88 protein-coding genes and 1 pseudogene (2 of these 89 running past the window's edge) are annotated in these 115,343 nt (G+C 73.8%); 43 read left to right on the top strand and 46 right to left on the bottom strand.

The features are described from left to right. Positions 1-4,758, bottom strand: partial view of a non-ribosomal peptide synthetase gene (locus I3F54_RS01125; protein ID WP_240116596.1) — the 5' portion only. The gene continues 9,048 nt to the left of window position 1, outside the view; the window shows 4,758 of its 13,806 coding nt (coding positions 1-4,758); the start codon lies at positions 4,756-4,758; its stop codon lies off the left edge, out of view. A gap of 609 nt (positions 4,759-5,367) precedes the next feature. Between I3F54_RS01125 and I3F54_RS01120 the strand changes: the two genes are divergently transcribed. From I3F54_RS01120 to I3F54_RS01105, 4 genes are all read left to right on the top strand, one after another. Further along, complete coding sequence (locus I3F54_RS01120) at positions 5,368-5,817, top strand: RNA polymerase sigma factor (RefSeq protein WP_240116595.1); 450 nt, start codon at positions 5,368-5,370, stop codon at positions 5,815-5,817. Positions 5,818-6,006: 189 nt separating this feature from the next. Then, on the top strand, positions 6,007-6,222 hold the full coding sequence (locus I3F54_RS01115; protein ID WP_240116594.1) for an MbtH family protein: 216 nt from the start codon (positions 6,007-6,009) through the stop codon (positions 6,220-6,222). Positions 6,223-6,603: 381 nt separating this feature from the next. Beyond that, positions 6,604-6,927, top strand: coding sequence for a transposase family protein (locus tag I3F54_RS01110; protein WP_240116592.1), 324 nt, complete (start codon positions 6,604-6,606; stop codon positions 6,925-6,927). A 715-nt stretch (positions 6,928-7,642) separates the two neighbouring features. Then, positions 7,643-8,341 carry a hypothetical protein gene (locus I3F54_RS01105; protein ID WP_240116591.1) on the top strand — a complete coding sequence of 233 codons (699 nt, stop codon included), beginning with the start codon at positions 7,643-7,645 and terminating at the stop codon, positions 8,339-8,341. Between the two features lie 8 nt (positions 8,342-8,349). Here I3F54_RS01105 and I3F54_RS01100 read toward each other — a convergent pair whose 3' ends face one another. The 3 genes from I3F54_RS01100 to I3F54_RS01090 are packed head-to-tail and all read right to left on the bottom strand — an operon-like array spanning position 8,350 to position 9,315. Beyond that, positions 8,350-8,589 (bottom strand): hypothetical protein, encoded by a 240-nt coding sequence (locus tag I3F54_RS01100; protein WP_240116590.1) that lies wholly within the window; start codon positions 8,587-8,589, stop codon positions 8,350-8,352. 18 nt (positions 8,590-8,607) lie between these two features. Beyond that, positions 8,608-9,129, bottom strand: a complete 522-nt coding sequence (locus I3F54_RS01095) for a hypothetical protein (RefSeq protein WP_240116588.1) — start codon at positions 9,127-9,129, stop codon at positions 8,608-8,610. 36 nt (positions 9,130-9,165) lie between these two features. Beyond that, on the bottom strand, positions 9,166-9,315 hold the full coding sequence (locus I3F54_RS01090) for a hypothetical protein (RefSeq protein WP_240116587.1): 150 nt from the start codon (positions 9,313-9,315) through the stop codon (positions 9,166-9,168). 1,007 nt (positions 9,316-10,322) lie between these two features. Here I3F54_RS01090 and I3F54_RS01085 point away from each other — a divergent pair. Further along, positions 10,323-11,015: a phosphatase PAP2 family protein gene (locus tag I3F54_RS01085; protein ID WP_240116586.1), complete on the top strand. Its 693-nt coding sequence runs from the start codon at positions 10,323-10,325 to the stop codon at positions 11,013-11,015. Between the two features lie 7 nt (positions 11,016-11,022). On the opposite strand, the gene I3F54_RS01080 is transcribed toward I3F54_RS01085, so the two are convergent. The 21 genes from I3F54_RS01080 to I3F54_RS00980 form a co-directional block, all read right to left on the bottom strand. Beyond that, positions 11,023-12,396 (bottom strand): glutamate-1-semialdehyde 2,1-aminomutase, encoded by a 1,374-nt coding sequence (locus I3F54_RS01080; RefSeq protein ID WP_308372972.1) that lies wholly within the window; start codon positions 12,394-12,396, stop codon positions 11,023-11,025. A gap of 7 nt (positions 12,397-12,403) precedes the next feature. Then, positions 12,404-12,955 carry a dTDP-4-dehydrorhamnose 3,5-epimerase gene (gene rfbC / locus I3F54_RS01075; protein ID WP_240116584.1) on the bottom strand — a complete coding sequence of 184 codons (552 nt, stop codon included), beginning with the start codon at positions 12,953-12,955 and terminating at the stop codon, positions 12,404-12,406. Continuing rightward, the gene (locus I3F54_RS01070) at positions 12,952-14,190 is read right to left on the bottom strand and encodes a polysaccharide pyruvyl transferase family protein (RefSeq protein WP_240116583.1); all 1,239 of its coding nucleotides are present in this window, start codon (positions 14,188-14,190) and stop codon (positions 12,952-12,954) included. The genes rfbC and I3F54_RS01070 overlap by 4 nt, the downstream gene beginning before the upstream one ends. Further along, the gene (locus tag I3F54_RS01065) at positions 14,187-15,134 is read right to left on the bottom strand and encodes a glycosyltransferase family 2 protein (protein WP_240116582.1); all 948 of its coding nucleotides are present in this window, start codon (positions 15,132-15,134) and stop codon (positions 14,187-14,189) included. The genes I3F54_RS01070 and I3F54_RS01065 overlap by 4 nt, the downstream gene beginning before the upstream one ends. After that, positions 15,131-16,444: a hypothetical protein gene (locus tag I3F54_RS01060; RefSeq protein WP_240116581.1), complete on the bottom strand. Its 1,314-nt coding sequence runs from the start codon at positions 16,442-16,444 to the stop codon at positions 15,131-15,133. The genes I3F54_RS01065 and I3F54_RS01060 overlap by 4 nt, the downstream gene beginning before the upstream one ends. Further along, positions 16,441-17,790 carry a DUF4910 domain-containing protein gene (locus tag I3F54_RS01055; RefSeq protein WP_240116580.1) on the bottom strand — a complete coding sequence of 450 codons (1,350 nt, stop codon included), beginning with the start codon at positions 17,788-17,790 and terminating at the stop codon, positions 16,441-16,443. Before I3F54_RS01055 ends, I3F54_RS01060 begins: the two co-directional genes overlap by 4 nt. Then, positions 17,787-18,812: an NAD(P)-dependent oxidoreductase gene (locus I3F54_RS01050; protein ID WP_240116579.1), complete on the bottom strand. Its 1,026-nt coding sequence runs from the start codon at positions 18,810-18,812 to the stop codon at positions 17,787-17,789. Before I3F54_RS01050 ends, I3F54_RS01055 begins: the two co-directional genes overlap by 4 nt. Positions 18,813-18,815: 3 nt before the next feature. Continuing rightward, the gene (locus I3F54_RS01045) at positions 18,816-19,463 is read right to left on the bottom strand and encodes a PIG-L deacetylase family protein (RefSeq protein WP_240116578.1); all 648 of its coding nucleotides are present in this window, start codon (positions 19,461-19,463) and stop codon (positions 18,816-18,818) included. Then, on the bottom strand, positions 19,460-20,287 hold the full coding sequence (locus I3F54_RS01040) for a glucose-1-phosphate cytidylyltransferase (protein ID WP_240116577.1): 828 nt from the start codon (positions 20,285-20,287) through the stop codon (positions 19,460-19,462). Before I3F54_RS01040 ends, I3F54_RS01045 begins: the two co-directional genes overlap by 4 nt. Further along, positions 20,284-21,585, bottom strand: a complete 1,302-nt coding sequence (locus I3F54_RS01035) for a class I SAM-dependent methyltransferase (RefSeq protein ID WP_240116576.1) — start codon at positions 21,583-21,585, stop codon at positions 20,284-20,286. The genes I3F54_RS01040 and I3F54_RS01035 overlap by 4 nt, the downstream gene beginning before the upstream one ends. Next, positions 21,582-22,856, bottom strand: coding sequence for a glycosyltransferase (locus tag I3F54_RS01030; RefSeq protein ID WP_240116574.1), 1,275 nt, complete (start codon positions 22,854-22,856; stop codon positions 21,582-21,584). The genes I3F54_RS01035 and I3F54_RS01030 overlap by 4 nt, the downstream gene beginning before the upstream one ends. A 2-nt stretch (positions 22,857-22,858) precedes the next feature. Then, entirely contained in the window at positions 22,859-24,091 is a 1,233-nt protein-coding gene (locus I3F54_RS01025; protein WP_240116573.1) for an O-antigen ligase domain-containing protein, read from the bottom strand. Position 24,092: 1 nt separating this feature from the next. Then, positions 24,093-25,613 carry a right-handed parallel beta-helix repeat-containing protein gene (locus tag I3F54_RS01020; protein WP_240116568.1) on the bottom strand — a complete coding sequence of 507 codons (1,521 nt, stop codon included), beginning with the start codon at positions 25,611-25,613 and terminating at the stop codon, positions 24,093-24,095. Positions 25,614-25,821: 208 nt separating this feature from the next. Beyond that, positions 25,822-27,774 (bottom strand): alginate lyase family protein, encoded by a 1,953-nt coding sequence (locus I3F54_RS01015; protein WP_240116567.1) that lies wholly within the window; start codon positions 27,772-27,774, stop codon positions 25,822-25,824. Further along, positions 27,771-29,963, bottom strand: coding sequence for a bi-domain-containing oxidoreductase (locus I3F54_RS01010; protein WP_240116566.1), 2,193 nt, complete (start codon positions 29,961-29,963; stop codon positions 27,771-27,773). The genes I3F54_RS01015 and I3F54_RS01010 overlap by 4 nt, the downstream gene beginning before the upstream one ends. 17 nt (positions 29,964-29,980) lie before the next feature. Then, a complete protein-coding gene (asnB, locus tag I3F54_RS01005; RefSeq protein ID WP_240116565.1) occupies positions 29,981-31,915 on the bottom strand; it encodes an asparagine synthase (glutamine-hydrolyzing) in 1,935 nt (644 codons plus the stop codon). Positions 31,916-31,918: 3 nt separating this feature from the next. After that, on the bottom strand, positions 31,919-33,439 hold the full coding sequence (locus I3F54_RS01000) for a Wzz/FepE/Etk N-terminal domain-containing protein (RefSeq protein WP_240116563.1): 1,521 nt from the start codon (positions 33,437-33,439) through the stop codon (positions 31,919-31,921). After that, entirely contained in the window at positions 33,436-34,833 is a 1,398-nt protein-coding gene (locus I3F54_RS00995; protein WP_240116561.1) for a Wzz/FepE/Etk N-terminal domain-containing protein, read from the bottom strand. The genes I3F54_RS01000 and I3F54_RS00995 overlap by 4 nt, the downstream gene beginning before the upstream one ends. Beyond that, positions 34,830-36,095 carry a glycosyltransferase family 4 protein gene (locus I3F54_RS00990; protein WP_240116560.1) on the bottom strand — a complete coding sequence of 422 codons (1,266 nt, stop codon included), beginning with the start codon at positions 36,093-36,095 and terminating at the stop codon, positions 34,830-34,832. Before I3F54_RS00990 ends, I3F54_RS00995 begins: the two co-directional genes overlap by 4 nt. After that, positions 36,085-37,410 carry a nucleotide sugar dehydrogenase gene (locus I3F54_RS00985; RefSeq protein WP_240116559.1) on the bottom strand — a complete coding sequence of 442 codons (1,326 nt, stop codon included), beginning with the start codon at positions 37,408-37,410 and terminating at the stop codon, positions 36,085-36,087. The genes I3F54_RS00990 and I3F54_RS00985 overlap by 11 nt, the downstream gene beginning before the upstream one ends. A gap of 73 nt (positions 37,411-37,483) precedes the next feature. After that, a complete protein-coding gene (locus I3F54_RS00980; protein ID WP_240116558.1) occupies positions 37,484-38,962 on the bottom strand; it encodes a sugar transferase in 1,479 nt (492 codons plus the stop codon). A gap of 393 nt (positions 38,963-39,355) precedes the next feature. Between I3F54_RS00980 and I3F54_RS00975 the strand changes: the two genes are divergently transcribed. After that, entirely contained in the window at positions 39,356-39,532 is a 177-nt protein-coding gene (locus I3F54_RS00975; RefSeq protein ID WP_240116556.1) for a hypothetical protein, read from the top strand. A gap of 379 nt (positions 39,533-39,911) precedes the next feature. On the opposite strand, the gene I3F54_RS00970 is transcribed toward I3F54_RS00975, so the two are convergent. After that, entirely contained in the window at positions 39,912-40,415 is a 504-nt protein-coding gene (locus I3F54_RS00970) for an ATP-binding protein (protein WP_240116553.1), read from the bottom strand. A 147-nt stretch (positions 40,416-40,562) separates the two neighbouring features. Here I3F54_RS00970 and I3F54_RS00965 point away from each other — a divergent pair, with 147 nt between their 5' ends. Together I3F54_RS00965 and I3F54_RS00960 are read left to right on the top strand one after the other, a co-directional pair. Continuing rightward, positions 40,563-41,435: a helix-turn-helix transcriptional regulator gene (locus tag I3F54_RS00965; RefSeq protein WP_240116552.1), complete on the top strand. Its 873-nt coding sequence runs from the start codon at positions 40,563-40,565 to the stop codon at positions 41,433-41,435. After that, positions 41,432-41,623, top strand: coding sequence for a DUF397 domain-containing protein (locus I3F54_RS00960; protein WP_240116546.1), 192 nt, complete (start codon positions 41,432-41,434; stop codon positions 41,621-41,623). Before I3F54_RS00965 ends, I3F54_RS00960 begins: the two co-directional genes overlap by 4 nt. Positions 41,624-41,641: 18 nt before the next feature. Here I3F54_RS00960 and I3F54_RS00955 read toward each other — a convergent pair whose 3' ends face one another. Both I3F54_RS00955 and I3F54_RS00950 read right to left on the bottom strand, forming a co-directional pair. Continuing rightward, the gene (locus tag I3F54_RS00955) at positions 41,642-42,688 is read right to left on the bottom strand and encodes an SPFH domain-containing protein (RefSeq protein ID WP_240116545.1); all 1,047 of its coding nucleotides are present in this window, start codon (positions 42,686-42,688) and stop codon (positions 41,642-41,644) included. Between the two features lie 3 nt (positions 42,689-42,691). After that, positions 42,692-43,123 (bottom strand): NfeD family protein, encoded by a 432-nt coding sequence (locus tag I3F54_RS00950; RefSeq protein ID WP_240116544.1) that lies wholly within the window; start codon positions 43,121-43,123, stop codon positions 42,692-42,694. A 548-nt stretch (positions 43,124-43,671) separates the two neighbouring features. On the opposite strand from I3F54_RS00950, the gene I3F54_RS00945 reads away from it, so the two are divergent. From I3F54_RS00945 to I3F54_RS00930, 4 genes are read left to right on the top strand one after another with little or no spacing between them, the layout of a single operon-like run. Continuing rightward, a complete protein-coding gene (locus I3F54_RS00945) occupies positions 43,672-45,225 on the top strand; it encodes a TIGR02677 family protein (RefSeq protein WP_374205827.1) in 1,554 nt (517 codons plus the stop codon). Then, a complete protein-coding gene (locus I3F54_RS00940; protein WP_240116543.1) occupies positions 45,222-46,613 on the top strand; it encodes a TIGR02678 family protein in 1,392 nt (463 codons plus the stop codon). The genes I3F54_RS00945 and I3F54_RS00940 overlap by 4 nt, the downstream gene beginning before the upstream one ends. After that, on the top strand, positions 46,610-50,767 hold the full coding sequence (locus I3F54_RS00935) for a TIGR02680 family protein (RefSeq protein ID WP_308372971.1): 4,158 nt from the start codon (positions 46,610-46,612) through the stop codon (positions 50,765-50,767). Before I3F54_RS00940 ends, I3F54_RS00935 begins: the two co-directional genes overlap by 4 nt. Next, positions 50,764-52,041, top strand: a complete 1,278-nt coding sequence (locus I3F54_RS00930; protein WP_240116541.1) for a TIGR02679 family protein — start codon at positions 50,764-50,766, stop codon at positions 52,039-52,041. The genes I3F54_RS00935 and I3F54_RS00930 overlap by 4 nt, the downstream gene beginning before the upstream one ends. A gap of 205 nt (positions 52,042-52,246) precedes the next feature. Here I3F54_RS00930 and I3F54_RS00925 read toward each other — a convergent pair whose 3' ends face one another. From I3F54_RS00925 to I3F54_RS00905, 5 genes are all read right to left on the bottom strand, one after another. Continuing rightward, the gene (locus I3F54_RS00925; RefSeq protein ID WP_240116540.1) at positions 52,247-53,257 is read right to left on the bottom strand and encodes an AraC family transcriptional regulator; all 1,011 of its coding nucleotides are present in this window, start codon (positions 53,255-53,257) and stop codon (positions 52,247-52,249) included. A gap of 4 nt (positions 53,258-53,261) precedes the next feature. Beyond that, entirely contained in the window at positions 53,262-54,347 is a 1,086-nt protein-coding gene (locus I3F54_RS00920; protein WP_240116539.1) for an NAD-dependent epimerase/dehydratase family protein, read from the bottom strand. A 342-nt stretch (positions 54,348-54,689) separates the two neighbouring features. Next, positions 54,690-55,502, bottom strand: a complete 813-nt coding sequence (locus I3F54_RS00915; RefSeq protein WP_240116538.1) for an ABC transporter ATP-binding protein — start codon at positions 55,500-55,502, stop codon at positions 54,690-54,692. A 7-nt stretch (positions 55,503-55,509) separates the two neighbouring features. After that, positions 55,510-56,604 carry an iron chelate uptake ABC transporter family permease subunit gene (locus tag I3F54_RS00910; RefSeq protein ID WP_240116749.1) on the bottom strand — a complete coding sequence of 365 codons (1,095 nt, stop codon included), beginning with the start codon at positions 56,602-56,604 and terminating at the stop codon, positions 55,510-55,512. A 173-nt stretch (positions 56,605-56,777) separates the two neighbouring features. Further along, entirely contained in the window at positions 56,778-57,959 is a 1,182-nt protein-coding gene (locus I3F54_RS00905; protein ID WP_240116537.1) for an iron ABC transporter permease, read from the bottom strand. A 171-nt stretch (positions 57,960-58,130) separates the two neighbouring features. On the opposite strand from I3F54_RS00905, the gene I3F54_RS00900 reads away from it, so the two are divergent. From I3F54_RS00900 to I3F54_RS00860, 9 genes are all read left to right on the top strand, one after another. Beyond that, positions 58,131-59,129, top strand: coding sequence for an iron-siderophore ABC transporter substrate-binding protein (locus I3F54_RS00900; RefSeq protein WP_240116536.1), 999 nt, complete (start codon positions 58,131-58,133; stop codon positions 59,127-59,129). Further along, positions 59,126-59,986, top strand: a complete 861-nt coding sequence (dhbA, locus tag I3F54_RS00895; protein ID WP_240116535.1) for a 2,3-dihydro-2,3-dihydroxybenzoate dehydrogenase — start codon at positions 59,126-59,128, stop codon at positions 59,984-59,986. Before I3F54_RS00900 ends, dhbA begins: the two co-directional genes overlap by 4 nt. Before the next feature lie 83 nt (positions 59,987-60,069). Beyond that, positions 60,070-61,287 carry an isochorismate synthase gene (locus I3F54_RS00890; RefSeq protein WP_240116533.1) on the top strand — a complete coding sequence of 406 codons (1,218 nt, stop codon included), beginning with the start codon at positions 60,070-60,072 and terminating at the stop codon, positions 61,285-61,287. Beyond that, positions 61,284-62,969 carry a (2,3-dihydroxybenzoyl)adenylate synthase gene (locus I3F54_RS00885; protein WP_240116532.1) on the top strand — a complete coding sequence of 562 codons (1,686 nt, stop codon included), beginning with the start codon at positions 61,284-61,286 and terminating at the stop codon, positions 62,967-62,969. The genes I3F54_RS00890 and I3F54_RS00885 overlap by 4 nt, the downstream gene beginning before the upstream one ends. Before the next feature lie 15 nt (positions 62,970-62,984). Then, positions 62,985-63,641, top strand: coding sequence for an isochorismatase family protein (locus tag I3F54_RS00880; protein ID WP_240116531.1), 657 nt, complete (start codon positions 62,985-62,987; stop codon positions 63,639-63,641). Between the two features lie 6 nt (positions 63,642-63,647). After that, a complete protein-coding gene (locus tag I3F54_RS00875; RefSeq protein WP_240116530.1) occupies positions 63,648-63,878 on the top strand; it encodes a phosphopantetheine-binding protein in 231 nt (76 codons plus the stop codon). Continuing rightward, the gene (locus tag I3F54_RS00870) at positions 63,875-67,849 is read left to right on the top strand and encodes an amino acid adenylation domain-containing protein (RefSeq protein ID WP_275675551.1); all 3,975 of its coding nucleotides are present in this window, start codon (positions 63,875-63,877) and stop codon (positions 67,847-67,849) included. The genes I3F54_RS00875 and I3F54_RS00870 overlap by 4 nt, the downstream gene beginning before the upstream one ends. After that, the gene (locus I3F54_RS00865) at positions 67,846-68,097 is read left to right on the top strand and encodes an MbtH family NRPS accessory protein (RefSeq protein ID WP_240116529.1); all 252 of its coding nucleotides are present in this window, start codon (positions 67,846-67,848) and stop codon (positions 68,095-68,097) included. Before I3F54_RS00870 ends, I3F54_RS00865 begins: the two co-directional genes overlap by 4 nt. Next, positions 68,094-68,819, top strand: a complete 726-nt coding sequence (locus I3F54_RS00860; protein ID WP_240116527.1) for a 4'-phosphopantetheinyl transferase superfamily protein — start codon at positions 68,094-68,096, stop codon at positions 68,817-68,819. The genes I3F54_RS00865 and I3F54_RS00860 overlap by 4 nt, the downstream gene beginning before the upstream one ends. Here the strand turns inward: I3F54_RS00860 and fes are convergent. From fes to I3F54_RS00830, 6 genes are all read right to left on the bottom strand, one after another. Further along, positions 68,744-70,147, bottom strand: a complete 1,404-nt coding sequence (fes, locus tag I3F54_RS00855; RefSeq protein ID WP_240116525.1) for an enterochelin esterase — start codon at positions 70,145-70,147, stop codon at positions 68,744-68,746. The two genes, I3F54_RS00860 and fes, sit on opposite strands and share 76 nt — an antisense overlap. A gap of 284 nt (positions 70,148-70,431) precedes the next feature. Then, positions 70,432-71,631, bottom strand: a complete 1,200-nt coding sequence (locus tag I3F54_RS00850) for an amidohydrolase (RefSeq protein ID WP_240116524.1) — start codon at positions 71,629-71,631, stop codon at positions 70,432-70,434. Positions 71,632-71,876: 245 nt separating this feature from the next. Next, positions 71,877-73,277 (bottom strand): pitrilysin family protein, encoded by a 1,401-nt coding sequence (locus tag I3F54_RS00845; protein WP_240116518.1) that lies wholly within the window; start codon positions 73,275-73,277, stop codon positions 71,877-71,879. After that, positions 73,274-74,602, bottom strand: coding sequence for a pitrilysin family protein (locus tag I3F54_RS00840; protein WP_240116515.1), 1,329 nt, complete (start codon positions 74,600-74,602; stop codon positions 73,274-73,276). The genes I3F54_RS00845 and I3F54_RS00840 overlap by 4 nt, the downstream gene beginning before the upstream one ends. Beyond that, a complete protein-coding gene (locus tag I3F54_RS00835; protein ID WP_240116513.1) occupies positions 74,599-75,366 on the bottom strand; it encodes an ABC transporter permease in 768 nt (255 codons plus the stop codon). Before I3F54_RS00835 ends, I3F54_RS00840 begins: the two co-directional genes overlap by 4 nt. Continuing rightward, the gene (locus tag I3F54_RS00830) at positions 75,363-76,601 is read right to left on the bottom strand and encodes an ATP-binding cassette domain-containing protein (RefSeq protein ID WP_240116511.1); all 1,239 of its coding nucleotides are present in this window, start codon (positions 76,599-76,601) and stop codon (positions 75,363-75,365) included. The genes I3F54_RS00835 and I3F54_RS00830 overlap by 4 nt, the downstream gene beginning before the upstream one ends. A gap of 750 nt (positions 76,602-77,351) precedes the next feature. On the opposite strand from I3F54_RS00830, the gene I3F54_RS00825 reads away from it, so the two are divergent. The 8 genes from I3F54_RS00825 (at position 77,352) to I3F54_RS00790 (ending at position 90,666) form a co-directional block, all read left to right on the top strand. Then, the gene (locus I3F54_RS00825; protein ID WP_240116510.1) at positions 77,352-77,558 is read left to right on the top strand and encodes a thiopeptide-type bacteriocin; all 207 of its coding nucleotides are present in this window, start codon (positions 77,352-77,354) and stop codon (positions 77,556-77,558) included. 147 nt (positions 77,559-77,705) lie between these two features. Then, complete coding sequence (locus I3F54_RS00820; protein WP_240116509.1) at positions 77,706-78,965, top strand: hypothetical protein; 1,260 nt, start codon at positions 77,706-77,708, stop codon at positions 78,963-78,965. A gap of 347 nt (positions 78,966-79,312) precedes the next feature. After that, positions 79,313-80,395, top strand: a complete 1,083-nt coding sequence (locus tag I3F54_RS00815) for an LLM class flavin-dependent oxidoreductase (protein ID WP_240116507.1) — start codon at positions 79,313-79,315, stop codon at positions 80,393-80,395. Between the two features lie 387 nt (positions 80,396-80,782). Beyond that, positions 80,783-83,449, top strand: coding sequence for a lantibiotic dehydratase family protein (locus tag I3F54_RS00810; protein ID WP_240116506.1), 2,667 nt, complete (start codon positions 80,783-80,785; stop codon positions 83,447-83,449). After that, positions 83,446-85,596, top strand: coding sequence for a hypothetical protein (locus I3F54_RS00805; RefSeq protein WP_240116505.1), 2,151 nt, complete (start codon positions 83,446-83,448; stop codon positions 85,594-85,596). Before I3F54_RS00810 ends, I3F54_RS00805 begins: the two co-directional genes overlap by 4 nt. After that, complete coding sequence (locus I3F54_RS00800) at positions 85,593-87,854, top strand: YcaO-like family protein (RefSeq protein WP_240116504.1); 2,262 nt, start codon at positions 85,593-85,595, stop codon at positions 87,852-87,854. The genes I3F54_RS00805 and I3F54_RS00800 overlap by 4 nt, the downstream gene beginning before the upstream one ends. Positions 87,855-88,056: 202 nt before the next feature. Then, positions 88,057-89,631 carry a hypothetical protein gene (locus I3F54_RS00795; RefSeq protein WP_240116502.1) on the top strand — a complete coding sequence of 525 codons (1,575 nt, stop codon included), beginning with the start codon at positions 88,057-88,059 and terminating at the stop codon, positions 89,629-89,631. A 9-nt stretch (positions 89,632-89,640) separates the two neighbouring features. Then, a complete protein-coding gene (locus I3F54_RS00790; RefSeq protein WP_240116500.1) occupies positions 89,641-90,666 on the top strand; it encodes a thiopeptide-type bacteriocin biosynthesis protein in 1,026 nt (341 codons plus the stop codon). A 190-nt stretch (positions 90,667-90,856) separates the two neighbouring features. Here the strand turns inward: I3F54_RS00790 and I3F54_RS32280 are convergent, their stop codons facing one another. Both I3F54_RS32280 and I3F54_RS00780 read right to left on the bottom strand, forming a co-directional pair. Beyond that, positions 90,857-91,525, bottom strand: coding sequence for a helix-turn-helix transcriptional regulator (locus I3F54_RS32280; protein ID WP_240116499.1), 669 nt, complete (start codon positions 91,523-91,525; stop codon positions 90,857-90,859). A 98-nt stretch (positions 91,526-91,623) separates the two neighbouring features. Further along, positions 91,624-91,935: a hypothetical protein gene (locus I3F54_RS00780; RefSeq protein WP_240116498.1), complete on the bottom strand. Its 312-nt coding sequence runs from the start codon at positions 91,933-91,935 to the stop codon at positions 91,624-91,626. 267 nt (positions 91,936-92,202) lie between these two features. Here I3F54_RS00780 and I3F54_RS31970 point away from each other — a divergent pair, with 267 nt between their 5' ends. Further along, positions 92,203-95,292 carry a helix-turn-helix transcriptional regulator gene (locus I3F54_RS31970; RefSeq protein WP_275675550.1) on the top strand — a complete coding sequence of 1,030 codons (3,090 nt, stop codon included), beginning with the start codon at positions 92,203-92,205 and terminating at the stop codon, positions 95,290-95,292. A 176-nt stretch (positions 95,293-95,468) separates the two neighbouring features. Here the strand turns inward: I3F54_RS31970 and I3F54_RS00760 are convergent, their stop codons facing one another. Further along, positions 95,469-97,127, bottom strand: a complete 1,659-nt coding sequence (locus I3F54_RS00760) for an acyl-CoA dehydrogenase family protein (RefSeq protein ID WP_240116497.1) — start codon at positions 97,125-97,127, stop codon at positions 95,469-95,471. A 140-nt stretch (positions 97,128-97,267) separates the two neighbouring features. Further along, positions 97,268-97,882, bottom strand: a complete 615-nt coding sequence (locus tag I3F54_RS00755) for a TetR/AcrR family transcriptional regulator (RefSeq protein ID WP_240116496.1) — start codon at positions 97,880-97,882, stop codon at positions 97,268-97,270. Between the two features lie 261 nt (positions 97,883-98,143). Between I3F54_RS00755 and I3F54_RS00750 the strand changes: the two genes are divergently transcribed. The 4 genes and pseudogenes from I3F54_RS00750 to I3F54_RS00735 all read left to right on the top strand — a co-directional run bounded on the left by I3F54_RS00750 (position 98,144) and on the right by I3F54_RS00735 (position 101,297). Then, positions 98,144-98,533 (top strand): cell division protein SepF, encoded by a 390-nt coding sequence (locus I3F54_RS00750; RefSeq protein WP_240116495.1) that lies wholly within the window; start codon positions 98,144-98,146, stop codon positions 98,531-98,533. Between the two features lie 230 nt (positions 98,534-98,763). Beyond that, positions 98,764-99,972 carry an ATP-binding protein gene (locus I3F54_RS00745; RefSeq protein ID WP_308372957.1) on the top strand — a complete coding sequence of 403 codons (1,209 nt, stop codon included), beginning with the start codon at positions 98,764-98,766 and terminating at the stop codon, positions 99,970-99,972. Next, positions 99,969-100,292: pseudogene (locus tag I3F54_RS00740) on the top strand (nucleotide pyrophosphohydrolase); the annotation flags it as partial. The gene I3F54_RS00745 and the pseudogene I3F54_RS00740, both read left to right, overlap by 4 nt. 543 nt (positions 100,293-100,835) lie before the next feature. After that, positions 100,836-101,297, top strand: coding sequence for a DUF6099 family protein (locus tag I3F54_RS00735; RefSeq protein WP_240116746.1), 462 nt, complete (start codon positions 100,836-100,838; stop codon positions 101,295-101,297). Positions 101,298-101,775: 478 nt separating this feature from the next. Here I3F54_RS00735 and I3F54_RS00730 read toward each other — a convergent pair whose 3' ends face one another. Beyond that, a complete protein-coding gene (locus I3F54_RS00730) occupies positions 101,776-101,952 on the bottom strand; it encodes a hypothetical protein (RefSeq protein WP_240116491.1) in 177 nt (58 codons plus the stop codon). A gap of 227 nt (positions 101,953-102,179) precedes the next feature. Here I3F54_RS00730 and I3F54_RS00725 point away from each other — a divergent pair, with 227 nt between their 5' ends. After that, positions 102,180-103,103, top strand: a complete 924-nt coding sequence (locus tag I3F54_RS00725) for an LLM class F420-dependent oxidoreductase (RefSeq protein WP_240116490.1) — start codon at positions 102,180-102,182, stop codon at positions 103,101-103,103. A 313-nt stretch (positions 103,104-103,416) separates the two neighbouring features. On the opposite strand, the gene I3F54_RS00720 is transcribed toward I3F54_RS00725, so the two are convergent. After that, on the bottom strand, positions 103,417-103,836 hold the full coding sequence (locus tag I3F54_RS00720) for a MarR family winged helix-turn-helix transcriptional regulator (RefSeq protein WP_240116488.1): 420 nt from the start codon (positions 103,834-103,836) through the stop codon (positions 103,417-103,419). Positions 103,837-103,935: 99 nt separating this feature from the next. On the opposite strand from I3F54_RS00720, the gene I3F54_RS00715 reads away from it, so the two are divergent. The 6 genes from I3F54_RS00715 (at position 103,936) to I3F54_RS00690 (ending at position 112,989) form a co-directional block, all read left to right on the top strand. Further along, positions 103,936-104,760 (top strand): SDR family oxidoreductase, encoded by an 825-nt coding sequence (locus I3F54_RS00715; protein ID WP_240116485.1) that lies wholly within the window; start codon positions 103,936-103,938, stop codon positions 104,758-104,760. A gap of 133 nt (positions 104,761-104,893) precedes the next feature. Beyond that, entirely contained in the window at positions 104,894-106,360 is a 1,467-nt protein-coding gene (locus I3F54_RS00710) for a 3' terminal RNA ribose 2'-O-methyltransferase Hen1 (protein WP_240116484.1), read from the top strand. Then, positions 106,357-108,900 carry a polynucleotide kinase-phosphatase gene (locus I3F54_RS00705; RefSeq protein ID WP_240116483.1) on the top strand — a complete coding sequence of 848 codons (2,544 nt, stop codon included), beginning with the start codon at positions 106,357-106,359 and terminating at the stop codon, positions 108,898-108,900. Before I3F54_RS00710 ends, I3F54_RS00705 begins: the two co-directional genes overlap by 4 nt. A gap of 223 nt (positions 108,901-109,123) precedes the next feature. Next, positions 109,124-110,347, top strand: coding sequence for an arginine deiminase (locus I3F54_RS00700; RefSeq protein ID WP_240116481.1), 1,224 nt, complete (start codon positions 109,124-109,126; stop codon positions 110,345-110,347). Between the two features lie 95 nt (positions 110,348-110,442). Continuing rightward, positions 110,443-111,450 carry an ornithine carbamoyltransferase gene (argF, locus tag I3F54_RS00695; protein ID WP_240116480.1) on the top strand — a complete coding sequence of 336 codons (1,008 nt, stop codon included), beginning with the start codon at positions 110,443-110,445 and terminating at the stop codon, positions 111,448-111,450. Between the two features lie 99 nt (positions 111,451-111,549). Then, a complete protein-coding gene (locus I3F54_RS00690; RefSeq protein WP_240116476.1) occupies positions 111,550-112,989 on the top strand; it encodes an amino acid permease in 1,440 nt (479 codons plus the stop codon). Here the strand turns inward: I3F54_RS00690 and I3F54_RS00685 are convergent. Continuing rightward, a complete protein-coding gene (locus tag I3F54_RS00685) occupies positions 112,949-113,401 on the bottom strand; it encodes an ATP-binding protein (RefSeq protein ID WP_240116474.1) in 453 nt (150 codons plus the stop codon). The genes I3F54_RS00690 and I3F54_RS00685 overlap by 41 nt on opposite strands. Positions 113,402-113,697: 296 nt before the next feature. Here I3F54_RS00685 and I3F54_RS00680 point away from each other — a divergent pair, with 296 nt between their 5' ends. Then, positions 113,698-114,525, top strand: coding sequence for an enoyl-CoA hydratase family protein (locus tag I3F54_RS00680; RefSeq protein WP_240116473.1), 828 nt, complete (start codon positions 113,698-113,700; stop codon positions 114,523-114,525). Between the two features lie 2 nt (positions 114,526-114,527). Further along, positions 114,528-115,343, top strand: the start of a protein-coding gene (locus I3F54_RS00675; protein WP_374205834.1) for a bifunctional salicylyl-CoA 5-hydroxylase/oxidoreductase. 1,530 nt of this gene lie beyond the right edge of the window; the window shows 816 of its 2,346 coding nt (coding positions 1-816); its start codon is at positions 114,528-114,530; its stop codon lies beyond the right edge, outside the window.

Here is a 115,343-nt window from a genome sequence, read left to right as displayed (position 1 = left end):
GACGACGCGCAGCGGCGGCGCCGACGGGGGCAGCGCGGCCCGCCCGATGACGGCGAGCCGTGCCGGGTCCGGGGCCCCGTCCGGTACCACGTACGCCACCGGCTCGGCCACGCCCGCCAGCGAGGTGCGGACGGACACCAGGCACTCGCGCACGCCGTCCTGCCCTATCAGGGCCCGTTCGCACTGCGGCAGGCTCCCGGTCGGCGCCAGGTCCTCGTCGTCCGCGGACAGCAGCCGCGACAAGGGCCGGAGCGGGTCGGCGGCGGCGCTCACCAGCACCCGGCGCAGCCGTTCGAGCAGCGCCTCCACGGTCGCCCGCTCGAACAGCTCGGTGCTGAACTCCACGGAACCGGCCAGCCCTTCGGCCTCCCCCGAAGGGCTGCGCCGCTCGGCCAGCGACAGCGTCAGGTCGAAACGCGACACGCCCACGTCGGCGGGCGCGAAGCGCACGGCCGACCCGGCCATCTCCAGGTGGGCGTCACCCGCGTTCTGCATCACCAACATGACCTGGAACAGCGGGTGACGACCCACCTCGCGGCGCGGGTTGAGCCTGTCCACCAGCCAGTCGAAGGGCACGTCCTGATGGGACTGGGCGGCGAAGTCGGCAACGCGGACCCGGTCCAGCAAAGCAGCGAACGACGGGTCGCCCGAGGTGTCGGTGCGCAGCACCAGGGTGTTGGAGAAGAACCCGGCCAGTCTGTCCAGCGCCACGTCGTCACGGCCGGCCACCGCCGTGCCCAGCGGCACGTCGGTGCCCGCCCCGGACAGCGTCAGGGCCGCCGCCAGCGAGGTCTGGAGCACCATGAACACGCTTGCGCGGTGCGCAGCGGCCAGGTCGCCCAGAGCCCGGTGCAGTCCGGCGTCCAGCACGAAGGGCACGGCATCGCCCGCGTAGGCGTGCGTCCGCTCGCGCAGCCGGTCGTACGGCAGCTCCAGCTGCTCGGGCAGGTCGGCCAGGGCCGCCTCCCAGTGGGCGAGCTGACGGCCGGCGCGGCTCGCGGGGTCGCCGGGGTCGCCCAGCAGCTCGCGTTGCCAGAGCGTGTAGTCGGCGTACTGGGCCGGCAGCGGCTCCCATTCCGGCGTGTGGCCTTCCGCCCGCGCGGTGTAGGCGGCAGCGAGGTCGTCGGCCAGCGGCACGAGGGACCATCCGTCCGCCGCGATGTGGTGCAGCACCAACAGCAGCGTGTGTGCGCCGTCATCGGAACGGAACAGGTGGGAACGCAGCGGGAGTTCGGTGCTCAGGTCGAAGCCGGACCGGGCCGCTCGGACGACCCGTGCCCGCAGCTCCTGTGCCGTCACGTCCGTCACGTCGAGTGCCGGACGTGCCTCCCCGGGGGCGAGCACCCGCTGGTACGGCTCGCCCTCCACGTCGGGGAAGACCGTACGCAGGGCTTCGTGCCGCGCGCACACGTCGGCGAGCGCCTCGCGCAGTGTTCCGGCGTCCAGTCCGGAGCCGAGGGTGAGGACGAACGGGATGTTGTAGGTGGGGCTGGGGCCTTCGAGGCGGTTGAGGAACCAGATTCGGGCCTGTGCGGGCGACAGCGGCACGCGCTCGGGCCGCACCGCCGGCACCAGGGCCGGCCGCGCCCCGCCGCCGACCGGGGCGGCCGCCTCCAGCCGCGCGGCCAGTGCGCCCGGGCACGGTGCCTCGAACACGGCCGCCATGCCCGTCTCGGCGTCCATCGTGTCCCGTATCCGGGTCAGCAGCCGGGTGGCCGACAGCGAGTGCCCGCCGAGGTCGAAGAAGTCGTCGTCGGTGCCGACCGTGCCCTCCGGCAGGTTCAGGACCTCCTCGAAGAGCCGGCACAGGCGCGCCTCGGTCGCCGTACCGGCGGCCCCGCCGGACGCGGCGGCGGCGAAGTCGGGCGCGGGCAGGGCCTTGGCGTCCAGCTTGCCGTTGGGCGTCAGGGGCAGCGACGGCAGCACGACGCAGGCGTTCGGCACCATGTGCTCGGGCAGGGCCGCCGCCAGGCGGGCGCGCAGCGCGGTCGGCTCCGGGGACCGGCCGGAGGCCGGCACGGCGTACGCGACCAGCACCTGCGCACCGCCGTCCCCGCGTGCCACGACCGCCGCCTGCGCCACCTCCGGGTGGCCCACCAGAGCGGCTTCGATCTCGCCGGGCTCGATGCGGAAGCCGCGGACCTTCAGCTGCCGGTCGGCGCGGCCCGCGTACTCCAGCGTGCCGTCAGGAGCCCGGCGGGCCAGGTCACCGGTGCGGTACATGCGCCCACCGGCCGGCCCGAACGGGTCGGCGACGAACCGCCCGGCGGTCAGCGAGGCCCGCCCGAGGTAGCCGTCCGCCAGGCCGGGCCCGGCCACGTACATCTCGCCGGTCCAGCCCGGCGGCACCGGCTGGAGGGCGTGGTCCAGGACGTACACCCGCAGGTCCGGCAGGGCCGTGCCGATGACGCTGCGCGCCCGGGGGTCCTCCACGAGGGCGCGTGTGACGCGTTGGAAGGTGACATGCACGGTCGTCTCGGTGATGCCGTACATGTTGACCAGGGCCGGGGTGTCGTCGCCGTACCGGTCGAGCCATGGACCCAGGTGCGCGGGTTCCAGCGCCTCGCCCCCGAAGACGACGTAGCGCAGGCTGAGTTCGCCGGCTCCGGCTGCCTGGTCCGCCTGGACGAGCTGCTGGAAGGCCGACGGCGTCTGGTTGAGGACCGTGACGCCCTCGTGACGCAGCAGTTCCAGGAACTCGGCGGGGGAGCGGGTGACCGTGTACGGGACGACGACGAGCCGGCCGCCGTACAGAAGCGGACCCCAGATCTCCCAGACGGAGAAGTCGAAGGCGTACGAGTGGAAGAGCGTCCACGTGTCGTCCGGGCCGAAGGCGAAGTGCGCTGCGGCGGTCGCGAACAGCCGGACGACGTTGGAGTGCGGGACGAGCACACCCTTGGGCCGTCCGGTGGAGCCGGAGGTGTGGATGACGTACGCGGTGTGTGCCGGCGTGAGCGTTGCCAGGCGGTCGGCGTCGGTGAGGTCGGTGGCGGAGCGCGTGGCGAGGGCCCGGCCGGTGGCGGGGTCGTCGAGGACGACGGCGGCCGCTCCGGTCTCCGGCAGCGTAGGCGCGGTGGCCGCGTTCGTGACCAGCAGTGCGGGCGAGGCGTCCTCGGCGACCGAGCGGATGTGCCCGGCCGGGTAGCCGGGATCGAGCGGCAGGTAGGCGGCCCCCGCCTTGAGGATGGCGAGGAGGCCGACGATCAGGTCGGTGGAGCGCGGCAGGCAGAGGGCCACGATCCCGCCGGGGCCGGCCCCGCGCTCGACGAGCAGCCGGGCCAGGCGGTTTGCGCGCGTGTTGAGTTCAGCGTAGGAGAGACGGGTTCCCCGGTACGCGACGGCCGTCGCATCCGGCGTACGCGCGGCAGTCGCCTCGAAGCGGGCGGGCAGCGTGTCGGTGGGGCCGCTGTCCACGGAGACGGCCCGGGGGAGCTCGCCGTCCCGCACCAGGGAGATCCGGGCGAGCGGAAGGTCCGCATCCGCCTCGGCGATGCGCTCCAGCAGGAGCAGGAACCGTTCCTGGTGCATGTCCAGTTCGGCCTCGGTGTACAGCTGGGGGTTGGCGTCGAAGGCGATGTTCAGGCCCGCCCCGCCGGCCCCGGGCCGCACGGTGACCGACAGGTCCTCCACCGGGCCGCCGGTGAGGTGGTGGTAGGTGCTGGCGTGCTCGCCGAAGCGCGCGTCGTTGACGAACGGCACGATGTTGACGACCGGGCCGTACAAGCGCCGCCCGCCGCCCACCAGTTTGAGGTCGTGGCGCAGGTCCTCACCCCGGTACCGCTGGTGCTCGACGACGGCGCGCAGCTCGGCGGCGAGCGAGCGGGTGAGGTCCGAGACGGTGGTGGCCGGGTCCACGGCGACCCGCAGGGGCAGGATGTTGGACACCATGCCGGGTGTGCGCAGCGCGGCGGAGCCGACCCTGTTCAACGTCGGCAGGCCGAGCACGACGTCACGGGCGCCGGTGACCCGGTGAACGTACGCGGCTGCGGCCGTCAGCACCAGAAGCTTTGCCTTGTCCGTGCCCAGCCGGGACGCCGCCGCCGTCAGCCGCGCGGTCTCCGCGACGCCGAGGTCCGTGGTGCGGCGCAGGGCGCCGGGGACCGGCGCCGCGGCGCCCTCGGTCAGGCCGACCGCGCCGGGGAAGCCCCCGAACCGCTCGGCCCAGAAGGCACGGTCGCGCTCGAAGGGCTCCGAGCCACGGTACGCCGCCTCCTCGCCGAGCAGGGTGAACACCGGCGCGAACCTGCTCTCTGGCACCTCTTTTCCGGCCACGAGCGCCGAGTAGACCGCGGCCAGCCGCTGGACGATCAGCGTGTACCCGTACCCGTCCAGCAGGATGTGGTGGGCCCGCTGGTACCAGAGCCAGCGGTCCGGCGCGGCCCGGAACAGGGCCTGGGTGGACAACGGCCCCTCGGCCGGCTCCACAGCCGTCGCCAGGTCGGTGCGCATCCACGTCTCGGCCGCCGCCAGCGGGTCGGGGGCGGCGGAGACGTCGACGCGGTGGAGGGGCCAGTCGCCGTCGGGTGACAGGACCATCCGGGGGCCGTCAGGGGTGTCGGTGTAGCGGAGGCCGAAGGTCTCCGCCTCGGCGATCGTGCGGCGCAGCGCCGTCTCGAAGAGCCTGGCGTCGACCGGGCCGTGGATCTCCAGGTACTCCCCGGTGTTGTAGGCGGCGTTCGCCGGGTCGAGTCGCTGGGCGAACCAGATGCCCTTTTGCGCGCCCGACAGTGGGCGACCGGCGTCCTCGTGAACAGACATGGCACCAACCCTGAGTAGACGTACTTACTTTCACTGCCGAAGGAAACCCCTGCGAGTCGGCAGGGGAAATGTGGGCGATGACTTCTCGGCTCGGCTGTGGGAAGGGAACGGCGGATGCCCTTGTAGGGAGTCGTAGGTCGCGAGGAGCGCTTCTGCGCTCCATTTGGCCATTCCCCTGTCTGCTTTCCCGGGTTTCCCGGGTTTTTCCGGGAACGGACTTCCCATGGATTGCCTGCCGGCGGTCACCCGCGCGCCCACCATGCGCCGCATGACCCATGCATGACGTTGTCCCAGGAGCGGATGCCCCGGTCGCCGTCGCTGGTCAGGATAGGGCGGGTGGCCCCGACGGTGCCACGGGGACCGGGATACGCCCAAGGCACGCTCCGTGCCTTGAAAGGCTCAGGGCGATCCCGTTTCACTGGGACCGTGATTCCGCGTCATCGGGTGTGGGCCATACGAAAGCCCCACCGCAAAGAGCATGAGTTCGGCCGGAACCCGGCCCGTTCGGCTTCGAGTAGGGTGCGTCCTGTAGTGAGAACGACGAAGGATCCAGGTCCCTCTGCCGTCACGGTTCTGCTGCCGCGCGCACAATCCGGGGACGGCAGAGCCATGAACGACCTCCTCCGCCACATCGCCCCCTTCGTCGGACGGCTCTGCCTGCGCATCGCACGCGGGCACAGTTCCGACGCCGCCCAGGAGGCGATGCTCGCGATCTACCAGGGCCTTCGCGGGCTGCGCGAGCCGACCGCCTTCTACGGCTGGGTCAAGGCCGTGACGATCCGGGAGGCCGTACGGACGACGAAGCGGGTCGGCCCAGGTCCCTCCGACGGGCTCCCCGAGGTGGCGCAGGACGCCAACCCACTCATCACCGTGCACATTTCGGACGTGATGAACCGGCTCCCCGCCCACCACCGGGAGATCCTCACCCTGCGGGCCGTCTACGGCATGGACGAGCAGGAGATGGCCGCCACCCTCTGCGTCCCCGTCGGCACGGTTCGCTCGCGCCTCCACAGGGCCCGGCGCAGCTTCCAGGACGCCTGGCTCAAGTCGGCCGGCTGACCACGCCGTCCGCCCGGGCGGTCACCCTCGTCTGCCGGCGCGGCTCGCGGCCGTCCTGCATCGCCGTGAGGCCCGCGCGCACGCCCGGCCCGGCGAGATCACTGTCAGCGCCCGGGCAGTGGACCAGCGATCACGGCGGGTCCCGTCGCCGGATCCACCCACATCCCAGCGGAAGAACAAGGTTGAGGGATGACGAACCCCTTCGAGGACGCACGCGGAACGTATCTGGTACTGGCCAACGACCAGGAGCAGTACTCTCTGTGGCCAAGCGCGATCGACGTGCCCGCCGGATGGCGGACCGTACTCGACGCAGCCCCGCGCCAGAAGTGCGTCGAGTACATCGACACCCACTGGGTGGACCTGCGGCCCAAGGACCTTCGCGGGGCCACGCCCGCCGGCTCTTGACCTGGTGCCTGCTGCGGCACCGCCCACCCGGCCTTCCCCGGGGCAGCTCTGGAAGCGGTCCGGACGGCACTGCCGCCGACCGGGCCGGCCCCGCTGACGGTGCACGGATGCGATGTGGAGGCATCCCGGTACGCGGCGCAGGGCGGGAACGCACCACTTCCGAGAGCGACTGAACTCCACTACGCAGGGCTCCGGCGTAGTTGCTTGACTTCCGGTTCGTGATGATCTGCTCGCTCGGTGGGGTCCCGGGAACGTGACAGGCACGGCTTCCAAGATCATGGAGTTCTCGGCGTCCCGTGATCCGGGTGGAAGACCGTGCCCGCCGACGCGTCATCCCCGATCCCGCCTGCCTTTGACCGACTCCGCCGTCATCCCGGGGTCGTGCCCGAGGAGGTCCCGGGCCTGCCGGAGCGGCTGAGCGAGGTGCCCGATCCGCGAGATCCGCGCGGCGTGCGGCACGCTCTGGTGGTCGTGCTCGCGCTGACCGCGTGCGCGGTGCTGGCCGGAGTGACCTCCTTGCTCGCGGTCGGCGAGTGGATCGCTGATGCCCCGCCGCATCTCCTGGAACACCTCGGCATACGCCCCGAGATGGCGGCCCTCGTTGTGGTGTACGGGATCAGCGGCTGGTTGTGCGCGGACGTCTGTCCGGGGCGCACTTCGACGGGTGAGTCCCGCTCCCTGAACAGGAGGCGGGCCACCGCGTAACTCTCCGTGGTGAACAGCCTGTTCAACCACGAGGAGTACACGATGGCCCTGTCCCAGTCTGAGCTGATACGGCTGCACCTGAACGAGCGGCAGCGGCGTAGCCGGGTTCCAGGGACCAGCCGTCGCCGACCCAGTTGGCCTGGTTGTTCGTGGCGGCTGTGCGTCCGTCGAGTGCCTGCGAGTTGTATTTCCAGGAGAAGGCAGCGCTGGAGCCGCCTGCTGTGTCGTCTCAGTCTCAAAGATCAGTAGACGCAACGGTGTTGATCAAGGCGCACCGCCCTGGAAAACGCGGACATGACGAGAATTTCGGGACCGCGGGGCGAGAACTTGAATTTAGAATCAGTAAACTGTGAGGAAGCTGTGAATGGGTTAGATCTCTCAACTCTTCCTCAACTGCCTTGCATGCAAGAGAAGTTGGGGTCTACGTTGAATGCACGCCAAAGGCTTCGGCCTCGACGGATCGCATCGGTCTCACGTATCTGATCGCAGAAGGGGACGTCGATACCACATTGCGCGACAGTTGATCGAGAGCGCCCAATCCTTGCTCTCGCAGTGCAGTGCAGCGAATCCTTCGAAAATCAGCGAACAGCTTCCATGGATTCCTCTGGACCTGGCGTGTCACCCGATCAAGTGCTCGCATTCAATCGGGTAGCAGTCATGCGTCCAGATGTCGCCAATGGACGCTCTGCCACATTCCGAAAAGAAGGGTAGTCCCATGATCCGACTCCGGCGTCTCGCCGTCCCCGCCGTTACGGCTGCTTTTTCGGGCGTACTGGCCCTGCAAGCAGTTCCAGCAGAAGCAGCAACCGTGCCTGTCAGTACGATCGACGCCCTCGATTCACCCGTTGGCTCTGCAGACGCGCTGAATGACTGCATAGAGCAGCACCTGAACTGGATGGCCCTGCCGCCTGCTTGGAAGATCTCGGGCACCGACTGTGCCGTCACATGGGAAAAGACCAGCATGACCAACGGCTATACGTCTCCGCACGCCGTCGGGGACAAAGTGGTGAACCTCAACCCCACTTCTGCGCGCCAGGCCATCACCTGGTCTGACACAACGACCACGACTGACACCTACACTACTTCCGTCAGCGCGAAGACGACCCTCTTCAATGCGGTGGACATCACGCTGACCGAAACATATGGTCACAGCTATTCCAAGTCCAACACCGTATCGGAAACCAATACGATGGAAATCTTGCCCTGCTATTGGGGGCAGTGGGTACGCCAGGCGCCCACCCTGGAATTCGGTGGGGCGACGACCCTCTCCTACAAGTTGGGCGGCGTTGCCACCAAGAGCCAGGTTGTGATCAACAACAGCAACGTCACCATGCCGGACCCCGACGGAGTTGGCGTCCTGACTTCGAGCGGAGGTGCACTGGAAGGCGACGACGCCGCCAATTGCGTTTCCTAGCCTCGATCCTACGTGACGGTCCGCTGGTTCTTCGGCGGGCCGTTGCGGCTGTTCAGGCTGGTGGTGACCAGGCTGATGGCCCGGCTGTCGCGTCGGGTGGGCGCCGGGTTCCACGGCTCCGGTCGGGTGGTGCTGCTTGCAGGGGCGGGAACGTGCTGGTCAGCCGGGGTTCGGGAGAGCTTCGAGCCGTGCCAGCGCGCCCCGGCCGAGTGGGTATTTGGCGTGATCGTCAAGTTGTGTGGGGCCACGCGACGAATCCGGGCTTCTCAGACGGCGCTCTTCCACTTCTTGAACGCCTTGATGACGTCGCCGTTCCGAATCGTGCTGACGGATTCGTCCCAGCGGGAGATCAGCGATTCCCCCAGGAACTCAAGATCCAGCCGGGTGTTCGGGCGCGCGACGAGGGCCCAGGTGGCCGCTGCGGCATGACCTTGCTCTTCCATGACCCGGGTTACCGTGGATTCGACCGTCCGCTTGTCGCCGCCGCGCAGCCCGAAGCTCGCCCAGACCGACATCGTGATGTGGTCATATGAAACCATCATGTTAAGGAATGCCAGTGGGCCGTTGTTGAGCTTCTTGAACCCGTACGGGCGGAGCGCGCCGGTGGGCACCCACCCGTTCCCCGTGCGGAGCGCATCGATATGGGGTGTCAACTGATCTCTGCCGACGCCGATGAAGTCCAGGAAGTGCTCACCGACATCGGGAACGCGCGTCCTGACATGGTCGGCGATCTCGACGTGGCCCGGCTCTTCAAGGTTGAGCGATTCTCTCGATCCGAACAGTCCCATGAAAGTGCTCCCTGCTGCGGCTCTCGGTGACGACCCCTACCTGAGAAGGTTCCTGACCCGGTTCCCCATCGTTCCCGCCTGCTGGGCGAGACGCCTGAGCATGTCGATTTCCTGCTTCGACAGCGCGTTGAGGCCCTGGATCTCCGCTTTCAGAATGACTTTTTCGTACTGCTCCTTCGTCGCCACGCGCATCACCGTTCTGTAGGTCCCGTCCGGTCGTACAGGCGACAGCGGCTGCCCGGTGCGGCCTGGCCGCCTCTCCTTGCGCCCGTCAGCGTGGCAGGCTCGACGGTGCTCGTCCAGTCACCCAAATGGCTGAGGTCGGCCATGCGGATGTCACCGGTTCCATCGTGTCGCAGCCTTGCCGGTCCGCTGAACAGCCGACGTGCCATCGGTTCCTGTCGTGTCACGCCGATCGGCATGAGGAGGGTGGAGTGCGGCGAGTCGGTGTTGATGAGCCGATCCCGGATTCGTGGAGTTCCTGATGTGCCCCGACTTCCGTAGAGTCGCTCGCTTGGTTTCAGGCTGCTCGTGTTGTACGGAGTTCGTACTCGGTCGGGGTGAGCATGCCGAGCACTGAGTGTCGGTGCCGGCGGTTGTGGAGGAGCTGGCGCGTTCGGTGAAGGCCCAGGAGGCGAATTGCACTGCGTGGTCGGAGTGGACGGCGCCAAGGAGTGTCGTCGAGGCCGAGATCGTGATGTGTCGTGGATGACGCCACCGGACTCTCCGACGGCGGTGTGCCGGGACCGCATTGTTGGTTAGGGTGGCAAGGAGAGACTGATCGCGGTGCCCTTGGCCAGGGTGCGGGCAGGTCGGCGCCTCGGGGTTGCACGGGCTGATGGCTCCCGCGCGGGCCGTGCCGTACACGAGGGGGCCTCGTTGGTGGGGGCCGGCAGAAACCGGAGGTCACGCCGGCCGGTGTCGGTGGCCCTGGGGCGCTCGGCCGGAGCAGGCCGGGAGGGGAGGCCCGGAACCGACGATGCCGCGCACGGTGGACACGAAGGGCACCGACAGCAGGCTCCGGGCACTCTTCGGGAGGGCCGGGAGCAGGGGAGACGGGAAGCCGCTGATCCATGACTGCCCACCAGTCGGACGGAGGGGCGCACGCGCACCCTGCCTCGACGGAGCAAGATCGGGAACATCGTCCACCGACCGCGGTACAGCACCGTGGGGCGGCCGGCAGCGGCGGGCGTGTGACCGGCCGGCCGGCGCCCGCGGTGCTGCCCCCGTCCCTGCGCGTGTGGCTCGGGCTGAATGCGGCCCTCGCCGCGCTGGTGGTCGTCGTGCTCGGGGTCCTGTATGCCGACGACAGCCGGCCCGGCAGGGTGGACGCGCGGATCTCGGCGGTGGTGGACGGTCCGGGGCCGACATGGAGGCACGTCGCTCTGGCCCTGGACTTCCTGGGGGAGCCCGCGGGAGCGGCGGCGCTGGTCGTGGTCGCCGTGACGGGCTGCCTGCTGCTTCGGCGCCCTCGCGCCGCTGTGCTCGTCGTCGCCGGTGCCGGCACGGCGGTGGGGACGGCGACGCTGCTCAAGACCCTGGTGGGACGCACCATCCACGACGGGAGTCTGTCCTACCCGAGCGGGCACACCGCCTTCGCCACCGCGCTCGCCCTCGTGGTGGCGCTGCTCGTGACCGGCCGGCTGGGCCTCGGCGGGACGGCCGGCGGGTCGCTCGTGCTCGCCGCGGCGCTGGTGGCCGGCGCCGCCATGGGCTGGGCGCAGGTGGCCCTGGGGGCGCACTACCCGACCGACGTCCTGGGCGGTTGGTGCACCGCGCTGGCGGTGACACCGGCGACCGCGTGGCTGGTCGACCGGCTGGCCGACCGGCTGGCCGACCAGCCGGCCGATCGGCCGGCCGACGCCGGTCGGCGGGAGCCCCGCTGACGTCAGGTCACGCCAGGCGGCGGAACACGGGCTTCACCGGTCGTCCGCCCAGCCAAGGGGTGGGGTCGGCGGCGTCCAGTGCCTTCCGGTAGACCGCACACGCCTGGGCCACCACGTCGACGGTGCGGTCGATGTCGGCTTCGCCGAGTGCGCTGCTCACCACGAACGACGGGGCCAGCACTCCGCCCGCGAGGAGCCGGCGCAGGAACAGGGTGCGGTACTGCTGCGACGGCTGCCGGTTCTCGTCGAGGGTGGCGAAGACCAGGTTGCTGGCCCGGCCCCGGACGATGACGTGGTCGCCGACGCCCATGCCGTCCGCGGCTTCGCGGACACCGGCGGCCAACCGCTCGCCGAGGGCGTGCAGCCGCGCGGTGACGCCCTCTTCGGCGTAGGTGGTGAGCACGGCCATCATCGCTGCCAGGGAGTGCGTTTCCGCTCCGTGTGTGGTGGACAGCAGGAACACCCGGTCGCCGGAGTGACGCAGTCCGCCCTGTTCCATCAGTTCGCGGCGCCCGGCCAGCGCGGAGACGGCGAACCCGTTGCCCAGCGCCTTGCCGAACGTCGAGAGGTCGGGGACGACGCCGTACAGGCCCTGGGCGCCCGCCTCGGACCAGCGGAAGCCGGTGATCATCTCGTCGAAGATCAGTACGCAGCCGTGCCGGTGGGCCAGCTCGCGCAGGCCGGCGAGGTACGCGGACGTGGGGTCTTTCCTGCTCGAACCGAGTTCGGAGCCCGGGGAAGGGGCGGTGTGGGTGGCGGGTTCGAGGATCAGGCAGGCGACCTCGTCCCGGTACCGGGTGAGCAGCTCCTCCGTGGCGGCCAGGTCCCCGTAGGGGAACGCCACGGTGAGCTCGCGGGTCGCTGCCGGAACACCGGCGGACATCGGCGTGGTGCCGATGAACCAGTCGTCGACGGAGAAGAACGGATGGTCGGCGCAGACGGCCACCCGCGGGCGGCCGGTGGCGGCGCGGGCCAGGCGCACCGCGGCGGTGGTGGCGTCGGAGCCGTTCTTCGCGAACTTCACCATCTCGGCGGTCGGCACCGTGGCCAGGAAGCGTTCCGCGGCGTCGATCTCCACGACGGACGGCCGGACGAAGTTGCTGCCGCGGTCGAGTTCCCGTCGCACTGCCTCGGTCACGCGGGGGTGGGCGTGGCCGAGGCTGACCGACCGCAGGCCGGAGCCGTACTCGATGTAGCGGTTGCCGTCGACGTCCCAGACGTGGGCACCGTGGCCGTGGCTGATGACCGGGGCCAGGTCCTCGGGATACTGGTCGTCGCCCTTGGCGTAGGTGTGCGCGCCCCCGGGGATCATGGCGTGCAGCCGCTCGTTCGCCCTCCGAGACCGGGGCAGGAGGAGCTCTTCGGTGGCTTTGGCGTCCACGCCGTCCTCAACTCTCGTTTCGCTGCAGGACCTCGGCGAGGCTCGGCGCCTCCCGGTCCCGCTGGGACATCGATGTGACCGGCAGCGGCCAGGGAACGGCCAGCTCAGGGTCGTCGAAGGCGATCGTCACGTCCTCGGCCGGATCGTGCGGGCGGTCGATCCGGTACGAGACGTCGGCGGTCTCGGTCAGAGCCTGGAAGCCGTGCGCGCATCCCGCCGGGACGTGCAGGGTCACCTGTGTCTCGTCGGACAGCTCGAAGAAGGCCCGGTTGCGGTATGTCGGCGAGTCCGTCCGCAGGTCCACGACGACGTCGAAGATCCTCCCGTACGAGCACCGCACCAGCTTGGCCTCGCCGGCGCCGGAGCGCAGGTGAAGACCGCGCAGCACGCCCCGGACCGAGCGGGACACGCTGTCCTGGACGAAGGCGTCCGGGTCGAGTCCCACCGAGCGGACCACGTCGGCGTCGAAGGTGCGGCAGAAGAAGCCGCGCTCGTCGGTGTACGGCGTGGGCTCGAACAGGTACGCGCCGGCGATCGCCGGGACATCGAGCGCTTTCATGGAGCCTCCCGCAGGGCATGGGTGTGGGTGTGGTCGGCCGCCGGGAAGAGGGCCGCGGTCAAGGCGCTGAACTGGTGCTCCAGGCGCCGGGCGGCGACCAGGTTCCGCTCGGTGAGGGTCCGCCGCACCTCCGCCGATCGCTTCTCCAGCGCCCGGAACTGCTCCAGCAGCCGGTCGGCGTCGACCTCGCGCGCCGGGTGGCAGTACGCGTCCAGCCCCATCCGGGCCATGAGCGCGTCGCTCTTCGCCGCATAGCTGAGCGCGAGCGTCGGCGTGCCGACCTTCAGCGCGCAGACCAGGTTGTGGTAGCGGGTCGCCACCACGGTGTCGGCGGCCGCCGCCTCCTTCATCAGGTCGGCCAGCGAGGCCGCCCCGGAGGCGGTGACCAGCGGCGAGTCCACCGCGTCGAGGATCGCGGCGACCACCGGCCCGTCGCATTCGTCGCCGGTGAGCAGCCGGACCGTCCTGCCGTCCTCGACGAGTGTGCGGACGAAGCGGATCGTCCCGTCGAGATAGCGCCGGTGGATCTCCTCGGCCCGGGCACGGTCGTCGTTGCCGCCGTGGAAGGCCATGACACCGACGCAGACCGGGCCCTGCGGACCCGAGGGCGCGCTCGCCGGCGGCGCCGGCAGGGCGAAGGCGAGGTCCGGGTAGATCTCGTCCCGCGCCGTGTCCACGCCCATCTCCCGCATCGCGTCGCGGGACAGGGCGTCCCGGTACGACCGGTAGGTGGCCAGCCGCGCCGACCAGCGCACCAGGGTCCGGGTCGGCCGGCTGCCGATCGCGGCGGCGCCGACGCTGACCAGCGCGACCCGGGTGCCGAACAGCCGGCCGGCCGCGCAGAGCAGGAACAGTGAGTACGGGAAGCCCCACGGCCGCAGCGGCAGCGTGGCCTCCAGCACGCCCATCCCCGGCACGATCACCACGTCGTGCCGGCGCACCCAGGCAGCGGTGCGGGCGGCGTCGACGAGTTTGCCCAGCCCCTTGGCCGCCATCGCGCCCACCCTGGACGCCGTCCGGTACTCCCCGCGGTACCAGTGCAGCCGTGTCGCGGGGATCCGGTACCGGGTCGTGACGACCTCGGGTCCGCCGCACAGCGCGTCCACGACCGCCTCCGGGTGCTCGGCGCGGAGGTAGCCGAGCACGGCCTCCAGTGACCCGTCGTTGCCGAGGTTGCCGGAGCCGAGCAGGCCGAACACCCCGACGCGCACCGGGGTTCCGTCCTCGGACGTCATGCCCGCCTCCCCTCACGGCCGGCGACGAGGGCGTCGACGGAGACGCGGTGCAGGGCCGGGTCGACCGGGGCGCGGTCCTCGACCCGCTCGCCGGCGCCCGGCCGGACCCGGCTGGTCATCCACGCGGCCAGGTGGCGGTGGCAGGCGCGCCGGTCCGCGGGGGACAACGGTGCCCGCCGGATCGCCGAGACGAAGCCCCAGACGTACTCGGCGAGCAGCCGGGGCGTCGGGTGCAGCAGGCCGGCCCGGCGCGGGTCCAGGTTGACGCACCGGGAGCGCTTGCCGGGGTTCGCCCGCTCGGCGCGGGTGGGGTGGTCGCGGCGGAAGTACAGCAGCTCCGGCACCTGGTGGAAGGGCCCGTGCAGGGTGATCTCGGCGACGAACGTGCGGTCCGCGTGGTGGTAGCTGTCGTGCGGCTTCACCCGGCGCAGCACGTCGGCCCGCATCACCCCGTAGAAGTCGTCGCCGCCGGGCTCGAACAGCAGGCTGCGGAAGCGCTCCGGGGCGTGCGGCGAGTCGGTGGCGAGCCCGTACGCGTACGGGACCTTCACCTGGCTGTCGCCGTCGATGACCGCCTGGCCGCTGTGCGCGAGGATCACGTCCGGCCGCTCGTCCAGTGCCTCGACGCAGCGCCGCAGCAGGTCCCGGGCGTACAGGTCGTCGTGCGAGGCCCACTTGAACAGCTCGCCGCGGCACTCGGTGAACACGTAGTTGTGGTTCGGCGCGGCGCCGATGTTCCGGGGCAGCCGGAGGTACCGGATGCGCGAGTCCCGCGCAGCGTACCGGCGGCAGATGTCCTGGGTCCCGTCGGTCGAGGCGTTGTCCGAGATGACCAGCTCGAAGTCCTCGTAGGTCTGGCCGAGCAGGGCGTCGAGCGACTCGGCGAGGTACTCCTCGCCGTTGTACACGGGCAGGCCGATGCTCAGCCGGGGCTGGGTGGTCATGACGTCCTCACTTCACTGATCGGGTTCTGGTGGCGCTCGCGCAGGGCGGAGCGCAACTGCAGCCACCACACGGCCGAGCTGCCGACGGTCGCGGCGGCGACGCCCCAGGCCGAGCCGACCGTGCCGGCCACGGCTGCCCCGCCGAGCCCGCCGGCGACGTAACAGGCGGAGGCGAAGAGCTGGCTGCGCAGGCTGCGCCGGGCCGCGGCGAGTGCGCGCAGCCCGGCCGCCGCGCCGGTGCCGAGGCCGGCGCCGGCCACGCCGAGCGTGGCCGGCACGATGAGTCCGGAGGCGGAGTGCCAGACGTCCCCGAGCACGAACTCGCCGGCGCGGTCCGGCATCAGCAGCAGCGACGCGCCCCAGAGCAGCGCCGCGGCTGCCTGGCCGCCGCCCAGCAGGAGACAGAACGGGCCCAGCCGGTGCGGGGCCCGCCGCAGCACCCGTGCCGCCTCCGCGACGGTGACCAGCGACAGCCCCATCAGCACGGCGAGGAACGGGCCGAGCAGGAGCTCGGCGCCCCGGACGGCGCCCACCGCGCCGACCCCGGCGATCGCCCCGAGCCCGTACGCCCGCAGCTGGCTCGCGCCGCTGGTGCTGACGTTCTCGACCAGGTACCGGTAGCCGAGGTCGCGGTGCTCGCGAAGCCACTCGCGCACTCCGCTCACGCGGGGCCGGATCCCGGACTGGAAGCAGCCGTAGACCGCGGCCACCGCGGCGGACGCGCCCCAGGCCAGCACGAAAGCGGGCACGCTGCCCACGCGGGCCGCCAGCACCATGGCCGGGACGAGCGCCACGCCCCACACGAGGTCGTTGACGAACGCCTTCCGGCCGGTGCCGGCGGCGAAGAACGAGTACCGCCAGGCGTCCTGCAGCAGCAGCCCCGGCAGCATGACGCCAAGGCAGGCGAACGCGGGCCCCACACGGCCGCCGAGAGCCGGCCCGGCCACCAGACACGCCGCGCCGATGGCGGCACCGACGCCGAGCGCGGTACCCGACGACCGCGCCACCGCCCCGCGCCAGGAGGCGTCCGAGACGCCGCTGAAGCGCACCACGAGCGGGTCGGTGGCCAGCCCGCGGGAGACGCTGAGCACCACGCCGTAGGTCACCCAGGCCAGGCTGAACACGCCGAACGCGGCCAGCCCGAGCGAGCGGGCCACGTAGATCCCCACCGCGAAGTTGGTCATGCTGGAGGCCGCCTGGTCCGCCAGCCCCCAGGACAGCCGGCCGACGACGGCCCGCTTGGCGCTCCGCCGGGCGGTTCCGGCCGGCGCCGCCGGCGCCTTCTCCCCCTCGGTGGTCATCGGCGTCATGCCTTGATCAGTCCGGCGCCCTCCAGGGCGCCGGCCGCGGTGGCGACGGTGTCGAACGGCAGCCCGGACCGCTCGGCGACGTCCAGCAGACCGTGCTCGCCGTCGGAGAGGCTGAGCACCCAGAGCATCGCCATCTGGGCCTGCTTCGCGTCGCTGCGGCCGCCGAGCGAGTCGTACAACCCGCGCCGGCCCAGCTGTGGTTCGCCGTAGGGGCTGAGGTTGACGTACCGCCGGTTGCGGTCCAGCACGGTGAATGCCTCGCGGCACAGGGCGAGCGTGTCCTCCATCGCCTCCGGCCGGACGAAGTCCAGGTTGTCCGCCGAGGTGTGGTACTCGGGGTAGCCGGCGTACGGGGTCCGGCTGAGCGAGCCCACGCCGAGATCGAACCCGGGCGAGCAGAACTGCCGCTCGTCGTAGCCGTACGGAGTGAACTCGGTGACGTGGTGCGGGCGCTCGGAGGCGAGCAGGACGTGCCGCATCACCCGGTCGATCTCCGCGTCGCCACGCCTGCTCTGCTTGTACGTCAGCCGGCCCGGGTCGCCGGCGCAGGCCAGCACCAGTCCGTGCCTGACCCTCCCCCCGGCTCCCGGTTCCTCCCCCTCGCTCGGCGTCGTGCGCGCGGGGGGACCCCCACGAGCGGGGGATGCCCCGGTCACCCGCTCCGCGTTGCGGGCCAGCCAGGTGATCGCCCCGATCGTGCCGGGCGCGAACAGGAACCGGTAGGTGTACCACGGTGTCTGCTCCGCCAGCGCCCGGGCCAGGAACGTCGCCACCGCGATGCCGGCCAGGTTGTCGTTGGCCAGCGACGGGTGGCAGACGTGACAGGAGACGATCACCTCGTCGGTGACCTGCCCGGGGACCACGTGCTCGGCGTAGGTGAGGTGGCCGTCGGCGAGGGTGGAGTCGATGCACACCTCGTACTCGCCGTCCGGCATGGCGTCCAAGGTCTCCTGGGCCAGGCAGAAGCCCCATTCCGGCTTGTAGTAACTGGTGCGGTACGGCACCCAGGCCGGGTGGTCCGGCAGGGTGTGCAGGTGCCCTCGCAGTTCGGCCAGCGGCATGGTCGCCGACACCGGCACGCTGTAGCCGAGCACGTGCAGGCTGGACGCGGCGAAGTCGACGACCCGGTTGCCGGCGGTGTCGGCGATGTACGCGTCCCGGATGTTCCACTCCTGCGGCACCGTCCAGTCGAGCACCCGGGTCCCGGTCGGTACCTCGTGCACCTGCAGCGGGACGTACTCGCCGACGATCTCCAGGGTGGCCCGCACCCCGTCGCCGGTGATGCTCCGGCACAGCGGGTACAACCGCTCCACCAGCGCGTACATCTCCTCGCCGGCCGCGCTCATCGGCGCCGCCGCAGGGTGTCGTCGACGGTGCCGGCGTCGGACGCCGCGCGCAGCACGGCCAGCCGGGTGAAGCGCCGCTCGAAGTCGTCCCGGGTCAGCCCGTGTTTCCGGTAGGCGTCGGCGAGTTCGAGCGCGCCCTGCTTCACCGTCCACTCGCAGTCGAAGCCGGGCACCGCGGCGCGGAACCGGGAGAAGTCCACCCGGTAGGACCGCGGATCGGCACCCGTCTCCCCGGTGATCACCACCCGCGAGCCGGTGACCGCCTCGGCGACCTGCTCGGCGATCTCGGCGACCGTGACGTTGTTGGTCTCGCTGCCGATGTTGAACGCCCGGTCGTGCACCGCTTCCCGCGGCGCGACCAGCGCGGCCGCGAAGGCCCGCGCGATGTCGGCGGCGTGCACCAGCGGGCGCCAGGGGGTGCCGTCGGAGAGCACCAGCACCTCACCGGAGAGGAGGGCGTGGCCCACCAGGTTGTTCAGCACGATGTCGGCGCGCAGCCGGGGCGAGTAGCCGAAGGCGGTGGCGTTGCGCATGAACACCGGGCTGAAGTCGCCGTCGGCGAGCGCGTGCAGGCCGTCCTCCACCCGCACCTTGGACTCCGCGTACGGCGTCACCGGGCGCAGCGGGGCGTCCTCGGCCACCAGGTCGTCCCCGCCGGCGGCGCCGTAGACCGAGCAGGTCGACGCGTACAGGAAGCGCCGCACTCCGGCGTCGCGGGCCAGCCGGGCCAGCCGCACGGACGCGTGGTGGTTGATGTCGTAGGTGAGCTCCGGCGCCAGCGCTCCCAGCGGGTCGTTGGACAGGGCGGCCAGATGCACCACGGCGTCCACCCCGGCCACGTGTTCGGCCGTGACGTCGCGCAGGTCCACCCGCGTCCCCGGCGGGTCCGCGGGCGGCGGGCCCAGCACGCAGTCGGCGAACAGGCCGGCGTCCAGCCCGACGACCTCGTGCCCGGCGGCCGCGAGGACGGGTGCCATCACGGTGCCCAGGTAGCCCTGGTGCCCGGTCAGCAGTACGCGCAAGGTTCATTCCCCCAGATCGAGAGTGAGTTTGGTGACGGCGAACGCCTCGGCGTAGCGCGCGTGGCTTTCGATGCCGCGGATCCGGGCCAGCCCGAGGAAGGCTTCCCGGTCGTACCAGGGCCGGTGCCGTTGCGAGGGGTAGTGCTCCTGCAGCAGCCGCACCTTGCGTTCGGCGACCTCCGGCGACAGCGGCTGGTACGCCGTCGGACGGCCGAGGTCGCCGTCCCACTTGACGATCTCGTAGCCGAGTACGAGGTGGTCGCGGAACGCGGTGGGTATGAGCTGCGCCAGGCCGCGGTGATCCTGGTGCGCGTCATCGGTGCGCGGGGCCAGCACGAGATCCGGTTCGGTCTGCCCGCGCAGCTCCTCGACCGCGGCCTTGGCCTCCTCCCAGTGCGCCGGCAGCCGGCCGTCCGGCAGCTTGAGCACGGTCAGCCGCAGGTCGGCACCCGGGCAGAAGGCGGCAAGCGCGGCCCGCTCCTCCTGCTCCCGCTCGCTGCCACCGCCGGAGAGCACCAGCGCGTCGACGCGGACACCCGGCCGCGCCAGGCACAGCGTCAGCAGCGTGCCACCGGCGCCGATGGCGATGTCGTCGCAGTGCGCGCCCACCGCGACGATCCGGTCCGGGCGCCCGGCCCCGAGCCGGATCACGCCCCTGCTCCGGAGCCGAACCCGCCACCGGTCGCGCCCGCCGGCACGCCGTCCCGTTCCCACACGGCCCACGGGCGGTCGCCCCGGGAATAGGCCTCGTCGAGAGCGGCCCGCTCCTTCACGGTGTCGGTCGGCTTCCAGAAGCCGCGGTGCTGGTGCGCCACCAGCCGTCCGCGCTTGGCCAGCTGGGTGCATCCGTCGGCGACCAGGTCGCCGTTCTCCGGGATGTGGTCGAAGACCTCCTGGCGGAGCACGAAGTAGCCACCGTTCTCCCACAGCGGCAGTTCGCTCACCGCGGTGATGCCCCCCACCAGGCCGTCATCGCCCAGGTCCACGCAGTGGAACGAGGACTGCGGCGGCACCACCAGCATCGACGCACCGGCGTCGCGCCGGGCGAACCGGTCGATCATCTCCGGCAGGGGGGCATCGGTCAGCACGTCGGCGTAGTTGGCGAGGAACATCTCGTCGCCGTCCAGGTGGTGCCGGACCCGGCGCAGTCGCTCCCCGATCGGTGACTCGATGCCCGTCTGCACGAACGTGATCGTCCAGGAGGCGATGTCGGTGGACAGCAGCTCGGTCTGCCCGCCCCGCAGCACGAAGTCGTTGGACGTGGTCTCCTCGTAGTTGAGGAAGAAGTCCTTGATGTGGTGGGCCCCGTACCCCAGACACAGGATGAACTCCGTGTGCCCGTAGTACGCGTAGTAGCGCATGACGTGCCAGATCAGTGGTCGCGGGCCGACCATCGCCATCGGCTTGGGCACGTCGTCGGAGGTTCCGTTGCGCATGCGCAGCCCGTAGCCGCCGCAGAACAGTACGACCTTCATGACTTGACCTCGACAATGCTCAGTTCCGGTATGGGAAAGACCAGCCGGCCGCCCCAGTCGTGCACGAAGGCCAACTGCTCGACCAGCTCGGCCCGCAGGTTCCACGGGAGGACGAGGACGTAGTCCGGCCTGTCGGCGGCTATCCGCTCGGGTGGCAGGATCGGGATGCGGGTGCCCGGCGTGAACCTGCCGTGCTTGTAGGGGTTGCGGTCGACCGTGTAGGGGAGCAGGTCGGGCCGGATGCCGCAGTGGTTGAGCAGGGTGTTGCCCTTGCCCGGGGCGCCGTAGCCGACGACCGTCTCGCCGCGGTCGGCCGCCTCGATGAGGAACCGCAGCAGGTCCCGGCGCACCTTGGCCACCCGGGCGGAGAACTCGGTGTACCCGGACAGCTCCTGCAGCCCGGCGGCCTTCTCCCGGTCCAGCACGTCGGCCACCCTTCCCCACGCTCCCGGCTCATCCCCCTGCCTTCGGCCGGGAGGGGCTTCCGGAGCAGGGGACAGCCCATGGGCCGGCTCGCCGGCGACCTCGGTCGGACGCGCCCACAGCCGGATGGAGCCGCCGTGCGTGGGCAGCAGTTCGACGTCCACGAGCGCGAGTCCGCCGCTCGCCAGCGCCCGGGCCGCGGACGCGACCGTGTAGTACTGGAAGTGCTCGTGGTAGATCGTGTCGTACTGGTTCTCCTCGATCAGGGTCAGCAGGTGCTGCACCTCGATGGAGACCCAGCCGTCGTCGGCGACCAGGGCGCGCAGCCCCCGGGTGAACCCGACCACGTCGGGGATGTGCGCGTACACGTTGTTGGCCACGACCAGGTCCGCCGGGCCGTGCTCGGCGCGGACGCCGGCGCCGACGTCCGGGTCCAGGAACTCGGTGAGCGTGGGCACACCCGCGTCCCGCGCCGCGGCGCCGACGTTCACCGAGGGCTCGATGCCGAGGCAGCGGATCCCGCGGTCCACCATGTGCTTCAGCAGGTACCCGTCGTTGCTCGCGACCTCGACCACGAAGGCGTCGGTGCCGAGGTCCAGCCGCTGCACGGCGTCGGCGACGAACGTGCGTGCGTGCTCCACCCAGGAGGTCGAGTAGGAGGAGAAGTACGCGTACTGCGTGAACGTCTCCTCCGGCGTGATCAGCGGAGGGATCTGTGCGAGCCAGCAGTCCGTGCAGACCCGCAGGTGCAGCGGGTACGTCGGCTCCGGCCGGTCGAGTTGGTCCGCGGCGAGAAAGCTCTCACAGGGCGGGGTCGCCCCAAGATCGACGACGCTCTCCAGCGCCGCCGAGCCGCAGAGTCGGCATCGTGTCATCTACTGCCCCCATCCCGCTCGCGCGGCTGCTCCCGCCACGAGCCAGTGTGTGTGTCCCCTACCGGCGGCAGGGGGTCCCCGCCGCCGGACCGACCCGCGATCGCGGTGCGGTACCCGTCCACCAGGCGCTCCAGCCCGACGTCCGGGCTGAAGTCCTGCTCGTAGCGGCGCCGGGCCGCCTGGCCCATCGCCCGGTTGCCGGCCGGCTCGGCCGTGATCCGGCGCAGGCAGGACGCCAGCGAGGCGGACTCGCCCGGCTGGTGCAACAGCCCGGTCACCCCGTCCTCGACCAGTTCCACGAAGGCGCCGTGACCGGCGGCGACGGCCGGGACCCCCGCCGCCATCGCCTCCACGGCCACCAGGCCGAACGCCTCCAGCCAGGTGGAGGGAGCCACCACGGCGACCGACCGCGCGATGGCCTGCCGGCACTGCGCCGGGTCGTACAGGCCGACGTACCGCACGTCGTCCCGGCCCGCCGCCCAGGCGGACACCTCTCGCTCCAGCGGCCCCGCGCCGGCGATCACCAGCGGCACGCCCACACCGCCGCCGGCGGTGATCTCGTCCCATGCGGCCATGAGCAGGCGCACGCCCTTGGCCTCCGCGAGCCGGCCGAGGTAGAGCAGGTGCTCGCCGGCGCCCGCTCGACGGACGCCCGGCTCGGGCACGAAGTTGTGCTTCACCGCCAGCCGCTCGGCCGGCATGCCCGCCCGCACCAGGACGTGGCGCTGCGCCGCGGAGATGCAGAAGAACCGCTCCACGCCGGACCACCACCGCCGCCGGTTGACCGACAGGCTGACCGCGAGCGGCACCGTCGCCAGCCGGGAGTTCCGGTAGCAGCCGTGCCGGACGGCGGGCAGCGGCGAGGACCCGACGCACTCGGTACACGGCCGGCCGTCCCGCTGCAGCGTGCCGGGCGGGCAGACCTGCGTGTAGTTGTGCAGCGTGGCGACGGCGGGCACGCCGGCGTCGGCGCAGGCGGCCAGCACCGCCGGTGACAGGAGCGGGAAGACGTTGTGGACGTGCACCACGTCCGGTCGCTCGGTGCGGAGCCGGGCGGCGAGTTCCGCGCGGACCCCCGGGTTCCACGGAACCAGCAGCGGTACCGCGGCCTTGCCCGGCAGGGACCGGGCGGCGATGTCGTCGCTGCGCCGCTCGAACAGCTCGACCCGGTGGCCGGCTCCGCGCAGCAGCGCCACCTCCTGGTCGACGACCTTGTTCTCGCCGCTCGGCTGTGCCGAGGCGTAGCGGTTGTGCACCACGAGGACGTGCATGCTCAGGTCACCTCCGATCTGCGGGCCCATCGTGGGGCGCGTCGTCGAGGAACGTGGGGTGTCGCGAGGGGGCCGGCCGTGGCAGGTGCCGCCAGCAGCGAGGCGGCCACGGCCAGATGCAGCAGGTACGGCGACGCGTCGCCCAGCCCGGCCTCGGTGTACGACGCGATCGCGCAGTAGCTGATCAGGAAGATCGCGCAGGCCCGCTGCAGTGACGGTGGACGCAGCAGCGCGACACCGCCGAGCACGATGATGATCGCCGCAACCAGGGCGACGCCGGTCATGCCCTGCTCGTTGTAGACGGCCAGCCAGCTGTTGTCGATCGGCAGCCCGCCGAAGGACTTGTCGCCCAGGCCCGCGCCGAACAGGTATTCCGGGGTCGTCCGGGGTGCCGCCAGCAGGGCGTCCCAGACCTTGGCCCGACCGGTGAGGCTGCTGAAGTTCTCCTGGCTCTGCCCGCGCAGGAACCACGCCTGCAGCGCGGAGCCGAACCCCACCGCCGCCACGGCGGCGGTGAGCACCGCCCAGGTGAAGAACCGGCGGGCGGCGGCGCTGGTCAGCAGGAGCGAGCCGATCGCCAACGACAGCCCGACGAGCAGGCCGATCGTGGCCGTCCGGGTATGGGTCAGCGCGAGCAGGACGAGGGCCGGCACGATGACCAGAGCCGCGCTGCCCCCGTTGGTCCGGCGTCCCAGGAGGAGCAGCACGGCAAGCCCGATGATCACTGCCGCGTACTGTCCGATCTGCGGTGGGGTGAGCGGCCACAACGCGCCGACCAGCCGCCCGCCGTAGAGGTCGGGCATGGCGGCACCCGGTGAGATGATCGCGCCGGCGGCCACCGACCCGAGGACCACGAAGTACAGCCGGATGTGGTGCCGGACGAACGTCAGGCCGCCGTCCCACCAGCGGCTGAGCAGCCACAGCGTGCCGATGAAGAGAGCCAGCCGGACGCAGCGGAACAGCGCGCCGAACCCGGACTCCAGGTTCACGCTGGAGATCACGCTGGGCACCAGCAGCAGGGTGAGCAGGAAGACGTAGGCGTTGGGCCGGACGCGCAGCCGCGGATTGACCGCGAGCGCCAGCGCGAACGCGGCGACCAGCGCGCCCATCGTGGCCATCTGGATGAGGGAGCGGGGCAGCGGGACGATGGTCTTCGCGCCGGCGGAGCCGAGCGTGTTGAGGATCAGCAGCCCCCAGGCCGCTCCGACGATCTTCGGCGTGTGGTCCGTGGCCATCTCAACCACCGCCCCGTGCCCGGAAGGTGCTGCCCGCGTCCTGCTGGTACGGCGTGCCCTGCCACTGCCCGGAGTCCAGTGTCCGGCTCGGGTCCTGGGCGACGAACGTCCATGGTCCGATGTAGACGTTGTCGTGCCAGCGGTTGTGCTGCTTGCGGGTGATGGCCTCGGCCACCCGCTCGCCCTGGTACGGCGACCAGTCCGGATAGGTGCCGTAGTTGGCCAGCACCGCCATGCGGTCGCACTTCACGGTGCAGTCGACGACGGACTTGTCCAGCACGAAGCGGTTGTCATGGATGTCCACCCGCTGGGTCTTCCACCGGCAGTCGGCGTAGAGCGGTGCGGTGGCGATCGCCGGCTGTGCGCAGCGGGCGGTGTTCTTCACCAGCAACGTGCAGGTGCCGGAGGAGGTGTTGGCCGGGCTGTTGCAGAACCGGTCGGCGTTCTCCCACAGGGTGATTCCGGACCAGTTGTTCTCCAGCACGTTCCGGTAGATCTCGATCTTGTCCGTGCGGGCCCTTATCCGTGGTTCGCCGCCGGACTCGGACACGTAGACGGTGGCGAACGGGAAGTTGTCGCCGAGTTCGGCGTGCCTGCGGCCCTCGACCCAGTTGTTCCGCCGGATCGTGTTCCTCCGGATGACCGCGTTGTAGCTGGCCTCGTAGATCAGCGCGGCACCGTCGTTGGCATCGAGCACGTTGTCCTCGATGCGGAAGTCGTTGTTGTTGGTGTCCGCCCACAACCCCGGGCCATGGTTGTCGTGCACCCAGTTGCCCCGTACGTCGGCGCCGTCCACGGCCCAGAACTTGACGCCTCCGGCGCAGCCGCAGCCCGGCTGCCGCCGCTCCCAGTTGTCCCTGTTGTTGCCCACGATCTCGTTGCCCTCGACCACCAGGCCGCTGATGACGCCGGAGGCCTTGTACGCGTTCATGCCGTACTGGCCGTTGGCGCGCAGGCAGCTGTCGCGGACCTGCTGGCGGGCACCTGCCATCAGCCCGGCGCCGGAGTTGTTCTGGATCGTCGCGTGCTCGATCACCCACCCGTCGGCCGAGTCGTGGTTGACCACGCCCTCGTTGTGCGGGGCGACGAAACCCTGCACGGTCAGGTAGCGGATGGTGACGTCGCGGGCGGTGCCACCGAACGCGTACTGGTTGCTCTTCCGGCCGTCGAGCACCGCGCCCGGCGCACCGAGGTAGGTGTCCCCTTCCTTGGGGATGACCTGGGCGTAGCGGTCCGGTTCGAGCCTGTGCGTGCCCGGTCGAAGCCAGAACGTGGTGTTCGGGGGGCTGTTCCTGGTCTTCGCGGCCAGGTCACCGGCCACTGCCGGGTCGACCGTCACCGCGCCCGCCGGCGCCTTCGTCGGCCCGGCCGGGGGCTCGGCGCACGCCCGGGCCACGGACGTGGGCGGCGCGACGGTCGGCTTCGGCCGGGCGTCCTGGGTGCTGTCACAGCCGGTCGCCGCCGTCAGGGCCAGCGCCAGCAGGACCGCCGGCAACGCCCCGTGCCGCCACTTGATCCCCACACGTCCTCCCCCGGGGAGCCCTCGACGGATCTCCGCGGCGGCGCGACGTCCGGCACGCTCCCCGACCGCCCCGAGGACGTGGGAGGCGCCCCCACGCGCCGTGCCGGACGGAAGCCCGAGTACGCCCGGTACGCGGACTTCCGGCCGGCACGACGAGGGAACGCACCGGACGCTGCTCCTTCCTCCACGGAGATCCATCAGAAGCCCCCTAGCCGCGGAACCCGAGTACGGTGGTGAACCCCTCCACGCCGTCGGCAAAGCCGGCGCCGACCAGCGTCGTGGCGGGTTCCTTGCGCCCGAAGCCGGCGGAGTACCAGCCCAGCGGCGGGTCGCTCTCGCCTCGATGCGCCCGCCAGGTCAGCTGCTCGGGCAGGTCGAGCGCCGCGGAGCGGTCCTCGCCGTCCCGGGTCCAGGTGAGCACCGCCCGGCTCCCCACGAGGTCCACGGAGATCGCCGGGCCGAGGTGGAACGCCAGGCGCACGGCCCGGCGCGGGCCACGCACCTCGTCGACCACCCTCAGCTCCCGGCTCGCGGCCGCCAGCTCCACCCGGCGGCGGTGCACGGTGCCCTGGTAGCCGTCGTGCTCGGCGCACCAGCGGGTCGTCCCCCCGCCGGAGGCGCCGGACGTGTCCGCGACCAGGACGCGGCTGCGGGCGTGCCGGGTCCACAGGAACGGGCCGCCGGAGACGGACTGGTCACCGCCCTCCACCTGCAGGGTGTTGTGGCCGAGGGTCGACCGGAAGTACTGCCGCCACTCGGGCTGCCCGTGGTAGCAGAACGTCCCCGGGTCGGCGAGCACGTCGACCCCGTCGTGCCGGACCTCCACGGCCAGCGCGTCCGCGTGGGCATGCGCGGCGATGGACAGGAATCCGTGCGGACCGCCGTCGCAGCGGCACCAGATCTCGCCCGGACCCCGCAGGAGGGTCATGCCCGCGTCGGCGAAATGGGCCGGCCGGCCCGCCGGGCGGGACACGGCCGGTGCCGTGGGCCGGATCAGCGAGGCCAGCAGCGGGGTGCGCACATCGGTGCCGGTCACCGCCGGCCACCAGGCGAGCCGACCGAACACGGCGTCCCCGGTGGCCAGCAGCGAGGCCCAGCGGTCGGTGCCCGCGCCGTCCACGACGAGACCGTGCCCGTCGTCCGCGTCCCCCTGGCGCGGCGGCCGCAGCCGGTTGTCCACGACGGCCGCGAGCGCGTCGGTCATCCGCAGCAGCACCAGCCGGACCGACGCCGGGACCGGCACGCCGGCGGTGTCCGCCTCGGCCACCGCGGCCAGACCGAGCTCCAGCACCAGTCCGTGGTACTCGGTGGCCAGTTCGCGGTTGAGGCCCGAGGCGAAGGTGTTGCTCCGCAGATGCCGCTCCAGCGACCGCAGCGCGTCGGCTCGCCAACGCGCCGAGGAGGGGAACCATCCGAACGCGCAGGCCGCGGCGAACTGCCCGGCGGCCTCGGCGATGACGTGGTTGTTCGCCGAGGACCCCCGGCTGGGAAAGGCGGCCAGCCAGCGCTGGTGGTGCCAGATCTGGTGGAGTGCCGCCGGGTTGTCCTCGAACAGCCCGGCCACGCCCGGCCAGCCGTCGAGCAGCCGGCGGATCCACACCCAGGACAGCAGCCGGATCCCCAGCTCGATGCCGCTGGTCCAGTGCACTCCGCGCAGCGGCGCGTTCGCCGTCCACCACGACCGCAGGTGCTCGGCCACTCGCTCGGCGTACCGTTCGTCCCCGGTGATCGCGTAGGCGGCGGCGAGCACGGTGAGGTACTGATGCCGGGACGGCTCCCAGATCTGCTTGATGTCCCCGACCACGTCCTCGTTCCGGTACGGCACGTCGAAGGCGTAGCCCCACGGAGCCCGGCGCCCGGTCTTCGGGTCGTACCACCAGTCCGGGTCGGCCAGGTCGTCGCGGTCCACCCCGAAGAACTCGGCGTGCCCGGCCATCAGCCGATCCGCCGTGGCGACGAGACGTTTGGCGGCGTCCGGTGGCACGGCGGCGATCGCCCCTGTGGGCAGGACCGCGGTGAACCGGGCGCCGGTCACGCTCGGGCAGGCCGGCCGTGCCGACCGCCACCGCCGCCTGCGCACCGCGTCGCCCACCCGGCCGCCGACCTCCCGCGGTCCCATCCGGGACAGCCGCCGCAGGTACCAGCCCGCGCTCATGGTCATCGCGCCGTCGCCAGCGTCACCGGCGCGCCGCCGGCCAGGCCGGACTGCACGGCGAGGGTGGCCGCCGTGGTGGTGGCCAGCGACTCCAGCGGTATCGGCATCGGCCCGCCGGTCCGCACGGCCTTGACGAACGAGGCCAGCTCGGCGGACTGGCCCTTGTCCCGGGCCTTGGGAAGCCGGGAACTGACCCATCGCCTGCGGCGGCCGTCGTAGACGGTGGCACGGACGAAGTCGTCGAGCCGCAGCGCGCGGCCGTCGGCGACCAGGTCCAGCGTCTCCTTGGGGAAGCCGGCCGGGCCGGTGGTGACGTAGCTGATGGTGGCGGTGGACCCGTCCGGGTAGCGCAGCACGACCTGGAGGTCCTCGTTGCCGGGTGTGGTGAGCGCGTACACCGAGATCGGGTCGGCATCGAGCAGCCAGCTCGCCGTGTCGACGAAGTGCCCGCCCTCGCCGGCGAACCGCGAGCCCTCGGTGCCTTGCTGGAGGTACCAGCTGCCGTGCTCCAGCCGGCCCGCGTTGACCAGGTAGCGGAGGCTCGCCGGCCCGGTCCGGGCGCCGAACCGCTTCCTGGCCTCCTGCAGCAGCGGCGCGAACCGGCGGTTGAAGCCGACCTGCAGCCGGTCGTTGCCGGACTCCTCCACCGCCGCGAGCACGCCGGCCAGTTCGTCCTCGGAGAGCGCCAGCGGCTTCTCCACGAACACCGCCTTGCCGGCCAGCAGCGCCTTCCGGGTCAGCTCGGCGTGCGAACTGTGGCGGGTGACCACGAACACCGCGTCGACGGACGGGTCGCCCAGCACGGCGTCGAGATCGGTGGTCGCCTTCGCGAATCCGAACTTCCGCTTGGCGTTGGCCGCGGACAGCGCCGTCGTGGTGACGACGGTGGACAACTCGACGCCGTCGCGCTGTGTCAGGTGCGGCAGCAGCATCGACGTCGCGTAGTTCCCCGCGCCGACGAACGCCATCCGCACCGGCGTCCTGGCGGGCCGGGCGGGGGCGGACGCCCCGGTGCCGCGTGGCACCGCGGGCACGGCCACCGCCGGGGCGGCCGCCTCCGTCTCCCCCGCGCCTTCGGGGTACCGGAACAACACCGCCACGGCCTTCAGAGCGCCGTCCTTCAGACTCTGGTACGTCTCGACGGCGTCGTCGAAGTCGGCCACGTGGGACACCAGGGGCTCCACGTCGACGCGTCCGCGGGCGGCGAGGTCGAGGAAGCACGCCAGGTTGCGGCGCTCGGTCCAGCGCACATAGCCGATCGGGTAGTCCCGTCCCTCGAGTTCGTACTCCGGGTCGTAGCGCCCGGGGCCGTAACTGCGGGAGAACCGGACGTCGAGCTCCTTCTCGTAGTACGCGTTCCACGGCAGGTCCAGGCGGCACTTGCCGATGTCGACGACCCGGCCGCGGTCCCGGCTCAACTTGGCGGCCAGCTCGACGGGCTGGTTGCTGCCGCCGCCGGCGGCCAGGTACACCTGGTCCACGCCGTGACCGCCGGTGAGTTCGGCGACGGCGGTCTCCACGGCCGCGGACGCGGGATCGCCGCAGGCCGCCGCGCCCAGGCGCTCGGCGAGTCCGCAGCGCAATGGGTCGGGGTCGGCCCCGACGACGCGGACCCCCGAAGCCGCCAGCAACTGCACCACCAACTGCCCGATCAGCCCGAGGCCGATGACCAGCGCCACGTCCCCGAGCTGTGCCTCGCCGCGGCGGACGCCCTGCAACGCGATCGACCCGACGGTTCCGAAGGCCGCGTGCCGCGGTGCGAGACCGTCCGGCACCCGGGCGTAGAGGTTCTTCGGCACCCAGTTCAGCTCGGCGTGCAGCGCGTGCTCGTTGCCGGCGCAGGCCACGAGGTCGCCGACCTTCACATCGTCGATCCCGGTGCCGACCTGCTCGACCACCCCGCACAGCGAGTAGCCCAACGGCGTGTAGGAGTCCAGCTTGCCCATCACCTTGCGGTAGGTGGCGGGCACCCCGTTGGTGGCCACGCTCTGCACGACCTTGGCCACCTGGTCCGGCCGGGAGCGCGCCTTGCCCAGCATCGACATGCCGGCCTCGGACACCTTCATGAGCTCGGTTCCGGTGGAGATCAGCGAGTAGGCGCTCCGGACCAGCACTCCGCCCGGCTTGCACCCCGGCTCCGGCACGTCAAGCAGCGCCAGCTCGCCACTCTTGTAGTTCTGAACGACCTGTTTCACCCGAAGTCCTCTTGTCTCTACGCCGTCACGGTCGAGTTCTGGCCGGCCCCGGAGGTCGCCCCGCGGTACCAGTACTCGAGGGTCAGCACGTGCCACAGATGTTTGGAGAAGTCCCGCTGCCCGGCGGCGTCCTCGGCGACCATGCGCGCCAGCGCGTCGCGGCGCAGGAACCCGGAGCGGACGAGCACGCCGTCGTGCACCACCTCGTGCACCAGCGGTGCGAGATCCCGGCTCATCCAGGCCCGCAGCGGGGCGCTGAACAGGCCCTTGGGCCGGTACACGATCTCCCGGGGCAGGATCGAGCAGGCCGCCTCCTTGAGGACGGCCTTGCCCTGCCGTCCCACGATCTTGCGGTCACCGGGCACGGCGAACGCCGCCCTGACCACCTCGACGTCCACGTACGGCACCCGCACCTCGGTCGACGCGGCCATGCTCGACCGGTCCGTGTACGCGAGGTTCAGGCCCGGCAGGAACATCCGGGCGTCGCCCAGGCACATGCGGTTGACGAAGTCGTCGAGGTCGTTGTCCCGGTAGATGTCCGCGTGCTCGGTCAGCACGTCCTCGACCGTCCCGGCCAGGTCCGGATCGATCAGGGCGAGCAGCTCCTCCTGGTCGTACATGGTGTAGCTGCGCCGGAACGCGGTCTCCTCGGGCAGATCGGCGAAGGAGAGGAACCGCTTCGCGAAGCGCACCGACCGGTACCCCCGGCGGGCCGTGGCGACCGGCAGCCGGTCCACGGCCCGGGACAGGCCGTGCCGCAGGGGCCGCGGGACGCGCTGGTAGCGCAGCGCGATCAGGTTGGCCAGGTGCTTGCGGTAACCGGCGAACAACTCGTCGGCACCCATGCCCGAGAGCATCACCTTGACCCCGGCCTCCCGGGCGGCCGAGCAGATCAGGAACGTGTTGATCGCGGCGGGGTCGCCGATCGGCTCGTCCAGGTGGTACGTCATCTGCGGCAGCAGGTCGAGCACGTTCGGAGCGATCTCGATCTCCCGCAGGTCCACGCCGAACCGCTCGGCCACCCGCCGGGCGTACCGCAGGTCGTCCGGCATCGCCTCGAACTTGGCGTCCTCGGCACGGAACCCGATCGTGTAGGCGGAGATCCCGGGCTGGTGGCGGGCCGCCAGCGCGGTCAGGTAGCTGGAGTCGAGGCCGCCGGAGAGGAAGGTCGCCACGGGTACGTCGGAGAGCAGGTGACGCCGGGTCGACTCCTCGACGATGGCGGCGAGGTCCGGCTCCTCGCCGGCCCGGGCCCGCTCCCGGCCCTCGGCGGCGACGTCCTTCAGGTTCCAGTACCGGCCGCGCTCCACCCGGCCGTCGGGCCGGCACCTCAGCCAGCTCCCCGGGGGCAGCTTCTCCGCCTCGCGCAACGCGCACCGCGAGTCCGGCACCCAGTAGTACAGCAGCGAGGCGACCAGCGCCGCGGGGTCCACCTCCAGCGAACCGCCGGTCGCGCCGGCGAGCGCCTTGAGTTCGGAGGCGAACGCCAGCCCCCCGCCGCGCCGGAGCAGGAACAGCGGCTTGATGCCGAGCTGGTCGCGGGCGAGCACCAGGTCACCGGTTCGCTCGTCGAAGATCCCGAAGGCGAACATGCCGCGCAGTCGGGGCAGGCAGTCCGTGCCCCAGCGCCGCCAGGCCTCCAGCAGCACCTCGGTGTCGGAGGTACCGCGGAAGCGCACCCCGGCGGCCGCCAGCTCGGCGCGCAGCTCGGGCGCGTTGTACAGCTCGCCGTTGTACGTCAGGACGAGGCCGTCCGAGACCATCGGCTGGGCGCCGGTCTCGGACAGGTCGATGATGGCCAGCCGGCGGTGCCCGAGGTGCACTTCGCCGTCACCGGCGGGGTGGCTGTACCGGCCCGCCCCGTCCGGACCGCGGTGAGCGAGGGTATCGGTGAGCCGGTCGGTCACGGCCTTCCCGTCCGGCCACCGGTACGTGCCTGCGATGCCACACATGTCCTACCGCGCCTCCTGGTCGCTGTCCGGGATCCGTGCCGCCCACATCGGCAGCCGCTCCGTCCGCCGCCGGCCCGTCGCCTTCTGCCGGGCCAGCAGCTCGCTCTGGCCGCGCAGTGCGGTGTGCAGCCCGTCCCACAGCGTGCCGTCGGTCCGGTCACGCGGATCTGGGTCGATCAGCACCACGCCGATCACCGGAATGCGCTGGTCCGCGAGCTGTCGCGCCACGGTGTGCAGCCATGCGGCGCTGCCGTGCCCGGCACGAACGACCAGCACGGTCCGGGTGCCGAGGTACTGGAGGTCGGTCCACGCCGTGCCCGGCGCCACCGAGCCCACGCCGAGCCGGCGCTCCTGATGCGACCCGGACGCGGCATGCTCGCCGCCGACCACGTCCGGATCTCCCGGCCTCGGGCGGCGGTTGGCGAGTCGCTGGCCGGGCAGACCGTCGACGACGACCACTGGCTCCTCCGCGGCCAGTGCCCGGGCGACGTCCAGGGCGATCGCACTCGCGCTGCGCGCACAGCCCAGTTCCAGCAGCGACACCGGTTCCGCGGAGCCGCGCACGGTACGGGCCAGGGACGTGGTGAGTCGTGTCCGTTCCGCCCGGATCCGCCGGCGCTGCCACGGCCTGCCCGAGCCACGGGGCAGTTCCGCGATGACCGAGGCGCCGAGGTTCGCCGCGATCTCCCGGCGCAGTACGGGGCGGTCCGCCACCACCGCGCCGACCGCGGCCACCGCGAGCCCCAGGAAGAGCCCGAGGACGAGCCCGATCACGGCGTTGGTGGCAGCGGTCCTGGGCAGGGAGTGCCGCACCGCATGAGGTGCGTCAACGATCTGGGTGCCGGCGATGAGCTGCGGTGTGCCGACACGCGCCTCCGCGGCGCGCTGGCTGAAATCGGTGATCCGCGAGGTGAGTTCGGCCCGGCGGGCGAAGAGCGACTCCATGTTCGCCGACGCCTTCGGCCCGCTGTCCGGCGACGCGTCTCCGATCGCCTTGTTGACCTGGGTGAGTTCGTCCCGCATCCGGTTGCGCTGGTCGAGCAGGCTCTTGGCCTCGGCGTTCGCGGCTTCCTGTATCCGCCTCACATGGTCCGCGATGAACGCGTCGGCCAGGGCCTTGGCCCGGGCCACCGCTTCCGCGTCGCTGTCACCCGTCACACTGATCTGCAGCAGGTTGTTGGTCAGGCCGAGGCCCGCGTAGTCCTTCATGAAGTCCTCGGGTGTCTCCCGGGACTTCAGGGACTGCAGAGCCCTGTCGGCGATCCGCGTGGTGTGCAGCAGCGCGACGTCCGTGCGGATCAGCGTTCCGGGGTCGTTCGGCTGGTCCGCCTGGTGCGCGACCAGCACCTGGGTCACCGCGGTCGGCGGCGGTGGCAACAGGACCGCCACCGCCGCGCCGACGAGCAGCCCCAGCAGCGCCAGGGAGGACCAGAGGCGGCGCCGCCTCCGCACCGCCACCACCAGTGCCTGCAGGTCCAGCAGCGGAGCTGCGGCCGGCGACTCCGACGTCGTACTCGTCGTCACCCTGAACCTCCCGTGGCGTGGTCGCCGATCGCGAGCGCCGGCGTGGCGGCATCCCGAGGACGGTCGGGGGACCGCGTCGCAAGGGCCCGGACCGCGCCGGCGAGGACGACGCCGACGACCTCGTGCCCGGCGTCCGCGCACGCCTCGGCGATGCCGGTGAGTTCCCCCGCGGTCCAGCTGCCCGCGCTGAGCACGACCAGGGCACCGGACTCTTCGCCGCGGTCCGGCACCATCGGCTGGGACACGGGGACCCCCACCACCCGCAGCACGGGGTATCCCTTTTTCGCGGAGTCGGGGGAAGGGCCGCTTTCCGCCTCGGCGACGAGCAGCCCGGCGGCCCTGCGGGCGATCTCGTCGCCGTCCGGGACGACGACCAGCAGCCGCCGGGGCGTCGGCAGGTGGTCCCGGAGGCGGGCGCACACCCGCCGGTAGCGGATCTGCCTGCTGGCCTCGTCGCCGGACGTCTGCGGGGTCGGTGTGTCCCACCGGACGTCGACGCCCAGCAGCCGGCGGAGCCGGGCCCGCGGGCCACGGCCTTCCGGCCGGTGCGTGAGCTGTGCACCGGGTACGTCGACGGTGCCCAGCAGAGGCGAGCCCAGCGCCGCCGCGATCTCCGGTTCGGTGCGCAGCCGGCGACTCATCCGTGCGGCGGTGAGATGGCCGATGACCGCGAGCAGGAAGAACAGCAGCGCCCCGGTGACGATGAGCTGCATCCTCGTCGGCGGGGCCTCACCGGTCGGCCGGGCCGCCGTCCCCATGACGACCATGTTGGCCTTGTTCGCGGCCGGGTCGGCCTGGTCCAGCTTGTCCATGGCCTCCTGCAGCGTGGTGCGCAGTTTCTCCAGTTCGGTGCGGCCCTGCACGCTCTCCACGGTCCGCCCGGGGTCGGCCGCCTCGGCCAGCTCGGTGATGCGGCGGCTGGTCTGCACCACGATCTGCCGCAGCGCCTCGGGCCCCGAGGTCGTTTCGGGGTCCGTGGTGTCGCCCGCGATCCGCGCGGCGAACGCGACGAACTGCTGGGCCACCTGGTCGGAGAGCTTCTGCGCGCGCTCCGGGGTCTCGGCCGTGCCCGCGATCTTGATGATGTTCCCGTCCGTGGCCGTGGCGCTCACCCGGTCCCGCAGCTCTGTGCCGCCGACCCCGGACCAGCCGAGCGAGGCGGCCGCGCGGTCGAGCACCACCGAACTGGTCGCGATCTCCGCCTGGGTACGCAGCTCGCGCTCCTCCCACGCCCCCGGCAGCAGTACGGACGCCGACGTCGTGTAGCGCGGCGGAAACAGCAGCGAGGCGCCGAAGCCGACGAGCGCACCCACCACGGCGAGGACGGTGAGAAGCCGCCAGCGCCGGCGGATAATCCGCCCGATCGTGACCAGGCGTATCGTGTCATCGCTCAATGGAGCGGCCTCCTCCCCGCCCGGTTCGGCGTGTCCGCCGACACCGGAGCGCGGTCACGGCAGGCAGCGGCGTAGGCCGCGAGCAGCGATCGCTGGGAGTTGCGCCAGGAGAGCGGCCCACTGATCCGCTCCTGGCCGATCTTGCCCATCCGGGCCCGCTGTTCCGGATCGTCCAGCAGCAGCGCGATGAGCCGGGCGAACTCGGCCTCGTCGTTGGCGGGCGCGTAGACGGCGGCGTCACCGGCGGAGACCCGCGCCTCCCGGAGGTCGAACGAGACGATCGGCCGGCCCATCACCATGTACTCCAGGACCTTGTTCATGGTCGACACGTCGTTGAGCGGATTGTGCGGGTCGGGGGAGAGGCACACGTCAGCGGTGGACAGGTAGCGCACCAGGTCGGCGTCCGGAATGCGCCCGGTGAACTGCACGTGCTCCGAGAGCCCGAGCCGCCGCGACAGTTCCACCATCGCGTCGAAGGTGTCGCCGGCGCCGATGAACACCGCGTGCCAGTCGGTCCGCCCGAGCTCGTCGCGCAGCTTCGCCAGGGCGCGCAGGGCGTAGTCGACGCCGTCCTGCGGGCCCATGACGCCCAGGTAGCACAGCAGATGAGGCTTGCCGCGCTTCAGGTCCGGCTCGGCCGGTACGGGGTGGAACCGGTCGACGTCGGGGGCGCTGCGCACCACGAACACGTCCTCCGGCCGCCGGCGGCCACGGTGCACCGCGACGTCCCGGTAGCTCTCGTTCGTGGCGAGCACGACGTCCGCGGCCCGGTAGGTCCGCCGTTCCAGCGCGCACACGGCGCGGTAGAGCAGGTCCCGGCCGCGGTCGAACCGGGAGAGGTACAGCTCGGGTACCAGGTCGTGCTGGTCGAAGACGAATCGCGCACCGCGCCGCTTCAGCCACAGTGCCGGCAGGAACAGCAGGTCGGGCGGGTTGCAGGCGTGGACCACGTCGACCGGGCCGACCTTGCGGGCCAGCCGGACCGTGTGCCACAGAGCCGATCCGTACTCCCGCAGGTAGCCGGCGGGCCCCCCGGTGGCAGCGCGCAACGGGTAGCGGTGGATCCGCACTCCGTCGATCTCCGCCTCCGGCTCCGTGTCCCGCTTGGTGCCCTGGGGGCAGATGACGTGCACCTCCCAGCCCGCGTCGCGCAGCGTCGTGCACTCCTGCCACACGCGCCGGTCGAACGGCACCGAGAGGTTCTCCACCAGGATCAGCGCACGCCGGTCCGGCCGGTCGCCGCTGGTTGTGTTACCAAGCAAGGCCCATGTACCCCGGTTCTGTCTGGCGCGTTTCGGCGTCGGGAAGGCGGATGAGGTCGATGATCACCGGGCCGTCGCCGTGGGGCAGCGCCGACAGGACGGCCGGGTCCCTGGTCCCGGCCAGGCACACCTCGGCGTGTTCGAGCACCTCGTCGACGGAGTCCGCGAGGAGCTGCGCGAGGTGCGGCAGCCGGGTCTCGATGTACTCGCGGTTCGCCCCGAGCAGCCGGGAGAGACTCACGTTGGCGTCGTAGATCTTCAGGTCGTACCCCTTGCCGAAGAGTCTTTCCGCCAGCTCGACGAGCGGGCTCTCGCGGAGGTCGTCGGTGCCGGGTTTGAAGGACAACCCGAACAGGCCCACCCGGCGTTTGCCGGTGCGCTCGACCAGCTCCACCGCGCGCTGCAGATGGTCGGAGTTGGAGGGCAGCACATGGGCGAGGATGGGCACCGAGACGTCGGCCCGCTGCGCTGCGTGGACCAGGCTGCGCAGGTCCTTGGGCAGGCAGGAGCCACCGAAGGCGAAGCCGGGCCGCAGGTAGGCGGGGCTGATGTTCAGCTTGCGGTCGGCCAGGAACACGTCCATCACCTGGTGCGAGTCCACCCCGAGCGCCTGGCACACCGCGCCCAGCTCGTTCGCGAAGCCGATCTTGAGGCCGTGGAACGCGTTGTCCGCGTACTTGATCGCCTCGGCCGTCGGGACCGGCACCCGGAACACCTCACCGGGCAGGCCCTCGTACAGCGCCGTCACCACGTCGCCGCTTGCCGGGTCGAGTTCGCCGACGACGGTCTTGGGCGGATCGAAGAAGTCCCGCACGCTGGTGCCCTCGCGCAGGAACTCCGGGTTGACAGCGACCCCGACGTCCACCCCGGCCGTGCCGCCGAGGTGCTTCTCCAGGATCGGCACCAGCAGGTTCAGGCAGGTGCCCGGGAGCATGGTGCTGCGGAACACGACGGTGTGCCGCCCGCTGTCCCCGTCGCGATCCGCCAGGGCGGCGCCGATCTGTTCGGTGACCCGCTCCAAGTACGTGGTGCACAGGCTGCCGTTGGCCTCCGACGGCGTGCCCACGCAGACCAGCGACACATCGCTGGCCATGACCGCCTCGCGGACGTCGCGGGTGGCGCGCAGTGCTCCGGTCCGCACGACCTCGGCGATGAGTTCGCCGATGCGCTCCTCGACCACCGGGGCCCTGCCCTCGTTGACCAGGTCGACCTTGACCTGGTTCACGTCCACCCCGATGACTTCGTGACCCATGCCGGCCAGGCACGCGGCCGACACGCAGCCCACGTAGCCGAGTCCGAAAACGCTGACCCTCATGATCCGTTCCTCCCCCCAGGCAGGCCCTCTTGGCCTGCGGTTCGCGCACCGGCCGGACGACGACACCTGCGCATCAGTAGGCCCCCTGCCCGTAGAACACCGCACGCAGCGTCTTCCACAAGATCACTGTGTCCAGGGCGAGCGACCAGTCCTCCACGTACCGAAGGTCCAGCCGGACCGCCTCCTCCCATGGCAGGTCGCTGCGTCCGCTGATCTGCCACAGGCCGGTGAGTCCGGGCTTGACCAGCAGCCGGCGCCGGATGTCGGGGCCGTACGACGCGGACTCCTCCGGCAACGGAGGCCGCGGACCGACCAGAGACATCGATCCGGTGAGTACGTTGAACAACTGCGGGAGCTCGTCGATCGAGTACCGGCGCAGCACTGCCCCCACCCGGGTCACCCGCGGATCCCGGCGGAGCTTGAACAGCGGGCCGGCGCCCTCGTTGCGGTCGGCCAGCTCGGCACGTGCCCGGTCGGCCCCGGCGACCATGGTGCGGAACTTGAACATGGTGAACTCGCGGCCGTCCTTGCCGACTCTGCGCTGGCGGTAGAGCGCCCCACCCCGGCTGTCCAGCACCACGAGCAGCCCGACGAACAGCATCAGCGGCGCGAACAGCAGCAGCAGGAGCACCGCGCCCATCCGGTCGACGACCCCTTTGACCGCTCGGCGGCCCCCGGTGAACGTCGGCATGCTGACCCGCAGCAGCGGAATCCCGAGCACCGCGTCGATGTGCAGCCGCGGGCCGGCGACCTCCATCAGCACGGGGGCCACGACCATCTCGGCGTCGCTGCCTTCGAGGTTCCAGGCCAGCCGCTGCAGCCGGTCCGGTGACCAGTGCGGGTCCGGGGTGACCGCGACGACGCGGTAGCCGTCGTGGTGGACGTGTTTGGCGACGTCCGCCAGCCGGCCGACGACGGGCACGCCGTCCAGCAGGTCACCGTCGAGCCCCAGACCGTCCGTCGTGCACACCGCGTCCACCCGCCAGCCGAGGTGCGGGAACTTGCGGGTCCGGGCGATCAGGTCGCGCACGGTGCCTCTGCTCCCGGCGGCGAGCACCGGTCGCAGGCACTGTCCTTCCTTCCGCTGCTTGTGCAGCCAGAGGCGCAGCAGATACCGCGCGGTCATGGTGGTGAGCGCGATCGCGGGGATCGCGACGAAGATCCACAGCTTGATGTTGCGTGAGGTGAGAGCGATCCCGCCGAGCGCCAGTACGACGGTCGCCGTGAACAGTGAGCGTCCGAGCCGGCGGAATTCCTCGGCGCCCTGGCCGAGCACGGCCGGAGCCCACGACCGGCTCACCGCGAGCGTTCCCAGCACCAGCAGTTCGGTGCCGAACGCGAGGATCCCCCACTTCTCGTGCCAGTTGGCCGCGTCCCGGGCTCCGAAGAAGTTGCCGATCGCCGCCACCACGATGGCGGTGGCCACCGTGTCGCTGGTGATCACGATACGGCGGTAACGCTGCTCCCAGTCGATCGCGGGCTGGCCGACCGTCCCGTTCGCCAGACGCCCGCGCGTCGACGGGAACGCGCTGACTAGTCCTCCTTGCCTCACAGAACCCCCCCAGATCCAGTGGTTTGACGTGTTCGCCCAACACTGTTTCTCCGCCCGGGAGGCCCCCCTGTGCATGACATCCCGGCCGGTGCAGAACTATCTGGACAATCCAAGCTGGCGGCAGCGGACTCGCATGACCCGCCAGATTCCCGAGGTGTGCGGAACCCGTCGAAATCTCGGGTGCTCCCCGCACCCAAGGCCCCCTCCAGGGCTCCAGGAATTGATCACCCCCACGCCCGGCGCCGGGGACGCGACTACTTGCCTTCTGTGGCGCCGGACTCATAGATCATTTATTGATCGCCTCGCGTCCGAACAGGTGAAGCACGGTCAATCTAGACCATCGGGGCCATTATGTAGAGGGCGTGTGTGTAATTCGTGGTGAAGCTTTGAGACTTGATCAGCCACTCGGTGGCCACCTGCGGATGCCGTGAGGTCGCCGCGTGCTCCGGCAGCTCGTCCGGCCCCCGCGTCGCGGCATCCATGCTGGTCGGCGAGGTGCGGCGGGCCTTCTGCGGCGACCGGTCCGGCAACGGCGTCCCGCTGCCGGCGCACTGCGGCGTACCGCCGTAGGGGGTCTGACGTGGGCGGGGAGATCGCCCCGGACGGCGAGGTGTACGGCTTGATCGTGTCGGTGCTCGGCTGCATGCCGGAGGGTGAGCGCAACCACATCGAGTTCCGGGCACATGGCGTGGTGCCGACCCTGGTGTTGATAGGGCGCGGACAAGAGCAGCCGGTGCTCGAAGTGCGGGACAGGACCCATCGGCATTTGTTGGCGCCCGCCGACTTGCGGCGCCTGGCTGGAAAGGCGTGTGAAAAACGTCCTGAACTCGGGGTTTACCCCGCAGCGTTCAGTTGCGCGTCATCCCGCCGACACATCATGCGGAGTGCACGACGATTCCGGGGCCTTCACAAAACGCCCTGTGACCTGATGGTTTTCCGATTTCCTGGCTCACGTCACACGCAGTTCCGCCCAGACCACCTTGCCCGGGGCGCCCACGCGGGGGGTGACCTCCCAGCGGGTCGCCAGTTCCGTGACGATCAGCAGCCCCCGGCCGGACTCCGCGTCGCCGGGCGGTTCCCGGTCGGAGAGCAGGGGGACGCCTTCGGCCCGGGCGTCGGTGACCTCGACGCGCAGGGTGGTGGTGCCACGGGTGAGCCGGAGGCGGAAGTCCCGTCCGGCGACGTGCCCGTGCCGTACGGCGTTGGCGGTCAACTCGGCGGCGATCAGGGTGAGGGTGTCGTTGACGCGGCTGCCGTACGGGTGCCCCCACGCATCGAGGCGGTGGGAGACCAGCCTGCGGGCCAGACGCGCTCCGCGCGGGGAGGAGGTGAAGGCCATCGCGAACTCGGCACGGGGGCGGGCGGCACCGGCCCCGGTCCTGACCATGGATGCGTCCCCGGCTTCGGCCCGGGCTTCGTCGGGTCGCCGTGCGGGGGAAGTTCGGCTGTTCATGGGGTCCACGCTGTCGGTGTCGTCCTAGCGTGACCAGATATGGCGCGCACACGGAGAGTTGCTGTAGGCGTGCGGTACGCGGGTGTAGGCGGTACGGAGTGTGACGGTCGGCGCGGGGACGCGTTGACCGGGGGAGGTGGTACGGGGATGAGTGAGCCGACGGGACGCGTGGACGAGACGTCCGAGAGCGGCGACGGGGACGAGCTGCGGCCGGAACCGGACGCCGGCTCCGGTGTCCTGCGGGTCTTCGGGCGCCAGTTGAAGCGGTTCCGGGTGCGGACGGGCCTGGAGCGGTCCGAGTTCGGCTCCCTGACGGGATACTCGGTCTCCACCATCGCCGCGTACGAGCAGGGGCGCCGGGTGCCGCCACCGAGGTTCATCGACCAGGCCGACGAGGTGCTGGACGCGGGCGGGGTCCTCCGGGAGATGAAGGAGGAGGTGGCTCGGGCCCAGTATCCGGCGTTCTTCCGGGACGCGGCGCGGCTGGAGGGGGAGGCGGTCGAGTTGCACGTCTACGACACGCACCTCATCAACGGGCTGTTGCAGACGGAGGAGTATGCGCGGGCCGTGTTCACGATGCGGCGGCCGCTGTTGAGCGATGAGACGATCGAGGAGCGGGTCGCCGCACGTCTTGCGAGGCAGAGGATCTTCAGCCGTCTGCCCATGCCGACCCTCAGCTTCGTCATCGAACAGTCCGTGCTCACACGGCCTTTGGGCGGCACCTACGTGATGCGCGGACAACTGGAGCAACTCCTGCTGTGCGGGCAGCGGCGCAACGTCGAGATCCAGGTCATGCCGAATGCGCGTGATGAGCACGCCGGTCTGGCTGGTCCCTTCACCTTGATCGAGACGCAGGATGCGCGGAGGATCGCCTACGTGGAGGCCTACAAGCACAGCCGCCTCTACACGGACCGGGGCACTGTCCGCGAGCTTGAGGAGCAGTACGGTCTGCTAAGGGCACAAGCTCTCACGCCCCGTGAGTCGTTGGCGCTCATTGAGGAACTGCTGGGAGAGGCATGAACATCGACGTCGATGAAGTCGTTGCGTGGCGCACGAGCAGCTACAGCAGTGGTGAGGGCGGCCAGTGCGTCGAAGTCGCTGTGCTCCCGCACGTTGTTTGCGTGCGGGACTCCAAGGGCGTCGATCAACCCTTCATCCCCGTCGGGCCCGCCGCTTGGGCGGCATTCGTGGGCTTCGCGGCGCGGTAGGCGCCGGGTCTGCGCGGTTCATCCCTCGTCGGCGCGGGGGCCGCCTGCGACGGTGCCGGAGGCTTCGTCGGCCGCGGCGGCGTCGGCGACGGCCTCGGCGGCCGCCTCCGCGGCCCGCGCCGCGTCGTCGTCGGCGGCTTGGACGGCCTTGTCGCGCGGGGTCTCCCGGCGGGTGGCCGGCGACTGGGGCAGGACCTCGCTGAACGCGCGGGACACGCCGTCGAGCGCGGAGGTGACCTCGCTGGGGATCACCCAGAAGGTGTTGCCCGGGCCCTGGGCGAGCTGGGGCAGCATCTGCATGTACTGGTAGGCGAGGAGTTTGGGATCGGGGTCGTTGCGGTGCACGGCCTGGAAGACCTCGTCGATGGCCCGGGACTGTCCCTCGGCGGTGAGGATCGCCGCCGTGCGGTTGCCCTCCGCGCGCAGGACGGCGGCCTGCTTGTCACCTTCGGCGGTGAGAACCTGCGACTGGCGCTGCCCCTCCGCCCCGAGGATCGCGGCTCGCTTGTCCCGTTCGGCCCGCATCTGCTTCTCCATCGCGTCCTTGATCGACTGCGGGGGGTCGATGGCCTTGATCTCGACCCGGTTGACCCTCAGCCCCCACTTGCCGGTGGCCTCGTCGAGCACACCGCGGAGCTGGGTGTTGATGGAGTCACGTGAGGTGAGAGCCTTCTCCAGGTCCATCGAGCCCACCACGTTGCGCAACGTGGTGACGGTCAGCTGCTCGACCGCCTGCAGGTAGCTCGCGATCTCGTAGGCGGCGGCCCGTGGGTCGGTCACCTGGAAGTACAGGACCGAGTCGATCTCCACGACCAGGTTGTCCTCCGTGATCACCGGTTGCGGTCTGAACGACACGACCTGTTCTCGCAGGTCGATCACCGGATAGACGCGGTCGATGTAGGGGATGACGACGTTGAGGCCCGGGGTCAGGGTGCGGTGGTAGCGGCCGAGCCGTTCGACGTTGCGGGCGCGGGCCTGGGGCACGATGCGTACCGCCCGCAGCACGGTGAAGACCGCGAGGAGCGCCACGATCAGGGCGGCGACGAGGACGGCCGAGAATTCCATGGTTCACTCCCGGGGGTACACGAGGGCGGTGGCCCCACTGATCTCTATGACGTCGACCGTTGCTCCGGGAGGAATCACCAGCGCCTCGTCGTAGGCGCGGGCTGTCCATTCCTCGCCGCCGATGCGGACCCTGCCGCTCGTCCCCGTCACCTCCGTCACCACGTAGGCGCTCTTGCCGACCAGCGCCTCCACGCCGAACCGCGCCGTCGGAGGCCGCATGGTGCGGCGCAGCACGACCGGTCGGACGAACAGCACGGCGCCGGCGGAGACGACCGTGAACACGAGGAACTGGAGGGGCGCCGGTAGCCCGGCCGCAGCGAAACCCGCCGTGAGCAGTGCGGCTCCGCCCAGAAGTCCCAGCGCGGCGGTGAGCGTGAAGATCTCCGCCACGGCCAGCACGGCGGCGACGATGAGCCAGATCAGCCAGTAGTCCATCGCCCCTCCTGCCGCGCGCGGTGTGTGAGCGGCGGCTGATGCTCTGTGTGTGATGCGTGCCAGGCGCGCCAGCTCGGACCGATTCCTATGAAGGATCTACCCCCTCAAAATGTAAGAAATCGGATTCGATGGGGGCGGTCCGCCTGCGGAACCGGATCGTTCCTTCGTCGTCGCGGAGTGTCACTGCATCCGGTCACGGGGCGTGCGCCCGCTTTCACGGCGGGTTCTCCGCGCGGGGGCGGAGAACACCCTGCGCGCGGGCCGGCGGAGCGCCGGCTGTCAGACCCGGTGCCACCGCGCACACCAGGAGCAAGACGCTCTCCGAGCGTGCCGCGTGGGACATCCCGACCTCGGCCGGGCACCGGGCGGGCGGAACCTGCTGCGCAGCTCCTCGCCGGCGGGCCGGGCGACGGGTCCGGCGGCAGAGCCGTGTGATCCGCAGACCGGGGTGCACACCCCGCTTCCGGGACACGGTCCCGTGATGCCGCTTCCGCCGTTTACGGTGGAGCCCGGGATGCCGCCGGAGCGGCGGGGGAGGGGCGACGGGCGTGCGCAGGGTTCCACCGGAGATGTTCCGTTTCACGACGGGGGAGAGGGCCGACCTGTACGGGGCGGTGCTGGACGCCTTCGGCGCGGCCGGCGAGCACCTGGAGACGGCACTGGGCCTCGACGCGGTACGCCGGCGACTGCGCGGGGCGGGCTGGGTGGCGGCGGTCGAGGACGCCGAACTGCACGATGCGCTCGCGAGGCTCGTGCAGTGGGAACTGCTGGACGTCGTGCACAACCACGCCGAGAACTACCGCACCGCCGAGGAGTACGAGCGCCGCAACCTGCAGTACTCCCTCACCCGCCGCGGCGAGGCCGCGCTCGCGGGCGTACGGCACGCGCTGGAGGTGCTCGCCTCCACGGGTGCGCTGCAGACCGCCGTGCTGGAGGCGATCGCCGACCGGCTCGACGAGTTGTGCCTGCTGTCCGGCGAGCCCGCCGCGGCCGACCGCCGTATCTACACGACACTCCGGGAGCTGGAGGGACACCTGGACGCGCTGGTGGAGAACACCAAGGCGTTCAACGGCGAACTGCAACGCCTCCTGCGGGCCGAGGGCGCGGACCCGGAGGTCTTCCGCGAGGTGAAGGCCGCCACCGTCGCCTACCTCCAGGAGTTCCTGGTCAACCTCGACCGGCGCGGGCAGGCGGTCGGCGCCGCCGTGGCCCGGGTGGAGGAGCGGGGCGCCGCCGGTCTGCGCGAGCGAGCGCTGCGTGGGGCCGAGCTGCCCCCGGTCGCGGGTGCGGATCCCGCGGCCGCCTGGCTGGAGAGCAGGCGGGCACGCTGGGCGGGTCTGCGGGCGTGGTTCCTGCCGGACGACGGGGCACGGCCCCGGATCGAGCAACTGCACGACATCGCCCGGCGCGCCATCGTCTCGCTCCTGCAAGTCCTGGAGCGGATCAACGAGTCACGGCGCCGATCCTCCAGCGCCGTTCAGGACTTCCGGGAACTGGCGCGCTGGTTCGCCGCGGCGCCCGGGGAGGAGGACCTGCACCGGCTGTGGTCGGCGGCCTTCGGCCTCGGCCCGGCGCGGCACGCCCACCTCGCCCACCCCGATCCGGAGCTGATCCCGTCGTCCCGCTCCTGGTCCGACGCCCCGCCGGTGGCGGTGTCGGCGCTGTTGCGGACCAGCGGACGCACGGAGCGCTTCACCCGCACGGCCAGAGTGCGGGACGTCACGGCCGTCCGGGCGGAGCGCGCCGAGCGGGCCCGGGCCGAGCGGGCGGAACTCGCGCGCGCCTGGCGGGTGCTGGAGACCGACGGACCCGTGCGCCTGTCCTCCTTCGGAGTGCTGGACCCCGCGGTCTTCGACCGGCTGCTGGACCTGCTGGGCCGTGCCCTCACCGCCCGGCCGGACACGGGCGGCCTGCGCCGCGCCGTGACGGGGGACGGCCGGGTGGAGATCGTGCTGTCCCCGCCCCCCGACGGGGACACCGCCGTCCTGCGCACCGCCGAGGGCGCGCTGGCCGGACCGGACTACGTCGTCCGCATCACGGCGGCCGGCGGAACGAGCACCGCCCCGGCCCTCCGTGCCGCGCCCAGGGAGGCCGCCGGATGAGCACCCTCGCCAACCAGCTGGCCGCTGCGGAGAGGGAAGAGGTGGCGCGGGCCGTCAGGCTCCTGCTGGCCCGCCCGCTGCTGACCGAGGCCGCCGACCCGGCCGGCTTCGAACTGGTGCGGCGCCGGCGCGAGCCCCTGGCCCGGTGGTTCGACTACACCTGCGGCTGGACCCTGGTCGTGGAGCCCCGCCGCGGCTACGCCCGGCTCGCCAAGGTCCGCGCCGAGCCCGACGCCTCCCGCCCGGCTCGCAGGGCCCGTGCCGGCCGGGCCCCGTTCGACCGCCGGCGGTACGTGCTGCTGTGCGTGACCGCGGCCGAGCTGCTGTCGCTGCCGATGACGACCATCGGCATGCTCGCCGACCGCGTCGTCCGGGCCACCGCGGGCGACGGGGCGCTGACCGCGTTCGACCCCGTCCAGCGGGCGGAGCGGACGGCCTTCGTCGACATACTCAAGCTCCTGGAGTCGTACGACGTCCTGCGCGCGGTGGACGGGACGACCGATGCGTACGTCGCCTCCGCCGAGGCCAAGGTCCTGTACCGCGTCGACACCACGCTGCTGATGCGGCTGCCCGCCGCGCCCGTCGGCGCCTCCCGGCTCGCCGTGCCCCCGGACGAGGTGCCCGCGCGGTTCGGGGAACTCCTCACCGCGCTGACGCGGGAGCGCCGCTACGGCGGTGCGTCCGGCGACGAGCCGCGCGGCGAGACCGCCGCCACGGACGCCCAGCGCAATCTCAGGCTGCGCCACTCGGTACTGCGCCGGCTCTTCGACGACCCCGTGCTCTACCGGACCGACCTCGCCGGGGACGAGCTGGCGTACGTCACCTCGCTGACCGGACGGCAGATCCTGCGGCGCTCGGTCGAGCAGGCCGGCTTCCTCCTGGAGGAACGCGCCGAGGGATTCCTGCTCGTGGACCCGGACGGCATCGCCACCGACGTCCGCTTCCCCGACGACACGTCCACCGCCCGGGTCGCCGCCCTGCTCCTGCTGGAGCCGCTGTGCGCCGCGCCCGCCGGATTGCTGCCCGAGCAACTCGCCGAGGCCGGGGCGGAGCTGCTGCGCCGGTTCCCGCGCTGGGCCAGGGCGTACCAGTCCGAGGACGGTGCGGCCCGGCTGTCCGACGACGCCGTGCGGGTCCTGCGGGACACCGGCCTCGCCCGCACGGCCGGGGGCCGTGTCGTCGCCCGCCCGGCCGCGTACCGCTACCGCCTCACCGAGACGACCGGTGCGGACGCGGGGGACGCCCCCGTGCGGGGGGCGGGGGCGGGCGCGGTGGACGCCCCTGTGCAGGAGACGCGCGCGGACGTGACGGACGCCCCCGTGCACGAGCGGGCCGTAGGGCCCGGCGAGACCTCCGGGCGTGCCCCGGAGTTAGGAGAACATCGGTGAGCGTGACGGAGCTTCCCCTCCCGCGGCGACCGGAGCCCACCGACCGGGCGGACGCACGGGCGACGGCGGGAGACGCCGCCCCGGGCCGCTGGCAGCCGCACCGCGCGGGCATCCTCAACGTCTGGCGGTACTACGACGAGACCTTCACCTTCCACGAGGGCCGTCTGCTGCTGCGCGGCCAGAACGGCTCGGGCAAGTCCAAGGCCCTGGAACTGCTGCTGCCCTTCCTCTTCGACGCGAGCCTCCGCCCCAACCGGCTGTCCACCTTCGGTGGTTCGGAACGCACCATGCACTGGAACCTGCTGGGCGAGGGCGCCTCGGGCAAGACCCGCGTCGGCTACGTGTGGATGGAGTTCCGCCGCGTCGGCGACGACGGCACCGAGCGGTGGTTCGGCTGCGGCGCGCGCCTGCAGGCGAGCGTGCACACCAGCACGGTCCACGCCGACTACTTCACCACCGGCACCCGGATCGCCCACCCCGACGGCGTCCTCCTCGTCAACGAGGCGGGACAGCCCCTGACCCGGGCCGCGCTCGCCGAGGTCCTCGGCGAGCGCGGCGACGTGCACGCCTCGGCCGCCGACCATCGCACGGCCGTCCGACGCGAACTCTTCGCCGGCATGGGGGAGCAACGCTACGAGTCGCTCCTGTCCGCCCTGCTGCAACTGCGCCAGCCCAAACTGTCCGAACGGCTCGACCCCTCCCTGCTCTCCACCCTGTTGTCGCGTGCACTGCCCCCCTTGGGCGAGGGAGAGATCGCCGAACTCGCCGAGGGGTTCGAGCGGTTGGACCGCCAACGGGAACACCTCGGACGGCTCGACGGCGAGGTCGCGGCCGCCGAGACCGTCGCGTCCCGGCAGCGCGGCTACGCGCGGCGGGTCCTGCGCGCCGCCTCCGCCGCCCTGATCTCGGCGACCACCGATGTGGACAACCTCACCCGCGTCGCCCGCCACAGCGCCGAGGCACTCGAACAGGACCTGGCCCGGCGAGAGTCGGCGCAAGCACTGCGCGAGGAACAGGAGGGGCGCGCGCACGCCCTGGAGGAGACCGTCGAGGGCCTGCGCGAGAGCGACGCGTACCGGCAGGGAGCGGAACTCGACCGGCTGCGGCGCCGCGTGGAGGACGCGGCCGCCGCCGCAGGGCGGCAGGGCACCCTGGCCCTGGCCGCCCGCGACGAGGCGGACCGGGACGGGGGACACGCCGAGGAGGCCGCGAAGCGGGCCCGCGCCCTCGGCGAACACGCGCGCGAAGCCGCCGACGAGGCCCTGCGGTCGGCCCGTGCCGCGGGCATGGAGTCCCTCCGGCACGAGATCGGAACCGCCCTCGACGCGGACCTCGCGGTGACGCCCCACGAGGGCCCGGGGCAGGAAGCGAGCGATCGTCGCCCCGGCACCTCCACCATCCCCCGCACGGTGGACGGGACCGGGGCCCGGCAGGCCCGCCGGCTACTGCGTGGCGCGGTCACCGCGCGGCGGCAGCAGGTCGGTCTCGTCACCGGGGCGGTCGACGAGCACGATCGCGCCGTGCGCGACCGCGGCGCCGCCGAGGACCTGCTGGACCAGGCCCGTACCCGGCTCGCGGAGGCGATCGCCGGGCGGGACGAGGCGTCCGACGCCTGGGACGACGCGCTTGCCGCACACGCGGAACACCTGCTCGCCTGGGCCGAGGGGTGTGTGGAACTCCGCATCCCCGACCCAGCGGAACTCATGGCCCGGGCCGCGGCCGAGGCCGAGGTGACGGCTCTGGTCGAGGCCGCCGCACGCCCGCTGGAACAGGAGATCGGTACGGCCGAGGCCGCCGCCCGCGCCGCCCGCCAGGACCTGGTGGACGAGCGGGGAAGGCTGGAGCAGAAGATCCGCGGACTCAGCGGCGAGGGCGATCTCCCGCCCGTGCCCCCGCCCACCCGGACCACCGTCCGCACGGCGACCGCGGGAGCACCCCTGTGGCGGCTCGTCACCTTCCGGGACGAGGTCCCGCCCGCCGTCCGCGCCGCGGTTGAGGCGGCACTGGAGGCGTCCGGCCTCCTGGACGCCTGGGTCAGCCCCTACGACGGGATCTCGCTGCCGGGCCACGACACCCGCGCCGAGGCCGGACTCGCCGTGGCCACCTCCGGTCCCAGCCTGCTGGAGGTGCTGATGCCCGAGGAGGACATCCCCGTCCCGCCCGACACGGTGACCCGCATCCTCGCCGGGATCGCCTACGGCGCCACCCTGCCCTCCGGTCACCCCGCCGCCGTCTCCGCCGACGGCGCCTGGCGCCTCGCGCTCGCCACCGGCACCTGGAGCAAGCCGGAACCGGCCCACATCGGCGCCCTGGCACGACAGCGGGCCCGGCACCGCCTGATCGGTGACCTGACCGACCGCATCGGTGGGACGAACGCGGCCCTCGCCGCACTCGACGACCGGCTCCGCACACTCCATGCCCGCCGCGCCCGGCTCGACGCCGACCGCGGCGCCCGCCCCGACCACCGGCCGCTCGACGCCCGACGGCGGGACCGGGACCGGGCCGAGGCGGCGGTGGCCGCCCGCGACGACGCCGTACGCGACGCCGCCGGGCGGCTGGCACGGCACGAGGACGAGGTGACGGCAGCACTGCGCACGCTCAGCCGCCTGGCCGCGGAACACGGGCTGCCGACCGACCGCGACCGGCTGCGGGAACTCTCCGCCCAGGTCGACCGGTTCCGCGACACCGCCGACACCTGGGTGGACACCCACCTCACGGCCGCCACCGCCGCCGACCGGGCCCACCGGACGGCCGCGCAGGCGGAGCGCTCGCGCAGGTCCGCCGGCGAGCAGGCCGAGGCCGCGGCCGCCGCCGAAGCGGAGGCGGCGGGGCTGACGGCACGTCTGGAGGCGGCGGAGGCCACCGTCGGCGAGGACTACCGGCAGATCGTCGCCCGCGTCGCCGCGGCCCGGGCCGAACTGCGGGGCTGCCGGGAGGAGGCCGCTCGGGCGGCCGACCTCCTGCTGGGCCTGGAGGGCCGCATCGGGGAACTGCGGGCCACCAGCGCCCAGGACGCCGAACTCCGGGAACGGGCCGTCGCGGCCCGCGACGGCGCGGCGCACCGCTTCCGGCACCTGTGCCGGGTCGGGCTCGCACAGGACGCCGGCATCGCACCGGAACCGGACGCGGGGGAGGGCACCAGGGCCACCCTGGAGGCAGCCCGAGCCACGGCGGCCCAGTGGCCCGGCGTCCCGCACGCCCCCCGCAACCTGGGCGACGCCGCGACCCGCCTCTCCGAAGCGGTCCACGAGGCCCGCCGGCGGGTCGGCGCCCGCGCCGACCTGGACCTGGAACCCGACGACGACATCCAGCTGTTCACCGCGACCCTGGACGGCGTACGCGTGGGGGCCACCGGCCTGCTCGACACGCTCACCCGGGAACGCGACCGCAGCCGGGACGACATCACCGGCACCGAGCGGCGTCTCTTCGACCAGATCCTCACCGGCGACATCCGCCGCCACCTCGCGGCCCGCATCCGCCAGGCCGGCGAACTCGTCGACCGGATGAACGGGCACCTGGAGCGGGTCCGTACCGCCTCCAACGTCGCCGTCCAGCTCGTCTGGGACGTTCGCCCGGACCTTCCGGACACCACCCGCACCGCCCGTCAGCTGCTGCTGAAGGACCCCGGCCGGGTCACCGAGTCCGACCGGGACGCCCTGCACGCGTTCTTCCGCACCCGGATCGAGGAGGCGAAGGGCAGCGGCACCGCCGCGAGCTGGGAGGAACAGCTCGGCGAGGTGCTCGACTACACCGCCTGGCACCGCTTCACCGTCCGCCTGGACCGGGCGAACGGCACCGGATGGCAGCCGCTGACCAAGAAGCTGCACGGTGCGCTCTCCGGCGGGGAGAAGGCCATCGCCCTGCACCTGCCGCTGTTCGCCGCCGTCGCCGCGCACTACGAGGCCGTGCCCCTGGCGCCCCGGCCGATCCTGCTGGACGAGGTCTTCGTCGGCGTCGACACCGTCAACCGCGGACAGGTCTTCGCCCTGCTCACCGCACTCGACCTGGACCTCGTGGTCACCTCCGACCACGAATGGTGCACCTACGGGGAGCTGCCCGGCATCGCCGTCCACCAGCTCCTCACCGACGGGCACGACGACGCGGTCACCAGCGCCCGATTCGTCTGGACCGGCAGCGATCTGGAGGCGGGATGACCGGCCCCGGGCGGCGCCGGGGCGAGGACAGTCTGCGCCGTCCCGAACTCCGGCCGCTGTGGCACGCGGTCCACGACCGCCTCTCCTCCGGTCGCCGCGTCTCCCGGGTGCGCCTCGGACCGCTGGACGACGCCGAACGCGAGGCCCTCGCCGACCTGCTCGGTCTGGACCGGCTGCCGGAGGCCCGGCCCACCGTCGCCATGCTCCGGCTGGAGGAAGCCGTGACCGAGCTGTCCGGTCGTACCGTGCGGGAAACCGTCACCGCGCTCGTCGGTCCGCTCGGGGACCGCGCGGCCGACCGGCGCCGCCGGGAGTCCGACCGCGCCGATCTGTGGACCTGGCTCGACGGCCACGCCATCGTGCGGGCCCAGCCGGCCCTCTCCGACTGGGCCGCCTCCTGCCGGGCAGCCGGCCCGGTGGGGGGCTCGGTGGAACACACGCGATCCCTGCTCACCGACGCGCTCACGGTGCTCGCCGAACTGCCCGCCCCGGCGGAACCACTGCCCGTCTTCGCCGCCCGGGTCCTCGACGGCCATGCACACGCGCTCGACGACGGCACCCCTGTGTCCGGCCTCGTCCTGCGTGCCCTGGCGGCCCTGCACGACACCGACCCGCCGCGGTCGGCGGCCGACCGGCGGGCCCTGTGGGCGCGTGCCGGTGTCGCCGCCGACGACCTGTCCGCCACCGTTCTCGTCGGTGGACTGCGCCCGCTGGGCGACGGCCCGCTCGCGCGCGTGGCGCGCGTCTGTGCCGAGGCCGGACAGGCCACCTGCCTGACCCTCGCCCAACTGCGCGCCCCGGGCGAGTTCGCCCTCGCCGCCGATCCGGTACCCGTCGTCGTGCACGCCGTGGAGAACCCCAGCGTCCTGGCTCTCGCGGTACGCCGGTTCGGCCCGGACTGCCCGCCTCTCGTGTGCACCTCGGGGTGGCCCAACAGCGCGGTGATCGGGCTGCTGCGCATGCTCGCGGAGCACGGCGCAGCCCTCCGCCACCACGGCGACTTCGACGGCGAAGGGATCCGCATCGCCGCGTACATCATGGACAGGACGCCGGCGCGACCCTGGCGCATGACCGCCGCCGACTACCGGACGGCGGTCGCCCGCAACCCGCACGGTCCCAGCGCCGGCCGCATCACCGAGGCACCGTGGGACGCGGAGTTGGCCGGGGCCATGGCCGAGCACGGCTCCGCCGTCGTCGAGGAACTGGTGGCCGAGGTGCTCCTGGACGACCTCGCCGGCGCCGTCGCGCGGCAGGGCCGCACCGGCGGGTCGTGACGTCAGGCCGTCGACCTCCCACCCCCGGGGCCCGGCCGGGGCGACGACCGGCACGGTGCTCGGCTTGTCGAAGTCCCGTGCACAGCGCCGAGCGGCCTGGGACGCCGCCCAAGAGGGCCGTTGCGGTGGAGACGGACGCGCCGCAGGAAAGGACGTGCGGCCGGCTGCCGGGCCCGGTGGCTGCCCGACGGGGGCGTCGGGCAGATCAGCGCCGACCGCTGAGGGCGGGTCCGCTCACGTCGGAGCGCAGGCCGCGCGGCGTCTCACCCGTCCACTGGCGCAGGGCGCGGTGGAGCGACGTCAGCTCCCCGTACCCGATCAGGAACGCGATCTCGGTGTAGGAGAGGGAGGAGCGCCGCAGGTAGGCCCGGGCCATCCGCTCCCGGGTCTGCGCGAGGACCTTCTGGAACGACGTTCCTTCCGCACCCAGGCGGCGCTGCAGGGTGCGCGGGCTCGTCGCCAGCTCGGCCGCCACGTCGGCCAGGGTGCCCCGCCCCGCCGGCAGGCAGGTCAGCAGTGCGGTGTGCGTGCGCTCCGCCCACGTCGCGGACTCCTCCAGGTCGCGCAGGCGCCGGCGCAGGTCCGGTTCGACGTGTTCCCACATTCCGGTGTGCACGCCGGTCACGAACGGCCGGTGCATGTCGTTCGGGGAGAAGACCACTTCCGCGCGGTGGCCGCGGGTGAGGCGGACGCCGTCGAGGAATTCCGCCACGGCGGACTGGTCGTCGGGCGGCGCGGGCACCGTGATCCGCGCCGGACCCACCCGGACCCCCGTCGCCAGCCGGGCGAAGGCCACCCAGAAGAGCAGCTCGAACCGTTCCAGCACGGCGGGCGGCGTGAACGGGTCCCGCGGGCGCAGCGCGATCCTGAGGCCCGTATCGGTGCGCACGTCCAGCGTCACCGGATAGATGAGCCGCTTGTAGACGGCGATGCGTGCCGCCGCCTGGGCGAGGTCGCGGCTGGCCAGCCCGGCGAAGACGGGCGCGTCGAAGTGATCGGCCGACACCGCCGAGGCAGCCGCGACCGCCAGGTCGGGGCCGGTGTACAGGGCGTCGGCCGCCTCCCACAGCGCGAAGAACTCCTCGGCCCCGATCCGCGCCTGCGGACGCTCCGGGAGATCCGCGGGCAGACCGGCGTGCCGCAGTACCGCCGCAGGGTCCAGACCGAGAGCGGACAGGACGCGGCGCCAGCCCGCGGTGAGGGAGTAGGTCGACATCGGGCTACGCGCGGGCGGTGACCGCGCCCTGCTCGACGAACTGCTGGAACATGTCCTCCATCGACTCCTGGAGCGGCCGGTAGACCATGCCCAGCTCACGGCGGCTCTTGCCGTTGTCCGCGTGCCACTCCACGCCGACATTGCGGCTGACGAAGGTGCGGGAGAGCCCGGCGCTCGGCGCCGCGAGCCACACCAGCGGCTTGGGCAGAGCACGCCTGGGGATCGGGAAGCGGTCCCCGAAACGCGGGAGCAGGGCCCGGCCCAGTGCGAGGAGGTCGGCGTCGTGGCCGGAGAGGATGTGGCGGCCGTGGGCGTCGGGCAGGTACCCGGCGGCGATGTGCGCGCGGGCCAGGTCGCGGACGTCGACGACACCGAGCCCGGCACGGGGGGCGCCCCGGCGCAGGGTGCCGTCACCGAGCTGCCGGACGATCGAGAAGCTCTCCGAGGTGGGCTGCGCGTTGACCGAGGGCCCGATGACCAGGGACGGGTTGATGACGACCAGCCGCCACCGGTCCTGCGCGTCGGCGATGTCCCACGCGGCCCGCTCGGCCAACAGCTTGGAGTAGCTGTAGGGCTGGTAGTCCAGCGACGCGGTCGTGTTCCAGACGTCCTCGGTCAGCCGGCCGCCGGGAGCCTTGGCGCAGTCGGTGGCGTCGGTGTAGATCGCGGCGCAGGAGGACGTGAGCACGACCCGCTGCACGGAGGGGGTCGCGTTCGCGCTCTCCAGCACGGTGCGCGTGCCCAGGACGGCCGGGTCGATCAGCTCGCGCTGGGGATCGTCCACCTGGCTGGTGAACGGGGACGCCGTGTGGAACACGATGCGGCAGCCGGCCATCGCCTCGGCGTACGAGCCCTCCTCCAGCAGGTCCGCGGCGAAGAACCGGATGTCACCCGGCGCCTTCTCGGCGAAGTCGACGAGGTGCTCGATCTTGGCGGTGCTGCCCGGGTCGCGCACTGCGGCGTGCACCGTGACACCTGCGTCGAGGAGGCCCTTCACGAGCCACCCGGCGACGTACCCCGTCGCGCCGGTGACCAGGACGGGGGCGGAGGTGTCCACGGGGATGCCGGTCAGGTCCGGTTCTTGGTGCATGTCGCGACCCTACGGCGGTCTGTCCGAATTCTCTTGTCCGATCACGCCACCCCCGAAGCGGGCCGCGACGCCGTCCGGTCCCGGCCGCCGGCGGTGTTCGGGAGGCCGACGCCGTGGTCGTCGGGCTGCTGACGCTCCCGTGCTCCGGTCCGCCCCACGGCGTGCCGTGGTCCGCCCCGCTGTCCGGGCGCCCGCCCGGCCGTCGGCCGGTGCGCGACGCCCTCTGCGACCTGCCGGGGTCAGTGGTCCGGTCGGCAGACGGCGACACCCTGTGTGCGTGAGGTTCGGTGTGTGGCCGTGCGGCGGACGTCGTGTCGCCCTGGCACGTTCCGAGCCCGTGGGTCAGACGACCCGGGCGCGTGGGCGGGGGACGACCACCGGGGACGCGTCCGAGGGGGCGCGGAGGATGTCGGCGTCGATGCCGTAGAGGTCCTTCACCAGGGCCTCGTCGACGGTGTCGGCCGGGGCGCCCTGGGCGGTCACGCGGCCGTCCTTCATGGCGACGACGGTGTCCGCGTACCGAGCGGCGGCGGCGAGGTCGTGCTGGACCATCACCACGGTGCGTCCGGCCGCGGCCACCTCGCGGACCAGTTCCAGGACCTCGACCGCGTGGCCGAGGTCCAGCGCGCTGGTGGGCTCGTCCAGGAGGACGACCGGGGTCTGCTGCGCGAGCACCATGGCCAGCCAGCAGCGTTGCCGCTGACCACCGGAGAGCCGGTCGAGGCGCTCACCGGCCAGGCCGGCGGTGCCGGTGGCGTCCAGGGCCTCCCGTACGGCCTGTTCGTCGGCGCGCGACCACTGGCGGAGCAGGCCCTGGTGGGGGTGGCGGCCGTAGCGGACCAGGCCGGCCACGGTGATCGCCTCGGGGGCGCGCGGCGCCTGCGGGAGCAGGGCGATCCGGTGGGCGGCGCGGCGCTGTGTCAGTGACCAGACGTCCTCGCCCGCCGCACGGACGGTTCCGGAGTCGGGCCGGTGCAGGCGGGCGATGGTGCGCAACAGGGTGGATTTGCCGCAGCCGTTGGGGCCGACGACCGCGGCGACCCGCCCGGCGGGGACGGTCAGGTCGACGCCCCGGACGACGGGGCGGCCGGGGTAGCCGGCGTGCAGGGAGCGAACGTCCAGGCCCGGGCGGCCCGGCTGCGTCAGGTCGGTCACGGTGGGGTCAGGCCTTTCCGGTGGTGGTCCCGTCGGGGTCGGCGCGCAGCAGCACCCAGAGCAGGAACGGGCCGCCCAGGACGCTGGTGACGACACCGACGGGGAGTTCGACGGGGGCGACGACGCGGCCGAGGGCGTCGGCAGCGGTGATCAGTGCCGCGCCCACCAGGGCCGAGCCCAGGACGGGCACCCGGGTGGGTCCGGCCAGCCGCTGGGCGAGGACCGGAGCGGCCAGCGCGACGAACCCGATGGGGCCGCCGACGCCCACCGCGATGCCGGCCAGGGCGACCGCGAGAGCCAGCGCGGCGGCCCGTACCCGGCGCAGGTCGGCGCCGAGGGCGGCGGCCACGTCGTCGTCGAAGCGCAGGAGCTGGAGGCGGTGACCGACGGCCAGGGCGAACGGCAGCAGCACGATCAGGGCGATCAGCAGCGGTGTCCCGACGGTCCAGTCGCGGCCGTTGAGGCTGCCGACGGCCCAGAGGAAGACGCCACCGGCGGTGTTGTCGTTCTCCCGGGACATGATGAGGTCACCGGCCGCACCGATGAAGGTGGAGACGCCGATGCCGACGACCAGGACGCGGTAGCCGGCGGTGCCCGCGCCGCCCGCGCACAGCACGACGAGCACGGCGGCGCCGACGGCGCCGAGCGGGCCGAGCCACCAGGCGCCGACCATGCCGGTGGACGATCCGGCGGCGGTGGCGACGACGACCGCCGTGGCACCGTCGTTGACACCGATCAGGTCGGGGGTGGCGAGACGGTTCCCGGCGAGGGCCTGGGTCAGGCAGCCGGCGATGCCGAGACAGGCGCCGACCATGACGCCGACGCAGATCCTGGGCAGCCGGAAGTCCCGCACGATCATCGTGGCTCCCGGGTCGCCCGTGCCGAGCAGCCCGGAGACCGTGTCGGCCAGGCTCATGCCGGTCGAACTCGCCAGCGTGGCGAGGACGGTGAGGACGGCGATCAGCGGCAGCAGCAGTGCGGCGGCGAGGGCGCCGCGCCGCGGGAAGAGCCAGGAGAGCGTGCCGCGCCGCAGAACGGTGCTGTCCGGGGGCGTGATGCCGATCGCCCCCCGGCCGGGGGGCGGGGCGGGGGGCGGGGACATCGGCCGGGGGGAGAAGGCGGCCGACGTTCCGGAGGGCGGGGACTCCGGGCCGGGGGAGGAGGGCGACGTGCCGGTGCCCGTGGGGGCGTGCGCAACGGGGGAGGTGGTGCGACCGGGTGCGGTCCTCGGTGCCGCGGCGGGACTCTCCGGCATCCCGTGCGGTGTCACGTCCGTCATGCGGTGGCTCCTGCGGTGGACAGGCGGGAGGAACGGGCGATCCAGACCAGCAGCGGGCCGCCGACGAAGGCGAGGAGCACGCTGACCGGGGTCTCCCAGGGGCGGATGACGATCCGGGCGAGGATGTCCGCGGCGAGCATGACGTCCGTGCCGACCACCGCGGAGAGCAGGAGCTGGGCGGTCATGCGGGGCCCCGTCAGGGCACGGGCCGCGTACGGCGCGAGAAGTCCGAGGAAGGCGATCGGCCCGGCGACGGCGACCGCACACCCGGCGAGCAGGGAGACGGCCGCCGCGGTCACCAACCGGGTGCGGCCGGGACGGTGGCCCAGGGACCGGGCGCTGTCGTCGCCGAGTGCGAGGGCGGACAGCGGGCGCGCGGTCAGCAGCGCGAGGAGGAGTCCGGCGCCGGCCAGCGGCAGCAGCGGGAGCAGGCCTTCGGTGGTGGTTCCGGCGAGGGAGCCGATGGTCCAGTAGCGGTAGGTGTCGAAGGTCGACCGGGTGCCGAGCAGTACCGAGGAGGTCAGGCCGTGGAAGGTGGCGCCGAGCGCCGAGCCGGCGAGCACCAGGCGCAGGGGTGAGCCCGCGGTGCGTCCGGCGCTCGCCAGGAGCAGGACGGCCGCGCTGGCCGCCATGCCACCGAGCAGCGCCCACATCAGCAGGCCCTCGGGGGAGCCGACGCCGAAGAAGGTGAGTCCGACGACGACCGCGAAGGCGGCGCCGGAGTTGACGCCGAGCAGCCCGGTCTCCGCCAGCGGATTGCGCGTGGCGGCCTGAAGGAGGCAGCCGGCCGTTCCGAGGCAGGCGCCGACCAGGAGCCCGGCCAGGGTCCGCGGCAGGCGCAGGTCCACGACGGCGAGGCGCAGTTGGGCGTCGGCCCGGGCGCCCGGGTCGCCGAGCAGGTAGGCCCAGGCGCGGGCGGGTGAACTGGAGCCGGTGCCGATCAGCAGGGACAGCAGCCCCAGCACCGGCAGCAGGACGAGGACGCCGGCGACGGCCCACGGGGTGAGTCGCCCTGGCGCCCGTCCGAGCGGAGACGGCGGTCCCCCTGGTGCGTCGGGCTCCGCCGGGGCTTCGGGGGTGTCCGGAGCGCCCGGAGCCCCCGTCGCGGATCCGGCCGCGGGGCCGCTCGTCCGGCCGGGCCCGCTCCCTTCCACCCCGCCCCCTTGCACAGTCAACATACGGTTAGCCTAACCTAAGTTTTGCTTCCCTCGGTGGGGCGCCCTGGTGGCGCACGCCTGCCGAAAGGCCGTCAAGGTCCCTGTGGTCGTGGATCGCAGAGGTGCTGCCGCAACGAAGAAGCGCGCTGCCCGACCACCGGACCCATGCAGAGAAACAGGAAAAGGCACGCCATGGTGATGAACCACCCATCTCGCCCGAACCGCTTCACCCGCCCCGCTCTGGCGGCTGTGACGCTGACCGCCGCCGCGCTGTCCCTGACCGCCTGCGGCTCCTCGGGCGGCGCGTCAGGGAGCGGTGAGCCCGCGGCGACGGGCACGGCGACGGGCACGGTGACGGTCACCGATGCCACCGGCACGGCGGTGAAGGTGCCGGAGCACCCCCGGCGGGTGCTCACGCTGAGCGAGATGGACCTCGACTCGGCACTCGCCCTCGGGGTGAAGCCGGTCGGCCTGACCGCGGGCCGCGGCCAGCAGGGCGCACCCGCCTACCTCGCCGAACAGGCGGCCGGTATACCGGTGGTGGGCGCGGTCACCGGCCCGGACATCGAGAAGGTGGTCCGCGCCAGGCCGGACGTCATCCTGGCCGGGCAGACGGCCGACGAGCAGGTCCTCCAGCAGTTGCGCCGGATCGCGCCGACCGTCGTCACCCTCGACGGCAGCAAGAACTGGAAGACCTCCCTCCAGCTCACCGGCAAGGCGCTGGGCAGGACCAACGAGGCCAAGGCCTTCCTCGCCGACTACGACGGGAAGACCGCGGCCCTGAAGAAGGATCTCGGCAGCCGGGCCGGCGCGTCGGTGTCCGTGGCCCGGTACTCGGCCAAGGGCACCGCGGTGATGCAGCAGGGCGTGTTCATCTCCGACGTCCTGAAGGACCTCGGCTTCAAGCGGCCGGGCATCCAGAACGACAAGGGCGAGGGCCACTCCACCCCGATCAGCGACGAGAACCTCTCCGAGATCGACGGCGACTGGCTGTTCATCGGCACCCTCGCCTCCGGCGGCAAGGACGCCGGGCTGCTCGACCAGCTGGCCGAGAAGCCCGCGTACCGGCAGCTGAAGGCCGTCAGGTCCGGTCAGGCCGTGCAGATCGACGGTTCGATGTGGACCAGCCTCGGGGGCGCCCAGGCCGCCCTGAAGGTGCTCGGCGACATCCGCGAGGCGATGGTCAAGTGACCCTCTCACCAACGGAGTTCACCGGCCGGAACGCCCTGGTGACCGGGGCCGGCAGGGGCATCGGGGAGGCCGTCGTGCGGGCGCTGGCCGACCGCGGCGCCCGGGTCCTGGCCACCGACCTCCACGCCGACGGCGTCCGCCGCCTCGCCGGGGAGGACCCCGGGGACCCGCGGCGGCACCGCGACGGCGAGCGCCGCGGGCCCGACGACGGCGGACCGGGCGGACCCCGGGAACGGGTCGTCGCCCGCGCCCTCGACGTACGGGACCCGGCGGCCGTCGAGGCCGCCGTGGCCGAGGCCGAGGACACCCTGGGCCCGCTCGACATCGCCGTCAACGTCGCCGGCGTCCTGCACTCCGCCCCGGTCACCGGCACGACCGACGACGTGTGGGCCGACACCTTCGCCGTCAACACCACCGGCGTCTTCCACGTCTCACGGGCCGCCGCGCGGCGGATGGCCGCCCGCGGCGGCGGCAGCATCGTCACCGTCGCGTCCAACGCGGCGGGCATCCCGCGCGCCGGACTGTCCGCCTACGCGGCGTCCAAGGCGGCGGCCGTGATGTTCACCAAGTGCCTCGGCCTGGAAGTGGCCGCGCACGGCGTGCGGTGCAACACCGTCTCGCCCGGCTCGACCCTCACCGACATGCAGCGGGCGCTGTGGACCGGCGACGACGAGGAAGCGGCGGCGCGCCGGGTGATCGAGGGCGACCTCGCCGCCCACCGCACCGGCATTCCGCTCGGCCGGATCGCCGACCCGGCGGACATCGCCGACGCCGTGGTCTTCCTCGCCTCGGACCGGGCCCGCCACATCACCATGCACGACCTCTACGTCGACGGCGGCGCCACCCTGCGGGCCTGACCCCCGCACCCGCCCCGCTTCGCACCCCCCGCCCCCGACTTCCGTCGCCCCACGCCCCGCGCCGGACGGACCCGGAGAACCTCATGACCACCTCTGTGCACGAACCGCCCCCGCCGGCCCCTGCCGTCCTGCCCGGTGCCGCCGGCGCGCTGCTGCGCGCCTACCGGCCGGGCGGGCACCGGTTCCTCGCCACCCCCCACCGCACCCTGCTCGGCACCGGCACGGCCGCCGAGGTCCCCCACGGCACGGGACCGCTGGGGGAACGGGTGCGGGCCGTGCTCGCCGAGCAGACCGCACACCGTCGCCGCACCGACGGCGCCGGAGCCCCTGTCCCGCTGGTCATGGGCGCGGTCCCGTTCGACAGGGACGCCCCCGCCGCACTCGCCGTACCGAGAAGCCTGCGCCGGGCTCCGGCCCTGCGTGAGGACCCGTCGGCCGTTCTCCCCGCCGGCGAGGGCGCCCCGCACCCCTGGCAGGTGCGCGAGGTGCCGTCGGCCGCCGTGTACCGTCAGGCGGTCGCCGCCGCGGTGGAGCGCATGCGGGCCGGGGAGTTCGACAAGGTCGTCCTCGCCCGCACCCTGGAACTGACCTCCGCCACGGCACCCGACCTGGCGGCGATGCTGCGCCGCCTGGCCCGGCGCGACCCCGCCGGATACACCTTCGCGGTCCCCGCCGGCCCCGGCCGCACCCTGGTCGGCGCCAGCCCGGAGCTGCTGGTGGCGCGTACCGGGGGGCTGCTCACCGCCAACCCGCTGGCCGGTTCCGCGCCCCGCAGCGCCGACCTCGCCGACGACGTCCGGCGCGCCGCCGCGCTGCTGCAGTCGGAGAAGGACCTGCACGAGCACGCCGTGGTGGTGGACGCCGTACGGCGGGCGCTGGAGCCGTACTGCACCCGCCTGGAGGTCCCCGGGCGGCCGACCCTGGTCCGCACGGCCGCCATGTGGCACCTGTCGACCACCGTCACCGGTGAACTCGCCGACCCGGCCACCACCGCCCTCGACCTGGCGTCCGCACTGCACCCGACCCCCGCGGTGTGCGGCACCCCGACCGATGTGGCGCGGGAGGTCATCGCCGCCTCCGAGCCCTTCGACCGCGGCGCCTACACCGGGATGGTCGGCTGGCAGGACGCGTGCGGCGACGGCGAGTGGGTCGTGACCATCCGCTGCGCCGAGGCCGAGGGCAACCGGCTGCGCCTGTTCGCCGGCGCCGGGGTCGTGGCCGCCTCCTCGCCGCAGGCGGAGACCGACGAGACCGCCGCCAAGTTCCGCACCTTCCTCGACGCCGTGGGAGCCGCACTGTGACCACGGACAGCCCGTCCTCCGCCACCACCCCCGGTACGGACGCCCCCACCTGGCCGGCCGAGTTCGCCGAGCGCTACCGCGCGGCCGGGTACTGGAGCGGCGAGACGTTCGGCGGGTTCCTGCGCGAGCGGGCCACGGAACACCCGCACCGGATCGCCCTGATCGATCCGGCGCCCGACCGGCGCACCTGGACCTACCGGCAGCTCGACGAGCGCGTCGACCGGCTGGCAGCGGGCTTCCGGGCCCGCGGCATCACCAGGGGCGACCGCGTCGTCCTGCAACTGCCGAACATCGGCGAACTGGTCGAGGTGGCGTTCGCGCTGTTCCGGATCGGCGCGCTGCCCGTGTACGCGCTCCCCGCGCACCGGCAGTCCGAGATCGCCTACTTCTGCTCCTTCACCGAGGCCGCCGCCTACGTGATCCCGGACCGGCACGCCGGCTTCGACCACCGCGAACTCGCCGCCCAGGTGCGCAGGACGACGCCGACACTGCGGCACGTGTTCGTGGTCGGGGACCCGGGCGAGCACACACCCCTCACCGACGTGCCGTGCGACCCGCCCGCCGCCGGCGCGGAGCCGCGGCGGCCCGAACCGCACGAACTCGCCTTCCTCCAGCTGTCCGGGGGCACCACGGGCGTGCCCAAGCTGATCCCGCGCACCCATGACGACTACCTCTACTCCCTGCGCGGCTCCAACGGGATCTGCGGCGTCGACGCGGACACCCGGTTCCTGGTGGTGCTGCCCGCCGCGCACAACTTCCCCGCCAGCTCCCCGGGCTGGCTGGGCACGCTGTACGCGGGCGGCACCGTGGTGATGTGCCCGTCGCCCGATCCGGCAACCGCCTTCCCCCTGATCGAACGGGAGCGGATCACCATGACCGGCCTGGTGCCGCCGCTCGCCCTGGTGTGGACCGACACCGCCGCCGGGGCGGACCGGGACCTGTCCAGTCTGCGGCTGGTCCTGGTGGGAGGCGCCAAGTACAGCGAGGCGGCGGCACGGCGCCTCCAGCCCGCCCTGGGCTGCCGGCTGATGCAGGTCTTCGGCATGGCCGAGGGGCTGGTCAACTACACGCGCCTGGACGACCCGTACGAGACGGTGGTCACCACCCAGGGCCTGCCGATCTCCCCCGACGACGAGATACGCATCGCCGACGACCGCGACGAGGACGTCCCCGAGGGCGCGTTCGGGCACCTGCTGACCCGGGGCCCGTACACCATCCGCGGCTACTGGCGGGCCCCCGAGCACAACGCCCGCTCGTTCACCGAGGACGGCTTCTACCGCACCGGGGACATCGTGCGCCGCACCCCGACCGGGCACCTGGTGGTCGAGGGCCGGGCGAAGGACCAGATCAACCGCGGCGGGGAGAAGATCGCCCCGGAGGAGGTGGAGAACGCCGTCCTGCGCCACCCCTGGGTGCACGACGTCTGCGTGGTCGCGGTCCCCGACGCCTACCTGGGCGAACGCACCCTCGCCTACGTGATCCCACGCCCCGACGCGGGGCCGCTGAAGCCGGTGACGATCAAACGCTTCGTCCGCGAACAGGGCCTGGCCGCCTACAAGGTGCCCGACCAGGTCCGCTTCGTCGACGCGTTCCCCCACACCGGTGTCGGCAAGGTCAGCAAGAACGGGCTGCGGTCGGCCGCCACCGAGACGGCCGCCGCACACCCCACCGAGCAGCACTGAAAGGCCCCCACCACCATGGCACTTCCCGCCATCTGCGGCTATCCGCCGCCCACCGCCGGCGAGTTGCCGGAGAACCGGGTCACATGGGTCCCGGACCCGTCCCGCGCGGTGCTGCTCGTGCACGACCTGCAGCAGCACTTCCTGGACGCCTTCCCCACCGGCGAGCAGCCCCTGAGCGGGATGCTCCGCAACACGGCCCGGCTGATCGGAGCGGCCCGCGCGGCCGGTGCGCCGGTCGTCTACTCGGTGCAGCGCGGCGGCCAGACCCCCGCCGAACGCGGCCTGCAACTCGACTTCTGGGGACCGGGCGTCGCCGACGACCCGCGCGCGCTCGCGATCCCGGACGCGGTGGCCCCCGCACCCGGGGACACCCTGCTCACCAAATGGAAGTACAGCGCCTTCGTCCGCACGGAACTCGCCGGACGGATGGCCGCCTGGGGGCGCGACGAACTGATCGTCACCGGCGTGTACGCGCACATCGGCGTACTGATGAGCGCGGCGGACGCCTGGATGCGGGACATCCGCGCCTTCGTGGCCGCCGACGCCGTCGCCGACTTCTCCCGCGAGGACCACGACATGGCGCTGCGCTGGGCGGCCGGCCGCTGCGCCCGGGTCGACACCACCGACGCACTCACCGACGCGCTGAAGGGCGCACTCACCAAGGAGACCTGAGCAGCCATGGCACTCACCATCGAGCAGATCCGCCACGATGTCGCCGACTGCCTCGGCGAGGACCCCGCGGACGTACCCGTCGACGAGAACCTGGTCGACCACGGCCTGGACTCGGTCCGCATCATGTCCCTGCTGGAACGCTGGCGGCGCGACCACGGCGTCGCCGCCGACTTCGCCGACCTCGCCGAGCGGCCCGCCATCGAGGCGTGGGCGCCCCTGCTGGGGGCCGCCTCATGACCCTCGCACCGATCGGCGACACCACCGCCGCGCCCACCGACACCGGTCCCCGGCACGGGGCCGCAGACCGCGGACTGCCGCTCACCGCGGCCCAGTCGGGCATGTGGTACCTACAGGCCCTGGACCCCGACAGCCCCGCGCTGAACACCGCGCAGTGCCTGGAGATCCACGGCCCGCTGGACACCACCCTGTTCACCCGCGCCGTGCGGCAGGTGACCGACGAGGCGGACGCGCTCCGGGTCCGCGTCGCCGACCTGGCCGACGGGCCCCGCCAGTTCCCCTGCCGGTGGCCCGACCCGCCCCTGGAGGTGCGGGACCTGCGCGGCCGTCCGGACGCCGACCGGCAGGCCGAGGCGTGGATGGACGCGGACCTGGCCGTCCCCTTCGACCTCGCCGCCGGCCCGCTGTTCCGGTACGTCCTGTTCCGTACCGGCGAACAGCGGTGGCTGTACTACCAGCGGATCCACCACCTCGTCATGGACGGGTACGGCTACATGCTGCTGATGCGCCGCACCGCCGAGGTGTACACCGCGCTGGCCGAGGGCCGCCCACCCGCCCCGCGCCCCTTCGGCACCCTGGACCGGCTGCTCGCCCAGGACGCCGAGTACCGTGCGGGCGACGCGCGCGCCGCGGACGCCGCCCACTGGCGCGAGCTGCTCGCCGACCGTCCGGAGGCCCCGCTGCTCGCCGGCCGGTCCGCGCTGCCCTCCCGGTCGTTCCACCGCCGCAGCGCCCATCTGGACGGGCAGGAGGCGGCCCGGCTGCGCGAGCTGGCCGCCGGACTGCGTGCCACCTGGCCCGAGGTGCTGATCGCCGCCCAGGCGCTGTACACCTCCCGGGCCACCGCGCGCCGGGACGTGGTGCTGGGCCTGCCGATGATGAGCCGGATGGGCTCGGACGCCCTGCGGATCCCCGGCATGGTGATGAACGTGCTGCCCCTGCGGCTCGCGGTGGACCCGGAGGCCACCTTCGCCGAACTGGTCCGCCAGGTGGTCCTGGCCGTCCGTGCCGTCCGCCGTCACCAGCGGTACCGCTACGAGGACATCCGCCGCGACCTGGGCCTGCTCGGCGCGGGCCGGGCCCTGCTGGGGCCGCTGGTCAACGTGATGCCCTTCGACTTCGGCGCCGACTTCGCGGGCTCCCCGGCGCTGGCCCGCAGCCTGTCCTCCGGCCCGGTGGAGGACCTCACCGTCAACGTGTACGACCTCGGCGGGGAGCGGGGGCTGCGCATCGACCACGACGCCAACCCGGCTCTCCACGAGGACGCCGAGGTCGCCCTCCACCAGGACCGCTTCCTGTCCCTGCTGACCCGCCTCACCCGGACCGATCCGCACCTGCCGACGGCCGTGCACGGCGTCGCCCTGCCCGCCGAGCGGGCCCAGCTCCTGGACGCCCTCGACGACACCACCCGGGAACTGCCGGGCACCACCCTGATCGGCCCGATCGAGGCACAGGCGAACCGCACCCCGGACGCCCCGGCCCTGGTGTTCGGCGACAGCGTGCTGAGCTACGCCGAACTGAACGGCCGGGCCAACCGGCTGGCCCGCCACCTGATCTCGCTGGGCGCCCGTCCGGGCACCGTCGTCGCGGTCGCCGTGCCCCGCTCGGCGGAGCTGCCGGTCGCCCTGCTCGGAGTACTCAAGTCCGGTGCCGCGTACCTGCCGCTGGACCCGGACTACCCGGACGAACGCCTGGCCCACATGCTCACGGACGCCGCGCCCGTCTGCGCGGTCACCGACCGGGCGGGCCGGCTGCCGGAGACCACCCGAACGCCCCTGGCCGTGCTGGACGGGCTCGACCTCGACGGGTACCTGCCCACCAACCCGGCCCGCGCGCTCACCCCGTCGCACCCCGCGTACGTCATCTACACCTCCGGCTCGACCGGCCGGCCCAAGGGCGTCGTCGTCCCGCACGCCGCCATCGACAACCGGCTGCGCTGGATGCAGGGCACGTACCGGCTCACCCCCGGCGAGCGGGTGCTGCAGAAGACGCCGTCCTCGTTCGACGTGTCGGTGTGGGAGTTCTTCTGGCCGTTGCGGGTGGGCGCCACCCTCGTGGTCGCCGAGCCTGGCGGACACCGGGACCCGGCCTACCTGGCCCGGCTGATCCGCGAACAGGCGGTCACCACCTGCCACTTCGTGCCCTCCATGCTCCAGATGTTCCTCGCCGACCCGGCCGTCGCGGGCGGCGGCGTCCCTTCGGACAGTGCCCAGGGCGGTCTCGGCGGCCTGCGCCGGGTGTTCTGCAGCGGCGAGGCGCTCCCCCGGGACACCGCGCACACCTTCGCCCGCGTCCTGCCCGGAGTGGAGCTGCACAACCTGTACGGGCCGACCGAGGCGGCCGTCGACGTCACCCACCACGCCTGCCGGCCGGAGCACGACGGACCGGTGCCGATCGGCGCACCGGTGTGGAACACCCGTCTGTACGTCCTGGACGCCGCCCTCCAGCTCTGTCCGCCCGGCGTCCCCGGTGAGCTCTATCTCGCCGGTGCCCAGCTCGCCGACGGCTACCTGGGCCGTGCCGAGCTGACCGCCGCACGGTTCGTGGCCGACCCCTTCGGCCCGCCCGGCAGCCGGATGTACCGCACCGGAGACCTGGCGCGCTGGACACCCGAGGGCGAGGTCGAGTACCTCGGCCGCACCGACCACCAGGTCAAGCTGCGCGGCCAGCGGATCGAACCGGGCGAGATCGAGGCCGCACTGAGCGCGCGGGACGGGGTGGACGGCGCCGTCGTGCTGGTCCGCGAGGACCGGCCGGGCGACCAGCGGCTGATCGGCTACATCACCGGCGACGCCGACCCTGCCGCCGTCCGCAGGGCCCTGACCGGGACCCTGCCGGAGCACATGGTCCCGGCGGCCGTGGTCCGGCTGGACTCCTTCCCGCTCAGCCCCAACGGCAAGCTGGACCGGCGTGCGCTGCCCGCCCCGGTGTTCGCGAGCGCCTCCAGGCGCCCGGCCACCGAGCGGGAGGCGGCGACGGCCCGGCTCTTCGCCGAGGTGCTCGGCCTGGAGGAGACCGGGCCCGACGACGCCTTCTTCGACCTGGGAGGCACCTCCCTGCTCGCGGTCCACCTGGTGGCCCGGGTCAGGGAGGAGTTCGGCGTCGAACTGACCGTCGGCTCGCTCTTCGCGGCGCCCACACCCGCCGCCCTGGCGGCCCGGATCGACGAGGCGGGCCCCGCCTCCCGGGACGCCCTGGGGACCGTACTCCCGCTGCGTGCCGAGGGCGACCGGCCACCGCTGTTCGCCTTCCACCCGGCGGGCGGCATCGCCTGGTGCTACGCGGGCCTTCCCGCCCGGCTCGGGCCGCGGCAGCCGGTGTACGGCGTCCAGGCGCCGGGACTGCTCGATCCGGCGCCGCTCCCGGACACCCTGGAGGAGACCGCTGCGCTGTACGTCCGGCACATCCGCCGTGTCCGGCCGTCCGGTCCGTACCGGTTGCTCGGCTGGTCGGTGGGCGGGGCGCTGGCGCACACCGTCGCCGTGCTGTTGCAGGAGGCGGGGGAGCGGGTCGACCTGCTGGCCCTGCTCGACGCCTTCCCGGCCGAGCAGTGGCGGGACCGGCCGGCACCGGAGGAGGGCGACGCGCTCACCGCCGTACTGCGGATGGCAGGCCTGGAACGGCGGGACGAGCGCAGCAGGGGCGACGTGGTGGCCTCGCTCAGCCGGGCGGGCAGCCCGCTGGCCGGGCTCCCCGGCCGGACGCTGTCCCGGATCGTCGACATCGTGCCGCACAACGCACGCCTGATGCGCGAGCACCACCACCGGCGCTACGACGGCGACATGGTGTTCTTCACCGCGGCGGCGCCCCGCAAGGAGGACTGGCTGACGTACGAGGCGTGGCGGCCCCATGCGGGCGGCCGGATCGTCAACGTCGACCTGGACTGCACCCATCCGCGGATGACACAGGACCGCCAACTCGACACCGTCGGCGCCGTCCTGGCGGCCCGGCTCAGGGAGATCGACGCATGAACCCCGGTGACCTCGCCCCCTTCGACCGGGCGACGCCCTACCTGGTGCTGGAGAACGATCGGGGCGCGCGGTCCCTGTGGCCGCAGTGGCGGCAGGTCCCGCCCGGCTGGACGCCCCGCTTCGGCCCCGCCGACCGCCAGGCCTGCGCGCACTGGCTGGAGACGGAGACGGAGACGGAGACGGAGAAAGAGACGGAGACGGCGGCAGAAGCGGAGTCGGTGCCGGGGACGGAGGCGTCCCCGGCGTGAGTGCCGTGTCCCGGGTGAGCGTGCCCGGAGCCGGGCCGGAAGGGCCAAAGGTGTGGGCCGTACGCCCGCCCGCCGCCGGCCCACGGAACGCGTCCACCCTGGACGCGGCGGAGCGCCGTCGTGCGGCGGCGCTCAGGCGGCCGGGCGACCGGGCGCTCTTCGCCGCCGCGCACACCGCCCTGCGGCAACTGCTCGGCGAGCGGCTGGACATGCGCCCGGCGGAGGTGCCGCTCACCCGCCTGCCCTGCCCCGGCTGCCGGGGACCGCACGGCCGGCCCGCCGTCGCGGGGGCGGCGGGCGAGCGGCTCCACTTCTCCCTCTCCCACTCGGGAGGGCTGGCTCTGATCGTGCTGGCGGACCGGCCGGTGGGGGTGGACGTCGAGCAACTGCCGCAGCCCCGTACGGCCATGGACGCGTCACGCGCCCTGCACCCCGTCGAGCAGCGGGAGCTGACGCGCCTGGCGGGCTCGGACCCCGCCGCGTGCGCCGTCGCCTTCGCCCGCTGCTGGACCCGCAAGGAGGCCTGCCTGAAGGCGACCGGCGAGGGCCTCGGGGGAGCGGGACCGCGCACCCTGCTCGTCGGCACCGGTCCCCGGCCGCGGGTGCCGGCGGGCTGGTGGGTCGCGGACGTACCGGTGCCCGCGGGCTACGCCGCGGCGTGCGCGCTGCCGGACAGCGCGGCCACCAGCGCGTCGGCCAGCTCGGCCCGCCAGCACAGGTAGTCGTGGCCGCCGTTGAACTCGCGGTGCACGGCGTCGTGGTAGCCGGCGGCGGTCAGGGCGGCCCGCAGCCGCCGGGCGGCGGGCAGGGCCACCCACTCCTGCTCGCCGAAGGCGAACCGGAAGCGCACCGGCACCCGTGCGGAGGCGGCCAGCGCGTCCGCGAACCATTCGGCGTGCGGGCCCGCGGGCCACCAGAAGGAGCCCGACTGGGCCAGCACGTGCCCGAACCGGTGCGGGGCCGTGAGTCCGGCGTAGGCCGCCATCAGCCCGCCCAGGCTCTGCCCGGCGATCACGGTGCGACCGGGGTCGCGGGTGAGCGGCAGGTGCTCCGCCGCCCACGGCAGCAGCTCGTCGGCGAGGAAGGAGACGTACTCCGGACGGCAGGTCAGCTCCCGGTACCGGGTGTCCGCGTCGACCGAGTCCGGCAGGACGGCGGCGACCGGCGGGATCAGGCCGTCGGCGATCAGGTTGTCGAGCAGGTGCGCCACACCGAGGTGGGGCCCCCAGTGGTCGCCGTCCAGGAGCACCAGCACGGGCAGTTCGCCCGGTCCACGCCGGGCGGGCTCGTACAGCCAGACCCGGCGGCCGGTACCGAGCGCCGTACTCGTCACCCGGTGCTCGCCCAGCGTGCCCCCCGCGGTACCGGGGCGGGGCACCCATGCGGACGCGCCGGGGGCGTCCGGGAGTTCGGCGTACGGCAGCGGACTGCCGCTCCAACGGCGGGGAAGGCGGCGTGGGTTGAACGGGTCGCTGCGGTGTCGGGCCCGCAGCCAGGGCCAGTAGGGGGCACTGCCCGGATCCGGGCGCCCGGCAGCCGTGCCGCCGCCGCCCTCGTGCCCCGCGGCTGCGCCCTTCGCGTTGTGAGCGTTGTCCGTGTTGTTGGCGTTGTTGGCGTTGTTGGCGTTGTTGGCGTTGTCTGCGTTGTCTGCGTCGGCTGTGTCGGCTGTGTCGTCGACGAGCAGGTCGTAGGTGCCGTGCCAGTCGCGGCGCAGGCGGACCGTCCAGTGCCAGACATCCGTGCCCGGTACCCGGTCCATGAGGTTGTCCTCGGGGGAGCGCGGGTCGCCGATCTTGTTGGGCATGACCTGGACGGCCCGGGTGGTGTGATCGCCGCGCCACAGGAAGGTGACCGCCGCGTGGTCCGGGTCTCCCCCGGGGTCCGGCCCGACCAGCGGAGTACCGGCACGGAGCACCCGCTCCCAGAACTCCGCCTCGTCCGCCGGGGACGGCAGGTCCACGGCGGCCCCGGAGAGCCGGGGCACCGGGTGCGGACGGGGCAGCCGGGGCGGTCGTCGCAGGGGGTCCGCGGGCAGCGCGGGCAGGGTCATGGGGCCTCCGAACAACGGGGGGCGGCGAACTTAGGGTCACCTTACCTTTCGTGTGGGTCGGGGTGCCCAGGCCGCGTGAGCGGCTGACCCTCCGCCGCGCGGGGCGGCCCGTTCCCCGGGTGGGTGCGCCCGGCCCCGGGCGACTTCCTGGAGCAATGCCCTTGCGTCCGAGGCGTGTCGTGACGCTCGCCACCGATCCGGCAAGCGCCTCGCCACCCCGCCGAACGTCCGCGAGGACGGGGCACCGCGCCCTGCCGGCTCCTCGCCGGCCGGCCGTCCCGGCGTCAGCCGGCGGCGCCGCCGCGCAGGCGCCGCCGATGCGCCCGCACGTAGTGGTCCCGCCGCTCGGCGTCACGGGCCAGGTCCACGCCCGTCCTGGCCAGCAGGCGCGCGGCGTCCAGCAGCGCGGTGTCCGCGGCCGGGGTGGTCATCTCGTCGGCGAACTCCGCGTGGTGCGGGGTCGCCCGGCAGCCGAGGACGCCGATGTGCGGGTGGATCGAGGGCAGCACGTGGCTGACGTTGCCCATGTCGGTGGAGGCGCTCACGCTGCCCGGCGGCACCGGCTCGGCGGCGCGGCCGAACTCCTTCAGATGACGCTCGTACGTCCCCAGCAGCCAGGGGTCCTGCCGCAGGTCGAGGTAGTCGGGCTGGGTGCGGCGGATGTCGGCCGTGGTCCCGGTGGCGATCGCGGCGCCCCGGAAGCAGTCCAGGACCCGTTCGGTGAGCGGGGCCAGTTCCCCGGCGGCGGGTGCCCGCACCTCGTACTCCAGGACGGCCCGCTCCGGGATCATGTTGGTGCGCTGCCCGGCTTCCCGGACGAACCCCGCGACCCGTGAGGCGGAGGTGATCTGCTGCCTCAGCAGGCCGACGGCGACCTGGGCGACGACCGCCGCGTCACCCGCGTTGAGCGCCTCGTGCGGGGACTTGGCCGAGTGTGCCGTGCGTCCCCGGAAGACCACCTCGAAGCGGGCGGCGGCGGTGGTGCGGTCGCCACCGAAGGTCAGGTCGGTGGGGCCCGGGTGCACCATCATCGCCACCGCGACATCGTCGAACGCCCCGCGCTCCAGCATCAGGACCTTGCCCCCGCCGTGCTCTTCGGCGGGCGTACCGAGGAGCTTCACCCGGAGGCCGAGACGGTCGGCCACGGCGGCCAGGCCGATTGCGGCACCCACGCCCGCGGCGGCGATCAGATTGTGCCCGCACGCGTGCCCCACCCCGGGAAGGGCGTCGTACTCCGCGCAGATCCCCACCGTGAGATCGCCCTCGCCCGCCGTCGCGGTCAGCGCCGTGGGCAGGTCGCAGACACCACGCTCGACGTCGAACCCGGCCTCCTGCAGGACCTCGGCCACCCGGGCCGCGGCCCCGTGCTCGGCGAACGCCGTCTCCGGCTCGGCGTGGACGGCCCGGCTCAGCGCCAGCAGCCGGGCGCTCCAGCGGCCGACGGCCCGGTCCGCGTGGTCGTACAAGAAGTCGTCGCTGGTCATGGCTCCCCTGTGCCGGCGTCGTCGTGGCCGGGCATGCGGCACGCGTCGGGCGCCGGCACCCCGTCTGGTCCCCCCGCCCGGGACGGTACCGTTCCGCGCCGGCGGCCCCGCCACCGGTGCCGCCGCGCCGACGGGGCGGATCCCCTCGTGGCCGCCCCCAGGATCCGTCGTGCGCCCGGCACCGGGCGTCCTCCGCGCACGTGCGGGGCCGCCCGGCGAGGCGGCCCCGCACGGTTCGGCCGAGATCAGTGAGCCGGGGACCATCCCGGGGGGAGCGCGGCGAGCCGGGGCTCCAAGACGGCCGGGTCGCCGGACACCACGCCGGTGAAGCGGTCGGGGGCGAGGCGGCGGGCGGCGTCGCGGACCGCGTCGGGGTCGACGGTGCGCAGCCGGTGCAGATGGCCCGGCAGCCAGTGGTGGTCGAGCCCGGCCCGGTCGAGGGCGACGAGCAGGCGGGCCAGGCCGCGTCGCCCCGACAGCGACAGTGCGGTGAGGCCGGCCGCGTGGGACCGGGCCGCGAGTACCTCCTCCGCGGTCGGCGGCACCGCGCCGGCCACAGCCGCCAGCTGCTCGTGCGTCGCCCGCAGGGCCGCGCCCGCGGTGTCCGGGTCGGTGTCGAACTCCACGAGCAGCGAGGCCCGTCGGCCGGCGTGCTCCGACAGGCGGGACTGCGCCTGGTAGGTCCAGCCGTGCCGTTCGCGCAGTTCACCGACGAGCCGGGAGGAGAAGAAGCCGCCGAACACCATGTTGGCGACGACCAGGGCCTCGTAGCCGGGGTCGGTGCGCGGCGGCGCGTCCGCGGCGAGCCGGATCTGCGCCTGGCGGGCGCCGGGGCGGGCCACCACGGTCACGGGGCCGGTGCGCAGCGGGGGCGGCGCGGTGGGCCCGGTGGCGGGACGGCCGGCGCGCCAGCCCGCGAGCGCCCCGCAGACGAGATCGGCGGTCGCCTCGGGGTCGCCGCTGCCGACGACGGCCAGAACCGATCCGCGCGGCACCACACGGTCCGCGGCCAGGCGGGCGACGGCACCGGGCTCCACGGCGGCCACCAGGTCGGCCCGAGGGGTCTCACGGGTGATCGGATGGTCGCCGAAGGCACGCAGCAGCAGCGCCTCGCGGACGAGGTGGCGGGGTGCGCTGCGGGCCACCTCGATACGGCGCAGCAGGCGGGCGCGTTCGGCGATGACGTCGGACGGGTCGAGCGCCGGGGCGGCCAGGCAGCGGCCCAGGACGTCGAGCAGCCCGGGCAGCCCGTCGTCGAGAGCGGTGCCGGACACCTCCAGGCCCTCCGGGTCGACGCGCACCGAGAGCCGCCCGCCGGCGTCGGCGACGCGGTCGTCGACAGCGGTCCGGTCGAGGGCGGACGGCCCGGCGGTTCCGCCGAGCAGGGTGGCGGCCAGCACCTCGGCGGTGGCGCCGCATTCGGCGGGCCCGCCGTCGAAGGGGACGTGCAGCCGCAGTTCGGCGAGCGGCACGGCGGGCCGCCGCACGGCGATCACCCTGAGGCCGTTCGCCGCGGTGCGGGTCACGGCCTCCGGCGGCCGCACGGGGAGCGGGGTGCCGAGCGGGGGAAGCCCGGCGGGCGGACGGCCGGTTCCGGCGCGCGGGGGAGCGGGCGGGGTGGTCCCGGACGTGGCGGCGGTGGTCATCCTCGGCCTCCGTGGGTGGGCGCCGGGCGCAGCAGCACGCCGCGGCGGTGCCGGCCGGCCAGCGCGGTCGCGGCGTCGGCTATCTGCCGGGGCGTGGTCCGCAACAGGCGTTCGGGGAGCCGGTCGGCGAGGGCGGCGTCCCCGTGGTGGAGCTCGAAGCGGCCGTGGGCGCGGGCGCGGGAGCCGAGCCGGTCCAGGGTCAGGTACTGCTCGGTGGCCAGCCGGGCGGCGGCACGGGTGAGTGCGGCCGGGTCGGGGCCCTTGTCGGCGAGCCGTTCCAGGGCCTCGAAGGCGGCGTCGGCCACGGCCTCGGCGGTGTGCTCGGCGGGGGTCATGGCGCGGATCACGAACACGTCCGGGTCGCGAACCTCCCAGGGCACCCCGGTCAGCCCGGCACCGGCGTGCACGAACGTGGCGAGCCGGCGTTCGCGGACGACGGTGCGGTGCAGCAGGGACGTCTCGCCGTCGCCGAGCAGCGCCCCGAGCACGGTGGCGGCCCGGTAGCCGTCGAAGTCGCCGACCGGGTCGGGCAGGCGCAGGCCCAGGGCGAGGGCGGGCAGCGGCAGCCCCGGCACGTCGTGGACGTCGATCCGGTCCGCGGTCGGCTCCGGCTCGCCGAACCGGGCGCGCGGTGGGACGGGACGGGCGGGCAACGGGCCGAAGTGACGGGCTATGGACTTGGCGCAGCGGTCGGCGTCGACGGCGCCGACCACGGTGAGCACCGCGTTGCCGGGGGCGTAGTAGGCGTCGAAGAAGGCAGCGAGGTCGTCGGGGCCGCTCGCCCGGAGGTCGGCCAGGTCGCCGTACCCGTTGTGGGTGTTGGCGAAGGTGGTGAAGACGGCGGGGGGCAACTGCACCCAGGGGAAACCGCCGTAGGGACGGCCGGTGATGTTGCGGCGCACCTCCTCGCCGACCACTGCGATCTGGTGGGCGAGGGTCTCCTCGGTGATGCGGGGCGCGCGCATCCGGTCGGCCTCCAGGAACAGCACCCGTTCCAGGGCTTCGGCCGGCACCACCTGGTAGTACGCGGTGTGGTCGCGGTGGGTGGTGCCGTTGAAGATGCCGCCGGCGGCCTGCACGAGGCGGGCGTGCAGGCCGCGTCCGACATGTTCGCTGCCCTCGAACATGAGGTGCTCGAAGAGGTGGGCGAAGCCGCTGTGTCCCTCGGGTTCGGAGCGGAACCCGACGTCGTAGGTGACGGCGACCGCCACGGCGGGCGCGTCGTGGTCCTCGGTGATCACGACGCGCAGACCGTTGTCCAGACGCAGGCGGCGCGGCACACCGCGCTCGGCCGCGGGCCGCGCCGGAGCGGCCGGGGCGCTCATCGCGCCGTGTCCTGCATCGCGCGGATGCCGAACCGTCCGGCGAACAGCACCAGCAGGACGGCCAGCCCGGCGCCGAGGAGCACCCGGGTGCTGTCGAGGTCGCCCGCGAACAGATGGCGTTCGGCGGTCACGACGTGGGTGAGCGGGTTGATCCGGGACAACCAGGCCAGCCACGTGGGGGCCAGCGACATGGGCAGCAGGATCCCCGAAAGCAGCAGTACCGGCAGGGTCACGGCGTTGAGCACGCCGCTGTAGGCCTCCTCCTGGCCCATGCGGAGGGCGAGCCCGTACGACAGCGAGGACATGCCGGCGGCGAGGACCCCGACGAGCAGGACGGCCAGCAGCACGCCGGGCAGGGAGGCGCGCAGCCCGACGGCGACCGCGCCCAGCACCAGCACGCTCGCCTGCACCAGCAGGACGACGACGTCCCGGGCGACCCGGCCGGCCAGCAGGGCGGTCTTGTGGGCGGGGCTGACCCGCATGCGGTCCAGGACACCGGCGCGCCGCTCGTTGAGGATGCCGATGCCGACGAAGATGCAGCTGAACATGGCCTGCTGGACGAGGAGCCCGGGGACGAAGACGCTCCAGGAGTCGGCGTGGTCGAAGCCGGGCCCCTCGGACAGCTTGAGCAGCAGCGGCCCGAAGAACACCAGGTACAGGGTGGGCTGGATGAGACCCACGGCGACCCAGGCGGGGTTGCGGACGGTGTAGCGCAGGGAGCGCTGGAACACCGCGAGGGCGTCGTTGACAGGCTGGGGGGTCACTGGTCCTCCCGGGGGGTGGCCGTGGCGGTCCCGCTCGCCGCCGGTCGGGCCGCCGCGCCGGCCACGGCGGGGGACGCGGCGCTCGCCGCGGGCTTTGGGCGGGCGGCCGTGCCGGGTGCGGGTGGGCCGGCGGCCGTGGCGGCCCCGGCGTCAGGGGCGGGGGCGGAGGCGGGGGCGGTCTCGGACGCCGTGCAGGGCGTTTCGCCCTCCCCGCGCCGCCCTTGCGGTTCCCGCTGCTCGTGCTGTTCCCGCTGCCCGTCGTCTCCCGGCTGTCCCTGCTGCTTGTGCCGGGTTTGCTGCGCGTGCATCGAACGCCCGGTCAGGCTGAGGAACACGTCGTCCAGGGACGGCCGTTTCACGAGGACCGACTCGACGTCCACGCCCGCGTGGTCCAGCTCCCGCAGCATGTCGGCGAGCCGGCGGCGCGCCTCGACGACCCGCACCTGCACCGCGTCGGCGGCCTTGTCCACCCGGCCCCCGGGCACGGCACGACCGACGGCGACGGCGGCCTCGGCGACCTGCCGGGTGGCGATGACCACGGTGTCCCCGGCGGTGGCGTCCTTGAGTGCCTCCGGGGTGTCGTCGGCGATCACACGGCCCTCGTCGACGACGGTGATCCGGTCGCAGATCTGGTCGGCCTCGTCCAGGTAGTGGGTGGTGAGGAAGACCGTCACGCCGTGTTCGGTGCGCAGCGAGCGCACGTGCTCCCACACGGCGGCCCGGCTGTGCGGGTCCAGACCGGCGGTCGGCTCGTCGAGGAAGAGCACCCGGGGCCGGGACACCAGGCCCAGGGCGATGTCCAGTCTGCGCCGCTGCCCGCCCGAGAGGGTCTTGGCCAGCCGGTGCTCCAGACCCTCCAGACCGAAGTCCGCGCACAGCTGCGCGGCGCGCTCGGCGGCCTCGCGGCGCCCCAGGCCGTGCAGCCGTGCCTGGGTGCGCAGTTCGTCCACCACCCGGTGCTCGCTGCCCGCGGCGCCGCCCTGCCCGACCAGTCCGATCCGCCGCCGTACCTCGCGGCGCTCGGTGACCACGTCGTGGCCTGCGACCCTGGCCGTCCCGGCGGTCGGGTCCAGCAGTGTCGTCAGCATCCGCACGGTGGTGGTCTTCCCGGCGCCGTTGCGGCCCAGCAGACCCAGCACCTCGCCCTCGGCGACGTCCAGATCCACCCCGCGGACCGCTTCCACAGCACCGTGCCTGCCCGGGAAGGTGCGCTCCAGCCCTCGCGCGGCGATCATGCGGGTGTCCCCGTTCCGCGCCCGGCACGGCCGTTCGGCCGTGGACTGATCGTGTGGCCCTCGGTCATCGTGCTCCCTTCCCTGTTGGTCGGCGCCCGGAGGCGGCCCCGAGCCGCCCGGTGGCACCGGGCGGCACCCCGTGGCGTGGCCCGCCGCCGGCCGGCGTCCGCCGGTTCGCGCGTCGTCCCGGATCCGCGCCGCTCCGTCGCCGCGCGTGGTGGCGCGCGCCCCGCCACCGCCGGACACAGGGGGCGGCGCGGAGGTGCGGTGGTACGGGCGGTGGTGCGGACCCGCGGACGATGGACGGCAACGCGGACCGGTGCCTGCGGGCTGCGCCGCGGGCCGCCTCTCCCGGCCACCGGCCACGGCGTTCGGGCACGACGGCCGGGTCGGGCGGCGCCCGGTACGCGGACCGACGATGCCCACGTCGGCGGCCCGCGTCCAGCGGTTCGGGGCGCCCGGGAGCGGCCTGGCACCAAGCTGCAGATCCGGCCGGTGATCCGCAGTTTGCTGCCGCCCGGCAGGCCTTGTTGCGGCGTGACGCGGTCGCCCACGATGAGCACCGCTCCGGTCGGCCCGTGCCGGCCGGCGGGCCGTCTCCGACGTACCGCCGGCCGCACGTCCCCGGCGGCCCGCCCGTCCGGACGGCACCTGACGCACCTGGACCGTGCCGGCCGGAGCGACCTCGCGGACACGTCCCGCTCACCCTGCGGGCGAGTCCGACAAACACCCACGAAGGGAACATGCGACATGAGCCAGACCGCGACCGAGTTCGCCGCCTTCGACCTGGAGGACCTGCAGGTCCTCGACGTGAACGACGCGGTGGCGCTGCCCGAGATGGGCGCGTCGATCATCATCAACAACGCGGAGTTCGTGGACGACGCGGAGGACGTGGTCGACGGCGCCGCGCTGGACGCCGCCTCCATCTCCTCGTCCTCGTCGTGCTGCTGCTGCTGACCGTCCGGCACTGACGGCGCTCGCGGCCCGGTCCTCAGCCCGGGCTCATGTGTGTGCCGGCCGCCGGCCGGCTCGAATACCGCTCATCACGGCGGGGGGACCACGGTCCACCAGGGTTCCCCCGCGCCCCTTCCGGAGGAGGCTCGCGTGGATCTGCCCGGACGGACCCGCATCGTACGGGTCCACGACCACTCGACGGACCCGCTGCCGCTGCTGCGCCTGCTGGCCGGTCCGCTCCGGGAGCTGACGGCACAGCAGTGGGTGCCGCTGGCGCATGTGCGCCGCGGCTGGCTGGGAGGCTCCCATCTGCGGATCACACTGCGCCCCCTGGCCAGCAACACCCTGCTTCTGGACGACTTCGCGGAACTCGCCGGCCGGGCCGCCCGGTCGTTGCCCGCGACCGCCCCCGACGAGGCGGCCTACCGGGTGCGGGCCGCGGAACTGGGCCGCTGGGAGAACGTCCCGCCGCCCCATCCGCCGCTGCGCGCCCAGGGCGTGGTGGAGGTCGACGAGGAGACCGAACCGCCGCCGGGCTGGACGCCCGCCCTGGCCGACGCCCGCGACCAGCTGTCGTCCCATCTGCTGTCCCCGCTGCTGCACAGCGTGGGAGCCGTGCCCGGTGCCCCGGCCCCGGAGCGCGGGACCGGGCCGGCGGACGGCGCGGAGGGTACCGGCGCGGACGGCACGGACGTCCTGCGCCTGGTGACGCGGGTGCTCGCGCTGCTCGCCCGCGGCCACCCGTACGGGCTGGGTGTGGGCACGCTGCCCTACCGTTCGCACGCCGAGGGCGTCATGTCGGCGGTCGGCGGGCGCACCGACCTGCGGAGTGCCTTTCGCGAACGGTACGCGAGGGACCGGGAGTTCTTCGCCGCCGCCGTCGCCGAGGAGCCGTTGTCCGCCACCCTCCCTCCGGCGCCGTCGGCCTTCGCGGCCCCTCAGGAACCGGCGTCCACCGGCTCTGCCGCGGCTCCGCCCGGCATGTCCGTGCTGGCGCACTGGGCCGCGGCGTTCGCCCGCTGCCGGGGAGTCGCCGAGGCGTTCACCGCGACGGGCCTGATCACCGACGAGACACTGGGCGCCCTGGGGTCGGCCACGGCCCCCACCGACGACCGGCCGGTGCCCAACGCCTTCCACACCGCGGCCCACCACAGCGGCATCACCGTGAGCGAGCCGTACTGGCAGACCGCCCACCGCCTCGTCCTCAACACGCTCTACTCGGCCCTCACCTGCCTGGGCGTCAGCCCGTTGCGGCGCTACTACCTGTGCTACGGGGTGAGCGAGGCCGCCGACGAACTGCTGGGCGAGACCTGGCTGGAGCGCATGTCCGGCTTCGCCGAGCGGGAGCTCCCGGAGCAGGTGCGCACCGCCGTCGAGGCCGCCGCCCGGCCACCGGTGCCCAGCCCATGAGCTCCCGGACGTCGCAAGAGGCCACGCCACCACCGTGCCGCCGGGCCCCGGGGGCGGCCCGGCCTCGGGGCCGGGGCCTGCCGGCCTGACGGGGGCCCGCACGCCCCGGCCCGCCCCACACCCGTACACCGTGCCGTCCCCGCCCGCCCCGGCACCGTACGGCACGCCTCCCGCGCCCGCTTTGGTGACCGGCCCGCCCGTGTCCCGGGCCCGCCGCGCGGGCCCACCCGATCCCGCCCGCACCGCCATCGGACCCGCCACCGCGAGGCGTCCGGCGGCGGGCCCGGCGCCCGTGCGGTGCCACCGCCGCCCACCGCCGGGCCGAGACACCCCTTTTGGAGACCACCATGCGCTTCGGCGTGTCCTTCCTTCCCGACTCCGCACCGGACGCCAAGCCCGCCACCGAGTACTTCCGCGACGTGCTGCGCATGTCCCGGATCGCCGACGAGTCCGGCATGCACTACGTCAAGATGACCGAGCACTACCTGCACCCCTACGGCGGCTACTGCCCCAGCCCGCTGGCGTTCCTGTCCGCGGTGGCCGCGCAGACCCGTTCCGTCCGGCTGATGACCGGCTGCGTGCTGCCGGTCTTCCACCACCCCATCGACCTGGCGTCCCGCATCGCCATGGTGGACGCCATCAGTGACGGCCGGCTGGAGATCGGCTTCGCCCGCGCCTACCTGCCCTACGAGTTCGAGGCGCTCGGGGTGCCCATGGACGGCAGCCGCGCCCGGTTCGAGGCCACCGTCGACGCCGTCGGCCGGCTGCTCACCGAGGAGGGTGTCACGCTCGACACCCCGTTCTTCTCGTTCCGGGACGCCACCGTGCTGCCGCGGCCCACGCAAGCGCCGCGACCGCCGTTCTGGGTCGCCGCGGTACGGTCCCCGGAGAGCTTCGTACGCATCGGAGAGCTGGGGCACGGACTGCTCATCACGCCCTCCGGCACCTCCTTCGACGATGCTCTGGTCGGCTCCTACCGGGAGAGCTTCGCCCGCGCCCACGGCGCCGGGGCGGCACCCCGGGTCGCGGCCAGCCTGCCGCTGTTCGTGGCGGAGACCGACCAGGAGGCCCGCCGCATCGCCGACATCCATCTGGACCGCTACCTGAAGGTGTGGACCTCCGCGCTGACCCGCTGGGACGACACCACCTCCAGCGACTACCAGGGCTACACCGGCTTCAACCGGATCGCCCGCACTCTCACCGCGAAGGACCTGCGCTCCTCGGGCACCGCCTTCGTCGGCTCCCCCGCGCACGTGGCGGAGCAGATCGGCCGGTTCCAGGAGCGGCTGGCCGCCGACGTGCTGCTGTGGCAGACCGACTTCGGCGGGCTGGGCGGTGCGGAGGCCTTCCGCAGCCTGGAGCTGTTCGCGTCCGAGGTGATGCCGCTCCTGGGCGGTGCCCCGGCCGAGCCGGCGGCCGCCACCGTGTGAGACCACCGCCGCGGAGGTCGCGGGACCCCTTCCCCGTAGGGCCCCGTGACCACCGCGGCGGTACCCCGGCGGGCCGGGCTCCGTGGACCCGGCCCGCCGGGCGCCCCGGCCGGGCGGACCCGGCCGCCGACCCGCGGAACCGGCCGTGCGGGACCCGGGACGGCCGCCCCGGTGGCCACCTGTCCGGCCGTCGGTCCGGTCCTCCCGGTCGTCGCCCCGCCCGGCGACCGCGTCCCCGCACCCGGACGGAGCCGCCGCCCGGACGGAGCCGCCGCCCGGCCGGGGCCGGCCCCGCCGGCCGTACCGGCTCCGTCCGCCGCCCCCGCAGTGAAACCCCGGGCCCGCCCGCCCGTCCGCCGGGCCCGCACAGGAAGGTGACCGCCCGCCATGTCCGTCGACACCTCCGTCGAGCCGACCTCCCCGCCGCAGCCGGCGGAACCCGCCCGTGCGGGCCGGCCGGTCCTCGCCGACACCCTGCTGATGCGGGTCAACCCCCTGCCCGGCCGCCGCCTGGGCGCCCCCGGCCTCACCGTCGCCCTGCGGGCGCTGGCCGCCGCCGGGACCGACGCCGCGAAGGTCGCCGACCAGGCCTGCGACGAGCTGTACGACGTGGCGGGCCGGGCCACCGGCAGGGACCGGCACCGCGCCCTGCAACTGCGCCGGGACATCCACAACCAGCGGGACCCCGCTCCCGCGCTGATGTCCGGCGACTGGCCGCCCGCGGTCGCCGCCTGGCTCGACGCACGGCAGCGGTCGCTGCTCGCACGGGCCGCGCTGACCGCGGGACACGGCGAACTGGTCGCCCACGAGCGGGCCGTACTGGCCGAACTGTGCGCCGCCGAACCGTTCCAGCTCTCCCTGGCGCTGAACTCGCCGCAGGTCCTGGACGCCGTCCGGCGCTACCGCTCCGGCTTCGCCGCCCCCTCCGCCCGGCTGCGCAAGTCCGAGCGCGGCATCCTCCAGCACCTGACCCGGGCCATGGTGCGCACCAGCCCGCTGTCCCGGTTCACGGCGGTCGGCTTCGCCCACTGGTCCCCGCAGGGGCAGCGGCTGGACGCCGGAGACTTCGACCGCCGGTCGGCCCGCGCGTTCGTCTCCCTGGACCGCGCGCTGTTCGGCGCCGTGGTGACCGGCACCGGTGAGCGGCCCTGGGACACCGAGCGGGCCGCCGCCGGGCTGCCCGCCGTCGTCGAGAGCAACCGCAGCCTGCGTGCCGACGACTCCCAGGTACGTTTCGTGCGCCGCCTCGCCTCCGGCGTGAAACTGGTCAGCGCCTCGCTCACCCGCCCGCTGTCGGTCCTGCTGGCCCTCACCGCCCTGGGCCCGATCCGCACCGACGTGCTCGCGGCGGAACTGACCGCACGGCTCGGCCTGCCGCCCGCCCGCACTGCCGGGTTCCTCGCGCAGGCGCTCGCCGCGGGCATCCTGCGGCCCGGTCCCGCCCTCGACGAGCAGCTCGCCGACCCCCTGCCCGCGGCCCGCGCCGTCCTGCGGCGGCAGGACCCGGACGCGCTGCCCGTCCTGGACGAGACGGAACGCGCGCTGCGCGACCTGACGTCCGGCGGTGTCAGCGGACGGGTGGCCGCACTGACCCGGCTGCGCCGCGCCGAGGCCGACCTCAACGCCCGCTCGCTCAGGCCGGCCCGGCTGCACGTCAACGAGGACCTCGTGCTGCCGCCCGCCCAGGTCACCGACGAGGGATACGGTCCGGCCCTGGCCGACCTGGCCGACGTCACCTCGTTCCTCTCCGTCTTCGACCGGCACCACGAGGTGCGTGCCCTGCTCGGCACGGCCTTCGCCGACCGCTACGGGCCGGGCGCCCGCGTCGATCTGCTGGACGCCGCCGACGACCTGGTGACCATGGTCTACCGGCGTGAGACCGCGCTGAGCGCCGCCACCGCCGAGGACTTCGGGCCGCCCGACGGCGCCCTCGCCGACCTGCTGGCGCTGCGCTCGGAGGCGGTGGGCCACGTACTGCTGGCCGTCGACGCGGCCGGGGACGCACCCGAGGCGGCCCTCGACCCGGCCGCGTTGGCCGCGTTCGCCGACCGGATGCCCGCGTTCTTCCGCCGCCGGGCGGCCTCGTACGCACTGCTGGTGCAGCCCGCCGACGGGCGGCTCGTGCTCAACGACTGCTACGGCGGCCGGAACCTGCTCGGCAGCCGCTTCCTGGGCCCGGACCGGGACCTCGGCGGCGACACGGCCGACCGCACCGCCGCGCGGGTGCTGCGCCAGTTCGGCAGCGCGGGCGGCACGGTGCTGGAGGACCGCGGCCTGCACAACGCGAACATCAACCACCGGATCCCCCTGCTGCCCGACACCCTCACCCCGGAGGACTGGGCGGGCCTCCGCCTCGACCACGACCCCGCCACCGACACCCTCTCCCTGACCGACCGCGACGGGCGCACGGTGGTCCCGGTCACCTGCGGCATGAAGTGGTCGGAGCTGCTGCCGGCGCCGCTGCGCATCGCCATGTGGCTGGCCGACAGCGGGCGCGTCACCCTGGACCCGCTGGCCGGCGTCCGCGCCCGCCGGCTGCGGGCCGGCGAGCCCGCCGGACGCACCATGGCCCTGCCCCGGCTGACGGCCGGTCAGGTGGTGCTGGGGCGCCGCCGCTGGTACCCCGGGGACGACTTCCCCGCGGAGGCCGGCGCCCTCGGTGAGGCGGAGCACCTGATCGCGCTGACCGACTGGCGCGCCGCGCACGACGTGCCCGAGGAGGTCGTCGCCAAGACCCCGCTGGGCGGCCTGCCGTCCCGCGAGGGCGACGACGGCGTGCGCGCCTACGTGCAGGCCCGGCGCCGCGACAAGCCGCAGTACCTGGACCTGGGCAGCGCGTTGACGGCACGGGTGCTGCCCCGGCTGCTGGACCGGCGCAGCCCCGGCTACCTGGAGGAGGCCCTGCCCGGCGTCCGGCCCGGGCGGCACGCGGTGGAGTGGGCGGTCGAGTACGACCTGCCCGCCGGGGACGCGGCCGGCCCGCCCCCGGAACCGTCCGGCGGTACCCCCACCCGGCCGGAGGCGACCGCACGGACCGAGGGGGACGCCCGATGACCGCGTCCACCGCCCCCTCCGCCACGCCGCGTACGGAGGGCACCGCGGCCCCGGAGACGTCACACGGCCGGACCGCGGGCGGAGCGGCTCAGGCCCGTCCGGGCCCCCGTACCCGGGTGAAGCTGCGCTCCGGCGCCCATCTGGCACCCGTGGCCCGGGGCGTGCACATCTCGCACTCCCGGCGGTCGTTCGTCCTGGGCGGACCGCCCGCGCTGTTCGCCCTCCTCGACCGGCACCTCGGCCCGCTGTCGGACGGCACCTGCCTGGACGACCTGGTCGCGGCCGACGGCACCGAGCAGGCCCGCCCGGTCCTTGCGCACATCCTGCGCACCCTGCTGGACCAGGGGGTGCTGCTGGACCTGGACGCCCTGGAGACCCCCGAGCCCGACCCGGACACCGCCGAACGGTACGCCGACGTCCTGGCGTTCCTGGAGGACCACAGCGACGACCCCTACGGGGTCCTCGCCGCGCTGCGTTCGGCCACCGTCGAGGTGCGCGGCTCCGGACCGGCGGTCCCGGCCCTGCTGCGGGGTCTCGCCGCCCACGCGGTGGAGCGGGTCCGGCTCCTGCCGGACGCTCCCGCACCAGAGTACGCCGGGGGCCCCGGCGCCGGAGAACCCGGCGCCGGGGAGCCCGTGCCCGGGCACGGGCCCGACGTCACCGTGCTGGTCGCCGATGTGGACCGGCCCGGCGGCCCCGACGAGACCGAGGTCTGGCGCACCGCGTCCGCCGCGGGGCACCCCTGCGTGGTCGTGGTGGCCCGGACCGATCTGGCCGCCGTGGCCGCCCCCGGTCCCCGCGGCCCTGCCGCGGACCCGCAGGCGGCTCTGGAGCGGGCCGCGTCCTGGGCCGCGCTCGAACCGGACGGCTGGACGCCGCGCCCGATGAGCGCCGTGCTGGCCGGTGCCCTGGCCGCCCGCGCCTGCGTCGAGGTCCTCACGGGCATCGGTACGGACCCGGCGGACGGCTCGGGCACCGGCCCGGCCGGCCCCGCGGCCGACCAGGTCTCCGGGCACGCCCCGGACGCCGCACCCCCCTCGTACGACACCGCACCCCATCTGACCCTGGTGTGGGGACACGCCCTGGAGTCGCGACGCATCCCCTTGACCGGACCGGCCGGGGACGGCTCGGCGGGACCGGCGGAGGACGAGGCCATCGCCTCGACAGCCTCCGCCCCCGGCGCGTCCGCCACCGCACCGCACGCTGCCCGGCCGACGGCCGTGGCACGGGCCGCCTCCGGTTCCGGTGAGGGGGAGCCGGGCGGCACCGGGAGGGAACCGGCGGGGGGAGTTCCGGGAGTCGGCGCAGGCGTCGCGGGCCGGTGGCAGCGTGTCGACGTCGCCGCGCTGCTGGCCGACCTCGCGGACGGCCGGGCAGCCGCCCCCGACCCGACCGGCGCCTACGCGGACTCGGCGCCGCTGACCGCCCGGTGGACGGGCCCGGCACGGTTCGAACGCGATCTGGACGTGGAGCAGGTACCGGTCTCCGTGGCCTCCGCGCGCTGGGTCGACTCCGAGCGCACCACGTCGGGCTGGGGCCCCAGCAGGGCCGTCGCCGGAGTGCAGGCACTCCTCGCCGGCCTGCGCACCGTCGTGGCCGGGGCGCAGGCCGCGGCTCCCGGCGGCCCGGTCGCCTGCGCGGGCGTCACCGAGCACCAGTGGCTGCTGGACGGCCTGCTGCGGCTCACGCCGGTTCCGCACCCGTACGCGCCCGGTGCGCGCGCGGTGGACTGGGACTCCGTCGCCCACCACGAGGTGCGGGCCCTGTGGGGCACCCTGCTCGACCACTTCGAGCAACCCGTACGGCTGGACCTCAGGCCGGTCGAAACGCTCGGCTGGTGGGTGGCGACCGCCGTGCGGGACGGCGACGGTGCCGTGCTGGGCCGCCAGTGGGGTCCCGGGCGGGAGTCCGCCGTGCACGCGGCGCTGGTCGAGTCCTGCGCCCGGGTCCAGTCCGGGCGAACCCGGCCGGACGGTCACGACGACCCGCCCGGGACCTGGGTGCTGCACTCGCTCGCACCGCCGCGGGCCGCGGCCCTCGCGCGCAGGGGTGCGGCGCTGCCGGGCGCGCTCGTCGCGCACCGGCTGGTCGACGACGGTGTGCTGCCCCGGCTGCCGCTGCCCTGCGGACTCCTGGAGCGGCGATGAACGCCGCTGCGGGACCGGTCCGGCAGGCGGCGGCCGCCCCGGCAGGGCCCACCGACGGCCTGGAGGCCGGGGCCGACGGGAGCGCCACGGCGGCCGATCACCCCGGGAGCGGTCCGGTACCCGGCGCGGTCGCCGAGGTGCTGGCCGGTCCGGGCGCCCCGGAGGGCTGGGACTGGAGCGGCTGGGCGCACCACCCCGGAGTGGGCGTGGTCGCCGTCAGCGGCGCCTACGACCGGACCTGGGAACAGTCGGCCCTGTCCACCGCCCGCGCGCGGGGGGCCGGCCTGCTGTCGGTGCGCGTCGACACCGGGAGCGTCCTCGTCGGCCCGTTGTGGCTGCCGCCCGGGGCCGCGGGGGAGGAGGGAGTGCCTCCCGCGTGCGCCGGCTGCCTGGTCACCCGGCGGTCGCACCGCCACCGCCCCGAGGGCGAGGAACTCCTGCGGTTCGCAGCCGAGTCCAGAGCCGCCGTGCCGCCCACGGCCCCGCCGGCCCCTCCGCGGCTGCCCGCCGTGGCCGGACCGGGCACACCCACCGCACCGGCCGGTGCCGCTTCGCCCGCATCCGCCGGTCCCGTTCCGGCCCCGGCGGGCGGTCGGCGTCCGGTGCCCCCCAGACCGCCGTGGCTGCGGCACGCCGCCGAGGTGTACGGCGCCGTGGTCGCGGCGGCACCCCTGGCGCCGGGCGAGCTGGTGGTCCTGCGCGCGGACGGATCGGTCCGCCGTCACCGGCTGCGGCGTACCTACCGCTGCCCGGTGTGCGGGACGCCCGGCGCTCCCGGGGACGCGTCCCGTCCGCCGTCGGCGCCGCGACTGCTGCCCAGGCCCAGCCCGTCGCCGGTGCCGACCCGGGCCGGGGCCCCGTTCGGCATGGACGCGGACCGGATGCGGGAGGCCCTCGCCGACTCCGGCTTCGGCCCGGCGGTGCGGGTCAGCCGTGACGCGCACGTGCCGTTCGCCATGTCCGAGGTGCGGCTGCTGGGCGGCTCACCCGCCGGGCACGGCCGGGCCCGCACGTACGGCGAGGCGGAGGCGGTCGCCTATCTGGAGGCGTACGAGCGGATGGCCGGCTACCCGCACGGGGCCGCGCCCGTCATCGGCCGCAGCCTGTCCGAACTCGGCGAACGGGCCCTGGACCCGGCCCGGTTGGGTGGTTACACCGACGCCCAGCTGGCGCATCCACTGTCCCGGGTCCGTCCCTGGGACGCCGGCACGCGCATGGACTGGGTGTGGGCGCACCGGCTGCGCGACGGCCACCCGCTGCTGGTGCCCGCGGACGCAGGCTTCTACCAGTACCGGTATCCGCCGCGAGAGCCGGGCGACCGGCGCCTGAACCACGTCCTGGAGTCGTCGAGTGGCTGCGCGCTGGGCTCGTCGTACGAGGAGGCCGCCCTGCACTCGCTGCTGGAGCTGGCCGAGCGCGACGCCTTCCTGCTGGCCTGGCACCGCCGGCGCCCGCTGCCCGAGATCGACCCCGCCACGGTGCGGGACCCGCAGAGCCGGCTGCTGCTGCACATGGCGCGGGCCCGGGGCTTCGAGGTGCGCCTGCTGGCCGCCACGGCCGACATCGCGGTACCCGTGGTGTGGGCGCTGGCGCTGCGCCAGGACGGCGCTCTGCCGGCCGCGTTCAGCACGGCGGGCGGCAGCCCGGATCCGGAGGCCGCGGTCCGGGCGGCCCTGTGGGAGCTGGCCCAGCTCACCGAGACGGGCCTGACGTGGGACCCGGTGGCGATCGAGCCGATGATCGCCGACCGGTGCCTGGTCGACGACCTGATGGACCATCCGCGGCGCAACGCCGATCCGCGCCTGCTGCCGCGGGTGACCGAGGTGCTGGGCGGTCCGGTCCTGCCCCTCGCGGACGCCTTCCCCGGCTGGCCGGGGGTCTACGCCCGTGCCGCCCGCGGAGACGTGACCCGCGGTCTCGGCTTCCTCGCGGAGCTGTACGAGGCCGCCGGACTGGCGGACGTGCTGCTGGTGGACCAGACGACACCGGAGCACTCCGACGCGGGTCTGGCCGTGGTCAAGGCGGTGGTCCCGGGCATCGTGCCGATGTGCTTCGGCCAGGTGCACCAGCGGTTCACCGGGTTGCGCCGCCTGCTCGGCGGCCTACCGGACACGCGGCCGGCGCCCGTGCCGGAGGACGGGGCCGAGCTGCCGCGCGGCACCGACGTCTCGGCGGTGACGGCGCCGCCCCGGCCGGGCGGGCCCCGCGACACGTCCGGCTCCCCCGTGGACGGCCTCGACCCGCACCCGTTCCCATGACCACCCCGCCCGTCCCGGACCCGGCCCACGCGGGGCCTCTCCCGCACCAGGGCCGTCCGTCCCCGTCCCACCCGGGAGGCGTCCGCCCGGGCCCGCCCCGCACGGCCCCCGTCGCGATGCGTCCCCCGCCGCCGTCCGCCCACCGGGCCGGTCCACCGCCCGCCGGGGCGGCCCTCCCCCACCCCACTTCTCAGGAGCCGAGTTGACCGTCGAGGCCGTCCACCGCTTCGCCTACCGCCAGGGGCCAGGCAAGGCCCTGTTCGGGGGGCCGATCGAGATCGACGACACCGTCCCCACGACCGCACTGCTCCCGCCCGCCGCGGCCCGAGGCGGCCTCGGCGCACCGCTGCCGCACGGCACCGCCGACCTGCTCCACGGCGCGGTCCACCCGCACGGCCGCGTCGGCGCCCACGCCGCCGCCGACCGGGCCGGTCATCTGCTGCTGGCGGCGCTCGGCCTGCAGCGCCGCGAGCCGTCCAACCGCTTCAACGACCACCGCCCCGTGGCCTCGGTGCGCAGCAAGTTCCCGGTGCACGCGTTCACCCTCTCCCGGCACGGCGCCGCCTACCTGGACCCCTACCGGCACGCCCTCGTCGACCTGGCGGTCCCGTACGCGGCACTGCCCGTTCCGCGCGGAGACCTGGACGTGGTGCTGGCCGCCCGGTACACCGACCTGCCCACGCCCTACGGCCGGCTCCGCGCGGCCCTCGGCGACCTGGAGACCGGCATCACCGTCCGCGGCCTGCTGGTGGCGGCCGAACTGTTCGGCGTGCGCGCCGAACTCGTCCTGGACGACGCGGACGCCGCCGCCTGCGCCCGCATGGTGCGGGCGACCGGTCCGGGGCGCTGGTCGGCCCCGGTGCGCGTGGCACTGCGGGACGTGGAGCCGCCCGCCGGGGGGAGCCCACTGCCCGGCGGCGCCCCCGGGCCCGGCGCGTACGCGGCGCTCGACGGGCTGCTCGCCGGCGCCTCCGGTCACCCCTCCCTCGACGAGGCGGACGAGGTCGCCGGCTACCGGCTCACGGCGTCCGCACCGCCCTCGGCGACGCAGGCGCCGTCCGGCGGCGACAGCGCCGCCGAGGGGACCGCCCGCACCACACCGGCCGTTCCCGGCGCACCGCAGGGCGGTGCGTCCGGCGCGGACGGCACGTCGGCGCGGCCGGGGCCGACCTGGGACCGGGTGCTGTGGAACCGCACCGCCGGGCGGGTCCCGGGGCGGCTGTCCGGGTTCTCCGGCCGCCCGGCCCGGCTGCCCGAGGAGGCGCTGCGGGAGGCGGTCGCCTGGGCCCGGGTGCCGGCGCCCACGGACGCCCTGGCCGAGGTGGGCCGGCGGGTGCGGCTGCTGGTGGCGTTGCAGGGCGTGGGCGGGCGGGAACCGGGCTACTACGAGGTCGTCGACGGCGAGGTGCAGCCGGTCCGCCACGACCCGCGGGTGATGACGCTGCTCCAGGAGGCGTTCGGCTATCCGATGTCCCCGGGCACGGACTGCGGGCTGCGGCACGCGTCCATGGTGTGGACGTGCGCGGTGGACGTGCGGGCCCTGCTGGACGACCTCGGACCGGTGGCCTGGTCGCTGCTGAACCTGTGGTGCGGATGGACCGCCCACGGACTCCAGCTCGCCGCCGCGGCACGGGGACTGTACGCGCGGCCGGCCCGGTCGTACGACGAGTTCCGGGTGCAGCGGCTGGCCGGGCTGCCGCGGCGGACCCTTCCCGTCTTCATCACCGTGTGCGGACGCTCCCGGTTCGCCGAACCGATGCTGGACCTGAGGACCTGAGGACCCGACATGGATACGGACCCGATCGGGGACGGCACCGCGCGGTGGCGCACCTGGCACCTTCATCTGCCCTCCTGGGGAGCCGACGTGACGGACCGTGCGCTGGCAGCCGGGGTGGCACCGGCGGTCGCCCGGTACGCGTCCGCCCCGGCACCGGACGGCCGTGCGGACGGCCCGGCCGCCCCGGCCGGCGGGAACCACCCCTGGTTCTTCGTGCGCTACTGGCAGGGCGGCCCGCATCTGCGCCTGCGCATCGCCGGGCTCGACGACGAGGCCGCCCAGGGCGTGGAGGACCTGCTGCACCGGGCGGTGGCCGACGTGGATGCGGAGGTCCCCGCCGAACGGCGGCTGACGCAGGCCGACTACGCCTCCGCGGTCGGTTCCCTGGCCCGGACCGGCGAGGGCACCGGGCCGCTCGACCCCGGTGCCCTGCGGCCGCCGGGAGTGGTGAGGGCCGCGTACGCCCCCGAGAACGAGCGCTACGGCGGCGCCGGACTGATGCCGCTCAGCGAGGACCTCTTCCATCGCTCCAGCGCCCTCGCGCTGCGGGCGTGCCGGGAACCCCGCACCCGTCGCCAGGTGTTCGGCCAGGCGCTGGCGGCGACCGCGGTGGCCGCCGGTGCGCTGCCCGGGCCGGAGATACGGACGTTCCTCGAAGCGGTGCGGGACGGCTGGGCGGCCTGGCTGACCGCGCACGACCGCTACGGCGGGCAGCCGGCCGGTCCCGCCGCCGCGGAGCGGGACTCCGCCGCCGGGGTGCCCGCCGCGCTGCGCACCCAGGCGGAGCGACTACGCGCGGCGGCACCGGAGTTGCGGCGGCTGATGCGTGACCCGGGACCACCGTGGCAGGAGTGGGCCGCGCCACTGCGCACGGCGGTGGACACGTGGTCCACGGCCCCCGGCGGCCGGGAACGGGCCCTCGGCGTGCTCGGCTCGCACCTGCACATGACACTCAACCGGCTGGGGGCGGGGACCGCCCAGGAGGCCCGGCTGGCCACCCTGCTGCTCCTCCTCACCGGCGACGCCCTCCCCTGAACGATCCGTACCCGCCCCCGAACGGAGCCGGGCGGCAGCGGCTCACCGTCCGCCGGACCGTGGCGTGTGCGGGCCGTCCCGCACGGGCCAGGGGCCGGTCGTGCCGAGCGGCGCCGCCACTCGGCACGACCGGTGCCTGGTCCTGGTCGTGCCGGCGAACTCGGCGCGACCGCCTCCGTGCCCCCGCCGGTCAGTGCCCGGGGGCGCAGAACGAGCCGGGGGCGACCATGCCCAGGCGTGCGGCACGTGCACCGGCCTGGAAGCGGCTGGAGGCGCCGAGGTTCTCCAGGATCTCGGCGACGTGCCGCCGGCAGGTCCGCAGCGAGACGCCCAGCCGGCGGGCGATCATCTCGTCCTTCGCGCCCTCCGCCATCAGATGCAGGATGGCCCGTTTCAGGTCGTCGCGGACCAGGACGTCGACCTGGTCGTGCCGCTCCAGCGGCAGCGCCCCCGCCCATACGGCCTCGAACAGGCCGCGGATCATCCGGACCCCGATCGGCTCGCCCACGACCGACAGCAACGGCTCGTCCCCGCACCGTCCGGCGGAGACGACGGCCAGCCGCCGGCCGACGACGAGCAGGTCCTGCGGGACGGACGGGGCGGTGCGCACCCCGAACGGCCCCCCGGGCCGCGCGAGCCACGGCGCGACCGCCGGGACGTCGCAGCTCCGGTCGATCAGCGCGCGTAGACCCAAGACGGTCCCGTCCTCCGCCACCATCCGGCGCAGCAGGCCGGGCAGCGAGGAGGTGTCCCAGCCCACCGAGCCCATCCACAGCACGTCGCCGGGGTTGCGGGCGATCGCGTCCTGCAGCAGTTCCTCGGCCCCGGCGACGTCCACCAGGGTCGCGTTGTGGCCCACGCCCCGGGGTTCGGGCCGCGGCCCGGGATCGTCGGGCGGCCCACCCGTCTTGGGTGCGTGGAGCCCGTACAGGCGGCCCTCGTGGGGCCGTTCAGCGGTCAACGGCATGCCTGCGGGGCCCCCGCTCCCGACGGCTGCTCTCCGCTGTGGTTCCTCTCGTCCCTGCTGCGTCCTCGCCGGCTTCCGTTCCCCTTCCCACTCCCCTTCCCCTTGTTCCCCTTGTTCCCCTTGTTCCCGTTGTTCCCCCTGTTCCCCCTGTCGTTCCGGTTCCCGCTGCCGACGCCCGGCCGGCGGATGCGCTCCCGGCCGTCCGTGGTGCGGTCGATGATGTTCCGGTTCCGACGGACGATGTTCCGGTCGGTCGAGATCCGGCCATGCCATGCTGCCTCCCCGTTCCCCTCGGCAGTCACCGGCCCGCCTCCGCCTGGGGGCGGAAACGGGCTGGTACCACAGCCCCGTTGGTCATCCGGACCCGGCGGTTCACCACCCGGCCCGGACTGGCAATTTAGGCCGAACGCCGAGTCGTCGGGCATTCGTAAAAGTACGTAAAGATGTTGCGGGGCGTGTGAAGCTGCCGTGTCCATGTCGTGCCTATAGTGGCGCCGGAAGTCGGGCCGAGCCCGGGCCCGTGACGGCCTGTCGGCTCGTCAGCGCCTTGGGGACAGGAGTGCGGCGCCATGGCAAGCCAGCCCGAGCACATCGCGGAGACGTCCGCATTGATCGGCCGAACGCACGAACTCGCCCGTTTTGAGCGCCTGTTGGACATGCTCTGCGCCGGCCGGGGGCAGGTCCTCGGCATCGGCGGCGATCCCGGGATCGGCAAGACCCGCCTCGCCGCCGAACTGGCCGCGCGCGCCCGCATCCGGGGCGTGCGGGTCCTGACCGGCCGTGCCTCGGAGTTAGTGGCCGGCTCCGCGCCCCTCCAGGTCCTCGCGGACACGCTCGCCGACGCCCTCGCCACGGACCGCGACGCCGTGCCGCCGGAGGTGGCGCGCGCACTGCTGTCATCCGGCCCCGTCCCCCCGGCCGACCTCCCGGACGCCCCTCGCCGCCCCGAAGCACCCCGCGGTGCCGATGTCCCCGCCGGTCCGGAGGCGTTCCGGCTGCACGCCGGACTGCGCGAGGTGCTGACCCGTTGGTCCCGTGCGAGGCCCCTGCTGCTCCTCCTGGACGACCTGCACTGGGCCGACCCGGAGACGATCCAGCAGATCTGCCATCTGATCCGGCATCAGCCCGCCGGGCCGGTCCTGCTGGTGCTGGTGCACCGCCCGCGCCAGACCTCGCCGCGCCTGCTGGCGGCGCTCGCGCACGGCGAGGAGACGGGCACCGTCGAACCCATGCCGGTGGGAGCGCTGTCCCGCCCGGACTGCGCCGACCTGGCCGCGCTGCTCGGGCACCGGGCGGACGCGGATCTGCTGCACCGCGACAGCGGCGGCAACCCGCTCTTCCTCATCGCCCTGGCCCGGCCCGGCTCCTCCTTCACCCGGGGGCCCGCCGACGCGCCGGCCCCCACCGGCGGCCTCGACACGACCGGCCCGGCCGTGTCCGCCGGCAGCGCCGGGATCCCCCTCGCCCCGCCGTTCGGCCCTTGGCCCACCGACGTGCTCCCGGACGGCCCCGCCACCCCGTCCGGTGGTGACACCCTGCTCCCGGCCATCCCGGCCCCGCGCGCGGCCGGCCACGGCGTCCCGGACCGGCTCGCCGCCCTGCTGCTCGGCGAGGTCGCCGTCCTCGCCCCCGAGCACCGCCGCGTCGCCTCGGCGGCGGCGGTCCTCGGCGACCGGTTCTCGGTGGAGCCGCTGGCGGCGGTCGCCGGCCTGCCCTCCGGCACCACGCTGCGGGCCGTGGCCGCCCTCGCCGCCCGGGACATCGTGCGGTCCCTCGACGGCGACACGCTGTTCGCCTTCCGCCACCCCGTCCTGCGCCGGCTCGTGCACGCCGACACCGACCCGGTGTGGCGGCGGGCCGCCCACTGCCGGGCCTACGCGGAGCTGACGCGCCGTGGCGCCCCCGCCGCCGAGCGCGCCCGCCACGCCGAACACTGCCCGGGCGACCGCGACCCGGGGGTGCTCGACGTGCTGGAGCAGGCCGCAGTCCAGGCCCGGGACAGCGCCCCGGCCACCGCCGCCCACTGGCTGCGCGCAGCCCTGCGCGCTCTGCCCGACACCCCCTCGACGGCGGCGCGCCGGCACCGTCTCCGCCTGGAACTGACGCGCGCGCTGGCCGTCTCCGGCCGGTCCGCGGAGAGCCGCGCCCTGTTGCACGACCTGCTCGGTGACAGCACCGCGGGCCGCGCCCCGGACCCCGCCACCGTCGCCCTGTGCGCCCGCACGGAACGCATGCTCGGCCGGTACGCGGAGGCCGACGCCCTGCTCCGGCAGGCGCTCGCCGACACCGGCGGCGTCGTGACGCCGCTCACCGCCCCGCTGCACCTGGAGTTCGGCACCGTCGCGCTGATGCGCGGTGCCTTCCTCGACGCACTGCCCGCCGTGGAGGACGTGACCCGGACGGCGGTGCAGGGCAGGGACCGGCTCACCGAGGCGGGAGCCCGTGCCCTCACCGGCTTCGGCAACGCCTACCTGGGAAGGACCGACGCCGCGGCCGACGCCCTTTCCCGGGCCCGGCTGCTCCTCGACGCCCTGCCGGACACCGGCATCATGCGCGACCCGGAGTGCCTGGCCCAGCTCGCCTGGGGCGAGTTGCTGACCGGGCGGTCCGCCGACGCGGCCCGGCACCTGCGCCGGGGGGTCGATCTGACCCGCCGGGCCGGGCACCTGCCCGTCCTCTTCCACCTGCAGCTCGGGCTGGGCTGCCTGCACCTGTGGGCGGGCGCGCTCGCGGACGCCCGCCGTGCCACCGAGGAGTCGGTGCAGTGCGCCCGGCTGCTCGGCAGCGGCGACATGCTGCGCATGGCCCTCGCACAGCAGGCCGGCATCGCCGTGTGGCAGGGCGGCCGGCGGGCCGCGAGCCGTGCCGTGGCGCTGGCCGAACGGGCGATGGCGGCCCCCGACACCGAACCCGGCAGCTGGTGGCACCGCAGTGCCGCGGGCGTGCTCGGGCAGGCGCAGCTGATGGACGGTCGCGCCCAGGAGTGCATCACCACGCTGCTCACCGCCGGGGAGGGCCCCGAACTGCCCGCCATGCAGGCGGCGTTGCGCCCGATGCTGTTCTCCCTGCTGTCCGGCGCGGCGATGGCCACGCGGGACGCCGACGCGGCCCGGGAATGGGCCGAGCGCGCCGTCGACCAGGCGGATCGACTGGCCCAGCCCGACCAGCGGGCCTTCGCCCAGCGTGCGCTGGGCCTGGTGTGCGCGGCGAACGGAAGGACCCGGCAGGCCGCGGGGCTGCTGGGCTCCGCCGCCGAACTGTTCCGGATCGCGGGCCGGCCGGTCCAGCAGGCGTGGACCCTCGTCCTCGGCGCACCCGTGCAGGGTTCGGCCGCCGGCGCCGACCAGGGCGAGTCCTGGCTGCGGTCCGCCGCCGACCTCGGGATGCGGACCGGTTCGCTGCGGCTCCAGGAGGAGGCGGCCGCCCGGCTCGCCGCCCTCCCCGCAGAGGCGGGACGCCCCCTGCACGCCCTCACCGCCCGGGAACGGCAGATCTGCGACCTGGTCGCCACCGGCGCCCGGACGCGGGACGTGGCCGAGCAACTCCACCTGAGCCCGCGCACGGTGGAGGCCCACCTGGCCAAGTCGTACCGCAAGCTCGGGGTGACCTCCCGCACCGCGCTGGCCGCAGTGGTCCTCAGCAGCGGGGAGCGGGACTGACGGCGGGGCGGGCGGCAGGCGCCCTCGGCCGCTGCGCCACCCGCCCCCCGCTGTCACCCGTCCCGCTCGGTCGCCCGGCCCATCGGGTCATCCGCCCTGTCGGCCACCCCGAACGGCCCCGGACAGTCCGGCGGATCACCTGTGCGACCGGGACGCACGGGCCCCCGGAGGTGCCGTCAGACCGGCAGGCGCTCCAGCAGCGCCGCGAAGTCCGTCCCCGCGGGGAGTGTCCCGAACGCCAGCCCACGGTCCCCGGCCAGCCGGGACGCGCAGAACGCGTCGGCCACGGCCGGCGGCGCGTGCCGGACCAGGAGCGAGCCCTGCAGGACGAGGGCGGCGCGTTCGATGACCCGGCGGGCGCGCAGGGGCGCGTCCTCGGTCAGGACGAGTTCGCCCTCCAACTCCCGCCAGGCGGCGTCCAGCCTGCGATCGGCACCGGAGGCCGCCGCGACCTCCGCGCGGAAGGCGTCGAGCGACGCGGGTTCGCGGGCCAGCGCCCGCAGCATGTCGAGGGCGTTGACGTTGCCGGACCCTTCCCAGATGCCGTTCAGCGGGGCCTCGCGGTACAGGCGCGGCATACCGGACGCCTCGTCGTAGCCGTTGCCGCCCAGGCACTCCAGGGCCTCGGCGACCGCGGCGGGCTGCCGCTTGCACACCCAGTACTTCCCGACCGCCGTGGCCAGGCGCAGGAACGCCCGTTCCGCCTCGTCGCCGCCGCGGGCGCGGTCGGCGGCGCCGGCCAGCCGGATCCCGAGCGTCGTGGCGGCCTCCGACTCCAGGCTCAGATCGGCGATCACGTTGCGCATCAGCGGCTGGTCGACGAGCGTGGCGCCGAACGCGACACGGTGCCGCACGTGGTGGGTGGCCTGGGCGAGGGCGGCACGGGTGCCGGCGGCGGAACCCAGCACGCAGTCCAGGCGGGTCATGGTCACCATGTCGATGATGGTGCGCACGCCCTTGCCCTCGGCGCCGACGAGCCAGGCCACGGTGTCGTCGAACTCCGGCTCGCTGCTGGCGTTGGAACGGTTGCCGAGCTTGTCCTTCAGCCGCTGGATACGGAAGGTGTTCCGGCTGCCGTCGGGCAGCACCCGCGGGACGAGGAAGCAGGACAGCCCGCCCGGGGCCTGGGCGAGGACGAGGAAGAGGTCGTTCATCGGCGCGCTGGTGAACCACTTGTGCCCGCGCAGGCGCCAGCTGCCGTCGGCCTGCTCGGTGGCGGTGGTGGAGTTGGCCCGGACATCGCTGCCGCCCTGCTTCTCGGTCATCCCCATCCCGGCGAGCAGACCGCGCTTGCCGGCCGGGGTGCGCAGACCGGGGTCGTAGACACGGCTGGTGAGCAGCGGCTCGTAGGTCTTGGCGAGGTCGGGGGAGTGGCGCAGGGCCGGGACCACCGCGTACGTCATGGAGACGGGGCACAGGTGACCGGGTTCCAGCATCGTGGCCAGCATGAAGCTCGCGGCCCGCGCCACGTGGGCGCCGGGGCGCTCGTCGGCCCAGGCGGCACCGGCGAGGCCCGCGCCGACGGAGACGTCCATCAGCCGGTGGTAGGCCGGGTGGAACTCGACCTCGTCGATCCGGTGGCCGTAGCGGTCGTGGGTGCGCAGCTCGGGCTCGTGGCGGTTGGCCTGCTCCGCCCAGTCCTGCGCCTCCCCGCTGCCGACGAGGCGGCCGAGCCGGTGCAGGTCCTCCAGGTGCCACTGCACGCCCTCCCGTCGCAGCCCCTCCAGCAGCACCGGGTCGTCCGCGGCGTCGTGGCCGGCCAGCGGCGGCGGCTGGTTGCTCACCTCGTGTGTGACGGCGGTGGGGCGGCTGCGCGGTGTGGCGGTCGCGGACATGGGATTCCTCCAGGTGAGGTCCGGCGCCGGATCGGTGCGGCACGGCCGGTCCGGTGCGGTCGGGTTCGGGGACGGTCGGGTTCGGTGCGGTCGGGTTCGGGGACGGTCGGGTTCGGTGCGGTCGGGTTCGGGGGCGGTGCTCAAGCGGACGGGACGGGAGCGCCCGCACAGCGCAGGGCCATGGCGGTGAGTTCGGCCAGCAGTGCGCCGGTGGTGTCCTCCCCGGGGGCACCGAGCGGATCGACGAGGACTTCGCCGATGGCGCCCGTGAGCGCGGCGGCGGTGATCTCGCCGTCCTGCGCGGGCAGCAGACCGGCTGCCATCCCCTCGCGCACCACCTCGGCGAACAGGGCGCGGTAGCGACGGCGGAAGTCGAGACGCTCGGCACCGACCGCGGGTTCGGCCGGTGCGGCGAGCAGCGCGTAGGCCAGTCCGCGGTTCTCCAGGGCGCGGCGGGCGAAGACCTCGATGCCGCGGGCGAGCCGCTCCACCGGGCTGCCCGGCCCCGAGAGCACGTCGCCGAGCACCTCCACCTCGCGTCCCGCGGCACGCCGGAACACCTCCACGGCGAGCGCCGCCTTGGACGGGAAGTGCTGGTACACCGAGCCGGCCGCGATCCCGGCCGAGTCGGCGACGGCGGTCACGGACGCCTGTGACCAGCCGACGTCGGCGACCACCGCCGTGGCGCAGGCGACGAGGTGCTCTCTGGCGGCTTCGAGCCTGCGGATCTCCGCAGGGGTCTTGCGGTAGGCCATGAAAGAAGTGAAGCACCATTCAGAGTTTCCCGCCATGGCCGGTTCCGCCGGTGAGGCCCGCCCGGGGGGAAGTGACGCACCTCACCGCCCTGCCGGACGGCGCCGTCCGCCCGGCCTCCGAGGAGGGGGCGGGCGGCGCCCGCGCCCGGGGATCCGGCCACCCGGCCGTCGCCGACCGTGTCGCTGTTGGGCTGAACGGGTGACTTGGCGTAAGAATTGGCTGGTGCACGATGTGAGAGCGAGTCAGTTCGGGGGGAGCCGGTGAACCGTCACGACGCCACCGATGAGCAATGGGAAGGGCTCGCCCAGGTCGTGCCTCTGCGCGGCCGCGACGCCTGGCCGTCGGCGGTGAACCACCGCTCGCTCCCCGACGCGGAGACGGAGACGCGCCGCCGCTTCGTCGTCCTGCGGGTCAACGTGTTCGCCGACGCCCGCGATGTCGCCGAGACACTCATGGCCGGCGTTCCCGTCCTGCTCGACCTGACCGGCTCGGAGACCGAGGTCGCCAAACGCGTCCTCGACTTCTCCACCGGAGTGGTCTTCGGGCTCGGCAGCGGCATGCACCGGGTCGACCGGAACGTGTTCCTGCTGACCCCGCCCGGCACCGAGGTGAGCGGGCTGATGGAGGGCGCCGGCCTGTCGGGCGCCTGAGGCGGGCGCCCGACCCATCCCCCGATCGTAGGAAGGTCGCGAGGCCGAAACGATTCGCCGTACGGACGGAACGTACCGTCGCGATCATGGCCGTGTCGTCCGAGTCCTCCGCGTCCTTCCCCTGTGTCCCGTCGTCCCCGTCCTCTGCGGCGTACCGTTCCCCGTCCCCTCCGGCGTCTCCCGCCGCTCCTCCCGCCACGTCTCCCGCGTCGTTCCCCTCCGCGGCCCCGGTGCCCGCAACGCCGGGGCGCGCGCCCTCGGCGCAGCCCCGGGTCCCGTCCCAGGCGGCCCGGCCCACCGCACCCCCTTCCCCCGTCCCCGCGCACCCCGCCCGCCCCCGCCTCACCGAACTGCGGCTGTCCGCGTTCGCCGGGCACCGTGGCGCGCGGGTCCCGCTCGGGGCGTTCACCCTGCTGGCCGGGCCCAGCGGCGCCGGGAAGACGACGGCGCTGCGGGCCTGCGAGGCTCTCGCGCGGTTCGGCGGCGGCATGGAACTCGGCGAGGTGTTCCCGGATCCGGCGTCCCTGGTGCCGGACCGGTCGCGGCCCGACGCCCAGCGGCGGCGCGGCTTCCGGATCGGCTGCACCGCCGACGGGCCCGCCGGTCCCGTCCGGCTCGACATCGCCGTACAGGCCGAGCCCGAGCTGCGCATCGTGGGCGAGCGGCTGACCGCCGGGGACGTCGTCCTCTTCCAGACCGCGTTGCGCGACCCCGGACGGCGTACGGTGCAGGCCGCCTGGCACACGGCCGGTTCGTCGCCGGTGACCCGGGCGCCGCTGCCCGACGACCGGCTCGGCACGGCGCTCCTGCCGCTGCGGGTGGCGGGCAAGACCGACGGGCAGCGTCATGTGCTGGCCGCCGCCGAGCAGATGGTGGTCGCCCTCCGGTCGGTCTTCTCCTGCGACCCCGGTCCCGGCGGTATGCGCGCCCCCGTCCCGAACGGGTCCGGACGGCTGCTCAGCGGCTGCGACAACCTCGCCGACGTGCTGTGGCGGACCCGAACCGAGTGCGTACGCCGCCATGCGCAGCTGGTGGACGCGGCCCGCGCCGGATGTGCCGGCCCGGTCGCGGACCTGCGCGCCGAACTGCAGCGCGACGGCACCGTGCGCGGCGTGCTGGACCGCGGCCACGGGACGGTGAGCGAGCTGGCCCGGCTGGGCGACGGCGAACTGCGCTACCTCGCCCTGGCGCTGGTGCTGCTCACCGGCGCCGGCGTCCTGGAGGTGGACCCGGTCGGCGAGGTGCCCGACGCGCTGCAGACGCTCACCGTCCTCGTCGACGGCTTCGATCGCGGCCTGGACGCCCGGCAGCGGGTGGAACTGGCCCGGCTGGCGGCGCGGATGGGCGAGTACGGTCACATCCGCTGTGTCGGGACGGTCAGCGACGCGAGCTGGACGGCCGGGGTCGAGGGGGTCGCGGTGGTACACCTGGAGCCGTGACCGATCCTCTCGACGTGGCGCAGCTCCAGCGCAGGCTGGCCGAGTTCGCGGCAGCGCGGAACTGGCAGCCCTACCACACCCCCAAGAACCTCGTGGCCGCGCTGAGTGTGGAGGCCTCCGAACTGGTGGAGATCTTCCAGTGGCTGACCCCGGAGGAATCGTCCCGGGTGATGGACGAACCCGGCACCGCGCGCCGGGTGCGGGACGAGGTGGCCGACGTCCTCGCCTATCTGCTCCAGCTGTGCGAGGTGCTCGACATCGATCCGCTGGCGGCACTCGCCGCCAAGATCGAGCGGAACGAGCAGAGGTTCCCACCGCCGCCCGAGCCGCGACCGACGGCTGAACCGGCCCGTGACCCCTCCGGCGAACCGGCCCGTGACCCCTCCGGCGAACCGGCCGATGACCCGTCCGGTGGGCCGGGAGACGGCCCGGGTGCCCGCGCGGTCGGCGGCTGAGGAACGAACGGTCCGGACCATCCGGCGGGGTCGCAGGTGCGGCCGCCCTGGGCCGCCCGTGCGGAATCGTCCGCGCAGAGACCGTCCCCGTAGAGATGGTTGGCGGAGGGAACGGCCGGATGGAGACCGTCGTGGAGGGAGCGGCCGGTGAGGGGGCGTCCGCCAAGGACCGGCCGGCAGCCGAGGGGTGACGGACCGACGCGGGATCACCGCCCGGCGGCCAGAAGAGGATTGACGCCTTCCATTCTCACTCTCCGTATCCGTTCAACCGTCCGAAACCGATTCGTTGTCCAGAGATTTCCGTCTTCCTCTGGCTTTTCGTCCCACCTGCTCTCACTCTGGGTAGTGGACAAGGGAGTTCGGGCGGTGACGTGCGCGGAGTACGTCGGGGACGGACGGGGGCAGCGTATGGAGGCGGTGCGGCTCATCCTGACGAGCAGGGAGGCGCTCGCGGCGAGCAGTGAGGTGACCGGGACGCTGGCGGAGGTGTGGCAGGCGCAGGCGCTGGCGCAGGCGATCGGCAGTCGGCTGGCGGTCTCCGGCCCACCGGAACTACGCGGCGAGGCGCTGGGGCTGACCGAACTCGCGGGGCGCGGCTGCGGGGTGCTGGAGATCCCCGACCTCGGCCCGGGCGCCCTGCGCGCCGCCCAGCTCACCGAACTGGACGACGCCCGGCAGGCGCTGCTCGCTCTCGGCGGCCTCCTCGGCGAGGTGGGCATCGCACTCGTCGGGGTCGCCAGCGGGGCGGACGACGAGGCGAGGTACTGGCAGTGCATGGAGGCCATCGACGCGGCCGACGAATCCCGGGACCGCGTCCTGGAGATGCTGCGCAAACTCGCGGCCCGCGAGGAGGCGTTGCCGGAGCGGTGAACGCCCGGCCGCCGCCGCGGCGACGCCGTCCGAACGCCGACCGTCCGGCGACGTACCCGTGCTCCGGCACGCACCTGATCCGGGCCGCCGCACCGGTCGACGACGCCGGAGGGCGCGATCCCCCGGAGCCGGAGGAGCCGACGGTTGTGCTCCGGCGGCCCGGAGGACCAGGGCGGTGGAGCCGAACGGCGGGACGGCGGTGGGGCGGGCTTCCGCGCGGCGGGCGTCCGTCGCCAGGTCCCGACGAGCCGGTCGCATCGGTCAGCGGCCCCGGCGCGCAGGGCCGGGAGGCGATCAAGAGCTGGCTTTCGCGGCTGGGGGGCGGCTCACCGCCCGGTCGTTCGGCTCCGTCTCCACCGGCCGGTCACGACGAGGGGCCCGACCGGCCCTTCAGGCCTCCGCGACCGGCGCACAGCGACGCACGGCGACTTCGGCTCGCGGCACGGGGCGGGACCGTGAGCAGGCCCCATCCGCCTCCCTATTCGCCCGCCGAGCTGCGGAGATGCTCTTGGGATCCCAAGGTGGGAAAACCAGCTTCCTCATGGAGGTCGGAGAGGTCCGCGTTGAGCGCCGCCATCAGTTCCTCCATCTGCTGCAGCAGCCCCTTCGGCTGGGCGGAGCCCCCGCCCTGCTGCGGCACGGCTTCTTCGGACATGACGGCCTCCTCGGCCCCCGGCCCCCCGGGAGGCCGGCGCGGATGACGCTCCGGCAGCGGCCGCCGGCGCGGGTGCCGGGCGGTCCGGCTCCGCACGAGCCAACGATCACCGTCGAACCGGGTCACTGGCCTGCCCGGGGCCCGTGCACGGGGTTGACGATATTCACCCGGCCGGGGCGCGGGGCCGGTTGGGAGGGCGCCGCACCGCGACGGGCAGGATGGAGGGCATGGATCTTCGCATCTTCACCGAGCCCCAGCAGGGGGCCACCTATGACACGCTGCTCACCGTGGCGAAGGCGACGGAGGATCTCGGATTCGACGCCTTCTTCCGCTCCGACCACTATCTGCGGATGGGGTCCGCCGACGGCCTTCCCGGCCCCACGGACGCCTGGATCACCCTCGCGGGTCTCGCACGCGAGACGCGGCGCATCCGGCTCGGAACACTGATGACCGCCGCCACGTTCCGGCTGCCCGGTGTCCTGGCCGTCCAGGTCGCACAGGTCGACCAGATGTCGGGCGGCCGGGTCGAACTGGGCCTCGGGGCGGGCTGGTTCGAGGAGGAGCACACGGCGTACGGCATCCCTTTCCCGAAGGAGAAGTTCGCTCGTCTGGAGGAACAGCTGGAGATCGTCACCGGCCTGTGGCAGACCGAGGTCGGCAAGACCTACGACTTCCGCGGCCGGCACTACCAGCTCGCCGACTCGCCCGCGCTGCCCAAGCCCGCCCAGCGGAAGGTCCCGGTCCTGATCGGCGGCCACGGAGCCACGCGCACTCCGCGGCTGGCGGCCCGCTATGCGGACGAGTTCAACATCCCGTTCGCCGCGGTCGAAGACAGCGAGCGCCAGTTCGGCCGGGTGCGTGCGGCGGCGGAGGCGGCCGGCCGCAAGCCCGGTGACCTCGTCCTGTCCAACGCCCTCGTGGTCTGTGTCGGCCGGGACGACGCCGAGGTCGCCCGCCGCGCCGCCGCGATCGGGCGGGAGGTCGGCGAGCTGAAGGCCAACGGCCTGGCAGGCACGCCCGCCGAGGTGGTCGACAAGATCGGCCGGTACGCGGAGACCGGTTCGCAGCGGATCTACCTCCAGGTCCTGGACCTGGCCGACCTGGACCACCTGGAGCTGATCTCCGCGCAGGTGCAGTCCCAGCTGTCCTGAGGACCGCGTCCCGGCCGCGACCGGACGGTCGCCGGAGCGGCGGCCTCCGCAGCCCCGGCCGGGGGCGCGCGTCGGTGTGCGGGTGCCGGTCCGGCGGGCGGTCCTTCGGCCGCCCGCCGTCCGGTCGCCGAGGAGCGGTCGGCAGGGCCGGGGCGGGAAACGTCCCGGCCACCTCGGCGACGCCCGGCCGTGTGATGCCCACGGCCTCCCGGCGACGCCCCGGCCGCTCGGTGCCGCCCCGGCTCGACGGCTCCCGGAGCCCGCCGGGGCGGTCGCCGCGAGCCGTCGCAGGCCCGGGGAGGCGGTGGGGCCGTCAGGTCTCCAGGATCAGCTGCAGCAGTTCGCGGAGCGTCTTGCGCTGCGGCGTGGTGAGCCGGGCCAGGGGATCGGCGGCGAACGGCATACGGGCGCGCAGGTCGGCGGCGACGGTGCGGCCCGCCGTACTGGCGGCGACCCGCTTGACGCGGCGGTCGTCCGGGTCGGGGCTGCGTACGACCAGGCCGCGGGACTCCAGCCGGTCGACGATCACGGTCACATTGGACGGCTCCGCGTGCAGCCGGTCGGCGATGTGGCGCGTGGGGACGGGGTCCCCGGCGGCGAGCAGGGCCTTGGCCTGGAGCGGGGTCAGATCGTGGGCCGCCGCGGCGGCCTCGGCCTCCTGGGAGTAGCGGCGGTTGATGGCCGCGAAAAGGCCGACGATCTGCTTGGTGAGCTCATCCGATGGGTTGGGCATGACGCCCAGCGTAGCCATGCGCTTGACGCTACCGAATATGCTGCATCATAGTTATGTTCCATATTAATCATGAAGCATGAGCGAACGAGGGACATCGCGATGAGCACCAGAACCGTCCTGATCACCGGCACCTCCTCCGGCATCGGACAGGCCACCGCTGTGGCCGCGGCGCGTGCCGGCTGGCGTGTGATCGCCACCATGCGCGACACCGCCAAGGCGGGGCCGCTGCTCGCGGCGGCCGAGGAGGCCGGCGTCGCCGTCGACGTCCGCCCCCTGGACGTGACGGACCCGGCCACGGTCGAGGCGTGCCTGGCGGGCCTCGACCGGCTGGACGCGCTGGTCAACAACGCGGGCGCGGGTCATGTCGGCACCCTGGAGCAGGAGAGCGTCGAGGACGTACGTGCCGTGATGGAGGTCAACTTCTTCGGTGTGCTGCACGTGACGAAGGCGGCCCTGCCGCTGCTGCGGGCGGCCAAGGGGCGGGTGCTGACCGTGACCAGCGTCGGCGGAGTGGTCGGCCAGCCCTTCAACGAGGCGTACTGCGCGGCCAAGTTCGCGGTCGAGGGCTTCATGGAGTCCCTGGCGCCCGTGGCGGCCACCGCCGGCGTGTCCGTCAGCGTGGTCGAACCGGGCGCGGTGGCCAGTGAGTTCGTCAGCAACGTGGGTGTGACTCAGGACGTGCTGGATCGGGCCGGGCGGTACGCGCCGGCGTTGTCCGCCTATCTGGAGCGCACCCGCGGTGCCTTCAGCGGGGCCCAGACTCCGCAGGACGTGGCGGAGCAGATGGTCGACCTGCTCTCGGTCGAACGCCCGGCGTTCCGGGTGCTCACCTCCGACGCGGCGCGCGCCTTCGCGGGGACGAAGCTGAAGGACCTCGACGGCTCGGCCGTGCAGACCCTGACCGGCACATGGGTCGCCCCGTAGTACCGACCCCGGCGGACCGCGCGGGGTGCCTTCCACGCACCCCCGCACAGCGGTCGCCGGCCGGGGCGGGGCGCCTTGTCGTGGCAGGTAAACCAGTACCGCCGAGGGTCTGGTCGTGCCCATACTCGGTCGTGTGTTCCTGACGATCTCCACGACCGGCGACGAGACGAATCCCGCAACCGAACTGGGCTTTCTTCTCCACAAGCATCCTGACAACCCGTTCTCGGCCACGCTGTCCCACGGCACCGCGCACGTCTTCTACCCCGAGGCCGATGCCCGGCGCTGCACCGCGGCGCTGCTGCTGGAGGTGGACGCGGTGGCGCTGGTGCGGCGGGGGAAGGGCAAGGGCCGTGGCGGCGCACCCGACGCGGCGCTCGCGCAGTACGTCAACGACCGCCCGTACGCGGCGTCCTCGCTGCTGGCGGTGGCACTGAGCGGAGTGTTCGGCACCGCCATGCGGGGGGTCTGCCGTGCCCGGCCCGAACTGCCCGGCCGGGCCAGGCCGCTGCGCGTCGAGGTGCCCGCGCTGCCGGCCCGGGGCGGTGCGGACGTGGTGCGCCGGCTCTTCGAGCCGCTCGGCTGGGCGGTCACCACCGCGGCCGTGCCGCTGGATGCCGCGTTCCCACAGTGGGGCGACTCCCGCTACGTCCACCTCGTCCTGGAGTCCGTGACCCTGACGCTGGCCGAGGCGCTGCGCCACCTGTACGTGCTGATGCCCGTCCTCGACGACGCCAAGCACTACTGGGTCGCGCCCGACGAGGTCGACAAGCTGCTGCGGGCCGGGGAGGGCTGGCTGCCGGCGCACCCGGAGCAGAAGCTGATCACCAGCCGCTACCTCTCGCGCCGCTGGTCCCTCACCCGTCAGGCGAGGGAGCGACTCGAACTGGTCCGGCTCGCCGAGGCCGACGACAGCGACGTCGCGGAGATCGACAACGCCGTGGAGGCGGAGACCGGGCACGAGGAGAAGCCGGCTCCGCTCGCCGAGCAGCGGCGGGACGCGATCCTCGCCGAGCTGCGCGCGTCCCGGGCCGCCCGGGTGCTCGACCTGGGCTGTGGCCAGGGACAGCTGGTGCAGGCGCTGCTGAAGGACCAGGCGTTCACGGAGATCGTCGGGGTGGACGTGTCGATGCGGGCGCTCACCCTCGCCGGCCGGCGGCTGAAGCCGGAGCGCATGGGCGAGCGGCAGGCCGCCCGGGTGCGGCTGGTGCAGGGCTCGCTCGCCTACACCGACCGCCGGCTCAAGGGGTACGACGCCGCCGTGCTCAGCGAGGTGATCGAGCACCTCGACCTGCCGCGGCTGCCCGCCCTGGAGTACGCGGTCTTCGGCGCGGCCCGCCCGCGCACCGTCGTCGTGACCACACCCAACGTCGAGTACAACGTGCGCTGGGAGACTCTGCCGGCCGGTCATGCCCGGCACCGCGACCACCGTTTCGAGTGGACCCGCGAGGAGTTCCGCGCCTGGGCCGCGGCCGTCGCCGAACGGCACGGCTACGACGTCGAGTTCAGGCCGGTCGGCCCCGACGACCCCGAGGTGGGCCCACCCACGCAGATGGCCGTGTTCGGCCTGAGGAACGACCGGAAGGAGGCGGAGGCGGCATGACCGGAGCACCGGGGCAGGGGCGCGTCCTGCCCGTCACCGACCTCTCCCTCGTCGTCCTCGTCGGCGCCTCCGGCTCGGGCAAGTCGACCTTCGCCCGGCGCCACTTCAAGCCGACCGAGGTGATCTCCTCCGACTTCTGCCGCGGGCTGGTCAGCGACGACGAGAACGACCAGGGCGCGAGCGGCGACGCCTTCGACGTCCTGTACTACATCGCCGGCAAGCGACTGGCCGCCGGCCGCCGTACCGTCGTCGACGCCACGAGCGTGCAGCAGGACGCCCGGCGCCGGCTGCTCGACCTGGCCCGGCAGTACGACGTGCTGCCCATCGCCGTCGTGCTGGACGTGCCGGAGGAGGTGTGCGCCGAGCGCAACGCCGGCCGCCCGGACCGGGCGGGCATGCCGCGCAGGGTCATCCAGCGGCACATCCGCGAACTGCGCCGCTCCCTGCGGCACCTGGAGCGTGAGGGCTTCCGCAAGGTGCACGTCCTGCGCGGCGCCGACGAGGTCGCCGCCGCCACCGTCGTCACCGAGAAGCGCTTCAGCGACCTCACCCACCTGACCGGCCCGTTCGACATCATCGGCGACGTCCACGGATGTTCCGCCGAACTGGAGGCGCTCCTGGGCAGGTTGGGCTATGCCGACGGTGTCCACCCCGAGGGCCGCACGGCCGTCTTCGTCGGCGACCTCGTCGACCGCGGCCCGGACAGCCCCGGAGTGCTGCGCCGTGTGATGTCCATGGTGAAGTCGGGTGACGCGCTGTGCGTGCCCGGCAACCACGAGAACAAGTACGGCCGCCACCTGAGGGGCCGTAAGGTCCAGCTCACCCACGGGCTCGCGGAGACCGTCGCGCAGATGGAGGGCGAGAGCGAGGAGTTCCGGCAGGAGGTGGGGGAGTTCGTCGCGGGGCTGGTCAGCCACTACGTCCTCGACGGCGGAAAGCTGGTCGTCTGCCACGCCGGACTGCCGGAGAAGTACCACGGCCGTACCTCCGGCCGGGTCCGCTCGCACGCCCTGTACGGCGACACCACCGGCGAGACCGACGAGTTCGGACTGCCCGTGCGCTACCCCTGGGCGGAGGACTACCGCGGCCGGGCGGCGGTCGTCTACGGCCACACGCCGGTGCCGACGGCCACCTGGCTGAACAACACCGTCTGCCTGGACACCGGCGCCGTCTTCGGCGGCAGGCTGACGGCACTGCGCTGGCCGGAGCGCGAGCTGGTCGACGTACCGGCCGAGCGGGTGTGGTACGAGCCGGTCAAGCCGCTGCGCACGGAGGCGCCGGGCGGGCACGACGGCCGTCCGCTGGACCTGGCGGACGTGCACGGCCGCCGGGTGGTGGAGACGAGGCACGCCGGCCGCGTCGCGGTGCGGGAGGAGAACGCGGCGGCGGCGCTGGAGGTCATGAGCCGCTTCGCCGTGGACCCACGGCTGCTGCCGTACCTGCCGCCGACCATGGCGCCGACGGCCACCAGCCGGGTGGAGGGCTACCTGGAGCACCCGGCGGAGGCGTTCGCGAACTACGCGCGGGACGGTGTGGAGCGGGTCGTGTGCGAGGAGAAGCACATGGGCTCGCGGGCGGTGGCACTGGTGTGCCGGGACGCCGAGGTGGCCGGGAAGCGGTTCGGGGCACACGGCCGGACCGGGGCCCTGTACACCCGTACCGGGCGTCCGTTCTTCGACGACGACGCGGTGACCGAGGAGATCCTCGGCCGGCTGCGGACCGCGGCCGGCGACGCCGGGCTGTGGCAGGAGCTCGACACGGACTGGCTGCTGCTGGACGCCGAGCTGATGCCCTGGTCGCTGAAGGCGTCCGGGCTGCTGCGCACCCAGTACGCGGCGGTCGGCGCCGCCTCCGCGGCGGTGCTGCCCGCCGCGCTCGCCGCGCTGGAGAGCGCCGCGGCCCGGGGCGTCGACGTGGACGCGCTGGCGGCCCGGCACCGCGAGCGGACCGCGGACGCCGGCGCGTTCACGGCCGCCTACCGCCGCTACTGCTGGAGCACGGACGGCCTGGACGGTGTCCGCCTGGCCCCGTTCCAGCTGCTGGCCGTCGAGGGCCGCAGCCTCGCCGCGCTGCCGCACGACGAGCAGCTGGCGCTGCTGGACCGGCTGGTGGAGCACGACTCCACCGGCCTGCTGCGGACCACCGGCCGCCTCTACGTCGACACCGGCGACCCGGAGTCGGTGCGGGCCGGCGTCGACTGGTGGCTGGAGATGACCGGCCGCGGCGGTGAGGGCATGGTCGTCAAGCCGCTCGGCGCGCTGGTGCGCGGTCCCGAGGGGCGCTTGGTGCAGCCCGGCGTCAAGTGCCGGGGCCGCGAGTACCTGCGGATCATCTACGGCCCGGAGTACACGCGTCCGGACAACCTGGCCCGGCTCCGGCAGCGGTCCCTGAGCCACAAGCGGTCCCTGGCCGTGCGTGAGTACGCCCTCGGACTGGAGGCACTGGACCGGCTGGCGGCGGGCGAGCCGTTGTGGCGGGTGCACGAGGCCGTGTTCGCGGTGCTGGCCCTGGAGTCGGAGCCGGTGGACCCGCGGCTGTGACCGGCGGGGTGCCCGGGGCCCGACGGCACCCCGCCGTCCTTCGGCCCCGGGCGCCCCTCCCGCTTCCCGCCGTGGTGCCCCTGCGGTACCGCGGCGGCGCAGGCGCACCACGGTCTTCGGGGCGGAGTGAGCCACCCCGTTCTCGTCATAGGGACGAGAACAAATGACCGGAGAAACGTGCGAGTGACGGGTCAAGACGGCCGTCGGTGGCCAGGATGGAGGCATGGGATTCCATGTCGACTCCGAGGCCGGGCGGCTGCGCCGCGTGATCCTGCACCGGCCCGATCTCGAGCTCAAAAGGCTCACCCCCAGCAACAAGGACACCCTCCTCTTCGACGACGTGCTGTGGGTGCGCCGGGCGCGCGCCGAGCACGACGGGTTCGCGGACGTGCTGCGCGACCGCGGGGTCGCCGTCCACCTCTTCGGCGACCTGCTCGCCGAGACGCTGGAGATCCCGGTGGCCCGGACGCTGGTCCTGGACCGCGTCTTCGACGAGAAGGAGTACGGTCCCCTCGCCACCGATCACCTGCGCGCCGCCTTCGAGACCCTGCCCGCCCGCGAGCTGGCCGAGGCGCTGGTCGGCGGCATGACCAAGCGGGAGTTCCTGGACGTGCACGCGGAGCCGGTCTCCGTCCGCTTCCACGCCATGGAACTGGACGACTTCCTCCTCGACCCGCTGCCCAACCACCTCTTCACCCGCGACACCTCCGCCTGGATCTACGACGGCGTCTCCATCAACGCGATGCGCTGGCCCGCCCGTCAGCGCGAGACCGTCCACTTCGAGGCGATCTACCGCCATCACCCCCTCTTCCGCGAGGAGTCCTTCCACGTCTGGTCGCAGGGGCAGGCCGACTACCCTTCCACCATCGAGGGCGGGGACGTCCTCGTCATCGGCAACGGAGCCGTCCTTATCGGCATGAGCGAGCGCACCACGCCGCAGGCCGTCGAGATGCTCGCGCACAAGCTGTTCGCGGCCGGGTCGGCCCGGACCATCGTCGCGCTGGACATGCCCAAGCGGCGGGCCCTGATGCACCTCGACACCGTGATGACCCAGGTCGACGGTGACGTCTTCACGCAGTACGCCGGGCTCGGCATGCTCCGCTCGTACACCATCGAGCCGGGCTCGGGGGACAAGGAGCTGAAGGTCACCGACCATCCGCCGGAGCACATGCACCGGGCGATCGCCGCCGCGCTCGGGCTGAGCGAGATCCGGGTGCTCACCGCCACCCAGGACGTGCACGCCGCCGAGCGCGAGCAGTGGGACGACGGCTGTAACGTCCTCGCCGTCGAGCCGGGTGTCGTCGTCGCCTACGAGCGCAACTCCACCACCAACACGCATCTGCGCAAGCAGGGCGTCGAGGTGATCGAGATCCCGGGCAGCGAGCTGGGGCGCGGCCGGGGCGGGCCGCGCTGCATGAGCTGCCCGGTCGAGCGGGACCCGGTGTAGTGGGTGGGCGGCCCGGACCGGTGGCTGTATATAAATGCTGAGTATCGTATAGACTTCCATGGTCCGTGGTTCCCCGTCCCCTCTGGAGCGCCCTCATGGCGACAGTCCCGACCGCCCTCGCCGGCCGCCCCTTCCTCAAGGAGCTGGACTTCACCGCCGAGGAGTTCCGCGGCCTGATCGAGCTGGCCGCGGAGCTGAAGGCGGCCAAGAAGGCCGGGACGGAGACGCCGCACCTGCGCGGCAGGAACATCGCCCTGATCTTCGAGAAGACCTCGACGCGCACCCGCTGCGCGTTCGAGGTCGCCGCCGCCGACCAGGGCGCCCACACCACCTATCTGGACCCCTCCGGCTCCCAGATCGGGCACAAGGAGTCGGTCAGGGACACCGCGCGCGTGCTGGGGCGGATGTTCGACGGCATCGAGTACCGCGGGGACAGTCAGGAGAAGGTCGAGGAGCTGGCGGCACACGCGGGTGTGCCCGTCTACAACGGCCTCACCGACGACTGGCACCCCACCCAGATGCTCGCCGACGTGCTCACCATGACCGAGCACTGCGCCAGGCCGCTGACCGAGATCGCGTTCGCCTACCTCGGCGACGCCCGCTTCAACATGGGCAACTCCTACCTGATCACCGGTGCCCTGCTCGGCATGGACGTGCGGATCGCCGCCCCGAAGTCCTACTGGCCCGCACAGGAGATCGTCGACACCGCCCGCGAACTCGCCGAGGCGAGCGGCGCGCGCGTCACCCTCACCGAGGACGTCGCCGAGGGCGTCTCGGGCGCCGACTTCGTCGCCACGGACGTGTGGGTCTCCATGGGCGAGCCCAAGGAGGTCTGGGGCGAGCGCATCGCCGCCCTCGCGCCGTACGCCGTGACCATGGACGTGCTCCGCGCCACCGGCAACCCGGACGTGAAGTTCCTGCACTGCCTGCCGGCCTTCCACGACCTGGGTACCGAGGTGGGGCGCGAGGTCCACCGGCGGCACGGTCCGGACGCCCTCGAAGTGACCGACGAGGTCTTCGAGTCCGTCCACTCGGTCGTCTTCGACGAGGCCGAGAACCGGCTGCACACCATCAAAGCGATCTTGGTGGCAACACTGGCCTGATCAGGCCTTATGCTGTCCGGCGGCCCGGAGCCACCCCTTCCGAGGCAGCCGCGCGCCCCGACCCGGGCGCATCCGCCCCCAGAATCGAGCACCACCCGCATGCCCCGCATCAAGTCCCCGGCCCTGCTGGTCGCCGAATCCGGCGCCGACCGTGAGGGCCACGGCCTGGCCCGCACCATGGGCCTGTTCCAGCTGATCTGCTTCGGCGTCGGAGCGATCGTCGGCACCGGCATCTTCGTCGGCCTGTCCGACTCCGTCGCCCAGGCCGGGCCCGCCGTCGTCGTCTCCTTCGTCCTGGCCGCGATCACCTGCGTGTTCACCGCGTTCTCCTTCGCCGAGCTGGGCGGGGCGATCCCGGTCTCCGGGTCGTCGTACTCCTTCGCCTACGCCGGCCTGGGGGAGAGCACCGCCTTCCTGGTCGGCTGGTGCCTGCTGCTGGAGTACGGCGTCTCGATCTCGGCCGTCGCGGTCGGCTGGAGCCAGTACGTCAACGAACTGCTGCACAGCCTTGCCGGATGGCAGCTGCCCGCCGCCCTGTCCGCCGGTCCCGGCGACGGCGGCCTCGTCAACCTGCCCGCGGTGATCGTCATCGCCATGGGCTGCGTGCTGCTGGTGCGCGGGGTGCGCGAGAGCGCCGGAGCGACCGCCGTGATGGCCGTGATCAAGCTCGTCATCCTGCTCGCCTTCTGCGCGATCGGCTTCAGCGCCTTCAGGGACGGCAACCTCACCCCCTTCGCCCCGGCCGGCCTCGGCGGCATCGGAGCGGGCACCACGGCCGCCTTCTTCTCCTACATCGGCTTCGACGCCATCACCACCGCCGGTGAGGAGGCCAGGAACCCGCGGCGGGACGTTCCCGTCGCGATCCTCGTCTGCATGGGCATCGTCACCCTGCTGTACTGCGCCGTCGCCCTCGCCGCCACCGGCGCGGTCGGTGCCGGGGCGGTCGGCGGCCGGCCCGCCGCCCTGTCCCACGTCGTGAACCTGGTCACGGGCTCCTCGGCCGGCGGCGGCGTCATCGCCTTCGGCGCGGTCGTGGCCATCGCCTCCGTGGTGCTCGCCGTCATGTACGGCCAGACCCGCATCCTGATGTCCATGTCCCGCGACGGACTGATCCCGCGCGTCTTCGAGCGGGTCTCCCCGCGGACCGCGACCCCGGTCGCCGGCACCCTGGTCGTCGCCGGCGTGTTCGCCGTCCCGGCCGCCTTCGCCTCGCTGGACGCGGTGGTCGGCCTGTGCACCATCGGCACCCTGGCGATCATGGCCGTCGTCAATGTCGCCGTCATCGCGCTGCGCCGCCGCGAGCCCGGACTGCCGCGCACGTTCCGGGTGCCGCTGTACCCGGCGCTGCCGCTGCTGGGCATCGGCTTCTGCCTCTACCTGATGTACGAGACCGGCCGGACGGCCTGGGTCCAGTTCGCGGTGTTCCTGCTGGCGGGCCTCGCCGTCTACGCGGCCTACGGGCGCCGCAACTCCCGGCTGGCCCGCACGGCCGGCGAGGTCACACCGGACGCCGCTGAGCGGGAACCACAGGCAGTCTGAACCACACCGCCTTGCCGGACCCGGTGGGGCGGTGTCCGCAGGACGAGCTCAGGGTGCGGATCAGCAGCAGGCCGCGCCCGTGCTCCTGCCACGGGTCGGGCGCCGGTCCGGCCGGGACCGTCAGGCCGCCCGGCGGCGCCGGGTCCGGGTCGTGCACCTCGACCTGGCAGCCGCTCGGCAGCAGCTCCACGACCAGCTCTATCGGCGAGCGTCCCGAGGTGTGCTCCACCGCGTTGGCCACCAGCTCCGCCGTCAGCAGCTCGGCGGTGTGGCAGTCGGCCCCGTGCTCCAGCTCGGCCAGTGCGGTGCGGACCAGCGCCCGGGCGACCGGCACGGCCGCAGTGGTGTGCGGCAGCGCGATGCGCCAGGAGGCGGCGGGGGCGGGGCGTTCGTGCAAGGCGAGTCCGTTCATGGCGCAGGCTGTCCTGCTTTCAACCGTACGAATGGTACGGCGCCCTCCGGCAGAGCCGTCCGACGGGCACCCTCCGGGACCCTCGCCCCGGCATCCAGCGGCCTACCCGCCCGGCGGGTCCGCCGCGCACGGCCCTTCGCGCCGTTACCCGACCGTCGACGATCCGGTGGATCCCGGTCACATCGTGACAGTGCCGGGGCGACCGGATCACGCCCCGTATGTGTCGCCATCCTGACGACGGTCACAAATGAGTGATAACTTCGAGGGGTCACCGTGCTTGAGGGAGGACCCTGCTGATGAGTCCCTTCACCGGTTCCGCCGCCCCCACCTCCGACTGGCAGCACCTTCGCGTGGACCGCACCGACGGTGTCGCCACCGTCACCCTGGCCCGCCCCGACAGACTCAACGCGCTCACCTTCGGTGCCTACGCCGACCTGCGCGACCTGCTCGCCGAACTGTCCCGCGAGCGGTCCGTACGCGCCCTGGTCCTGGCCGGCGAGGGACGCGGTTTCTGCTCCGGCGGGGACGTCGACGAGATCATCGGCGCGACCCTGTCCATGGACACCGCCACGCTCCTCGACTTCAACCGGATGACCGGCCAGGTCGTCCGGGCGGTGAGGGAGTGCCCGTTCCCGGTGATCGCCGCCGTGCACGGCGTGGCCGCGGGCGCCGGAGCGGTCCTCGCCCTGGCGGCGGACTTCCGGGTGGCCGACCCCACGGCCCGGTTCGCGTTCCTCTTCACCCGCGTCGGCCTCTCCGGCGGCGACATGGGCGCGGCCTACCTGCTGCCGCGGGTCGTCGGCCTCGGTCACGCCACCCGCCTGCTGATGCTCGGCGAACCGGTTCGCGCCCCCGAGGCCGAGCGGATCGGGCTGATCAGCGAGCTGGCCGGGGAGGGCCGGGCCGACGAGGCCGCCCGGCGGCTGGCCCGCCGGCTGGCCGAGGGCCCGGCCCTGGCCCACGCCCAGACCAAGGCCCTGCTCACCGCCGAACTGGACATGCCCCTGTCCACGGCGGTGGAACTCGACGCCTCCACGCAGGCCCTGCTGATGACCGGCGAGGACTACGCCGAGTTCCATGCGTCGTTCACCGAGCGGCGCCCCCCGAAGTGGCGGGGGCGGTGACCGTGCCGACGCCCCCGGCGCGGGGAACCGCGCGACCGGCCGCCCACGACCCCCGGCCGCCGGACAGGACCGGACGCCCCCTGCGGGTGGCCGTCGTCGGCGGCGGCCCGGGCGGCCTCTACGCCGCTGTCCTGCTCAAGCGCCTCGACCCCGCCCGCGAGATCACCGTCTACGAACGCAACGCCCCCGACGACACCTTCGGCTTCGGAGTCGTCCTGTCGGACGAGACCCTCGGCGGCATCGAGCACGCCGACCCGGCCGTCCACGAAGCGCTGGCCGAGCACTTCGTCCGCTGGGACGACATCGACATCGTGCACCGGGGCACCCGCCACACCTCCGGCGGCCACGGCTTCGCCGCACTGGGCAGGAAGCGCCTCCTGGAGATCCTGCACGCACGCTGCACCGCACTCGGCGTCGACCTGCGCTTCCGCACCGCCGCCCCCGACCCGGACCTGCTGGCGCGGTCCCACGACCTCGTCGTCGCCGCGGACGGCGTGCACAGCACCACCCGCGAGGCCTACGCGCGCGAGTTCCGGCCACGGGTGACCGGCCACCGCTGCCGCTACATCTGGCTCGCCGCCGACTTCGCCTTCGACGCCTTCCGCTTCGAGATCGCCGAGACCGAGCACGGCGTGATGCAGCTGCACGGATACCCCTACGCGGCCGACGCCTCGACCGTGATCGTCGAGATGCGCGAAGAGGTGTGGCGCGCCGCCGGCTTCGACGCACCGGACCCCCAGGAGTCGATCGAACGCTGCGCCAAGATCTTCTCGGACGCCCTCGGCGGACGTCCCCTCCGCTCCAACAACTCCGCCTGG

This window comes from Streptomyces sp. MUM 2J (assembly GCF_022414535.1).
Taxonomy (GTDB): domain Bacteria; phylum Actinomycetota; class Actinomycetes; order Streptomycetales; family Streptomycetaceae; genus Streptomyces.
The sequence above is the reverse complement of the archived record's forward strand: the minus strand, read 5'-3'. Positions and strand labels throughout refer to the sequence as shown.

What these genes read in the sequence shown, in the direction of transcription:
- I3F54_RS01120 (WP_240116595.1), top strand. Translation starts at nt 5,368, where the DNA reads ATGAACGACCTCCTCCGCCACATCGCCCCCTTCGTCGGACGGCTCTGC.
- I3F54_RS01115 (WP_240116594.1), top strand. Translation starts at nt 6,007, where the DNA reads ATGACGAACCCCTTCGAGGACGCACGCGGAACGTATCTGGTACTGGCC.
- I3F54_RS01105 (WP_240116591.1), top strand. Translation starts at nt 7,643, where the DNA reads ATGATCCGACTCCGGCGTCTCGCCGTCCCCGCCGTTACGGCTGCTTTT.
- I3F54_RS01095 (WP_240116588.1), bottom strand. Translation starts at nt 9,129, where the DNA reads ATGGGACTGTTCGGATCGAGAGAATCGCTCAACCTTGAAGAGCCGGGC.
- rfbC (WP_240116584.1), bottom strand. Translation starts at nt 12,955, where the DNA reads ATGAAAGCGCTCGATGTCCCGGCGATCGCCGGCGCGTACCTGTTCGAG.
- I3F54_RS01070 (WP_240116583.1), bottom strand. Translation starts at nt 14,190, where the DNA reads ATGACGTCCGAGGACGGAACCCCGGTGCGCGTCGGGGTGTTCGGCCTG.
- I3F54_RS01065 (WP_240116582.1), bottom strand. Translation starts at nt 15,134, where the DNA reads ATGACCACCCAGCCCCGGCTGAGCATCGGCCTGCCCGTGTACAACGGC.
- I3F54_RS01060 (WP_240116581.1), bottom strand. Translation starts at nt 16,444, where the DNA reads ATGACGCCGATGACCACCGAGGGGGAGAAGGCGCCGGCGGCGCCGGCC.
- I3F54_RS01055 (WP_240116580.1), bottom strand. Translation starts at nt 17,790, where the DNA reads ATGAGCGCGGCCGGCGAGGAGATGTACGCGCTGGTGGAGCGGTTGTAC.
- I3F54_RS01040 (WP_240116577.1), bottom strand. Translation starts at nt 20,287, where the DNA reads ATGAAGGTCGTACTGTTCTGCGGCGGCTACGGGCTGCGCATGCGCAAC.
- I3F54_RS01035 (WP_240116576.1), bottom strand. Translation starts at nt 21,585, where the DNA reads ATGACACGATGCCGACTCTGCGGCTCGGCGGCGCTGGAGAGCGTCGTC.
- I3F54_RS01030 (WP_240116574.1), bottom strand. Translation starts at nt 22,856, where the DNA reads ATGCACGTCCTCGTGGTGCACAACCGCTACGCCTCGGCACAGCCGAGC.
- I3F54_RS01025 (WP_240116573.1), bottom strand. Translation starts at nt 24,091, where the DNA reads ATGGCCACGGACCACACGCCGAAGATCGTCGGAGCGGCCTGGGGGCTG.
- I3F54_RS01015 (WP_240116567.1), bottom strand. Translation starts at nt 27,774, where the DNA reads ATGACCATGAGCGCGGGCTGGTACCTGCGGCGGCTGTCCCGGATGGGA.
- asnB (WP_240116565.1), bottom strand. Translation starts at nt 31,915, where the DNA reads ATGTGTGGCATCGCAGGCACGTACCGGTGGCCGGACGGGAAGGCCGTG.
- I3F54_RS00985 (WP_240116559.1), bottom strand. Translation starts at nt 37,410, where the DNA reads ATGAGGGTCAGCGTTTTCGGACTCGGCTACGTGGGCTGCGTGTCGGCC.
- I3F54_RS00970 (WP_240116553.1), bottom strand. Translation starts at nt 40,415, where the DNA reads ATGAACAGCCGAACTTCCCCCGCACGGCGACCCGACGAAGCCCGGGCC.
- I3F54_RS00965 (WP_240116552.1), top strand. Translation starts at nt 40,563, where the DNA reads ATGAGTGAGCCGACGGGACGCGTGGACGAGACGTCCGAGAGCGGCGAC.
- I3F54_RS00960 (WP_240116546.1), top strand. Translation starts at nt 41,432, where the DNA reads ATGAACATCGACGTCGATGAAGTCGTTGCGTGGCGCACGAGCAGCTAC.
- I3F54_RS00955 (WP_240116545.1), bottom strand. Translation starts at nt 42,688, where the DNA reads ATGGAATTCTCGGCCGTCCTCGTCGCCGCCCTGATCGTGGCGCTCCTC.
- I3F54_RS00950 (WP_240116544.1), bottom strand. Translation starts at nt 43,123, where the DNA reads ATGGACTACTGGCTGATCTGGCTCATCGTCGCCGCCGTGCTGGCCGTG.
- I3F54_RS00940 (WP_240116543.1), top strand. Translation starts at nt 45,222, where the DNA reads ATGAGCACCCTCGCCAACCAGCTGGCCGCTGCGGAGAGGGAAGAGGTG.
- I3F54_RS00930 (WP_240116541.1), top strand. Translation starts at nt 50,764, where the DNA reads ATGACCGGCCCCGGGCGGCGCCGGGGCGAGGACAGTCTGCGCCGTCCC.
- I3F54_RS00925 (WP_240116540.1), bottom strand. Translation starts at nt 53,257, where the DNA reads ATGTCGACCTACTCCCTCACCGCGGGCTGGCGCCGCGTCCTGTCCGCT.
- I3F54_RS00920 (WP_240116539.1), bottom strand. Translation starts at nt 54,347, where the DNA reads ATGCACCAAGAACCGGACCTGACCGGCATCCCCGTGGACACCTCCGCC.
- I3F54_RS00910 (WP_240116749.1), bottom strand. Translation starts at nt 56,604, where the DNA reads ATGTCCCCGCCCCCCGCCCCGCCCCCCGGCCGGGGGGCGATCGGCATC.
- I3F54_RS00905 (WP_240116537.1), bottom strand. Translation starts at nt 57,959, where the DNA reads ATGTTGACTGTGCAAGGGGGCGGGGTGGAAGGGAGCGGGCCCGGCCGG.
- I3F54_RS00900 (WP_240116536.1), top strand. Translation starts at nt 58,131, where the DNA reads ATGGTGATGAACCACCCATCTCGCCCGAACCGCTTCACCCGCCCCGCT.
- I3F54_RS00890 (WP_240116533.1), top strand. Translation starts at nt 60,070, where the DNA reads ATGACCACCTCTGTGCACGAACCGCCCCCGCCGGCCCCTGCCGTCCTG.
- I3F54_RS00880 (WP_240116531.1), top strand. Translation starts at nt 62,985, where the DNA reads ATGGCACTTCCCGCCATCTGCGGCTATCCGCCGCCCACCGCCGGCGAG.
- I3F54_RS00875 (WP_240116530.1), top strand. Translation starts at nt 63,648, where the DNA reads ATGGCACTCACCATCGAGCAGATCCGCCACGATGTCGCCGACTGCCTC.
- I3F54_RS00870 (WP_275675551.1), top strand. Translation starts at nt 63,875, where the DNA reads ATGACCCTCGCACCGATCGGCGACACCACCGCCGCGCCCACCGACACC.
- I3F54_RS00865 (WP_240116529.1), top strand. Translation starts at nt 67,846, where the DNA reads ATGAACCCCGGTGACCTCGCCCCCTTCGACCGGGCGACGCCCTACCTG.
- fes (WP_240116525.1), bottom strand. Translation starts at nt 70,147, where the DNA reads ATGACCCTGCCCGCGCTGCCCGCGGACCCCCTGCGACGACCGCCCCGG.
- I3F54_RS00850 (WP_240116524.1), bottom strand. Translation starts at nt 71,631, where the DNA reads ATGACCAGCGACGACTTCTTGTACGACCACGCGGACCGGGCCGTCGGC.
- I3F54_RS00845 (WP_240116518.1), bottom strand. Translation starts at nt 73,277, where the DNA reads ATGACCACCGCCGCCACGTCCGGGACCACCCCGCCCGCTCCCCCGCGC.
- I3F54_RS00840 (WP_240116515.1), bottom strand. Translation starts at nt 74,602, where the DNA reads ATGAGCGCCCCGGCCGCTCCGGCGCGGCCCGCGGCCGAGCGCGGTGTG.
- I3F54_RS00830 (WP_240116511.1), bottom strand. Translation starts at nt 76,601, where the DNA reads ATGATCGCCGCGCGAGGGCTGGAGCGCACCTTCCCGGGCAGGCACGGT.
- I3F54_RS00825 (WP_240116510.1), top strand. Translation starts at nt 77,352, where the DNA reads ATGAGCCAGACCGCGACCGAGTTCGCCGCCTTCGACCTGGAGGACCTG.
- I3F54_RS00815 (WP_240116507.1), top strand. Translation starts at nt 79,313, where the DNA reads ATGCGCTTCGGCGTGTCCTTCCTTCCCGACTCCGCACCGGACGCCAAG.
- I3F54_RS00810 (WP_240116506.1), top strand. Translation starts at nt 80,783, where the DNA reads ATGTCCGTCGACACCTCCGTCGAGCCGACCTCCCCGCCGCAGCCGGCG.
- I3F54_RS00805 (WP_240116505.1), top strand. Translation starts at nt 83,446, where the DNA reads ATGACCGCGTCCACCGCCCCCTCCGCCACGCCGCGTACGGAGGGCACC.
- I3F54_RS00800 (WP_240116504.1), top strand. Translation starts at nt 85,593, where the DNA reads ATGAACGCCGCTGCGGGACCGGTCCGGCAGGCGGCGGCCGCCCCGGCA.
- I3F54_RS00790 (WP_240116500.1), top strand. Translation starts at nt 89,641, where the DNA reads ATGGATACGGACCCGATCGGGGACGGCACCGCGCGGTGGCGCACCTGG.
- I3F54_RS31970 (WP_275675550.1), top strand. Translation starts at nt 92,203, where the DNA reads ATGGCAAGCCAGCCCGAGCACATCGCGGAGACGTCCGCATTGATCGGC.
- I3F54_RS00760 (WP_240116497.1), bottom strand. Translation starts at nt 97,127, where the DNA reads ATGTCCGCGACCGCCACACCGCGCAGCCGCCCCACCGCCGTCACACAC.
- I3F54_RS00755 (WP_240116496.1), bottom strand. Translation starts at nt 97,882, where the DNA reads ATGGCCTACCGCAAGACCCCTGCGGAGATCCGCAGGCTCGAAGCCGCC.
- I3F54_RS00735 (WP_240116746.1), top strand. Translation starts at nt 100,836, where the DNA reads ATGGAGGCGGTGCGGCTCATCCTGACGAGCAGGGAGGCGCTCGCGGCG.
- I3F54_RS00730 (WP_240116491.1), bottom strand. Translation starts at nt 101,952, where the DNA reads ATGTCCGAAGAAGCCGTGCCGCAGCAGGGCGGGGGCTCCGCCCAGCCG.
- I3F54_RS00725 (WP_240116490.1), top strand. Translation starts at nt 102,180, where the DNA reads ATGGATCTTCGCATCTTCACCGAGCCCCAGCAGGGGGCCACCTATGAC.
- I3F54_RS00720 (WP_240116488.1), bottom strand. Translation starts at nt 103,836, where the DNA reads ATGCCCAACCCATCGGATGAGCTCACCAAGCAGATCGTCGGCCTTTTC.
- I3F54_RS00715 (WP_240116485.1), top strand. Translation starts at nt 103,936, where the DNA reads ATGAGCACCAGAACCGTCCTGATCACCGGCACCTCCTCCGGCATCGGA.
- I3F54_RS00705 (WP_240116483.1), top strand. Translation starts at nt 106,357, where the DNA reads ATGACCGGAGCACCGGGGCAGGGGCGCGTCCTGCCCGTCACCGACCTC.
- I3F54_RS00700 (WP_240116481.1), top strand. Translation starts at nt 109,124, where the DNA reads ATGGGATTCCATGTCGACTCCGAGGCCGGGCGGCTGCGCCGCGTGATC.
- argF (WP_240116480.1), top strand. Translation starts at nt 110,443, where the DNA reads ATGGCGACAGTCCCGACCGCCCTCGCCGGCCGCCCCTTCCTCAAGGAG.
- I3F54_RS00690 (WP_240116476.1), top strand. Translation starts at nt 111,550, where the DNA reads ATGCCCCGCATCAAGTCCCCGGCCCTGCTGGTCGCCGAATCCGGCGCC.
- I3F54_RS00685 (WP_240116474.1), bottom strand. Translation starts at nt 113,401, where the DNA reads ATGAACGGACTCGCCTTGCACGAACGCCCCGCCCCCGCCGCCTCCTGG.
- I3F54_RS00680 (WP_240116473.1), top strand. Translation starts at nt 113,698, where the DNA reads ATGAGTCCCTTCACCGGTTCCGCCGCCCCCACCTCCGACTGGCAGCAC.